This window comes from Sinorhizobium meliloti (genome assembly GCF_017876815.1).
In the GTDB taxonomy this organism is placed as follows: Bacteria; Pseudomonadota; Alphaproteobacteria; order Rhizobiales; family Rhizobiaceae; genus Sinorhizobium; species Sinorhizobium meliloti.
Window position 1 is genome coordinate 3,792,123 of the sequence record NZ_JAGIOS010000001.1, and the last position, 113,109, is coordinate 3,905,231.

The 113,109-nt window shown below is 62.8% G+C and carries 101 protein-coding genes, 4 tRNA genes and 1 pseudogene (1 of these 106 cut by a window edge); 38 read left to right on the plus strand and 68 right to left on the minus strand.

Annotated features, from left to right (window positions below; all coding sequences use genetic code 11):
- The 20 genes from JOH52_RS18445 to JOH52_RS18540 form a co-directional block, all read right to left on the minus strand.
- Positions 1–485 carry the beginning of a ribonuclease J gene (locus tag JOH52_RS18445; RefSeq protein WP_010969151.1) on the minus strand. It extends 1,183 nt beyond the left edge of the window, so only the first 485 of its 1,668 coding nucleotides appear in the window; the start codon lies at positions 483–485; its stop codon lies off the left edge, out of view.
- Between the two features lie 27 nt (positions 486–512).
- Entirely contained in the window at positions 513–1,280 is a 768-nt protein-coding gene (locus JOH52_RS18450; protein ID WP_014529723.1) for a biotin--[acetyl-CoA-carboxylase] ligase, read from the minus strand.
- On the minus strand, positions 1,277–2,719 hold the full coding sequence (gene nuoN / locus JOH52_RS18455; protein ID WP_010969150.1) for an NADH-quinone oxidoreductase subunit NuoN: 1,443 nt from the start codon (positions 2,717–2,719) through the stop codon (positions 1,277–1,279). Before nuoN ends, JOH52_RS18450 begins: the two co-directional genes overlap by 4 nt.
- A gap of 19 nt (positions 2,720–2,738) precedes the next feature.
- Positions 2,739–4,250, minus strand: coding sequence for an NADH-quinone oxidoreductase subunit M (locus JOH52_RS18460; protein ID WP_003531857.1), 1,512 nt, complete (start codon positions 4,248–4,250; stop codon positions 2,739–2,741).
- Positions 4,250–6,244, minus strand: coding sequence for an NADH-quinone oxidoreductase subunit L (gene nuoL, locus JOH52_RS18465; protein WP_003531855.1), 1,995 nt, complete (start codon positions 6,242–6,244; stop codon positions 4,250–4,252). Before nuoL ends, JOH52_RS18460 begins: the two co-directional genes overlap by 1 nt.
- A gap of 7 nt (positions 6,245–6,251) precedes the next feature.
- The gene (nuoK, locus tag JOH52_RS18470) at positions 6,252–6,560 is read right to left on the minus strand and encodes an NADH-quinone oxidoreductase subunit NuoK (protein WP_003531854.1); all 309 of its coding nucleotides are present in this window, start codon (positions 6,558–6,560) and stop codon (positions 6,252–6,254) included.
- A gap of 29 nt (positions 6,561–6,589) precedes the next feature.
- Positions 6,590–7,204 (minus strand): NADH-quinone oxidoreductase subunit J, encoded by a 615-nt coding sequence (locus JOH52_RS18475; protein ID WP_003531851.1) that lies wholly within the window; start codon positions 7,202–7,204, stop codon positions 6,590–6,592.
- Between the two features lie 151 nt (positions 7,205–7,355).
- Positions 7,356–7,847 (minus strand): NADH-quinone oxidoreductase subunit NuoI, encoded by a 492-nt coding sequence (nuoI, locus tag JOH52_RS18480; protein WP_003531850.1) that lies wholly within the window; start codon positions 7,845–7,847, stop codon positions 7,356–7,358.
- A 64-nt stretch (positions 7,848–7,911) separates the two neighbouring features.
- Positions 7,912–8,955, minus strand: coding sequence for an NADH-quinone oxidoreductase subunit NuoH (nuoH, locus tag JOH52_RS18485; protein ID WP_003531848.1), 1,044 nt, complete (start codon positions 8,953–8,955; stop codon positions 7,912–7,914).
- 20 nt (positions 8,956–8,975) lie between these two features.
- Positions 8,976–11,057 carry an NADH-quinone oxidoreductase subunit NuoG gene (gene nuoG, locus JOH52_RS18490; protein WP_010969148.1) on the minus strand — a complete coding sequence of 694 codons (2,082 nt, stop codon included), beginning with the start codon at positions 11,055–11,057 and terminating at the stop codon, positions 8,976–8,978.
- Positions 11,058–11,257: 200 nt separating this feature from the next.
- Positions 11,258–11,902 carry an NADH ubiquinone oxidoreductase gene (locus JOH52_RS18495; protein ID WP_010969147.1) on the minus strand — a complete coding sequence of 215 codons (645 nt, stop codon included), beginning with the start codon at positions 11,900–11,902 and terminating at the stop codon, positions 11,258–11,260.
- Between the two features lie 6 nt (positions 11,903–11,908).
- Complete coding sequence (gene nuoF / locus JOH52_RS18500) at positions 11,909–13,213, minus strand: NADH-quinone oxidoreductase subunit NuoF (protein ID WP_003531839.1); 1,305 nt, start codon at positions 13,211–13,213, stop codon at positions 11,909–11,911.
- A gap of 14 nt (positions 13,214–13,227) precedes the next feature.
- Positions 13,228–14,055, minus strand: coding sequence for an NADH-quinone oxidoreductase subunit NuoE (nuoE, locus tag JOH52_RS18505; RefSeq protein WP_010969146.1), 828 nt, complete (start codon positions 14,053–14,055; stop codon positions 13,228–13,230).
- Between the two features lie 16 nt (positions 14,056–14,071).
- The gene (locus tag JOH52_RS18510; protein WP_003531834.1) at positions 14,072–14,326 is read right to left on the minus strand and encodes a hypothetical protein; all 255 of its coding nucleotides are present in this window, start codon (positions 14,324–14,326) and stop codon (positions 14,072–14,074) included.
- Positions 14,326–15,516, minus strand: coding sequence for an NADH-quinone oxidoreductase subunit D (locus tag JOH52_RS18515; protein WP_003531832.1), 1,191 nt, complete (start codon positions 15,514–15,516; stop codon positions 14,326–14,328). Before JOH52_RS18515 ends, JOH52_RS18510 begins: the two co-directional genes overlap by 1 nt.
- A gap of 56 nt (positions 15,517–15,572) precedes the next feature.
- Entirely contained in the window at positions 15,573–16,178 is a 606-nt protein-coding gene (locus JOH52_RS18520) for an NADH-quinone oxidoreductase subunit C (RefSeq protein ID WP_014529726.1), read from the minus strand.
- A gap of 17 nt (positions 16,179–16,195) precedes the next feature.
- Complete coding sequence (locus JOH52_RS18525) at positions 16,196–16,774, minus strand: NuoB/complex I 20 kDa subunit family protein (RefSeq protein WP_003531828.1); 579 nt, start codon at positions 16,772–16,774, stop codon at positions 16,196–16,198.
- Entirely contained in the window at positions 16,765–17,130 is a 366-nt protein-coding gene (locus JOH52_RS18530; RefSeq protein ID WP_003531826.1) for an NADH-quinone oxidoreductase subunit A, read from the minus strand. Before JOH52_RS18530 ends, JOH52_RS18525 begins: the two co-directional genes overlap by 10 nt.
- A 302-nt stretch (positions 17,131–17,432) precedes the next feature.
- A tRNA-Asp gene (locus JOH52_RS18535) sits at positions 17,433–17,509 on the minus strand.
- 69 nt (positions 17,510–17,578) lie between these two features.
- Positions 17,579–17,655: transfer RNA gene (locus JOH52_RS18540), tRNA-Asp, on the minus strand.
- Positions 17,656–18,100: 445 nt separating this feature from the next.
- On the opposite strand from JOH52_RS18540, the gene JOH52_RS18545 reads away from it, so the two are divergent.
- Positions 18,101–18,176: transfer RNA gene (locus JOH52_RS18545), tRNA-Val, on the plus strand.
- Positions 18,177–19,150: 974 nt separating this feature from the next.
- Here JOH52_RS18545 and JOH52_RS18550 read toward each other — a convergent pair.
- From JOH52_RS18550 to JOH52_RS18560, 3 genes are all read right to left on the minus strand, one after another.
- Positions 19,151–19,549: a (R)-mandelonitrile lyase gene (locus JOH52_RS18550; RefSeq protein ID WP_014529746.1), complete on the minus strand. Its 399-nt coding sequence runs from the start codon at positions 19,547–19,549 to the stop codon at positions 19,151–19,153.
- An 88-nt stretch (positions 19,550–19,637) separates the two neighbouring features.
- Positions 19,638–23,099, minus strand: a complete 3,462-nt coding sequence (locus tag JOH52_RS18555; protein WP_010969143.1) for an ATP-binding protein — start codon at positions 23,097–23,099, stop codon at positions 19,638–19,640.
- The gene (locus JOH52_RS18560; RefSeq protein WP_014529747.1) at positions 23,099–24,391 is read right to left on the minus strand and encodes a metallophosphoesterase family protein; all 1,293 of its coding nucleotides are present in this window, start codon (positions 24,389–24,391) and stop codon (positions 23,099–23,101) included. The genes JOH52_RS18555 and JOH52_RS18560 overlap by 1 nt, the downstream gene beginning before the upstream one ends.
- A gap of 254 nt (positions 24,392–24,645) precedes the next feature.
- Here JOH52_RS18560 and JOH52_RS18565 point away from each other — a divergent pair, with 254 nt between their 5' ends.
- Positions 24,646–25,119 (plus strand): MarR family winged helix-turn-helix transcriptional regulator, encoded by a 474-nt coding sequence (locus JOH52_RS18565; RefSeq protein ID WP_003531815.1) that lies wholly within the window; start codon positions 24,646–24,648, stop codon positions 25,117–25,119.
- A gap of 186 nt (positions 25,120–25,305) precedes the next feature.
- Here the strand turns inward: JOH52_RS18565 and JOH52_RS18570 are convergent, their stop codons facing one another.
- From JOH52_RS18570 to JOH52_RS18600, 7 genes are all read right to left on the minus strand, one after another.
- Positions 25,306–27,498, minus strand: coding sequence for an esterase-like activity of phytase family protein (locus JOH52_RS18570; protein ID WP_014529748.1), 2,193 nt, complete (start codon positions 27,496–27,498; stop codon positions 25,306–25,308).
- Between the two features lie 230 nt (positions 27,499–27,728).
- Positions 27,729–28,001 (minus strand): DNA-binding protein HupB, encoded by a 273-nt coding sequence (gene hupB / locus JOH52_RS18575; RefSeq protein ID WP_003531811.1) that lies wholly within the window; start codon positions 27,999–28,001, stop codon positions 27,729–27,731.
- 221 nt (positions 28,002–28,222) lie between these two features.
- Positions 28,223–30,643: an endopeptidase La gene (gene lon / locus JOH52_RS18580; RefSeq protein WP_003531808.1), complete on the minus strand. Its 2,421-nt coding sequence runs from the start codon at positions 30,641–30,643 to the stop codon at positions 28,223–28,225.
- Positions 30,644–31,116: 473 nt separating this feature from the next.
- Complete coding sequence (gene clpX, locus JOH52_RS18585) at positions 31,117–32,394, minus strand: ATP-dependent Clp protease ATP-binding subunit ClpX (RefSeq protein ID WP_003531807.1); 1,278 nt, start codon at positions 32,392–32,394, stop codon at positions 31,117–31,119.
- A 293-nt stretch (positions 32,395–32,687) separates the two neighbouring features.
- The gene (gene clpP, locus JOH52_RS18590; protein WP_003531805.1) at positions 32,688–33,314 is read right to left on the minus strand and encodes an ATP-dependent Clp endopeptidase proteolytic subunit ClpP; all 627 of its coding nucleotides are present in this window, start codon (positions 33,312–33,314) and stop codon (positions 32,688–32,690) included.
- A gap of 276 nt (positions 33,315–33,590) precedes the next feature.
- Positions 33,591–35,156, minus strand: a complete 1,566-nt coding sequence (locus tag JOH52_RS18595) for a phospholipase D family protein (protein ID WP_010969140.1) — start codon at positions 35,154–35,156, stop codon at positions 33,591–33,593.
- 108 nt (positions 35,157–35,264) lie between these two features.
- Positions 35,265–36,122: an endonuclease/exonuclease/phosphatase family protein gene (locus JOH52_RS18600; RefSeq protein WP_010969139.1), complete on the minus strand. Its 858-nt coding sequence runs from the start codon at positions 36,120–36,122 to the stop codon at positions 35,265–35,267.
- Between the two features lie 171 nt (positions 36,123–36,293).
- On the opposite strand from JOH52_RS18600, the gene JOH52_RS18605 reads away from it, so the two are divergent.
- A complete protein-coding gene (locus JOH52_RS18605; RefSeq protein ID WP_107010473.1) occupies positions 36,294–37,541 on the plus strand; it encodes a cytochrome P450 in 1,248 nt (415 codons plus the stop codon).
- Between the two features lie 520 nt (positions 37,542–38,061).
- Here the strand turns inward: JOH52_RS18605 and JOH52_RS18610 are convergent.
- From JOH52_RS18610 to JOH52_RS18620, 3 genes are read right to left on the minus strand one after another with little or no spacing between them, the layout of a single operon-like run.
- On the minus strand, positions 38,062–38,403 hold the full coding sequence (locus tag JOH52_RS18610) for a cupin domain-containing protein (protein WP_010969135.1): 342 nt from the start codon (positions 38,401–38,403) through the stop codon (positions 38,062–38,064).
- Between the two features lie 18 nt (positions 38,404–38,421).
- The gene (locus JOH52_RS18615; protein ID WP_010969134.1) at positions 38,422–39,702 is read right to left on the minus strand and encodes an O-acetylhomoserine aminocarboxypropyltransferase; all 1,281 of its coding nucleotides are present in this window, start codon (positions 39,700–39,702) and stop codon (positions 38,422–38,424) included.
- A 27-nt stretch (positions 39,703–39,729) separates the two neighbouring features.
- Complete coding sequence (locus tag JOH52_RS18620; protein WP_003529220.1) at positions 39,730–40,158, minus strand: CoA-binding protein; 429 nt, start codon at positions 40,156–40,158, stop codon at positions 39,730–39,732.
- 191 nt (positions 40,159–40,349) lie between these two features.
- On the opposite strand from JOH52_RS18620, the gene JOH52_RS18625 reads away from it, so the two are divergent.
- Positions 40,350–41,186, plus strand: coding sequence for a DMT family transporter (locus JOH52_RS18625; protein WP_010969133.1), 837 nt, complete (start codon positions 40,350–40,352; stop codon positions 41,184–41,186).
- A gap of 88 nt (positions 41,187–41,274) precedes the next feature.
- Here JOH52_RS18625 and JOH52_RS18630 read toward each other — a convergent pair.
- Positions 41,275–42,097, minus strand: a pseudogene (locus JOH52_RS18630) (enoyl-CoA hydratase).
- A 168-nt stretch (positions 42,098–42,265) separates the two neighbouring features.
- Here JOH52_RS18630 and JOH52_RS18635 point away from each other — a divergent pair.
- From JOH52_RS18635 to argC, 5 genes are all read left to right on the plus strand, one after another.
- Entirely contained in the window at positions 42,266–42,697 is a 432-nt protein-coding gene (locus tag JOH52_RS18635) for a PaaI family thioesterase (protein ID WP_010969131.1), read from the plus strand.
- Positions 42,698–42,916: 219 nt separating this feature from the next.
- Positions 42,917–43,381, plus strand: a complete 465-nt coding sequence (rplM, locus tag JOH52_RS18640; protein ID WP_003529229.1) for a 50S ribosomal protein L13 — start codon at positions 42,917–42,919, stop codon at positions 43,379–43,381.
- A 2-nt stretch (positions 43,382–43,383) separates the two neighbouring features.
- On the plus strand, positions 43,384–43,851 hold the full coding sequence (gene rpsI, locus JOH52_RS18645; RefSeq protein WP_003529231.1) for a 30S ribosomal protein S9: 468 nt from the start codon (positions 43,384–43,386) through the stop codon (positions 43,849–43,851).
- A gap of 154 nt (positions 43,852–44,005) precedes the next feature.
- Positions 44,006–44,962: an agmatinase gene (gene speB / locus JOH52_RS18650; RefSeq protein WP_010969130.1), complete on the plus strand. Its 957-nt coding sequence runs from the start codon at positions 44,006–44,008 to the stop codon at positions 44,960–44,962.
- Positions 44,963–45,055: 93 nt separating this feature from the next.
- Positions 45,056–45,988 carry an N-acetyl-gamma-glutamyl-phosphate reductase gene (gene argC, locus JOH52_RS18655; protein WP_010969129.1) on the plus strand — a complete coding sequence of 311 codons (933 nt, stop codon included), beginning with the start codon at positions 45,056–45,058 and terminating at the stop codon, positions 45,986–45,988.
- Positions 45,989–46,058: 70 nt separating this feature from the next.
- On the opposite strand, the gene JOH52_RS18660 is transcribed toward argC, so the two are convergent.
- Complete coding sequence (locus tag JOH52_RS18660) at positions 46,059–47,162, minus strand: COX15/CtaA family protein (RefSeq protein ID WP_010969128.1); 1,104 nt, start codon at positions 47,160–47,162, stop codon at positions 46,059–46,061.
- A gap of 199 nt (positions 47,163–47,361) precedes the next feature.
- On the opposite strand from JOH52_RS18660, the gene JOH52_RS18665 reads away from it, so the two are divergent.
- Entirely contained in the window at positions 47,362–47,550 is a 189-nt protein-coding gene (locus JOH52_RS18665; protein WP_010969127.1) for a DUF2842 domain-containing protein, read from the plus strand.
- An 11-nt stretch (positions 47,551–47,561) separates the two neighbouring features.
- Positions 47,562–48,302 (plus strand): metallophosphoesterase family protein, encoded by a 741-nt coding sequence (locus JOH52_RS18670; protein WP_010969126.1) that lies wholly within the window; start codon positions 47,562–47,564, stop codon positions 48,300–48,302.
- Between the two features lie 3 nt (positions 48,303–48,305).
- On the opposite strand, the gene JOH52_RS18675 is transcribed toward JOH52_RS18670, so the two are convergent.
- Positions 48,306–48,956: a CatB-related O-acetyltransferase gene (locus JOH52_RS18675; protein WP_010969125.1), complete on the minus strand. Its 651-nt coding sequence runs from the start codon at positions 48,954–48,956 to the stop codon at positions 48,306–48,308.
- 281 nt (positions 48,957–49,237) lie between these two features.
- Between JOH52_RS18675 and JOH52_RS18680 the strand changes: the two genes are divergently transcribed.
- The gene (locus JOH52_RS18680; protein ID WP_010969124.1) at positions 49,238–50,491 is read left to right on the plus strand and encodes a GNAT family N-acetyltransferase; all 1,254 of its coding nucleotides are present in this window, start codon (positions 49,238–49,240) and stop codon (positions 50,489–50,491) included.
- Positions 50,492–50,493: 2 nt separating this feature from the next.
- Here the strand turns inward: JOH52_RS18680 and JOH52_RS18685 are convergent, their stop codons facing one another.
- Positions 50,494–52,632, minus strand: a complete 2,139-nt coding sequence (locus JOH52_RS18685) for a GumC family protein (protein ID WP_014529753.1) — start codon at positions 52,630–52,632, stop codon at positions 50,494–50,496.
- 209 nt (positions 52,633–52,841) lie between these two features.
- Between JOH52_RS18685 and JOH52_RS18690 the strand changes: the two genes are divergently transcribed.
- From JOH52_RS18690 to JOH52_RS18715, 6 genes are all read left to right on the plus strand, one after another.
- Positions 52,842–53,417, plus strand: coding sequence for a polysaccharide biosynthesis/export family protein (locus tag JOH52_RS18690; protein ID WP_003529250.1), 576 nt, complete (start codon positions 52,842–52,844; stop codon positions 53,415–53,417).
- A gap of 5 nt (positions 53,418–53,422) precedes the next feature.
- A complete protein-coding gene (locus JOH52_RS18695) occupies positions 53,423–54,592 on the plus strand; it encodes a glycosyltransferase family 4 protein (protein ID WP_010969122.1) in 1,170 nt (389 codons plus the stop codon).
- Positions 54,593–54,650: 58 nt separating this feature from the next.
- Positions 54,651–56,213, plus strand: coding sequence for an undecaprenyl-phosphate glucose phosphotransferase (locus JOH52_RS18700; protein ID WP_010969121.1), 1,563 nt, complete (start codon positions 54,651–54,653; stop codon positions 56,211–56,213).
- Positions 56,210–57,454: an O-antigen ligase family protein gene (locus JOH52_RS18705; RefSeq protein ID WP_003529257.1), complete on the plus strand. Its 1,245-nt coding sequence runs from the start codon at positions 56,210–56,212 to the stop codon at positions 57,452–57,454. The genes JOH52_RS18700 and JOH52_RS18705 overlap by 4 nt, the downstream gene beginning before the upstream one ends.
- Positions 57,451–58,695, plus strand: coding sequence for a glycosyltransferase family 4 protein (locus JOH52_RS18710; protein ID WP_010969120.1), 1,245 nt, complete (start codon positions 57,451–57,453; stop codon positions 58,693–58,695). The genes JOH52_RS18705 and JOH52_RS18710 overlap by 4 nt, the downstream gene beginning before the upstream one ends.
- 361 nt (positions 58,696–59,056) lie before the next feature.
- The gene (locus JOH52_RS18715) at positions 59,057–59,320 is read left to right on the plus strand and encodes a hypothetical protein (RefSeq protein WP_014526676.1); all 264 of its coding nucleotides are present in this window, start codon (positions 59,057–59,059) and stop codon (positions 59,318–59,320) included.
- A 181-nt stretch (positions 59,321–59,501) separates the two neighbouring features.
- Here the strand turns inward: JOH52_RS18715 and JOH52_RS18720 are convergent, their stop codons facing one another.
- The gene (locus tag JOH52_RS18720; protein ID WP_010969118.1) at positions 59,502–59,774 is read right to left on the minus strand and encodes a hypothetical protein; all 273 of its coding nucleotides are present in this window, start codon (positions 59,772–59,774) and stop codon (positions 59,502–59,504) included.
- 655 nt (positions 59,775–60,429) lie between these two features.
- Here JOH52_RS18720 and JOH52_RS18725 point away from each other — a divergent pair.
- Entirely contained in the window at positions 60,430–60,705 is a 276-nt protein-coding gene (locus JOH52_RS18725; RefSeq protein WP_014529755.1) for a hypothetical protein, read from the plus strand.
- Between the two features lie 450 nt (positions 60,706–61,155).
- Here JOH52_RS18725 and JOH52_RS18730 read toward each other — a convergent pair.
- A tRNA-Pro gene (locus JOH52_RS18730) sits at positions 61,156–61,232 on the minus strand.
- A 181-nt stretch (positions 61,233–61,413) separates the two neighbouring features.
- Between JOH52_RS18730 and JOH52_RS18735 the strand changes: the two genes are divergently transcribed.
- Complete coding sequence (locus JOH52_RS18735; protein ID WP_010969117.1) at positions 61,414–61,629, plus strand: hypothetical protein; 216 nt, start codon at positions 61,414–61,416, stop codon at positions 61,627–61,629.
- A gap of 63 nt (positions 61,630–61,692) precedes the next feature.
- Here JOH52_RS18735 and JOH52_RS18740 read toward each other — a convergent pair whose 3' ends face one another.
- The 6 genes from JOH52_RS18740 to JOH52_RS18765 all read right to left on the minus strand — a co-directional run bounded on the left by JOH52_RS18740 (position 61,693) and on the right by JOH52_RS18765 (position 66,195).
- Positions 61,693–62,223 carry a MerR family transcriptional regulator gene (locus JOH52_RS18740; protein WP_014529812.1) on the minus strand — a complete coding sequence of 177 codons (531 nt, stop codon included), beginning with the start codon at positions 62,221–62,223 and terminating at the stop codon, positions 61,693–61,695.
- A gap of 142 nt (positions 62,224–62,365) precedes the next feature.
- A complete protein-coding gene (locus tag JOH52_RS18745) occupies positions 62,366–62,704 on the minus strand; it encodes an integration host factor subunit alpha (RefSeq protein WP_003529278.1) in 339 nt (112 codons plus the stop codon).
- Between the two features lie 93 nt (positions 62,705–62,797).
- On the minus strand, positions 62,798–63,769 hold the full coding sequence (locus JOH52_RS18750) for a beta-ketoacyl-ACP synthase III (protein ID WP_003529280.1): 972 nt from the start codon (positions 63,767–63,769) through the stop codon (positions 62,798–62,800).
- Between the two features lie 18 nt (positions 63,770–63,787).
- Positions 63,788–64,831: a phosphate acyltransferase PlsX gene (plsX, locus tag JOH52_RS18755; RefSeq protein ID WP_003529283.1), complete on the minus strand. Its 1,044-nt coding sequence runs from the start codon at positions 64,829–64,831 to the stop codon at positions 63,788–63,790.
- 193 nt (positions 64,832–65,024) lie between these two features.
- Positions 65,025–65,576, minus strand: coding sequence for a YceD family protein (locus JOH52_RS18760; protein WP_003529291.1), 552 nt, complete (start codon positions 65,574–65,576; stop codon positions 65,025–65,027).
- Positions 65,577–65,658: 82 nt separating this feature from the next.
- A complete protein-coding gene (locus JOH52_RS18765) occupies positions 65,659–66,195 on the minus strand; it encodes a ubiquinol-cytochrome C chaperone family protein (protein ID WP_010969116.1) in 537 nt (178 codons plus the stop codon).
- A gap of 137 nt (positions 66,196–66,332) precedes the next feature.
- Between JOH52_RS18765 and JOH52_RS18770 the strand changes: the two genes are divergently transcribed.
- Complete coding sequence (locus JOH52_RS18770) at positions 66,333–66,839, plus strand: outer membrane protein assembly factor BamE (protein WP_003529293.1); 507 nt, start codon at positions 66,333–66,335, stop codon at positions 66,837–66,839.
- 72 nt (positions 66,840–66,911) lie between these two features.
- Here the strand turns inward: JOH52_RS18770 and JOH52_RS18775 are convergent, their stop codons facing one another.
- The 4 genes from JOH52_RS18775 to ribH all read right to left on the minus strand — a co-directional run bounded on the left by JOH52_RS18775 (position 66,912) and on the right by ribH (position 71,421).
- Positions 66,912–69,047, minus strand: a complete 2,136-nt coding sequence (locus tag JOH52_RS18775; RefSeq protein WP_010969115.1) for a sodium-translocating pyrophosphatase — start codon at positions 69,045–69,047, stop codon at positions 66,912–66,914.
- A gap of 200 nt (positions 69,048–69,247) precedes the next feature.
- On the minus strand, positions 69,248–70,474 hold the full coding sequence (locus JOH52_RS18780; protein WP_014529813.1) for an MFS transporter: 1,227 nt from the start codon (positions 70,472–70,474) through the stop codon (positions 69,248–69,250).
- Between the two features lie 6 nt (positions 70,475–70,480).
- Positions 70,481–70,963 (minus strand): transcription antitermination factor NusB, encoded by a 483-nt coding sequence (gene nusB / locus JOH52_RS18785; protein WP_003529296.1) that lies wholly within the window; start codon positions 70,961–70,963, stop codon positions 70,481–70,483.
- Positions 70,960–71,421, minus strand: coding sequence for a 6,7-dimethyl-8-ribityllumazine synthase (ribH, locus tag JOH52_RS18790; RefSeq protein ID WP_003529297.1), 462 nt, complete (start codon positions 71,419–71,421; stop codon positions 70,960–70,962). The genes nusB and ribH overlap by 4 nt, the downstream gene beginning before the upstream one ends.
- A gap of 250 nt (positions 71,422–71,671) precedes the next feature.
- On the opposite strand from ribH, the gene JOH52_RS18795 reads away from it, so the two are divergent.
- From JOH52_RS18795 to JOH52_RS18805, 3 genes are all read left to right on the plus strand, one after another.
- The gene (locus tag JOH52_RS18795) at positions 71,672–72,175 is read left to right on the plus strand and encodes a cupin domain-containing protein (RefSeq protein WP_107010472.1); all 504 of its coding nucleotides are present in this window, start codon (positions 71,672–71,674) and stop codon (positions 72,173–72,175) included.
- A 36-nt stretch (positions 72,176–72,211) separates the two neighbouring features.
- Positions 72,212–72,751, plus strand: a complete 540-nt coding sequence (locus tag JOH52_RS18800; protein WP_003529300.1) for a GNAT family N-acetyltransferase — start codon at positions 72,212–72,214, stop codon at positions 72,749–72,751.
- A 413-nt stretch (positions 72,752–73,164) separates the two neighbouring features.
- On the plus strand, positions 73,165–73,515 hold the full coding sequence (locus JOH52_RS18805; RefSeq protein WP_003529302.1) for a hypothetical protein: 351 nt from the start codon (positions 73,165–73,167) through the stop codon (positions 73,513–73,515).
- 86 nt (positions 73,516–73,601) lie between these two features.
- Here JOH52_RS18805 and JOH52_RS18810 read toward each other — a convergent pair whose 3' ends face one another.
- The 7 genes from JOH52_RS18810 to JOH52_RS18840 all read right to left on the minus strand — a co-directional run bounded on the left by JOH52_RS18810 (position 73,602) and on the right by JOH52_RS18840 (position 80,248).
- Positions 73,602–74,222 (minus strand): riboflavin synthase, encoded by a 621-nt coding sequence (locus tag JOH52_RS18810; RefSeq protein WP_014529815.1) that lies wholly within the window; start codon positions 74,220–74,222, stop codon positions 73,602–73,604.
- A complete protein-coding gene (gene ribD / locus JOH52_RS18815; protein ID WP_003529307.1) occupies positions 74,223–75,428 on the minus strand; it encodes a bifunctional diaminohydroxyphosphoribosylaminopyrimidine deaminase/5-amino-6-(5-phosphoribosylamino)uracil reductase RibD in 1,206 nt (401 codons plus the stop codon). It abuts the gene before it with no gap.
- A 17-nt stretch (positions 75,429–75,445) separates the two neighbouring features.
- Positions 75,446–75,919 carry a transcriptional regulator NrdR gene (gene nrdR / locus JOH52_RS18820; protein WP_003529310.1) on the minus strand — a complete coding sequence of 158 codons (474 nt, stop codon included), beginning with the start codon at positions 75,917–75,919 and terminating at the stop codon, positions 75,446–75,448.
- A gap of 12 nt (positions 75,920–75,931) precedes the next feature.
- A complete protein-coding gene (glyA, locus tag JOH52_RS18825) occupies positions 75,932–77,227 on the minus strand; it encodes a serine hydroxymethyltransferase (protein ID WP_010969111.1) in 1,296 nt (431 codons plus the stop codon).
- A gap of 184 nt (positions 77,228–77,411) precedes the next feature.
- Positions 77,412–78,743 carry a L,D-transpeptidase family protein gene (locus JOH52_RS18830; protein WP_003529314.1) on the minus strand — a complete coding sequence of 444 codons (1,332 nt, stop codon included), beginning with the start codon at positions 78,741–78,743 and terminating at the stop codon, positions 77,412–77,414.
- A gap of 424 nt (positions 78,744–79,167) precedes the next feature.
- A complete protein-coding gene (gene ldtR, locus JOH52_RS18835) occupies positions 79,168–79,680 on the minus strand; it encodes a transcriptional regulator LdtR (RefSeq protein WP_003529316.1) in 513 nt (170 codons plus the stop codon).
- Positions 79,681–79,810: 130 nt separating this feature from the next.
- Complete coding sequence (locus JOH52_RS18840; protein ID WP_010969110.1) at positions 79,811–80,248, minus strand: DUF6163 family protein; 438 nt, start codon at positions 80,246–80,248, stop codon at positions 79,811–79,813.
- A 180-nt stretch (positions 80,249–80,428) separates the two neighbouring features.
- Between JOH52_RS18840 and hemB the strand changes: the two genes are divergently transcribed.
- The 4 genes from hemB (at position 80,429) to JOH52_RS18860 (ending at position 83,773) form a co-directional block, all read left to right on the plus strand.
- Complete coding sequence (gene hemB, locus JOH52_RS18845; RefSeq protein ID WP_014526673.1) at positions 80,429–81,442, plus strand: porphobilinogen synthase; 1,014 nt, start codon at positions 80,429–80,431, stop codon at positions 81,440–81,442.
- Between the two features lie 82 nt (positions 81,443–81,524).
- Complete coding sequence (locus JOH52_RS18850; RefSeq protein ID WP_003529322.1) at positions 81,525–81,989, plus strand: RDD family protein; 465 nt, start codon at positions 81,525–81,527, stop codon at positions 81,987–81,989.
- 95 nt (positions 81,990–82,084) lie between these two features.
- Positions 82,085–82,864 carry an arginyltransferase gene (locus tag JOH52_RS18855; RefSeq protein WP_010969108.1) on the plus strand — a complete coding sequence of 260 codons (780 nt, stop codon included), beginning with the start codon at positions 82,085–82,087 and terminating at the stop codon, positions 82,862–82,864.
- A gap of 3 nt (positions 82,865–82,867) precedes the next feature.
- Positions 82,868–83,773 (plus strand): DMT family transporter, encoded by a 906-nt coding sequence (locus JOH52_RS18860; RefSeq protein ID WP_010969107.1) that lies wholly within the window; start codon positions 82,868–82,870, stop codon positions 83,771–83,773.
- 221 nt (positions 83,774–83,994) lie between these two features.
- Here the strand turns inward: JOH52_RS18860 and JOH52_RS18865 are convergent, their stop codons facing one another.
- Both JOH52_RS18865 and parC read right to left on the minus strand, forming a co-directional pair.
- Complete coding sequence (locus tag JOH52_RS18865) at positions 83,995–84,333, minus strand: ArsR/SmtB family transcription factor (RefSeq protein WP_014529819.1); 339 nt, start codon at positions 84,331–84,333, stop codon at positions 83,995–83,997.
- Between the two features lie 158 nt (positions 84,334–84,491).
- A complete protein-coding gene (gene parC, locus JOH52_RS18870) occupies positions 84,492–86,768 on the minus strand; it encodes a DNA topoisomerase IV subunit A (RefSeq protein ID WP_003529331.1) in 2,277 nt (758 codons plus the stop codon).
- A 183-nt stretch (positions 86,769–86,951) separates the two neighbouring features.
- Between parC and JOH52_RS18875 the strand changes: the two genes are divergently transcribed.
- The 3 genes from JOH52_RS18875 (at position 86,952) to groL (ending at position 90,298) form a co-directional block, all read left to right on the plus strand.
- On the plus strand, positions 86,952–88,142 hold the full coding sequence (locus JOH52_RS18875) for an AsmA family protein (protein ID WP_010969105.1): 1,191 nt from the start codon (positions 86,952–86,954) through the stop codon (positions 88,140–88,142).
- Positions 88,143–88,318: 176 nt separating this feature from the next.
- Complete coding sequence (locus tag JOH52_RS18880; protein ID WP_010969104.1) at positions 88,319–88,537, plus strand: hypothetical protein; 219 nt, start codon at positions 88,319–88,321, stop codon at positions 88,535–88,537.
- Positions 88,538–88,669: 132 nt separating this feature from the next.
- Positions 88,670–90,298 carry a chaperonin GroEL gene (gene groL, locus JOH52_RS18885; protein WP_003529335.1) on the plus strand — a complete coding sequence of 543 codons (1,629 nt, stop codon included), beginning with the start codon at positions 88,670–88,672 and terminating at the stop codon, positions 90,296–90,298.
- A 342-nt stretch (positions 90,299–90,640) separates the two neighbouring features.
- Here the strand turns inward: groL and JOH52_RS18890 are convergent, their stop codons facing one another.
- Together JOH52_RS18890 and aspS are read right to left on the minus strand one after the other, a co-directional pair.
- A complete protein-coding gene (locus tag JOH52_RS18890; RefSeq protein WP_003529341.1) occupies positions 90,641–91,021 on the minus strand; it encodes a rhodanese-like domain-containing protein in 381 nt (126 codons plus the stop codon).
- A gap of 176 nt (positions 91,022–91,197) precedes the next feature.
- Positions 91,198–92,985: an aspartate--tRNA ligase gene (gene aspS / locus JOH52_RS18895; RefSeq protein ID WP_010969102.1), complete on the minus strand. Its 1,788-nt coding sequence runs from the start codon at positions 92,983–92,985 to the stop codon at positions 91,198–91,200.
- Positions 92,986–93,082: 97 nt separating this feature from the next.
- Here aspS and JOH52_RS18900 point away from each other — a divergent pair, with 97 nt between their 5' ends.
- The 5 genes from JOH52_RS18900 to JOH52_RS18920 all read left to right on the plus strand — a co-directional run bounded on the left by JOH52_RS18900 (position 93,083) and on the right by JOH52_RS18920 (position 100,135).
- Complete coding sequence (locus tag JOH52_RS18900; RefSeq protein ID WP_324603384.1) at positions 93,083–94,525, plus strand: MFS transporter; 1,443 nt, start codon at positions 93,083–93,085, stop codon at positions 94,523–94,525.
- Positions 94,526–94,781: 256 nt separating this feature from the next.
- A complete protein-coding gene (locus JOH52_RS18905) occupies positions 94,782–96,176 on the plus strand; it encodes a multicopper oxidase family protein (protein ID WP_010969100.1) in 1,395 nt (464 codons plus the stop codon).
- Between the two features lie 81 nt (positions 96,177–96,257).
- On the plus strand, positions 96,258–97,409 hold the full coding sequence (gene rnd, locus JOH52_RS18910) for a ribonuclease D (protein WP_010969099.1): 1,152 nt from the start codon (positions 96,258–96,260) through the stop codon (positions 97,407–97,409).
- A 205-nt stretch (positions 97,410–97,614) separates the two neighbouring features.
- Positions 97,615–98,706, plus strand: a complete 1,092-nt coding sequence (gene cya2 / locus JOH52_RS18915) for an adenylate cyclase Cya2 (protein WP_010969098.1) — start codon at positions 97,615–97,617, stop codon at positions 98,704–98,706.
- 70 nt (positions 98,707–98,776) lie between these two features.
- Positions 98,777–100,135: an esterase-like activity of phytase family protein gene (locus JOH52_RS18920; RefSeq protein ID WP_014529821.1), complete on the plus strand. Its 1,359-nt coding sequence runs from the start codon at positions 98,777–98,779 to the stop codon at positions 100,133–100,135.
- Positions 100,136–100,271: 136 nt separating this feature from the next.
- On the opposite strand, the gene ppx is transcribed toward JOH52_RS18920, so the two are convergent.
- The 4 genes from ppx to JOH52_RS18940 all read right to left on the minus strand — a co-directional run bounded on the left by ppx (position 100,272) and on the right by JOH52_RS18940 (position 105,942).
- The gene (gene ppx, locus JOH52_RS18925; protein WP_003529361.1) at positions 100,272–101,795 is read right to left on the minus strand and encodes an exopolyphosphatase; all 1,524 of its coding nucleotides are present in this window, start codon (positions 101,793–101,795) and stop codon (positions 100,272–100,274) included.
- 11 nt (positions 101,796–101,806) lie between these two features.
- Positions 101,807–104,017 (minus strand): RNA degradosome polyphosphate kinase, encoded by a 2,211-nt coding sequence (locus tag JOH52_RS18930; RefSeq protein ID WP_003529363.1) that lies wholly within the window; start codon positions 104,015–104,017, stop codon positions 101,807–101,809.
- A 64-nt stretch (positions 104,018–104,081) separates the two neighbouring features.
- Positions 104,082–104,771 carry a DnaA regulatory inactivator HdaA gene (hdaA, locus tag JOH52_RS18935; protein ID WP_010969096.1) on the minus strand — a complete coding sequence of 230 codons (690 nt, stop codon included), beginning with the start codon at positions 104,769–104,771 and terminating at the stop codon, positions 104,082–104,084.
- Positions 104,772–104,826: 55 nt separating this feature from the next.
- Complete coding sequence (locus tag JOH52_RS18940; protein ID WP_010969095.1) at positions 104,827–105,942, minus strand: AI-2E family transporter; 1,116 nt, start codon at positions 105,940–105,942, stop codon at positions 104,827–104,829.
- A 245-nt stretch (positions 105,943–106,187) separates the two neighbouring features.
- Between JOH52_RS18940 and purM the strand changes: the two genes are divergently transcribed.
- Together purM and purN are read left to right on the plus strand one after the other, a co-directional pair.
- The gene (gene purM, locus JOH52_RS18945) at positions 106,188–107,258 is read left to right on the plus strand and encodes a phosphoribosylformylglycinamidine cyclo-ligase (RefSeq protein WP_010969094.1); all 1,071 of its coding nucleotides are present in this window, start codon (positions 106,188–106,190) and stop codon (positions 107,256–107,258) included.
- Complete coding sequence (gene purN, locus JOH52_RS18950) at positions 107,255–107,917, plus strand: phosphoribosylglycinamide formyltransferase (protein WP_003529371.1); 663 nt, start codon at positions 107,255–107,257, stop codon at positions 107,915–107,917. Before purM ends, purN begins: the two co-directional genes overlap by 4 nt.
- A gap of 9 nt (positions 107,918–107,926) precedes the next feature.
- Here purN and JOH52_RS18955 read toward each other — a convergent pair whose 3' ends face one another.
- The 4 genes from JOH52_RS18955 to JOH52_RS18970 all read right to left on the minus strand — a co-directional run.
- Positions 107,927–109,309, minus strand: coding sequence for a virulence factor (locus JOH52_RS18955; RefSeq protein ID WP_014526668.1), 1,383 nt, complete (start codon positions 109,307–109,309; stop codon positions 107,927–107,929).
- Positions 109,306–111,912 carry a bifunctional lysylphosphatidylglycerol flippase/synthetase MprF gene (mprF, locus tag JOH52_RS18960; RefSeq protein WP_014526667.1) on the minus strand — a complete coding sequence of 869 codons (2,607 nt, stop codon included), beginning with the start codon at positions 111,910–111,912 and terminating at the stop codon, positions 109,306–109,308. Before mprF ends, JOH52_RS18955 begins: the two co-directional genes overlap by 4 nt.
- 103 nt (positions 111,913–112,015) lie before the next feature.
- Positions 112,016–112,612 carry an NUDIX domain-containing protein gene (locus JOH52_RS18965; RefSeq protein ID WP_107010471.1) on the minus strand — a complete coding sequence of 199 codons (597 nt, stop codon included), beginning with the start codon at positions 112,610–112,612 and terminating at the stop codon, positions 112,016–112,018.
- Between the two features lie 207 nt (positions 112,613–112,819).
- Positions 112,820–113,109 (minus strand): molybdopterin dinucleotide binding domain-containing protein (locus JOH52_RS18970; protein ID WP_273545385.1); only part of this gene is annotated, 290 nt, incomplete at its 5' end.

Below are 113,109 nucleotides of genomic sequence, written 5' to 3' on the forward strand. Positions count from 1 at the left end.
ACGACGGTGCCGAGTTGCGTGCGGATGACGAGCGCCATCGGCTCGGGGATCGAATGATTGACCCCCACGGCTTCGACGCTGAAAGGCCCGACATTGATGCGGTCGCCCTGCTTGAAGATCGTGATCGGGATCTCACTGCGGGACTTTTCGAATGCGCGCTTGGCCTCCAGCATGCCCGCGGTAAAGGGCGAGGCGTAGACGGGAACGTTCAGGCCCGGCCACAGATCGTTCAGAGCCCCGTAATGGTCCTCATGCGCATGCGTGATGATGATCGCCTTCAGGTTGCGGCGCTGTTCGGCCAGAAAGGCGATATCGGGCAGAACCAGATCTACGCCGGGCAATTCCGGGCCGGGGAAGGTCACGCCGCAATCGACCATGATCCATTGGCGGTGGCCTGGCCTTCCATAACCGTAAAGGCCGAGATTCATGCCTATTTCGCCGACGCCGCCGAGCGGCAAGAACACCAGTTCTTCATCCTGCGCCATGTCGTGATGCGCCTTTGCTTTTTTCAATCATCCAAAAAATACGTCGCCCGCCGCAATGGTTTGCGGCGGGCCGGAACCCGTGTCGAGTAGAAGCCGGCCGTCCCGATCGATACCTGCAAAGCGGCCGGAAAGCGAGCGGTCCGGCAGGTTGACCGTGATCGCCTCGCCGATGCCCTTGGCCGCGGCGCGCCACTGATTGATGATTGCGGCGACGCCGGCGCCACGGTCCCAAACGGCGAGCGTCTCGGCCATGGTTACGAAAAGATGCGCGAACAGCTCCTCGGGAGAGATTGTCGCGCCCTCGCGCCGAAGCGATGTGACGGGGTAAAGTGCGTCTTCAGGCATGACGGCGACGTTGATGCCGCAGCCGATCACCAGGGCCCGCCGCCCGTCGGCCAGAACCTCGCCTTCGAGAAGAATGCCGCAGGTCTTCCGCCCGTCGATAAGAATGTCGTTCGGCCATTTGATCGCGGCCTCGGCTCCGCCCGGCGGCATCACCCGGCGGATGGCCCGATGAACCGCAACCGCTGCCGCAAGCGGCAGCGCATGCAGCCTGTCCACCGGCGCCGGATCGATGAGCAGCAGGGATGCGTAGAGGTTCCCCGGCTCCGAGAACCAGGCGCGGCCACGCCTGCCCCTGCCTCCGGTCTGGCGCACCGCGGTGATCCAGAGATTGCCGGGATCACCCTCGCGCGCCCGCAGAAGGCACTCGCTGTTGGTCGAGACCGTTTCGGCGAGCGCGACGTGCCGGAAATCTTCAGGCGAACTCCGGCCGCCGCTTCGTCCGCCGGTCAAAAGAATGTCCGCGCCGCGGCTTCGGCGGCGGTTCCGAGCGGACCGCCGATGAGCACGTAGCCGAGCACGAAGAGGCCGGACAGGCCGAACACCAGCCTAAGCTCGCCCGCCGTCCGGGCAAACTCGCCTCTCGGCTCCTCGAACCACATCACCTTGATGACCCGCAGATAGTAGTAGGCGCCGACGACGGAAGCGAGCACGCCGATGATTGCCAAGCCATAGAGCTGCGCCTCGATTGCCGCGACGAAGACGAAGTACTTGGCGAAGAAACCTGCCAGCGGCGGGATGCCGGCAAGCGAGAACATGAGGATCGTCAGCACCGTCGCCATGAAGGGGTTGGTCTGCGAAAGACCGGCAAGATCGTCGATGCCTTCGACATGCTCGCCTTCCCTGCGGCGCATGGCGAGGATGCAGGCGAATGTGCCCAGCGTCATGACCATGTAGATCAGCATGTAGAGGATCACGCCGCGCACGCCGGCCATGGAGCCGGCCGCGAGGCCGACGAGCGCATAGCCCATGTGACCGATCGAGGAATAGGCCATCAGCCGCTTGATGTTGCGCTGGCCGATCGCGGCGAAGGAGCCGAGCAGCATCGATGCGATCGAGATGAAGACGATGATCTGCTGCCAATCGGCGACCACCGGCTCGAAGGCGTTGATGACGATGCGAACGAGGATCGAGATGGCCGCGACCTTCGGTCCGGCGGCGAAGAATGCCGTCACCGGCGTCGGTGCGCCTTCATATACGTCCGGCGTCCACATATGAAAGGGGACGGCGGAGATCTTGAAGGCGAGGCCCGCAAGAATGAACACCAGACCGAAGACGAGGCCCAGCGACCGGCCCTCGGCCGTGAGCGCCGCCGCGATCTCGTCGAAGCCGGTATGCCCCGTGAAGCCGTAGACGAGCGACATGCCGTAAAGCATCATCCCCGAAGACAACGCACCGAGAACGAAATATTTCAGGCCCGCTTCCGTCGAGCGGACGCTGTCGCGGTTGATTGCCGCCACCACGTAAAGGGCGAGCGACTGCAGCTCCAACGACAGGTAGAGCGAGATGAGATCGTTGGCCGAGATCATCAGCAGCATGCCGAGGGTGGCCAGAACCAGAAGCACGGGGAACTCGAACCGGTCGATCTGAGCCGAACGCGCGTGGCCGACGGTCATCACCATCACGGTGATCGAGCCGATCAGGGCCAGCACCTTCATGAATTTGGCGAAAGGATCCGACAGGAAGGCGCCGCCATAGGCCTCCCCCTCGCCCGTCTTCAGCACGAGCCACAGCCCGGCGATGATGAGCACCGCGACCGCAAGGCCGGTTACCGTCGGTGTGGCTCGTTCGCCCGAGAAGACGCCGATCATCAGGAGTGCCATCGCGCCGACCGCAAGGATCAGCTCGGGCATCGAAAGTTGCAGGCTGGCGATAAGGGTTTCAGCAGTCATGTCACATCACGTCCCTTGATCATTGCACCGAAAGCGCAACGTCTTGCGCTGCCTGCAGGGCGGCGGCGTAGTTGTTGACGAGCAAGTCCACGGAGGCCGCGGTCGCGTCGAAGACCGGTGCCGGATAGACACCGAAGAAGATGGTCAGGATCACCAGCGGATAGAGAATGAGTTTCTCGCGCGCCGACAGATCGAGCAGCGCCTTCAAGCTTTCCTTTTCCAGCGCACCGAAAATGACCCGGCGGTAGAGCCAGAGAGCGTAGGCGGCCGACAGAATGACGCCGGTCGTCGCGAACAGAGCGACCCAGGTGTTGGCGCGGAAGGCGCCCACCAGCGTCAGCACTTCGCCGACGAAGCCCGACGTTCCCGGAAGGCCCACATTGGCCATGGTGAAGACCATGAAGGCGACGGCATATTTCGGCATGTTGTTGACGAGGCCGCCATAGGCCGCGATCTCGCGCGTATGCAGCCGGTCATAGACGACGCCGACGCAAAGGAAGAGCGCGCCCGAGACGATGCCGTGCGACAGCATCTGGAAGATCGCACCCTGGACGCCCTGAACATTCGCCGCGAAGGTTCCCATCGTCACATAGCCCATATGCGCAACCGAGGAATAGGCGATGAGCTTCTTGATGTCGGTCTGCATCATCGCCACCAGCGAGGTGTAGATGATCGCAATGATCGACAGCGTGAAGACGAACGGCGCGAAGAAGTCGGACGCCAGCGGGAACATCGGCAGGGAGAAGCGCAGGAAGCCGTAGCCGCCGAGCTTCAGGAGGATGCCGGCCAGGATGACCGAGCCTGCCGTCGGCGCCTGCACGTGCGCATCGGGAAGCCAGGTGTGCACCGGCCACATGGGCATCTTCACCGCGAAGGAAGCGAAGAAGGCAAGCCAGAGCCAGGTCTGCATTTCACGCGGGAACTGATAGGCCAGCAATTGCGTGATGTCGGTGGTGCCCGCCTGCCAGTACATCGCCATCATGGCGAGCAGCATCAGAACGGAACCGAGCAGCGTGTAGAGGAAGAACTTGTAGCTCGCGTAGACGCGCTCCTTGCCGCCCCAGACGCCGATGATGATGAACATCGGGATGAGGCCCGCCTCGAAGAAGACGTAGAAAAGGATGATGTCGAGAGACACGAAGACACCGAGCATCAGCGTTTCCAGGATCAGAAACGCGATCATGTACTCCTTCAGGCGCTTCTCGATCGTGACCCAGCTTGCCAGCACGCAGAACGGCATCAGGAATGCCGTCAGCGGGACGAAGAGTATGGAAATGCCGTCGACGCCCAGATGGTAGGAAATGCCGGTGCCGAGCCACTCCCGCTTCTCTACCATCTGGAAGCCCGGGTTCGACGGGTCGAACTGGTACCAGATGTAGAGCGACACGAGGAACGTGAAGACCGTCGTCAGCAGCGAGACGTTCAGGATGTTGCGGCGGCCGTAGGCGCTGTCTTCCCTTGTGAGCAGGAGAAGCAGAACGCCGACGAGCGGCATGAAGGTGACCGCGGAAAGTACGGGCCAATCGGTCATCAGAAGGAACTCCCGAGCATCATCCAGGTAACGAGCGCTGCAATACCGATCAGCATGGCGAACGCGTAGTGGTAAAGGTATCCGGTCTGCAGGCGGACCACCCGGTCGGTCACGTCGAGAACGCGCGCAGCGATCCCGTTCGGGCCGTACCCGTCGATCACCCGTCCGTCACCCTCCTTCCAGAGGAAGGTACCGAGGCGCTTGGCGCTGCGGACGAACAGGAAATCGTAGAGTTCGTCGAAATACCACTTGTTGAGCAGGAACTGGTAAAGCCCGCGATGCTGCTCGGCGAGATATTTCGGCGTCTCCGGCGAGCGGATGTACATGTACCAGGCCGTGAAGAGACCGAGCGCCATGGCCGCGAACGGGCTCCATTTCACCCACAGCGGAACGTGGTGATACTCCTCGAGAAGTTCGTTTTCGGCCGACGTGAACAGAGCGCCCTGCCAGAATTCGGCGTAGTGGTGGCCGAAGAAATAGTCGTGGAACAGGAAGCCCGCGACAAGGGCGCCGGCGGCCAGGATGTAGAGGGGCACCAGCATGACCTGGGGCGACTCGTGGACGTGATGCATGACGTCGGAGGAAGCGCGCGGCTTGCCGTGGAACGTCATGAAGGTCAGGCGCCAGGAGTAGAAGCTGGTGAAGAGCGCTGCGATGACCAGCAGCACGAAGGCCAGACCGGAAACGACGCTATGCGACGCGAAGGCGGATTCGATGATCGCATCCTTCGAGAAGAAGCCCGCCGTGCCGATGACCGTACCGGGAATGCCGACGCCGGTGAGCGCGATCGTACCGATGAACATCATCCAGTAGGTGACCGGAATATGCGTGCGCAGTCCGCCCATGTAACGCATGTCCTGCTCGCCATCGACGGCGTGGATGACCGACCCCGCGCCCAGGAACAGGAGCGCCTTGAAGAAGGCGTGCGTGAAGAGGTGGAAGATCGCCGCGCCATAGGCGCCGACGCCGAGCGCGACGAACATGTAGCCGAGCTGCGAGCAGGTCGAATAGGCGATGACGCGCTTGATGTCGTTCTGGACGAGACCGACCGTCGCCGCAAAGAATGCGGTGATCGCGCCGATCAGCGTGACGACCGTCAGGGCGTCCGGCGACAGCTCGAAGAGCGGCGACATGCGGGCGACGAGGAAGACGCCCGCGGTAACCATGGTTGCGGCATGGATAAGGGCCGAAACCGGGGTCGGGCCTTCCATGGCGTCCGGCAGCCAGGTGTGCAGCAGGAACTGCGCCGACTTGCCCATCGCGCCCATGAAGAGCAGCAGGCAGGTGGCCGTCAGGGCATGCCCCTTGTCGAGCTGCATTCCGAAGAGATTGATGACCGCATCCCCCGCCGCAGCACCCTCGGCCGGCAGATAGTTCTGCGCGGCGGCGAAGATGGTCTCGAAATTGATCGAGCCGAAGAGGACGAAGACGCAGAAGATGCCGAGCGAGAAGCCGAAGTCGCCGACGCGGTTGACGATGAAGGCCTTCATCGCCGCCGCATTGGCGGACGGCTTCTTGTACCAGAAGCCGATCAGCAGGTATGACGCGAGACCCACGCCTTCCCAGCCGAAGAACATCTGCAGCAGATTGTCCGACGTGATGAGCATCAGCATCGCGAAGGTGAAGAGCGACAGATAGGCGAAGAAGCGCGGCCGGTTCGGATCGTGGTGCATGTATCCGATCGAATAGATGTGCACCAGGGTCGAAACCGTGTTGACGACGACGAACATGACGGCCGTCAGCGTGTCGACGCGGAAAGCCCATTCGACATCGAAGCTTCCGGACTGGATCCAGCGCAGCACCGAAACCTTGATCATCTCCTCCTCGCCGAGAGCGACGTGGAAGAAGACGAACCAGGAGAGCGCGGCGGTGACGAGCATCAGGCCGCTGGTCACATATTCGGATGCCTTGGCGCCGATCTGCGTGCCGAGAAGGCCGGCGATCAGGAAGCCGATCAGAGGCAGGAAAACGATAGCCTTGACGATGGTATCCATAGCCCTGTCAGCCCTTCATCATGTTGACGTCTTCGACGGCGATCGAGCCGCGGTTGCGGTAGAAGACGACGAGAATTGCAAGTCCGATCGCGGCTTCGGCCGCCGCAACGGTCAGGATGAACAGCGCGAACACCTGGCCGGTGATGTCGTTCAGGAAGGCCGAGAAGGCCACCATGTTGATGTTGACGGCCAGCAGGATGAGCTCCACCGACATGAGGATGATGATGACGTTCTTCCGGTTGAGGAAGATGCCGAAGACGCCGAGCGTGAACAGAATGGCGCTGACGGTCAGATAGTGGGAAATTCCGATTTCCATAAGTGTAGTCCCTCGACCTCGCGTCCCGATTAGATGCCCTGCCCCGGCTTGACCGTAACCACCTCGACGGCGGTTTCGGGGGTGCGGGCAACCTGTTGCGGAATGCTCTGACGCTTGATGTTCTGACGGTGACGCAGGGTCAGCACGATGGCGCCTATCATGGCGACGAGCAGCACGAGCCCCGCGATCTGGAAGAAATAGACGTAATGGGTATAGAGGACATCGCCGAGCGCGGCGGTGTTGGTGCGCTCGCTGGGTGCCGGTATCGGCATTGCGATGCCCTTGGCGATCTCAGGTGAGAAGGCCGAGCCGCCGACAACGACGATCAGTTCGGCGGCAAGGATCAGCCCGATCAGCGCGCCGATCGGCGCATATTCGAGCACGCCGGCGCGAAGCTCGGTAAAGTCGATATCGAGCATCATGACCACGAAGAGGAAGAGAACCGCGACGGCCCCGACATAGACCACCAGCAGGATCATCGCCAGGAACTCGGCACCGGTCAGCAGGAAGAGCCCGGCCGCGTTGAAGAAGGTCAGGATCAGGAACAGAACCGAATAGACCGGATTCCTGGCCGCGATGACCATGAATGCCGACGCCACGGCGATGAAGGCAAAGAGATAGAAAAAAAGAGCCTGCAGACCCATGATCGGTGCCTTTTTCGTCTTGCTGGCGTGAAGGCCCCCAGGCCCGCACTCCATGAGGCAAAGCCGGACCACATGTCCGGCCGATGCCCAAACCCGTTTTGCATGCACCGTCTTCGATCAAGCGGCGCGATGCTGCGTTGCGCGAATGGCCTCAGCGGTAGGGCGAGTCCATCGCAATGTTGCGCGCGATTTCCCGCTCCCACCGGTCACCGTTGGCGAGCAGCTTCTCCTTGTCGTAGTAGAGCTCTTCGCGCGTCTCGGTGGAGAACTCGAAGTTCGGCCCCTCGACGATCGCATCGACCGGGCAGGCTTCCTGGCAGAAGCCGCAATAGATGCACTTCACCATATCGATGTCGTAACGCACCGTGCGGCGCGTGCCGTCGTTGCGGCGCGGCCCGGCCTCGATGGTGATGGCCTGCGCAGGACAGATCGCCTCGCACAGCTTGCAGGCGATGCAACGCTCTTCGCCGTTGGGATAACGGCGCAGCGCGTGCTCGCCGCGGAAGCGCGGACTGACGGGCCCCTTCTCGAAGGGATAGTTCAAGGTCGCCTTCGGACGGAAGAAATAGCGCATCGACAGAAGGAATGCGCCGACGAATTCCTTGAGGAACAGCGAGCTGACGGCGTTCGAAAGACCGGCCATCATTAACCTCCAAACTTGCCGGTCTGGGAGAAACCGGCGGTATGCAGCGAAGCTTGAGCGGCCATCATGCCCAGCCCGTCAGCTTCAGAACGAATGCGACGATGACGACCATCGCCAGCGAAAGCGGCAGGAAGACCTTCCAGCCGAGGCGCATCAGCTGGTCGTAGCGGTAGCGCGGGACGAAGGCTTTCACCATGGCGAACATGAAGAACACCAGCGACGCCTTCAGCACGAACCAGATGATGCCCGGGACCCAGTTCAGGAGCCAGATATCGACCGGAGGCAGCCAGCCGCCGAGGAACAGGATCGTCGTCAGCGCGCACATCAGGCAGATCGCCGCGTATTCACCGAGCATGAACATCATGTACGGGGTCGAGCCGTATTCGACCATGAAGCCGGCGACGAGTTCCGATTCGGCTTCCGGAAGGTCGAAGGGCGGACGGTTCGTCTCGGCGAGCGCCGAGATGAAGAAGATGATGAACATCGGGAAGAGCGACAGCCAGTGCCAGTCGAGGAACGAGGCAGGCAGGCCGAGCATGGTGCCGAGACCGTCGTTCTGCGCGTTTACGATGTCCGTCAGATTGAGCGAGCCGACGCAGAGCAGCACAGTGACGATGACGAAGCCGATCGAGACCTCGTAGGACACCATCTGCGCCGCGGAGCGCAATGCACCAAGGAAGGGATATTTCGAGTTGGACGCCCAGCCGCCCATGATGATGCCATAAACCTCGAGAGAAGATATGGCGAAGACGAAGAGGATGCCGACATTGATGTTCGCGATCACCCAGTTCGCATTGAGCGGAATGACCGCCCAGGCGGCGAGCGCCAGCGTCACGGAAACGAGCGGCGCGAGCAGAAAGATCGTCTTGTTGGCGCCGGCCGGGATGACCGGCTCCTTGAAGACGAATTTCAAAAGGTCGGCGAAGGACTGGAACAGCCCAAAGGGGCCGACGACGTTAGGGCCGCGGCGAAGCTGCACGGCCGCCCAGATCTTCCGGTCGGCGAGCAGGACATAGGCGATGAAAAGCAGCAGCGCGACCAGAAGCAGGAGCGACTGGCCGATCATGATGGCCGTGGGCCAGACATAGGTCGAAAAGAAAGCGTCCATGATGCTCTATTCCCTCGCGCTCATTCCGCGGCAGCTTTGAAATTGTTGCGCGCCAAGGCCGAGCATTCGGCCATGACGGCGGATGCGCGCGCTATCGGGTTCGTCAAATAGAAGTCTTTGACCGGAGACGCAAACACGGATTTCGCCATCGCACCGGCTTTTTGCGCAAGTGCGGCAATTTCGTCGCTGCTGCCGGCGGCGATCTCGTCGACTGCGGCGAAATGCGGATGGGCCGCATAGAGCTTCGCGCGCAATTCGCCGAGGGAATCGAAAGGCAGCTTCCTGCCGAGCACGTCGGAAAGCGCGCGGATGATCGCCCAGTCCTCGCGGGCTTCACCCGGTGCGAAAGCGGCGCGGTTGCCCATCTGGACACGCCCTTCGGTATTGACCCAGGTGCCGGACTTTTCCGTGTAGGTCGCGGCGGGAAGAATGACATCCGCCGCATGCGCGCCGTTGTCGCCGTGCGAGCCGATGTAAACGGTGAAGCCGGCCTTCCTGGCCGAGAGATCGATTTCGTCGGCACCCAGCAGGAAAAGGACATCCATGGCGTCGACCATTTCGCCCGCCGACTTGCCGCCCTGACCGGGAACGAAGCCGAGATCGAGACCGCCGACGCGGGCGGCCGCGCTGTGAAGCACGGCAAAACCGTTCCACTCGGCGTTCACCGCGCCAACGGCAACGGCGAGCTTCGCCGCATTGGCGAGAACGGCCGCACCGCCCTCCCCTGCCAGGGCCCCCTGGCCGACGATGATCAGCGGACGCGCGGCCTTTTCCAACGTCGCGAAGAACGTCCCTTTGCCGGAAACGAGTTCGGCGAGCGTGTCGGTACCCGCACCCAGATATTCGTATTCGTAACGCAGCTCACCCGCCTCGCCGATCACACCGATGGGGAAGTTGGCCATGCGGTAGCGCTTGCGAATCCGGGCATTGAGGACCGACGCTTCGAAGCGCGGATTCGAGCCGATGATAAGCAGCGCATCGGCGCTTTCGATACCCTGGATCGTCGGGTTGAAGATGTAGCTCGAACGGCCGAACGACGGATCGAGCGCTGCGCCGTCCTGCCGGCAGTCGAGGTTCCCGGAGCCGAGCGAGGAGACGAGCTCCTTCAGCGCATACATTTCCTCGACCGAGGCGAGATCGCCGGCGACCGCGCCGATCCTGTCGCCGGACGTGCCGGCAACGGCAGTCTTGATCGCCTGGAAGGCTTCGCCCCAACTTGCCGGCTGCAGGCGTCCATCCTTCTTGACATAAGGGCGGTCCAGGCGCTGCGTCTTCAGCCCGTCCCATATGAAGCGCGTCTTGTCGGAGATCCACTCTTCGTTGATCTCCTCGTTGACGCGCGGCATGATCCGCATGACTTCGCGGCCGCGCGTATCGACGCGGATGGCCGAGCCGACCGCGTCCATGACATCGATCGATTCCGTCTTGCCGAGCTCCCACGGGCGCGCGGTGAAGGAGAAGGGCTTGGAGGTCAGCGCGCCGACCGGGCACAGGTCGACGACGTTGCCCTGCAGTTCTGAGGTCATCGCCTGTTCGAGATAGGTGGTGATCTCGGCATCCTCGCCGCGGCCGATCAGGCCGAGTTCGGCGATGCCGGCGACTTCCGTCGTGAAGCGGACGCAGCGCGTGCAGTGAATGCAGCGGTTCATCACCGTCTTGACGAGCGGACCGATATATTTGTCCTCGACCGCGCGCTTGTTTTCCTGATAGCGCGAGCTGTCGATGCCGAAGGCCATCGCCTGGTCCTGCAGGTCGCACTCGCCGCCCTGGTCGCAGATCGGGCAGTCGAGCGGGTGATTGATGAGCAGGAACTCCATGACGCCTTCGCGCGCCTTCTTGACCATCGGCGTGGTCGTGAAGACTTCCGGCACCTCGCCGTTCGGGCCGGGACGAAGGTCGCGCACGCCCATGGCGCAGGAAGCCGCCGGCTTCGGGGGTCCGCCCTTGACCTCGATCAGACACATGCGGCAGTTGCCGGCAACCGAAAGCCGCTCATGGAAACAGAAGCGCGGGACCTCGGCGCCGGCCTCCTCGCATGCCTGAAGCAGCGTGAAATGATCCGGGACCTCGATCTCTTTTCCGTCGACTTTCAGCTTTGCCATCTTCGTACTCAATCCTGTCTTCAGTCCGTCTGCTCTTCTACAGCGCCGCGCGTCTTGTCAGGCGCGCAAGGGTCGCTGCAGCACTTTGGTTTGCTGCATGTTTCCTTTAACCGGCTGCGATTAAAGGAAACATGCAGTAGGCGACGGACAATTCCTTCACGGTCTCGCCGCTTGCCGTGACGACCGCACGGGTCGTCACGTTATTTCTCTCGCGCTCCCGTCAGCGCCTTTGCCTGCCCGATCCAATCGTCGCGGACCACGCGGCCGGCAAGGCCGAGTTCGCTATCCAGTCGCTCCACGTCGGCCCTGCTCAGGGCGGCGATGTCGGCGAAGCGGAAAATGCCCCTACCGTTCAGCACCTGCTCGAGCTTGGGGCCGATGCCGGAGATACGCTTCAGGTCGTCGTTTGCGAGGCTTGCCGCCGGTGCCGCAGCCCGCTTGACGGGCCTGCGCGATTTGGGCGTCTCGCCCGCGGAGACCGGAGCTTTCCGCGCCTGCGCCGCCTTTTGCGGCCTTGCGACCGGAGCAGGCTTGGAGACCTCCGCCTGATCGGGCGCGGCAACGCTTTTCTGCAGCGTGCTGGCCGCCCCCTGCATCGCGCCGAACATCATGCCGGCGATGTGACTGGACAGACCGAAGCCGAGAGCCGTCGCCGCTGCAACGGCCGCCGCCGGATGCGCCATCAACGGATGCAATCCGACGCTCGGCAAGCCGGCGTTCGACAGGTTCTTCATCCATTCGCCCATGCCGAACGGATCGGCCGGGTCGGCGCCCTGAGGCCATGCGAATGGACCGGCCGCGCTCGCGGCTGTCCTCTCCTGTCCGTCCTTGCGTGCCCCAGCCATGGTTTCTTACTCCGCCGCCTCCAGCACGGCGCCATGCGAGGTCGCATTGCGCGTGTATTCGTCGATCCGCTTCTCCATTTCCGGACGGAAATGCTTGATAAGGCCCTGGATCGGCCATGCCGCCGCATCGCCGAGCGCGCAGATCGTGTGGCCCTCGACCTGCTTCGTCACGTCGAAGAGCATGTCGATCTCGCGCTTCTGGGCGCGGCCCTGCACCATGCGCTCCATGACGCGCATCATCCAACCGGTGCCTTCGCGGCAGGGCGTGCACTGGCCGCAGCTCTCGTGCTTGTAGAAGGCCGACAGCCGCCAGATCGCCTTGATGATGTCGGTCGACTTGTCCATGACGATGACGGCAGCCGTGCCGAGGCCCGAGCCGAGCTCGCGCAGGCCGTCATAGTCCATGATCGCGTCCTTCATCTGCGCGCCGGGCACGCAGGGGACCGAAGAGCCGCCGGGGATGACCGCCAGCAGATTGTCCCAGCCGCCGCGAATGCCGCCGCAGTGCTTCTCGATCAGCTCATGGAACGGGATCGACATCGCGTCCTCGACCGTGCAAGGGCGATTGACGTGGCCGGAAACCGAATAGAGCTTGGTGCCGTGGTTGTTGGGGCGGCCGAAGCTCGTGTACCAGCCGGCGCCGCGGCGCAGGATGGTCGGCGTCACCGCAATCGACTCGACATTGTTGACCGTCGTCGGGCAGCCATAAAGGCCCATATTCGCCGGGAAAGGCGGCTTCAGGCGCGGCTGGCCTTTCTTGCCTTCGAGGCTTTCGAGCAGCGCCGTCTCCTCGCCGCAGATATAGGCGCCGGCACCGTGATGCACGTAAATGTCGATGTCGTAGCCGAGCTTGTTGTTCTTGCCGAGCAGGCCGTATTCATAGCATTCGTCGATCGCCGCCTGCAGCGCTTCACGCTCGCGGATGAACTCGCCGCGGACGTAGATATAGGCGGCATGCGCACCCATGGCGAAGCTCGCAATCACGCAGCCTTCGATCAGCGTGTGCGGATCGTGGCGCATGATGTCGCGGTCCTTGCAGGTACCGGGTTCGGACTCGTCGGCATTGACGACGAGATAATGGGGGCGCCCGTCGCTTTCCTTCGGCATGAAGGACCATTTGAGACCGGTCGGGAAGCCGGCGCCGCCGCGGCCGCGAAGGCCGGAGGCCTTCACCTCGTTGATGATCCAGTCGCGGCCCTTTTCGAGGAACTGCTTCGTGCCGTCCCAATGGCCGCGCGCCATCGCGCCCCTCAGCGACTTGTCCTTGAGGCCGTAGATGTTGGTAAAGATGCGATCTTCATCTCTAAGCATGGGGTATCACCTCTTCACCGCGGCTTCTTCGCGGGCTTCGACTTATCGACCGTTTCGCCCTCGATCTTGACGTTCTTCGCCGCCGCCTTCCTGGCGGTGGCCGGCGTCTTCAAGGTCGGGTTGGTGACGTCCGTCGCGGTCGACGGCTTTGCCGCATTCGACGGAGGCACGCTCACCGCCTGTTCGTCCTTCGCCTTGCTCGCGCGGACCGATTTCTTCTCTTCGACCGGCTCCGGCGCCTGCAACGTCGTCAGGCCGCCGATCGGCGCTGAATAGACGCGGTCGATCTGCGGGCCCGGAACGACTTCCGACCCTTTGCCGGCCTCGAAGCGGTCGATGATCTCCTCGAGCCGCTCCGGCGTCAGATCCTCGAACGTGTCCTTGAAGATCATGACCATCGGCGCGTTGACGCAGGCGCCCTGACATTCGACCTCTTCCCAGGAAAGCGTGCCGCCCTCATTGAGGGTGAACGGTTCGCTGGCGATCTTCTTCTTGCAGATCTTGATCAGGTCTTCGGCGCCGCGCAGCATGCAGGGCGTGGTGCCGCAGACCTGGACATGGGCACGCGTTCCGACCGGCTGCAGCTGGAATTGCGTATAGAAGGTAGCGACTTCGAGGACGCGGATATAGGCCATGCCGAGCATGTCGGCGACCGACTCGATCGCCGCCCTCGTCACCCAGCCATCCTGCTCCTGAGCGCGCATCAGCAGGGGAATGACCGCCGACTGCTCGCGGCCTTCGGGATATTTCTTGATCGTTGCCTCGGCCCAGGCAGCATTTTCCTTGCTGAACGCGAAGGCCGCTGGCTGGACTGTGTCTTCGGCTAGTCGACGAACGGACATTCTAGTGGACACCTTATCAGTTAATCGAACCGCACCGCGATTTCGTCAGCGAGACAAATTCGCAGGCATAGGCTGACTGGTCTTTCTGCAAAAACACGATGTAGCGCGCGCCGTTGTTGACGGCTGCCTTGATCTCGTAGCCCCTCGACAGGAGCGCCGACATGCTGCCGCCCCTGAGCGCAGCGGACGACTCGCTGCCGACGTCTTCCTGGGCCGAAGCCCCGGAGGCGAGCGCAAGAAGTCCGACAGCGACGAGCGGCACCAGACGCATCAGCGATCCACCTCGCCGAAAACGATATCGAGGGAGCCCAGCACGGCCGAAACATCGGCAAGCTGGTGTCCGCGACAGAGGAAGTCCATCGCCTGAAGATGCGCGTAACCCGGAGCGCGGATCTTGCAGCGATACGGCTTGTTGGTGCCGTCGGAGACCAGATAGACGCCGAACTCGCCCTTGGGCGCCTCGACCGCGGCGTAGACCTCGCCGGCGGGCACGTGATAGCCCTCGGTATAGAGCTTGAAGTGATGGATCAGCGCCTCCATCGACCGCTTCATCTCGCCGCGCTTCGGCGGCACGATCTTGCCGTCGAGCGAGGAGACCGGACCGATCTTGGCATCGCCGAGCAGGCGATCGACGCACTGGCGCATGATGCGCGCCGACTGGCGCATTTCGATCATGCGGATGAGATAGCGGTCGAAGCAGTCGCCGTTCTTGCCGATCGGAATGTCGAACTCCAGGTCGGAATAGCATTCATAGGGCTGCGAACGGCGCAGGTCCCAGGCCGCACCCGAGCCGCGCACCATCACGCCCGAGAAACCCCAGGCCCAGGCGTCTTCGAGGCTGACGACGCCGATATCGACGTTGCGCTGCTTGAAGATGCGGTTGCCGGTCAGAAGCTCGTCGATATCGTCGACGGTCTTCAGGAACGGGTCGATCCAGTTGCCGATGTCTTCGACCAGTTGGTGCGGCAGGTCCTGATGTACGCCGCCCGGACGGAAATAGGCCGCGTGCATGCGCGCGCCGCAGGCCCGCTCGTAGAAGACCATCAGCTTCTCGCGCTCCTCGAAGCCCCAGAGCGGCGGCGTGAGCGCGCCGACGTCCATGGCCTGAGTCGTCACGTTGAGGAGATGCGACAGGATACGGCCGATCTCGGAATAGAGAACGCGGATCAGCTGACCGCGGATCGGCACTTGCGTACCGGTCAATCTTTCGACCGCAAGCGCGAAGGCGTGCTCCTGGTTCATCGGCGCGACATAGTCGAGCCGGTCGAAATAGGGTATCGCCTGCAGATAGGTCTTGGCCTCGATCAGCTTCTCCGTGCCGCGATGCAGGAGGCCGATATGCGGATCGACGCGCTCGACGATCTCGCCGTCAAGCTCCAGCACCAGACGCAGAACGCCGTGCGCCGCCGGATGCTGCGGGCCGAAGTTGATGTTGAAGTTGCGGACGTTATGTTCGGTCATACCGATTGCTCCAGGCCGGGTGGCGTCCTTCGCGGACTGCCGCGGGCCGACTTAATTCAGCGTGGTCTCGCCTTTTCGTCGCCGGGCAGCACGTATTCCGTGCCTTCCCAGGGCGAAAGAAAGTCGAAATTGCGGAATTCCTGCTTCAGCTCGACGGGTTCGTAGACGACGCGCTTGGCTTCGTTGTCGTAACGCACCTCGACGAAACCGGTCAGCGGGAAGTCCTTGCGCAGCGGATAGCCTTCGAAGCCGTAGTCCGTTAGGATGCGCCTCAGATCCGGGTGACCGGTGAAGAGGATGCCATACATGTCGTAGGCTTCGCGCTCGAACCAATCGGCGCCGGGGAAGACTGACGTCGCCGACGGGACGGGGTCGTTCTCGCCGGTCGCAACCTTCACGCGGACGCGCTGGTTCTGGCGCGGCGAGAGAAGATGATAGACGACATCGAAGCGGTCCGGGCGCTGCGGATAATCGACCCCGCAGACATCGATGAAGCTGACGAAACCACACTGGACGTCGTCGCGCAGGAAAGTCAGGAGCGCGATGAGGTTCTCGGCTTTCGCCGTCACCGTCAGTTCGCCGTATTTGACCTCCGCATCGGTGATCAGCGCGCCACGCGCCTCGCGGAGATAGGAGGCAAGCTCGTTCAGGGCTTCACTCATCTTAAGTTCCCCTGCCCTTAGCGCTCGATCGTGCCGGTCCGGCGGATCTTCTTCTGCAGCAGAAGCACGCCGTAAAGCAGCGCTTCTGCCGTGGGAGGACAGCCAGGCACATAGATGTCGACGGGCACGACGCGGTCGCAGCCGCGCACAACCGAATAGGAATAGTGGTAGTAGCCGCCGCCATTGGCGCAGGAGCCCATCGAGATCACGTAACGCGGCTCGGGCATCTGGTCGTAGACCTTGCGCAGCGCGGGCGCCATCTTGTTGGTGAGCGTGCCGGCGACGATCATGACGTCGGACTGACGCGGCGAGGCGCGCGGCGCAAAACCGAAGCGTTCGGCATCGTAACGCGGCATCGACATCTGCATCATCTCGACCGCGCAGCAGGCGAGACCGAAAGTCATCCACATCAGCGAACCGGTTCGGGCCCAGTTGATCAGCTCGTCGGTCGAGGTGACGAGAAAGCCCTTGTCGGCGAGCTCGTTGTTGATCTCGCCGAAGAAAGCGTCATTGCTGCCGATCGGCTTGCCGGTCGCGGGATCGAGGATCCCCTTGGGCTGCGGCGCAACGAGCGTGGTGCCGGATGCTAATTCCATTCCAGCGCTCCCTTCTTCCATTCATAGATAAAGCCGACCGTCAGGACCAGAAGGAAGACCATCATCGACCAGAAGCCGAACCAGCCCATCTCCTTGAACGAAACCGCCCAGGGGAAGAGGAAGGCGACTTCGAGATCGAAGATGATGAAAAGGATCGACACGAGATAGAAGCGGACGTCGAACTTCATGCGGGCGTCGTCGAACGCATTGAAGCCGCACTCGTAAGCCGACAGTTTTTCCGAATCAGGCGCCTTGAAGGCGACGGCGAAAGGAGCGACCAGAAGTGCGAGGCCGATCACCAGCGCGATCCCAATGAAAATCGCGATCGGTACGTAGGAACCGAGAAGTTCTGTCATTTTATCCGTCCCTGCCTGCGGAGGGCGCCATGAAAGCGCTTCAACGAAGAATGCCGCAGGCCGAAAAGCATGTTGCAACGCCAGAGTGGTTAGCGCAGCCGGCGCCCGGGCGCAAGCCTCGAAGGGGCATTTAAACCGGTTCGCGGCGCATAGCGGACATGCGCCCACCGCGGGATGCGGGGCAATGCGCGCAATCGCGGGAAACCGGGCCTCCCGGCGCCAGGAATTCCGCGGCGAGACACTTTGCCGCAATGCAAAAAAAGGAAGTACCGAAAAAGGGAGACGGCCACTTGAGAAGAGAATGGCGCGAGTGACGGGGCTCGAACCCGCGACCTCCGGCGTGACAGGCCGGCACTCTAACCGACTGAGCTACACCCGCGCATTATGGCCATCGCTGACCATTATCTCATCATCGGCACTTTTTGAGAATGCCGCAGTCTTTCAAGAGTGGCGCGAGTGACGGGGCTCGAACCCGCGACCTCCGGCGTGACAGGCCGGCACTCTAACCGACTGAGCTACACCCGCATCTCTTGACGTTCCAGACGCGCTCGCGCGCCCCTGCCCGAAGCGGCCTTGCCGTTCGATGAGCGGCTAACTAAGCGGTTCGCTTTGGGGTGTCAAGCGCGATTGAAAACAAATCCGTGACGGAACGTTTTTTGGTCCACAGCATGTCTTTTCGGAAGGATTTGGCCGCCTGTGGAAGCACGCTCCAAAGGTGAGCACCCGTTCACCCCCTCGGGGGCTCGCCCTCCTTATATATATATGCGGGCCCAGCGGAGCGACCAACAATGCGCCGCCTGCCTCGATAACTGCCGCTCGTCGCCGCCCTATTTGTCCACAGGCTTCATAACGGGCGCCCCGGCCCGCGATAAAAAATTCGAAAAAATCGCTCGAACGCTCTTGCGGTTTTCGCCGGTTACGCATAGATCACGCCCACCGACGCGGCGGACACTTGTCCGGCAACGCGAGAGGGCGATTAGCTCAGTTGGTAGAGCGCCTCGTTTACACCGAGGATGTCGGGAGTTCGAGTCTCTCATCGCCCACCATTTTTCCATATGACAGGCAATGTTTGCGCAGGCGGCTCTCGCGAGTCGTCTCTTTTTGAAGCCGCAGCGATGCCGGACGCCGCGCTGTCTGCGTAGCGCACGCCCTCCGACCGTCATTCCTGTGCCTGCCACAGGAATCCAGCCTGCCCAAGTCCTTGGGCGAATAGACTCTTCAGCGCCGCAGACGCGGCGCTGCTGGATCCCTGTGACGAGCACAGGGATGAGGAGGAGAGGGTGCCGTCCTCAGAGCACCTCCCGTAGGCCGTACGGAAGTCAGGAGACTGCGCGCGTATCCCCAGGTGAACGTTGATGTAGCCCCGCAACCCCCACTCCCTCATTCCTGTGCTTGTCACAGGAATCCAGCCAGCCCAAGTCCTTGGGCTGAAAAACTCGCAGGCGATGGGCGAGCGGTGACCTGCCGGGAGACAACGGATAGGGCTGGTTTCGTCGCCCCTCATCCGGCCTGCCGGCCACCTTCTCCCCGCGAGCGGGGCGAAGGGGACTCGCGGCGTGGCTCTGCCCTCAGCCGCTTACGGGGGAGCGGCGGGCCCGAGGCTTGCCCCTTCTCCCCGTCATACGGGGAGAAGGTCGCGGCAGCGGGATGAGGGGCTGCCAGAAACACCCGGCGCAGCAGCTCCGTTACCCCTCCCGCCATAAGCGTGGATAAGCTCTGGGACCTTCGACATCGTCACGTACGACCGAATAATCCGCTACCCGCCCCTCATCCGGCCTGCCGGCCACCTTCTCCCCGCAAGCGGGGCGAAGGGGACTCGCGGCGTGGCTCTGCCCTCAGCCGCTTACGGGGGAGCGGCGGGCCCGAGGCTTGCCCCTTCTCCCCGTCATACGGGGAGAAGGTCGCGGCAGCGGGATGAAGGGCTGCCACGAATCGAAAACACCCGGCGCAGCAGCTCCGTTACCCCTCCCGCCATAAGCGTGGAAAAGCCCGGGGCCTTCGACATCGTCACGCACGACCCCTACCCGCCCCGATACTGCTCCTCCGTCACATGCTCGAGCCAGTCCACCACCTTGCCGTCGAACGCTTCCTGAATCGCGATGTGCGTCATGCCGGTCTCGGACGCGGCGCCATGCCAGTGCTTTTCTCCCGGCGGGAACCAGACGACGTCGCCGGCGCGGATCTCGCGCAGTTCCCCGCCCCAGCTCTGCGCAAGGCCGCGGCCTGCGGTGACGATCAGGGTCTGGCCGAGCGGGTGCGTGTGCCAGGCGGTGCGTGCGCCGGGCTCGAAGGTCACGGTCGCGCCGCGTACCCGTGCGGGTGACGGCGCCTCGAAGGCTGGGTCCACGCGCACGGAGCCGGTGAAATATTCGGCCGGGCCGCGCGCCGAGGGTCTCGATCCGCATTCGAAGATTTCCATTGGTGCCTCCTTTGAGGGACTTCGCCGGGCCAGCCGACGGGTGATGCAGGGCCAAGGCGCATGCAGCTTACCTCCTTCCGGCAAGCGGCTACAACCGGTGGATCGTCACGCCCGGGCAGGCGCTCCGCGCAATGTCGCAAAGATGCTCGTGGTGGGTCAGATAGATCACCTGCCCGACATCGGCCATTTCCGCCATCAGCTCGAAGGCGCGGCCGGCGCGGCCGTCGTCGAAGGTTTCCATGATGTCGTCGGCGATGAAGGGCAGCGTTTCCCGCGTCGCCGCGACCTCGTGGTAGCCGGCGATCCTGAGCGCGAGATAGAGCTGGAAGCGCGTGCCCTTGGAAAGATCGCGGGCGAGCTTCGATCCGCCGGCGGCGGTATTGGCGATGAGGAATTCCTGGCCCTTGTCGGCTTGCGTCGAGAGACCGGAATATTCGCCGCCGCTGATATGCATGAAAGTTCGCGAGGCGCGCTGCATCATGGCGCTACGGTGGCGCTCGCGAAACAGCCTGAGCGCCTGTTCGGCGGCGATCACGCCCGCACGCAGCCGGAGATAGCCGATCGCCTTGCTCTCGATGTCGAGAAGCAGCGTGCGGCGCCGCTGTTCGACTTCCGCCACCCGGTCGCCGCCCTCGACGGCGGCAAGCGCCCTCTCCCGGGTCCTGACATCGGCGTGCAGCTCGCCGACATCCCGGTCGGCCGCGTCGATCGCCTCCTCCAGCCGCGCGAGTTCCAGGCCGAGCTCCCGGTCGTCGAGGTCGGCGAGAAGCGCTTCGGCCTCGGCGGCGGTCGCGACGCCGAGCCGCGCAGCCAGATCGCTTTCCATTTCCGAGCATCTCTGCCGCAGCCGCTGCTCTTCGCGGGCGGCTTCCAGGCAGGCGGCCGCTTCGTCGAGAGTCCCGCAGTCGAAGAAGTCGAGGACCCTTCGCCTGTTGGCGGCGTGGAGCCGCTCCTCGGCGCGCAGCGAGTCGAGGCTCTCCTCCATGCGCTCGATATTGCCCTGAAGCGCCAGGCGGCGCTCCTCCTTCTGAAGTGCGGCGGCAACGCGATCGCGCACCGCGCAAAAGAGCGTGAGGACATCGCCGGCCTGTGCTTCGCCCAGTACCGCGGCCAGGCCCACGACGCTTTCAGTGAAGGCCGCCTGATCCCTGCGCATGCCCGCCACGCGATGGTCGAGCTCCGCCTTCTTCTGCATCAGCTTGTCGAGGTCCTGAAGCACGGCGAGCACGGGGCCGATTTCCTGCTGCTGCGGCCGCTCCACCTGCCGGGAAAGCCATGTGCCGGCGAGCGCCTCATCCCATTCCCCGCACCAGGACGCCATCGCAGCCTCCGCGGCCGCAAAAACGGTCCGCCGCTTTTCGAGCGCCTCCGAGGCACGTTGGAACTGCGCCACGGCATTCCGGTAGGCCGCGGATGCGGCCTCGGCGCGGGAGGAGACAAGTTCCGCCACCGCGAGCAAGGCGTCGAGCCGCTCCGGCAGCGCATCGGTGATCCCGAGCCGCGCCAGCTCCGCCCGAAGGCTGCAGACCGCCGCCTTCTCTTCGGCGACCGCCCGGTCGCGCTCCTTCAGCGCGGTGCGCAGTTCGCCGCGCAATTCGAGCGCGGATGCGCGGGCCGCAAGCCAGGCCTCCAATTGCGGCAGCCCCGTTATGCAAGGCAAGCCACAGGCGCGTGCGGTGGTGCCGATTTCGGCGCTGAGCCTCTGCCGCTGCTCCTCCGCGGCTTTCCTTTGCGCGTCCAGCGACTGCAGGCGGGCGCGCCGCTCGGTGACGGCAAGCGTCAGGCTGCGTATCTCGGCCACGCGCTCCGCCTGGGCAAGCCGAAGCGCCGTGATTGCATCATGCTCGTTCAGTGCGGTCTCGAATGCGATCGCCGTCTGCTCGCCGAGACCGGCACGATGCCGCTGCCAGGCTGTATCGCGGCGCCGCCTCAGTTCGCAAACGGCCGCGTCATCCACGACGCCGCCATTGGCCGCAATGGCGGCAAGGCGCGCCTCGTCTCCGGCCTGGCGCTCGCTTTCATCGGCGATCCTGTCGGCGAGGCGCAAGCGCCGCTCCGCCTCGGCGTGGTCCTCGGCCCGCCACGCTTCCACGACGGCCGGTGCCGGAGCGGGAAGCGCGGCCAGATCGTCGATCGTACCGGCGAAGGGCCGCAATTCATCCAGTCTGTCGCAAATCGCCGCCTCGAGCCGGTCGATCTCTCTTGCCGACGACTGCTGGCGCAACAGGCAATCGCTCTGCCGGAGGAGATGCACGCGTTCGGCGAGGAACGCCGGGTCGGCCGCCCCCTCCTTCAGCCGGGCGACTTCGCGCTCGGCGTCGCCGTGGTTCCCTTCGGCGGTTTCCGTCTCCTCGCGCGCCGACGCAAGCCTCTCCGAAAGGCTTGCATGCCGGCGCACCAGATCCTGCAGGCGGACGGCGCGCGCCGCCGGCAGCAGGAGCGAGGCGAGATCGGGATTGTCCGCCTCGCCGAGGCGGACGAGGCAGGCATCGATCTCGGCGGCCGTCTTCGCAAGTTCCTCCAGACGCGCCGGCATGTCGCGGTCGGCCGTCAGATAGCGGGCTTCGAGGGCGGTTTCCCGCAGTGCCCCGAACCGTTCCGCGATCGCGAGCGCCTGCTCGTCCCGAGGCAGCGCCGCAAGCTCTTCGCGCCGCCGGGTGAGTTCCTCGTGCAATTGTCGGAGCCCCGCGGCGATTTCCGCATCGCGCCGGCGAAGAACCGGCAACTCCTCCTGCCACTCCGCCGGCGGCACCGGCAACGGGTCCCGCCCGGCAAGCTCCTGCCTTGCGCCGCGAAGCCGCGCGAGAAGCGGCACGGCGTCGCGCTGAGCGCGCATCCGGTCCCGGTCGGCGCGCAACTCGCTGCGCAGCCTCGCCGCCGCCTCGTGGCGTGCGCGCATGCTCGCCAGGGCCTTGCGGAGTGCTGCATATTCGCGTGCATTCACGTCTATCTCGTTCCGCTCCGCCTTCAGCGCATCGAGCTCAGCCTTCAGTTCGGCAAGCTGGTGCTTGCGCGCCTGCGGGCGGAAGAAGGAATCCGCTTCGGCTCGAAGCACGGCAAGCACGGCGGTGCTGTCCGGCAGACCGGAACTCGCGGAAAACAGAAGGGACCCGAGTTCGCCCTCGCTCTTCAGGATGGCTTCCCCGCCCTCTTCGATGCTGTCGTCGTCGAGCGAGAACATCGTGCTGTAGGTTGCCCGGTCGATTGAGCCGAGGGCTGTGGAAAACAGGCCGTCGGGCAGCGGCTGCTCGTCGGGGCCGATCAGGCTGTTGGCGTTGCGCTTGATGCGGTAGGCGTGATGCAGGCGGTTACCGGCCGCGACGATGCCGCCGATCCGCATCGCCTGATAGGGATGCAGGAAGCCGTAAGGGCTCGAACGTTCTATGCCGAAGATGAGGTCGAGGAAGCCGGAGAAGAGGGTCGACTTGCCGGCTTCGTTCGGGCCGTAGATGAGGTGAAAATCCGGCTCGCCCAGCTTCGCCTCGCCGAAATCGAGATGCCGCTCCGTGAATTTGCCGTAGCGGACGAGCTCCAGTCGCTGAAGCCGCATCAGTCGGTGCCTCCGGCGCCGGCACGGCCGTGAAGATGCGCCAGCACATCCGCACTCCCCGCAAGCGCTGCCTCCAGCGCCAGCCGCTCCAGCGCCTCTTCGTCGCCCGCCAGCACTTGCCTGAGTTCAGGCGGCAATTGCTGCAGGAGCTCCTTGGCAATGCCGCTCAGTTCGGCGCGAAAGCCGAAGGAGGGCAGAACGTCGTTTTCGACGAGTGCCGCCAGTTCGCCGACCGGATCGGCCGCATTTTGCTCCGCATTGCCGGTTGCCTGGCAGCTCATTTCCGTGTTCTCGATCCAGCATCCGCCGATCCCGGCCGCGATGTTGACGATCTCCGCCTCCAGGAGATCCGCGTCGCGCCTGAGGCGCCAGGCAAGCGGCGTCGCGCCGGTCAGCGTCAAGCGCAGGATCAGATTGTCCGCCGCCATGTTCTTTCGAAGGAGGATCAATTCACTGGTCACCGCATCCAGCATGTCGCGCCAGTCCGCAATCCCGCTCACGTCGATCTCGTGCCGCTCGAACGCGGCGGTGCCGGTCGGCCGTTCATCCAGCGTAACCAGCCCTTCATCGTCGATCGTCACGACCGTGACGCCCTTCGTCCCCGCTTCGTTGATGTCTCGGCCCTGCGGCATGCCGGGCATGACGATGAAGGGCTTCTCGCAGTGCACCTGCCGCTGGTGGACATGGCCGAGGGCCCAATAATCGAAACCGTGCCGCTGAAGCTCGGCGACGCTGCAGGGCGCGTAGGGGTCGTGGGCCGCCGATCCGGAGAGGCTGGTATGCAGCATGCCGATATTGATGCCGCCGGCGACCGGCGGATGGAACTGGGGCAACAGGCTTTCCGGCGCGTGGGGGTCGGCAAAGCTCACGCCGTGGACGTGCACCGTGCGGCCGTTCGCAAGCGTCTTGACATGAACCGCCCTGCTCCGGCCGGCAAATACATGCACCGAAGGCGGCAGGGTGAGTTCGCGCGTCACCTGCGACTGGGAATCGTGATTGCCGCGAATGATGAACGTCCGGATGCCGGCCTCGTCGAGCCGCCGAAGCTCGCCCGCCAGGAAGAGCGCCGTGTTCATTGAAGTCTGGCTGCCGTCATAGAGATCGCCGGCGATCAAAAGCGCATCGACGCTTTCGGCAATGCAGAGATCGACGATGCGGACGAGCGCATTGCGCGTCGCGCTTCGAACGAGGCCGGCAAGCTCCGCATTCCGGAGCGCCAGGCTGCGCAAGGGCGAATCGAGATGGAGGTCTGCGGTGTGAACAAATCGGAAGGGCATGGCCGGGCGGACCATGGCCCGGCGCCGCCGCTTTCGTCAATGGCCGCGGGACCGGGTATCCACGGAATGCTTGAATGCGAGCAGCATCGCAACGCCAACTGCCGGCAACTCTTCGCTTCACAAACAAAGGCATCGCGAGCAGGAAGCGTTTCTTACAGCCGGCGGTCATTCCCAAGTTTGAGGTGGTTTTGGTCGACAAATGCGGCAATTGTGACTATCAATAATGTCACTGCCATTTCACATGGCCCCTCATAATAACTCATAAGGTCATGAAGAAGACATTCGAGGTTTCCGACAAGCTGTTCGAGCTCTACCATCGCGTTCATCGGCTGGTGAACGAGTCCATGACGGAAGAAGGCGTATCGCTTGCCAGGAGCAAGTTCCTGTTCTTCCTGAGCAAGCTCGGACCCTGTCGGTCTACCGACATAGCCTGTGCGCTGAATTTCGCTCCGCGAACGGTGACCGAGGCGATCGACGGACTGGAACGCGACCGTCTGGTCATGAGAAAGCCCGACCCCGAGGATCGCCGCGCGAAGATCGTCTCGATAACAGAGACCGGCCGGGCCGTACTTCAGGCTGCAGAACATCCGCGCAAGCAGCTCATCGAAGAGATCTTTTCGGCGCTCGACGACGAGCAACTCGACCAACTCTATGACATCGTCAGCAAACTCGTCGAGAAAACCGACGACATCCGCAAGCGCAAGGAAGAAGCGGAAGCCGCCGAGATTGCCGTCGCGCGCTAGATCACGATGTTTTAGGTCGGATCGACCTAAAAACATGAACGTGATCGACTCCAAAAAGTTGGAGCGGGATGCGGGCGGAAAACCGCGCACACTTTTCCTCATCCCGCTCTGAGCTTCGCTTCGAATGCAAAGGAAGAGGCCGGGACGTCATGTCCCGGCCTCTTCCTTTTTCTCGGGATGGGACGCTTACATGGCGTCCATCGCGCCTATGGAGAAGAACAGCGTTTCGCCGGAGGAATCGTCGACGCCGTCATTGTCGGTGACGACATAGCCGTTGCCGGCTGCGTCGACTGCAAAGCCTTCGACCTTGTCGACGACATAGCCGTTGAGCGACTGCAGGTCCGGAATGAGGTCGCGCACCTCTTCCTTGTTCACGACAGGCAGTTCCCCGCCGAGCGCCGCGGGTTTCAAATCCGCAAGCGCAACGCGGTAGAGCTTCTTGAGCTTGGCGGCTTCTCCGATCAGATTGTCACGCTCGACGATATAGGCGTAGTCTCCATGAACGGAGATTTCCGACAGGCCGACCCAGCCTTCCTCCGACTTTTCAAGCGGATAGCGCACGGCGCCCCATTCTTTGCTCGACGGCTTGTAGGAGACGAGCTTGACGAAGCCCTTCTCGTCATCCTTCCATTCGCGCTGCACAGCCATCCAGAGAACCTGATCGTCCCCTTCGCCCACGACTGCGACGCCTTCGAAGCCGTAGCGGATCTCGTTGGCGCGCAATTCCTCCGGCAGCGCGATCTCCTGCTTGATCTCGCCCTTCTTGTTCACGTGCAGCAGCGCGTGGCTGTAGAGCTTGTCGGAATTGCCTTCCGAAGCGAGCCAGAAGCCGCCTTCGCCATCATTGGCGATGCCTTCGATGTCGAGCTTCTGGGCGGGAGCGCCGTCACGGATGATCGGCAGGGCTTCCGTGATCAGCGCGGGCTTCTGCGTAGCGTCGATCGTGAAGATGGTCGGCTGCGACGAGAAGACGGAATCGTTGACCGCATGCAGGAAGCCGGGCTTGTCGGCAGCGGCAAGACCGGAAAGCGCCCCGAAGCCGATGGGCAGCCCGTCCTTCTCCACGGAACGGATCTGCGGATAGGCAGCCTCCCCCTCGCCGCGCTCGTAGATCATGACATGCGACCGCGCCCCGCCGTCTTCTACGAGATCGACCTCGTTGGCGGTCGCAAACAGGTTGCGCCCGGGAATGGCGACAGCGCCCTCGGGCGAAACGCCGGAGGGCAGAAGCTGCACCAGCTCCGGTTCGCCGCCCGTATCCTTGTAGACGCCGACGATCGAGGCACGCTCGGACAGAACGAAGAAAAGCTTGTCTTCGCCGAATTGCGCCAGTTCCAGGCCTTCCGGCTCGACGCCCTTCGCCGAGGAACGCTTTTCCGGATAGTGGCCGATCGACGCGATAGCGCGTTCGAAGCCTGCTCCCGATTCGTAGAGGACCTTCCCGGTCGTGTCGAAGATCGTGAAGCCGCGGCTCCCGCCCTCGTAGTCGCCCTCATTGGCGACGACCAGACGATCGTCGTCGAGCCACTTGATCGCATCGGGTTCGCGCTTGCGGCCCGCCTGCTCGCCGGTGAAGGCGATGGAGCCGTCACGCTTGGTGTCGATAGCTTCGAGATCGACCGTGCCCGCAGGGAAATGCGTCTTCACGGTCGCGGACTTGCCGTCGATGACGACGATGTGGTTGTTCTCCTGGAGGGTGAGTGCAATCTCGTCCCTGCCGTTGAAGGCAACGAACTCCGGCTCGGGATCGTCGCCGGCGACCTCGGCGAGACCGGTCAGCGTCACATGCTTGATCGTCGCGCAATCGGCCGCCCCGTCCTTCAGCGACAGGATCACGAGATCGCCTGCAGGCATCTGAGGGATCTGCCCGTCATTGACGTCCTCGTCGCGCTCGTTCTCGATCGCGATTGCGGCAAGCGTCCGATCCTTGTTCACGGCCACCGAGTCCGGCTGGCCGCCGAGATCGCAGGTGGCGTCCACCTTCCTCCCGGCAATGTCGACCACGGCGAGCACGCCGGACGGCTTGGTAAAGCTTTCGCTCGTGTTGACGGCAACGAGCGCTTTGGCGCCGGCTACCGCGACCGAAGTCGGCTCCCCGCTGAAAGAGACGATACCGCCTGCCTCAGGCGCCTTGGCATCGGTGATGTCGATGAACCCGATGCGCTTGCCGGGACTGTCGGAATAGATCAGCGTATTGCCGTCTTCGCTTGCGGTGATGATTTCGGCCGATGTCGGCGCGTTCCGCTCGGCTCCCTCGGGCAAATTCGTGGCCACCGCAAAGGACGCGATGCGATTGAATACCTGTTCGGCCTGAACGACCGATGCCGTCGATGCGGCAAGCGCCGCGGCCAATGCCGTGGTGATGGAAAATGCTTTCATCTGTCCCTCCTTGTCGCGACACGCCTTTGCGCTTCCGCGTGCGTCCGAAAACGTCGGACGGGAGGCTTTTGCAACTGTCCTGTAACAGCTGGATGACAGCGAGGCTTGGAATGAAAAGAGGCCCGGATGACCGGGCCTCAATCAACCTGCCGAATGCCGCCTGGGCGGTATCGCGACAGATGGAACATGAACCAGTAGCGGACGGAGGCACCCGCCGCTCAATCGGTAAATTAGTTGACGGCGTCCTTGAGGCCCTTGCCGGCCGTGAACTTCGGCACGTTGCGTGCCGGGATGTCAACTTCCGCACCCGTCGACGGGTTGCGGCCCTTGCTGGCTTCGCGGCGCGATACGGAGAAATTGCCGAAGCCGACGAGGCGGATGTCGCCGCCGTTCTTCAGTTCGCCCTGAATGGTCTCAAAAACTGCATCAACGGCAGAAGACGCATCTGCCTTCGAGAGTCCGGCCTTGTCGGCTACGGCAGCCACGAGCTCATTTTTGTTCATGTTTCCACCCCTTTCATGCTGGTTCGAAACGACTGTCTTCTTAAGGCGGGGCTGCGAGAGCAATGCCCACGTCTTGCCATTCCCAATTGCGCCTAATCCCTTGGAATGCAAGGGTTGCAGCATGCTTTTACAACAAAAAAGACCGGCAGAACGCCGGTCTTCCTTGTTTTTCTGGCCGAAGGGCGCAAGCGGGACACACTTACCACCCTATCTGCACTGCCTCAGTGGGCAATCGAAGTGCCCGCTTCGTCCTGCGAATCAACGGACGGCAGGGCGGCCGGCTGGCTTGCCGGATCCCATTCGATGGGCTCCGGAAGCCGCAGCAACGCGTGCGCGATCACCTCGCCCATCCGCGAAACGGGGATGATTTCGAGGCTGTTCTTGACGTTGTCAGGGATGTCGGCGAGGTCCTTGGCGTTCTCCTCGGGGATCAGCACCTTCTTGATGCCGCCGCGCAGAGCCGCCAGCAACTTCTCCTTCAAACCACCGATCGGCAGGACGCGTCCACGCAGGGTGATTTCACCCGTCATCGCCACGTCCTTGGAGATCGGGATACCGGTCATCACCGACACGATCGCCGTCGCCATGGCCACACCGGCGGACGGACCGTCCTTCGGGGTTGCTCCCTCGGGCACGTGGACGTGAATGTCGCGCTTGTCGAACAGCGGCGGCTCGATGCCGAAATCGATCGCGCGCGAGCGGACATAGGATGCCGCTGCCGAAATGGATTCCTTCATCACGTCACGCAGGTTGCCGGTAACCGTCATGCGGCCCTTGCCGGGCATCATCACGCCCTCGATCGTCAGCAGTTCGCCGCCGACCTCGGTCCAGGCGAGACCGGTGACCACCCCGACCTGATCGTCGCGCTCGGCTTCGCCATGGCGGAAGCGCGGCACACCGAGATAGTCGTGGATGTTCTCGGCCGTCACTTCGACCTTCTTGGTCTTGCCCTTGAGGATCTCCGTCACCGCCTTGCGCGCCAGCTTCATCAGCTCGCGCTCGAAGTTGCGCACGCCCGCTTCTCGCGTGTAGTTCTGGATGACCGCCATAAGGGCGCCATCGGTCACGGAGAATTCGTTCGGCTGGAGCGCATGATCGCGGATCGCCTTCGGCAGCAGGTGCCGCTTGGCAATCTCCCGCTTTTCATCTTCGGTATAGCCGGCAATGCGGATGACTTCCATGCGGTCCATCAGCGGCGGCGGAATGTTGAGCGTGTTCGCCGTGGTGATGAACATCACGTTGGAGAGGTCGTATTCCACCTCCAGGTAGTGATCCATGAACGTCGAGTTCTGTTCCGGGTCGAGCACCTCCAGAAGCGCCGAAGACGGATCGCCACGGAAGTCCTGGCCCATCTTGTCGATCTCGTCGAGCAGGAAGAGCGGATTGGACTTCTTCGCCTTCTTCATCGACTGGACGACCTTACCCGGCATGGAGCCGATATAGGTCCGCCGATGGCCGCGAATTTCGGCCTCGTCGCGAACGCCGCCCAGTGCCATGCGGATATATTCGCGGCCGGTCGCCTTGGCGATCGACTTGGCGAGCGACGTCTTGCCGACGCCGGGAGGACCGACGAGGCACAGGATCGGCCCCTTGATCTTGGACGAACGGGCCTGCACCGCCAGGTACTCGACGATACGTTCCTTTACCTTGTCCAGACCGAAGTGATCGGTATCCAGCACCTTTTCGGCGTGGTTGAGATCGGTCTTGATCTTCGACTTCTTGCCCCAGGGCAGGCCCAGCAGCCAGTCGAGATAGTTGCGGACCACAGTCGCTTCCGCCGACATCGGGCTCATCTGGCGCAGCTTCTTCAGCTCCGCATCCGCCTTTTCGCGGGCTTCCTTGGAGAGCTTCGTCTTGGAGATGCGCTCTTCCAGCTCGGCCATCTCGTCGCGGCCGTCCTCGCTGTCGCCGAGCTCCTTCTGAATCGCCTTCATCTGCTCATTGAGGTAGTACTCGCGCTGCGTCTTCTCCATCTGGCGCTTGACACGCGAACGGATGCGCTTTTCGACCTGAAGAACCGAAATCTCGCCTTCCATGAAGCCGAGCGCCTTTTCGAGGCGCATCTTCACGCTCGTCGTCTCCAGCATTTCCTGCTTTTCGACGATCTTGATCGACAGGTGGGATGCGACGGTATCAGCGAGCTTCGAGTAGTCTTCGATCTGGCTCGCGACGCCGACGACTTCCGGCGAAATCTTCTTGTTGAGCTTCACATAGCTCTCGAATTCGGAAACGACCGAACGGCTCAGCGCCTCGATCTCGACCGGATCCTCGTCCGGTTCGGGCAGTGCATGGGCCATGGCCTCGTAAAAATCGTCACGCGGCGTATAGCGCTCGATCTCGGCACGCGACCGTCCTTCGACCAGAACCTTCACGGTGCCGTCGGGGAGCTTCAGAAGCTGCAGCACGTTTGCAATCGTGCCGACTTTGTAAATGGCGGAGGGTTCCGGATCGTCATCCGTAGCGTTGATCTGGGTCACGAGCATGATCTGCTTGTCGGTACCCATGACCTCTTCGAGTGCACGGATCGACTTTTCCCGGCCGACGAAGAGCGGCACGATCATGTGGGGGAAGACCACGATGTCACGCAGCGGCAGAACCGGATAGGTCGCGCTTTCAGTCGCCGGAGACGTTTTGTTCGTCATATCATTTCCTTTCCGTCCCGATGTTCGGGCCCGTTTCCGGGAGCCTCTACGGCACTCCCGGCTGTCACATTTCGTACATGAAAGTGGAGTGCAAGAGAGGCCTTTTCAAGGTACGGCGCAATCCCCGCCTTCATGGATAATCCCCGACCTTTAAGCTCGGATGCTGTTGCAGACCTTGCGACCTGCCCGGATATCGCGGTCCGCAAATACGCATCCATTGAATCGGCACATCATCGCGTTGTTGCGGCACTTTAGCAACAATCGATTGGTGCGATCACCATGATTTTGAACTGAAACATTCGAGCGAACGGGCCGGAACGGCGCCTGCAGAGCCGTCCTCCAAAACGCCGGTCCCCCCACCCCTTCGCCACCACGATCGCAACGGCGCACCATGAAAAAGCCCGCACGCGGCGGGCTCTTCAAACAATCGTGAGCGGCGTTGCGCGCCCGATAAGACGCGCGGCGCTGTGGCCTCAAGCCGAAACGTTGGTCTTCTCCTCGGAACGCTCCGAGTAGATGTAGAGCGGCCTCGCCGTCCCCTTGACGACCTCGTCCGAAATGACGACTTCGCGAACGCCTTCCAGCGTCGGCAGTTCGAACATGGTGTCGAGCAGGATCTTCTCCATGATCGAACGCAGGCCGCGTGCGCCGGTCTTGCGGACGATGGCACGGCGGGCGATCTCACGCAGCGCGTCCTCGTGGAAGTTCAGTTCGACGTCTTCCATCTCGAAAAGCCGCTGATACTGCTTGACCAGAGCGTTCTTCGGCTCGGACAGAATCTGGATCAGCGCATCCTCGTCGAGATCCTCGAGCGTCGCCAGAACCGGCAAGCGCCCGATGAACTCCGGGATGAGGCCGAACTTGACCAGATCTTCCGGTTCGAGCTCGCGCAGCACCTCGCCGACGCGCCGGTCTTCCGGAGCGCGCACAGTCGCGCCGAAGCCGATCGACGTCTTCTCGCCGCGGGCGGAGATGATCTTGTCGAGGCCCGCAAAAGCGCCGCCGCAGATGAAGAGGATATTCGTCGTATCCACCTGCAGGAATTCCTGCTGCGGATGCTTACGGCCGCCCTGGGGCGGTACCGAGGCGACGGTACCTTCCATGATCTTCAGAAGCGCCTGCTGCACGCCCTCGCCCGAAACGTCGCGAGTGATCGACGGGTTGTCGGACTTACGGGAAATCTTGTCGACCTCGTCGATGTAGACGATGCCGCGCTGGGCGCGCTCGACGTTGTAATCGGCCGCCTGCAGGAGCTTGAGGATGATGTTCTCGACGTCCTCACCGACATAGCCGGCCTCCGTCAGCGTCGTCGCGTCGGCCATCGTGAAGGGAACGTCGATGATGCGGGCGAGCGTCTGCGCCAGATAGGTCTTGCCGCAGCCGGTCGGCCCGACCAGCATGATGTTCGACTTCGCCAGCTCCACGTCGCTGCTCTTTGCCGCATGGGCAAGGCGCTTGTAGTGGTTATGCACGGCGACCGACAGGATGCGCTTGGCCTGCTGCTGGCCGATGACGTATTCGTCGAGGACCTTGATGATCTCCTGCGGCGTCGGAACGCCGTCGCGGGACTTGACCATCGAGGTCTTGTTCTCTTCGCGGATGATGTCCATGCAGAGTTCGACGCATTCATCGCAGATGAACACGGTCGGTCCGGCAATCAGCTTGCGGACTTCATGCTGGCTCTTGCCGCAAAACGAACAATAGAGGGTATTCTTCGAGTCACCGCCGTTGCTACCGCTGACCTTGCTCATTTCCACTTCCTTCCAGCACGCCGGACACCTTCGGAAAGATATCACGGACACTCAGTTCGCCTTGCACGTCGGCTCCAGGCGCCGCCCAAGGCTCTTGGGAGTACTCACCGTCCGGGCGGAGGCCCGATCACCGGTTGCAACGACTCTCCCCATCAAATCCGAATGCTATGCCCCTTGTTCCAACATAGCATTAAGGATTCATATTAACGGCTTTGCCCCTCGGATAAAGCCCCTTCGCCATTACAAATGTGTCACAATTACATCTGTGGCGACACAAAAGCCCGTGTTCGAACCTATTCCATGCCCTCGACCGCATCGCGCGACGTGATCACCTTGTCGATCAAACCCCAGTCGAGCGCTTCGTCCGCGCTCATGAAATGATCGCGGTCGAGCGTCTGCTCGACTTCTTCGTAGGTGCGGCCGCAATGCTTGACGTAAACCTCGTTCAGCCGGCGCTTCATCTTGAGAATGTCGCGTGCATGCCGTTCGATGTCGGACGCCTGGCCCTGGAACCCGCCGGAGGGCTGGTGGACCATGATGCGCGAATTGGGCGTTGCGAACCGCATGTCCTTGTGACCGGCGGCAAGCAGCAGCGAGCCCATCGATGCCGCCTGGCCGATGCAGAGCGTCGAGACCGCCGGCTTGATGAACTGCATGGTGTCGTAGATCGCCATGCCCGCCGTCACGACACCGCCCGGAGAGTTGATGTAGAGAGCGACTTCCTTCTTCGGGTTTTCCGCCTCGAGGAACAGCAGCTGTGCGCAGACCAGCGTCGCCATGTGGTCTTCGACCGGTCCCGTCAGGAAGATGATGCGCTCCTTGAGCAGTCGCGAATAGATGTCGTAGGATCGCTCGCCGCGATTGGTCTGCTCAACAACCATCGGCACCAGCGCCATGGCCGTATCAACTGGATTTCTCATATCGAACCTTCATCAATCGGGACCGCATCCCTTCGCGGACCGGAATCATCGGATAAGCCTCAGACCTTACATAGAGTGTCAATGCCCTTCACTTCAAGACGCGAACATTCGATAAACTGAATAGTCGCAGGCCCGGGGTCCAGAGCTTTTCATCGGCGTGGCGGATTGGCGGTAGAACAATTTTCCAATTCTTGATGCCGTCGCGCATGCCCCCGGCCACCTTCCTCACAGGCATTCGCAATAGCGCGGTAAACGACCGGTAAATTCCGTCGCCTCTCAAAGCTGTGACTCCAACGGCAGAAAGCGGATCACGCCAGCGATCAGCCGCCGGAGAATGCCTGCGTCCGGCTCGCGCCGCAGCAGCCGCAGCGAGCCGTTCGTCCGATCCCGCCATGCGGGCCGGCCGTCCTTCAGCATCAGGCGATAGCTCCGTTCCGGCGCCGTTTCCTCGTCGAATATCGATTGGAGCTCGGCGGCGAGCGCCTCGTCGGAAAAGACGATGCCCATCTCGGTGTTGAGCGACGCGGAACGCGGATCGAAATTCATGGAGCCGACGTAGCCGCAGAGGCCATCGACGACGAAGGCCTTGGTGTGGAGGCTCGCGTTTCGCGCTCCGAACAGCGACATACGGTGACGATCGAAGAAATCACCGCGCTCCTTGAGCTCGTAGAGCTCGACACCGCCGTCAAGCAGCCCTTTGCGATACTTCACGTAGCCGCCATGCACTGCCGCGACATCGGTTGCAGCGAGCGAATTCGTCAGTACCGCCACCCTCGCGCCCTTTCCCGCGAGGAGCGCCAGCACGCGCGTCCCCGCTGCGCCGGGGATGAAGTAGGGCGAGATGATCCGCAGATCATGGCTGGCGCCCTTGATCAGCGGGAACAGTTCGCGCAGCAGCCAGTTCTGCCGCTTCTGCATCAGCGCCTTTTCCGGCGGGTCGAACGCCATGCGCACATCCGCGCTGCGATGGAGGGTCCGGCTTCCCCAGTAGGAGCCGGGACCCGCAGCCGCCGCGTCTGCGACCCTTTCCAGATAGAAGCGCGCGGCCGCCGTGCGCGCCAGCCCGTCCAGCGCCTCTCGCAGCGCCGGAAGGTACTGCTTGCGCGGCGTCCTGAGGGCTGCGATCGGCAGCACCGACGTGCTGTTCCAGTAGAGATCGAACATGGCCGTCGCCTGGTCGACGACCGGACCCGCCATCCAGACGTCGAGGTCACGGAAGTTCGACAGTTCGGCCGCGTCGAAATAGGCGTCACCGATGTTGCGCCCACCGGATATCGCCAGCCGGCCATCGGCAACCCACAGCTTGTTGTGCATCCGGCGCGTCGCACTGAAGGCCCGTATCGCCATTTCGAACCCGCGGCGGAAGCGGTCCGTTCGTGCCCGGCTTGGATTGAAGAGGCGCACGTCGACATTCGGATGGGCGTCGAGCGAAATGCAGAGACGATCATGGATTCCTGCATTGATATCGTCGAGCAGCAGGCGGACGCGAACGCCGCGGTCGGCCGCCCGGATGATCTCGCGCGTCAGCAGAAACCCCGTCAGGTCGTCCTTCCAGTAGTAATATTGCAGGTCGAGGCTGCGCCCCGCCCGGCGCGCCGAAAGCGCCCGCGCAACGAAGGCTTCGATGTTATCGGAAATGAGCGCGACCACGCTCTCGCCGGGGTGGGCGGCACCCAGCAGTGGGCCCAATTGCCGATCGATGCCCGTCTCGTCTCCGCCGATGGGGAGCGCGAATGAGGGTTCGGTCCGCGGCCTGCGGCCAAACCAGCCGTAGACATAGAGGACCGCGACCAGGAAGAGCCCGCAGAGCGCTACGAGAAAAAGTGCAACCCACGACCACATCAGATGCTGCCCTGCCGCAGGTTTCACCGGAGCCGGATCAAGGGTGAAACATGCAGAAACCAAAGTACGACGGCGACCATTGCGCCTTCTATGAGGCGTGCGACACCGCTATCCCTGCCCCGCATCGGCCAATCGGGCCTCCTCACCCTCGGGGCCGTCCTTCTGGACAACCTTGAGATCGATCGAGGCCTTGACGGGCAGATGGTCCGAAGCGACGCGCGCCAGCGGCGTGTCGTGCACGGCCACCGAGGTCACCAGATGATGCGGATTGCCGAGAACCCGGTCGAGCGGCAGCAGCGGAAAGCGCGAGGGAAAACTGGCAACGGCTGAATGCGACGGGTCGAATATCGGACTGAGGAAGCTGAGCGAGGAGCGTTTGCCCATGCGCCACTCGTTGAGGTCGCCGATCAGCAGCGTCGGCCGGCCGGCACCGTCCGCCGTCGCCTTCAAAAGCGTTTCCGCCTGGCGCGCCCGGGAATGACGCAGCAGGCCCAGGTGAGCGGCGATCACCCGCAACGGTCCCGCTTTCAGGTCGAGATCGACGACGAGGGCACCGCGCGGCTCGACGCCCGGCAATTTCAGCTGCCGCACGTCGGAAACCGCACCCTCACGGATAAGCAGGACGTTGCCATGCCATCCGTGGCCTTTCTCGCTAAAAGGCGAAATCGGAACGGAGACAAGATGCGCCTCACGGCGCAGGTGCTCGAGATCCAGGAGCCCCGCGCGCTCGCCGAATCTCTGGTCGGCCTCCTGAAGCGCGACGATATCCGCACCGATCTCGGCGATGACCTGCGCAATTCGCGGCGGGTCGAAGCGCCCGTCGGTGCCCACGCATTTGTGGATATTATAGGAGGCGATCACGATGTCGCCGCGGTTCACGGCGGCATCACGGTTGACGACCGTGGGCCGTCGCTTTCGTATCGCCGCCAAAATGCCCGCGGATAGATTGCCTTGCGCCTTTGCCATGCCGCTCCCTGCTTGCTGCCGCATCATGCTCAAATAGGTCGGGCGGTGCTACCGAAAAAGTATCTATCGCCGATGTTGTTCCTTCCGGTGCCGAGGCACTTGCAGTCAGCCCTCATGGCGCAATAGAGATGCGGATCGCCATCCGATTGCAGCATTCGAAGAGTCGATATCATGTCCATCGCCCCCGGTATCACCATCGACGGCCCCGCCCGGCGCGTCTCCCTTGACGTCCGCAACCCCCGTTTCTTCCGCAATCCGCTGCCGGCCTACGCGGCGCTCCATGCGCAATGTCCGGCCTTTTTCTGGGAAGAGCCGCAGCAGTGGTTCTTTGCGGGCTACGAGCAGGTGAACAGCCTGTTGCGCGACCGTCGCTTCGGCCGACAGATCCTGCATGTCGCGACCCGGGAAGAACTCGGCATGCCGGAGCCGAAACCGCATCTGAAAGATTTCGATGCACTCGAGGCGCACTCGCTGCTCGAACTGGAGCCTCCGGCCCATACGCGGCTGCGCACGCTCGTCAACCGCGCCTTCGTCTCCCGTCAGATCGAACAGCTCAGGCCGGAAATCGAGGCGCTCTCGCATGCGGTGATCGACGGCTTCGAGAAGGATGGCGAGACCGAGCTGTTGAAGACCTATGCCGAGACGATCCCGGTAACCATCATCGCGCGGATGCTCGGCATTCCGGTCGAAGCGGCGCCGCGTCTGCTCGACTGGTCGCACCGCATGGTGAAGATGTACGTGTTCAATCCCAGCCTGGAAACGGAGTTCGACGCCAACAATGCATCGGCGGAGTTCGCCGACTACCTGAAAGGGATCATAGCCGAGAAGCGGACAAACCCCGCCGACGACCTGCTCACGCATATGATCACCTCGGAGAAAGACGGCGAGCGCCTGTCGGACGCGGAGCTGATTTCGACCACGGTCCTCCTTCTGAATGCGGGCCACGAGGCGACGGTTCATCAGATCGGCAATGCCGTGCGCACGATCCTGCAGTCCGGCCTCTCGCCCGCCGAACTTTTCTCGGACGAGAAGGCGACGGAGCGCACCGTGGAGGAGTGTCTGCGCTTCGCCGCGCCCTTGCACATCTTCCAGCGCTACGCCCTCATGGATATCGAGCTGGAGAACGGCATCGCCCTCAGGAAAGGGGACAAGATCGGCCTGATGCTGGGGGCGGCGAACGTCGATCCGCGCAAATTCTCCTCTCCCGATGCGTTCAGGCCGGACCGCAACGAAGGCGCCAATGTTTCGTTCGGCGCCGGCCTGCACTTCTGCATCGGCGCACCGCTGGCACGGCTGGAGTTGCAGATTTCGCTGCCGATCCTGTTCCGACGGCTTCCCGGGATGCGGCTCAAGAACGAGCCGCCGGTCAAGGACGCCTTCCACTTTCATGGTCTGGAGCGGCTCGATCTGGTCTGGTGAGTGCGGCTCGAAATCGCTACACTCCCCTCCTCATTCCTGTGCTTGTCACAGGAATCCAGCCAGACCAAGTCCTTGGGCTGAAACACTCTTCCCGCGCCGCAGACGCGGCGCTGCTGGATCCCTGTGACAGGCACAGGGATGAGGGTGGAAGTGGGGACGGATGCCGTCCGTCGATACGGAGATACTATCCTCAGGCCGAGCCGCAGGTGAAATATGCCCGCACACCCACAAGCGGACACTGCCCGTAACGCATACCTTCCCCCAACCTCATTCCTGTGCCCGTCACAGGAATCCAGCAAGCCCAAGTCCTTGGGCTTAAAGAACTGTTCGGCGCCGCAGACGCGGCGCTGCTGGATCCCTGTGACAAGCACAGGGATGAGGGTGGACGTGGGGACGGATGCCGTCCGTCGATACGGAGATACTATCCTCAGGCCGAGCCGCAGGTGAAATATGCCCGCACACCCGCAAGCGGACACTGCCGTAACGCATACCTTCCCCAACGTCCTCATCGCGGCCGGCGTCAGACGCGGATCACGTAGTCCTTGCGAGTCGTTTCAACGACTTCCCAGGTTCCCTTGAAGCCGGGTCTCAGCACCAGGCTGTCGCCGGCTCTGAGATGAAGGGGTACCCCGCCCTCTTCGGTCACGATCGAATGACCGGAGAGGATGTGGAAATATTCCCACTCGTCATAGACGATGCGCCATTTGCCGGGCGTGGCCTCCCATATGCCCGCATAGAGCCCGCCGGCCTCCTCGAAATTCCAGGTGCGAAATTCCGGATTTCCAGAAATCAGCCTGTCGGGCGCCGGCGCCCCGATCTCAGCCTCGAGGGAAGACGGATCGAAATTCAGCATATGGCTCATGGGAAGCCTCCACGCCTCTCAGGCCTTGCCCAGCGCCTGTTCGAGATCGGCAATGATGTCGGCCACATCCTCGATGCCGACCGACAACCGGATGACGTCGGGTCCGGCGCCTGCGGCGACCTGCTGCTCCGGCGTGAGCTGCCGGTGCGTGGTCGATGCGGGGTGGATGACGAGCGAACGCGTGTCGCCGATATTGGCAAGATGGGAGAACATTTCCAGTGCCTCGACAAAGCGCTTTCCCGCCTCGTATCCGCCCGCGAGCCCGAAGGTGAAAACGGCTCCCGCCCCCTTCGGCGAGTAGCGTTTCTGCAGTGCGTGGTTCGGATCGTCTTCGAGCCCGGAATAGCGGACCCAGGAGACCTTTTCATGTCCCTTCAGCCATTTGGCGACCTCCAGCGCGTTGTCGCAATGGCGCTGCATCCTCAGCGGCAGCGTCTCGACGCCGGTCTGGATCAGGAAGGCGTTGAAGGGCGAAATGGCCGGACCGAAGTCCCTCAGACCCAATACCCGTGCGGCGATGGCGAAGGCGAAGTTGCCGAAGGCCTGGTGCAGGACGACGCCGCCATATTCGGGCCTCGGCTCCGACAGCAGCGGATACTTGCCGGATTTCGACCAGTCGAACGTACCGCCGTCGACGATGATGCCGCCCATCGAATTGCCGTGACCGCCGATGAACTTGGTGAGCGAATGGACGACGATATCGGCGCCGTGTTCGAGCGGCCGCATCAGATAGGGCGTCGCCATCGTATTGTCGACGATGAGCGGCAGTCCGTGTCGCCGCGCAACGTCAGCGATTGCGGCTATGTCGACGAAGGTGCCGCCCGGATTGGCGAGGCTTTCGATGAAGATCGCCTTGGTGCGTTCGTCGATCTGCGCATCGAAGCTTTCGGGCTCCGCCGAATCGGCCCAGCGGACCTGCCAGTCGAAGGCCTTGAAGGCATGGCCGAACTGATTGGCCGACCCGCCGTAAAGCTGTCTGGCGGAAACGAAATTGTCACCCGGCCTCATGATCGTATGGAAAACCAGCAGCTGGGCCGCATGCCCCGAGGAAACGGCCAGCCCGGCGGTCCCGCCTTCGAGCGCCGCGATCCGCTCCTCCAGCACCGCCTGCGTCGGATTCATGATGCGGGTATAGATATTGCCGAATTGCTGGAGGCCGAAGAGTGCGGCCGCATGATCCGTGTCGTTGAAGACGAAGCTGGTCGTCTGATAGATCGGCGTCGCCCGCGCACCGGTCGTCGGATCGGGCTGGGCCCCGGCGTGAATTGCAAGCGTGCTGAATCCGGGTCCGGCTTTCATCGTCGTTCCTCCCTCACTTATTAAGGATCATCCGACCAGTCGCGGATATTCGATTGCCGGGCAACGGTCCATGACGACCTTGATGCCTGCGGCCTCAGCCTTGGCGGCAGCTGCGTCGTCGCGGACGGACAGTTGTCCCCAGATGACCTTGGGCAGGGCCGGCAGCGCCAGGATCTCGTCGACGAGCGCGGGCAAGGCCGAAGCCGCACGGAAGACGTCCACCATGTCGATCGGCTCCCCTATATCCGCGAGGCGCGCTACCACCGGCTGGTCGAGGATCGTGCCGCCCGCATGGCCGGGATTGACCGGAATGACGCGGTATCCCTTGCGGAGAAGGAAGGCCATGACGCGATAGCTCGGCCGTTCCGGCTTCGGCGAGGCGCCGACGAGCGCGATGGTCTTCGTCTCGCGCAGGATGTCGGCAAGATAATAGTCCGGGTAGGCGTCGTGGTTCATGCTTGTTGTCCGGGCATGTTCATCATGCGGAGCGATAGTTGGCGTGGAGCGGCCGCGAGTCAACCGAGGCACCTTCCCCCGGCCATGCATTTCAACCGTTTCGTTGCGATCGATCCGTAATTCCGGTTGCATTTCGGCAAATGCGAGCCCACAACCGGCTTTCCCGCCCAATCACCCCGCCGAGGTTCATCTTGCCGCCGGACGTCATTGCGCTCGTACTTCTCGGAGCGCTGCTGCACGCGACCTGGAATGCGCTCGTCAAGGCCGGTACGGAAAAATCGCTCGACGCCGCCATGGTGTCGCTTGGCGGCGCGGTCGTGGCGCTCCCCTTCCTGCCCTTCCTCCCGATGCCCGGTTCCGAGGCCGTGCCTTACATCCTGGTTTCGGCACTTTTCCAGTTCGCCTATTTCCAGCTGGTCGCAGCCGCGTACCGGGCCGGCGATATCGGGCTGGTTTATCCCTTGATGCGCGGCGTCGCTCCTCTGATCGTTGCGGCGACGAGCAGCCTCGTCATCGGCGAGAAACTGACCGGCGGCGCGATGGCCGGCATCATGACGATCTCCGCGGGCGTGCTGACGCTCGCCTTCGAATCCCGCAAGGGCGGCAGGCACGCCATCGTTCTGGCACTGCTCAACGCCTGCGTTATCGCGAGCTATACCTATGTCGACGGGATAGGCGCCCGCATTTCCGGCAATGCCATATCCTACACGCTCTGGATGGCATTGCTGCCGCCGGTCCTTCTCTTCGGCTGGGCCTTTGCCCGACGCGGCGTCAAGCCGGTCGCGCGGCATGTGAGCCGTCACTGGTGGCGCGGGCTTATCGGCGGCGCCGGATCGATCGGCTCCTATGGCCTTGCGCTCTGGGCGATGACGAAAGCCCCGGTCGCCACCGTCGCGGCGCTCCGCGAAACGGCAATCCTCTTTGCCGTGGTCATCTCCGTCGTGTTCCTCAAGGAGCGCGTCAGCGCCTGGCGCATCATCGCCGCCTTCATCATTGCGCTCGGTGCCTTGCTGCTCAGGCTCGCCTGAGGCCTAGGACATAAAGCGCGCCGCGCTGTAGGTCGTTATCATGCATGTCGTTATCCCAAAACCGCTGCACACTTTTGGGCGGCATGCACTATTCCTCCTTCCATTCCGGCATGCGCTTGCCGAGAAAGGCACCGATACCTTCCTCGGCATCGCGGGCGAGCATGTTCTCGACCATCACGCCGACAGCGAAGTCGTAAGCATCGGCAAGCGGCATTTCGGCCTGGCGATAGAAAGCCTCCTTGCCGATCTTCAGCGCCTGCGGCGACTTCGAGGCGATGATCGACGCATATTTGTCGATGACCTGGCGCAGATATTGCTGCGGGACGATGCGGTTGACGAGACCGAACTCCTTCGCTGTCCCGGCATCGATCGTCTCACCGGTCAAAAGCATCTCCATCGCCTGCTTGCGATGGGCAGCGCGCGTCAAGGCGACCATCGGCGTAGAACAGAAAAGACCGATATTCACGCCGGGGGTGCAGAAGGTCGACGTGTCGGTGCAGATCGCGAGATCGCAACTGGCGACCCAGCTGGCAGCCCGCGGCGGTCGCGAGGCCGTCGACTTCGGCGATGACCGCCTGCGGCAGCCTGGTGATCGTCAGCATGACTTCGGCTGCAAGGCGAATCGTTCGCTCGAAGAACGCCCGGCCTCCGTCCGGGTCGGCCCTGTGGGAGGTCATTTCCTTGAGATCGTGGCCGGCGGAGAAGAGCTTGCCTGTCGCGGCGATCACGACGACCTTGATCTCCTTCGAGACGGACGCCTCCTCGAGCGCCGCCAGCAATGCTTCCATCAGGGCGGTCGAAAGCACGTTTGCCGGGGGATTGTTCAGTGTAAGCCGCAGGACCGGGCCGTTGAACTCGCGCAGCAAGGGTCCGTTCGACTCTTCTTTCCTGAATGAAACGACGTCCGCCATGGTTCTCTCCCATATCGAAGTTCGTGCCGTGGTACGCCGCCGTCGCCGCTCTTTCAAGCCCGCGCGCCGGTCTGACCCATAACTGCGTAAGACCAATTTCCCGCTTGCGCGGCGCTCCAGGACGTCCTGTAACGGGTGCAACCGAGGCACGTAACATGGAGAGGCGCGATGACCCTGCAGCCGGTCATGAACGTCGATGAGCTCAACCGCTTTCTCGACACCGATTTTCCGCAGGTCCACACGGACGGGAAGGTCTTCTCGGTAACCGAGACCGGACCGGGCTTCGCCACGATGCGGCTCGACCCGAACGAGCGCCACATCCGTCCGGGCGGCACGGTCTCGGGCCCGACACTCTTCGCGCTGGCGGACGTGTCGGCCTATATCGCGCTCATCGCGCATATCGGTCCGGTCGCGCTTGCCGTCACCACCAGCCTCAACATCAACTTCCTGCGCAAGCCGGAACCGGAACCACTCGAATGTACCTGCCGGATTCTCAAGCTCGGCAAACGGCTGGCCGTTCTCGACGCCTCGATAAAGCCGGTGGCAAGCCCCGATTTGGTCGCTCATGCGACGGCGACCTATTCGATTCCGCCCCGCTGAAGTGTGGTATTATGAAACCACACTATTAACTGTTTGATTTTGCTTCGTCTTCTTTCATGACGCGCGGAAAGTCGGCCTTGACCTTGTTTGCGAGCTTCCGTATAAGCTGCCCCAGATCGCGGTCCGACTGGGCCGCCTTCTTTTTTGCCCTCCTCGAGGTCAAAGCAAGCAACAAGAAACGCCCGGCTTCGTTCCGGGTCCAAACGAAAGAGTTTAGATATGGCAACCTTCGTTCAGAAGCCTGCAGAGGTGGAGAAGAAGTGGATCCTCATCGACGCCGAAGGCCTCGTTGTCGGTCGCCTCGCTTCCCTCATCGCAAACCGCCTGCGCGGCAAGCATAAAGCCACCTACACGCCGCATGTCGACGACGGCGACAACGTCATCGTCATCAATGCAGAGAAGGCCGTCCTCACCGGCAAGAAGTACACCGACAAGAAGTACTACTGGCACACCGGTTACCCCGGCGGCATCAAGGAGCGCACCGCGCGCCAGATCATCGAAGGCCGCTTCCCGGAGCGCGTCATCGAGAAGGCCGTCGAGCGCATGGTTCCGCGCGGCCCGCTCGGCCGTCGCCAGATGAAGAACCTGCGTGTCTACGCCGGCTCGAACCACCCGCACGAAGCACAGCAGCCGGCCGTCCTCGACGTCGCCAAGCTGAACAGCAAGAACACAAGGAGCGCCTGATAATGGCTGACCTTTCCGCTCTCAAGGAAATCGCCACGACCGCGGAACCGGCTGCTCCGGTTCACGTCAAGAAAGTCGACGCCCAGGGCCGCTCCTACGCGACCGGCAAGCGCAAGGACGCCGTCGCCCGCGTTTGGATCAAGGCCGGTTCCGGCAAGATCACCATCAACGGCAAGCCTTTCTCGGACTATTTCGCCCGTCCGGTTCTGCAGATGATCCTGCAGCAGCCGGTCGTCGCGGCTGCCCGTGACGGCCAGTTCGACATCGATGCGACCGTTGCCGGCGGCGGCCTTTCCGGCCAGGCCGGTGCCGTTCGTCACGGCATTTCCAAGGCCCTCACCTACTTCGAACCGGGCCTGCGCCCCGTTCTGAAGCGTGGCGGCTTCCTCACCCGCGACAGCCGCGTGGTCGAGCGCAAGAAGTACGGCCGTGCCAAGGCACGTCGTTCGTTCCAGTTCTCCAAGCGCTAATCGCTGGCAGACTGCACTTTCGAAGGCCGGGTTCGTCCCGGCCTTTTTTCATGCGCCGTGGGCCAAGGGTTCCCTTGCACATGATTTTGACGCCGGGCTCTTGCCTTGCCCCGAACGATTGGCCAACGTCCCGTCCATCCGACGGGAGAACAGCATGGCCAACAAGTCGATCGACCACGCGATCACTGCAAAATCACTGACGACGGCGGCCTCCGATCCGACGCATGCCGGCATCCTTTCCTTCATGCGGCGGAAATACACCAAGGAGCTCAAGGGTGTGGAGGCGGTCGTCTGGGGAATTCCGTTCGATGCAGCCACGTCGAATCGCCCCGGCGCACGCTTCGGGCCTCAGGCGATCCGCCGTGCATCGGCGATCTTCGACAACGATCCGCAATATCCGTTCCAGCGTGACCTGTTTGCCGACATGGCGACGATCGATTACGGCGATTGCCTGCTCGACTACGGCAACCATGCGAGGACTCCCCAGACCATCGAGCGCGAGGCGTCGAAAATCCTGAAGTCGGGCGCCTACCTGCTGACGCTCGGCGGCGACCACTTCGTCACCTATCCCATCCTGAGGGCCCATGCAGCCCTGCACGGGCCCCTCGCCCTCGTCCAGTTCGATGCCCATCAGGACACCTGGCCGGACGAGAAAGGCCGCATCGATCATGGCGCCTTCGTCGGCCGCGCGGCACGCGAGGGGCTGATCGACGTGGAACGCTCGATCCAGATCGGCATCCGGACGCATGCACCGGAGGATTGCGGCATTCGGATCGTCTACGGCTACGAGCTCGAGGAGATGCGCGCCGAGGAGATCGCCGATACCATCATCCGCCATGTCGACAATCGTCCCGCCTATCTGACCTTCGATATCGATTGCCTCGACCCGGCCTTTGCGCCCGGCACGGGCACGCCCGTGGCCGGCGGCCCCTCGAGCGCAAAGATACTATCGGTCCTGCGCAAACTCGGAGCGCTTCATATCGCCGGAAGCGACGTGGTCGAGGTGGCGCCCGCCTACGACCACGCGGACCTCACCGCCATTGCTGGCTCGACCATCGCCATGTATATGCTGGGCCTGCGTGCCGAGTGGCTGGCGGAGAGGCGCGGCTGATCGAAGCGGCTGCGTGCGCTCAAGAAATTGATTCAATTCTATGCCAGACTGATTCCGGAAACGCCGCTAACGGACTGCAGGAGCAGGGAAATCATGAAACCGAAGATCTTTATCGATGGCGAACACGGCACGACGGGCCTGCAGATCCGTGTGCGCATGGCCGGGCGTACGGATCTCGAACTCCTGTCCATTCCGGAAGCGGAGCGACGCAATGCGGCGATGCGTGAGGATCTACTGAACAGCGCCGATATCGCCATCCTCTGCCTGCCGGACGACGCCTCGCGGGAGGCCGTAGCCATGGTTGCCGGAAACAATCGCGTGCGCATCATCGACACTTCGACCGCGCATCGCGTCGCTCCCGACTGGGCCTATGGCTTTGCCGAGATGGACAAGGCGCAGCCCCAGCGGATCCGCGACGCGCGCCATGTCGCCAATCCCGGCTGCTACCCGACCGGAGCGATCGCCCTGATCCGCCCTCTGCGCCAGGCTGGTATCCTGCCGGACGGCTATCCCGTCACCGTCAATGCGGTTTCGGGCTATACCGGCGGCGGCAAACAGATGATCGCGCAGATGGAGGACGATCAGAATCCGGACCACATCGGCGCGCCGCATTTCCTTTATGGGCTTACCCTGAAGCACAAGCACGTGCCGGAAATGAAGATGCACGGGCTCCTCGAGCGCGCACCGGTCTTCAGCCCTTCCGTCGGCAAGTTCGCGCAGGGGATGATCGTGCAGGTGCCACTCTATCTCGAGGACCTGGCTGCCGGTGCAACGCTCGAAACGATCCATCGTGCCCTCGTCGACCATTATGCGGGACAGTCGATTGTCGAAGTCGTGCCGCTTGACGAGAGCGCCAAGCTCGCCCGGATCGATGCGACGGAGCTCGCCGGCAGCGACGCCATGAAGCTTTTCGTCTTCGGCACCAAGGGCGGAGCGCATGTCAATCTGGTCGCGCTGCTCGACAATCTCGGCAAGGGCGCCTCGGGCGCCGCCGTCCAGAACATGGACCTGATGCTGTCCGCCTGACACAGCAAATCGAGACGAAAACCCCGGCAGCGTTCCTGCCGGGGTTTTCGTTCGTTCGAATGCAGGCAAATCAGTCGCGCATTTCTATCGCCGTGTCTCTCGGATAGGTGCCGACGAAACCGCGCCAATGGGCGATCGCGAAGCCGAGCACGACGAGCGCACCGCCCTGATGCAGCACGCCCCAGCCGATCGGTACCTGCAGAAGCAGCGTCGTGATGCCGATTGCCGCCTGCACCGTCACCAGCGCGAACAGGAGCACCGAGCGGCGGGCATGTGTCGTCTCCGGCGCGGCGCGGAGCGACGCGATCATGTGCCAAAGCGCCAATGCGAACAGCAGATAGGCGCCGAGACGGTGTACGAACTGCACCGTCTTCGGATTTTCGAAGAGATTGATCCAGGCGGGCTGCTGCACGAACAGGCCGCCCGGCACGATCGCCCCGTCCATCAGCGGCCAGGTGTTGTAGCTCAGACCCGCATCGAGACCCGCGACGATCGCGCCCAGATAGATCTGGAAGAGGCTCATGATCGCTATGGCCCCGGCCATCCCTTGCGACCTTTTCGTCGGATGCGCGTCGTCGGAATGCGGACACAGCCCCCGGTAAATCCACATGCAGGCGGCGAAGATCAGGCAGGCGATGGTCAGATGCGTGGCGAGCCGGTACTGGCTGACTGCAGTCCGTTCCGCCAGACCGGAGGATACCATCCACCAGCCGATGAAGCCCTGAAAACCGCCGAGCGCCAGGATTCCGAGAAGCGGCAGCCGCAGACGTCGCTCGATCCGCCCTGTGACCCAGAAGAAGAAGAGCGGCAGGGCGAAGATCACGCCGATGCCGCGCGCGAGCAGCCGGTGCGCCCATTCCCACCAGAAGATGGTCTTGAACTCATCGACCGTCATGCCCTTGTTGATCTGCTCATATTGCGGAATGCGCTGGTAGAGACGGAATTCCTCCTCCCATTCCTCCGCGGAGAGCGGCGGTATGACGCCGTGGACGGGTTTCCACTCGGTGATCGACAAGCCGGATTCGGTCAGTCGCGTCGCCCCTCCGACGAGCACCAGCGCAAACAGAGCGAAGAGAACGGCGGCAAGCCAGCCGCGGATCTGCCGGCGGTTGCGCTCGGTTCTGCCGATCTCTTTGAGCAGCATCTGTTCTGTTGCCAATTCGGCGTGGGCCATGGCACTTCCTCATCTGTCGCCGGAAACGGTACCGTTATGCCGGCGTTGCCGGTCAGGACGGTCTGAAAGCCGTTGATTTGCACCAGAGTGCCGTGCAAAACAAGGCCGAACCCTTTGCGGCATGCCGTCGCGGGCCGCCCGAGTGCCAGCGTTGCCGCCACCGAAAGAACGAAAAATGCCCGTACGCCTCCGAAAACTGATGGGCACCGTCCTGCTCATCATCCTCGTCGTCGTCTACGCACTTGCGGCCGTTACCTTCGCTTCCCTGCTGCTCGGCGCGTCTCCCTGGTGGGTGCATCTGCTTTATTTCTTCTTCACCGGCCTGCTGTGGGTTCTTCCCGCCATGCTGATCATCAAGTGGATGGAAAAACCCGCCGCCGATCACTGAGGTTTCCAGGTATGAGAATCGCGGTAATCTCCGATATCCACGGCAACGATCTCGCGCTCGAGGCCGTGCTTGCCGACATCGATGCACAGGGCATCGACGAGATCGTCAATCTTGGCGATCATCTGAGCGGCCCGCTGAATGCCGCCCGGACGGCGGAGATCCTGATCGGCCGCCGTACCGCTGCGATACGCGGCAATCACGACCGCTATCTTCTCACGCTCGGCCCTGCCCGCATGGGATTGTCCGACCGCTCCGCCCATGACGAACTCGATGAGCACCACCTCCACTGGCTGGCCGCTCTGCCGGCGACCCTTGTCTATCGGGACGCTCTCTTTCTCTGCCATGGCACGCCGGCAAGCGACGAGACCTACTGGATGGAGGCGCTGACGGGCGATGGCATCGTTCACATGGCGCGGCGCGCGGAGATCGAGCGCTTTGCCGACGGTATCGAGCATCCAGTGATCCTCTGCGGCCACACGCATGTTCAACGCGCCCTGCGGCTTTCGGGCGGGCGGCTGCTGGTCAACCCGGGCAGTGTCGGCTGCCCTGCCTATGACGACGACCGGCCGGTCGCGCACAAGGTCGAAACCGGTTCGCCGGATGCCCGCTACGCCATTGTCGAGCGGGCCTCCGGCGACTGGAACGTCACCTTCCGCTGTGTCGGCTACGATCACATGGCGGCGTCGCTCCTCGCGGCCGAACGCGGCCGCGCCGAATGGGCAAGGGCGCTCGCGACCGGATTCCTCGACTGACTTCTACCGGGCGCCTTCCAGTGCATCGAGATCGGCGCCGGTTATCGCCGCGATGTTGCGCGTCACCTTGTCGATCGGCCAACGCCACCAGGCAATCGCCTGCAATCGCTCGATCGTTGCATCGGGGAAGCGCAATCTCACCACCCGTGCGGGATTGCCCGCGACGACGGCATAGGGAGGCACATCCTTCGTAACGACCGCTTTTGCCGCAACGATCGCGCCATCGCCGATCGTCACGCCCGGCAAAATGGTCGCCTCCATGCCGATCCAGACATCGTTTCCGACGGTCGTGTCGCCACGATAACCGGTCCTGTAGGCGTCAGGGTCGAAGCCATCGCGCCAGGCACCGGGGAAGATGCCGAACGGAAAGGTCGAGAAGCCTCCGGTCGCGTGGTTGGCCCCGTTCATAATGAACTGTATGCCGGTCGCCAGCGCACAGAAGCGGCCGATCACCAGCCGATCGCCCACGAAGTCATAGTGATAGAGAACGCACTTCTCTTCGAAGCGCTCGGGACCGTCCGGATCGTCGTAATAGCTGAACTCGCCGGCCTCGATCAGTGGCGAGCGCACGATGTTCCTGAGAAATCCGATGCGCGGGAACTCGGCGACGGGAAAGGCGGCGCCAGGATCAGGCGCGGAATGGATGGTTGGCATTATTCGCTCCAGGGAAATGGTCGTCAAAGCAGACATACAGGCCGGCTCTGCGGTCCGGCTGCACAAAACCGCTTGAACCCGGACCTTTCTCGGTGGCGCATCTGCCCCTCCATCGAACGGCAGAGAACTTAACGCGCCTGCGCCGGCAATTCCAGCCGCCGCCTGGTCCAGCTTCATATTCCCCTAACCCTGTTGTCTGCCGGGCACGCGAGTGCCTGCCGGATTAATCAGATCTATCGGAATTTCCGCTTCAATGGCTGCATCACGCATGCGGATCGACAATGATGGCAAGTTCCGATTTCACCCTTTCGCCGGAAACCAGCGCCGGGCGGTATCATTCGGCCGGGAGCCTCGCCCATGGAGGCAGCGCTGCCGATCGGATCACCATCTCCGTCCACGCGGACATGGCCGAGCTCGAAGCGGAATGGCGAGCGCTTGACGAAAGCAGCGGCAATTCGCTGCACCAGAGCTTCGACTGGTGCGCGGCATGGACAAAGACGCATGGCAGCGAACTGCTCATCGTCCGTGGCGCCGCTGGCAGGGAGCCGCTTTTTCTCCTTCCTTTCGAGATCGAACGCAGCCGGCTTCTCCGCGCGGCGCGCCTGATCGGCTCGGAGCACAGCAATCTCAACACCGGCCTGTTCGGCGCCGGCATCGGCAACGTGCCCGCTGCGGAGCTCACGGCAGCGCTGACCGGCGGTATCGGTCGCCAGCTCCGCCGTTTCGCGGACGTGATCGTATTCGACCGGACGCCGCGGATCTGGCGCGGCGCGCCGCACCCCCTCGCCGTTCTGGCCGGCATCGAGAACCCGAACGCCTCGTTCCAATTGCCGCTTCTCGGCACCATGGAGCGCACGCTCGCCCAGATCAATGCCAAGCGGCGGCGCAAAAAGATGCGCATATCCGAAAGGCGCCTCGCCGAGATCGGCGGCTACGACTATGTGATCGCTCGCGAAGCGCAGGAGGCCCATGCCCTGCTCGAGACATTCTTCCGGCAGAAAGCCGCCCGCTTCGAGACACTCGGCCTGCCGGATTCCTTTCGCGAGGCGGAGACGCGCACCTTTTTCCACGCCCTGATCGATGCCAGGGCCCCCGAGCCCGGCAACCTCCTGGAGCTCAATGCCATAAGGCTGAGGGGCGAACACGCCGGCCGCATTGTCGCGGTCGCCGGTCTCTCGCGCAAGGGCGACCACGTCATCTGCCAGTTCGGCTCGATCGACGAGGAAATCGCCGCGGATGCCAGCCCGGGCGAGTTGCTTTTCTACAGAATGATCGAGCGTCTTTGCGCAGAAGGCGTCGCCCTCTTCGACTTCGGCATCGGCGATCAGCCTTACAAGCGGTCGTGGTGCACGGTCGAGACGACGTTGCGCGACATCGTTCTGCCCCTGACGTTCCGCGGCCGGCTGGCCGCCGGCGGTTTCAGGGCGATCGCCCGGGCGAAACGGTTGGTCAAGGCCAACGAAACGCTTTATGCCTTCATTCAACGGCAGCGGCAGCGGCGACAGACATCGGCTGCGAACGCGGATGAAGCGTGACGTTATGCAGCGCGGCGGTCGGGAAAATCCGGGCCGTCCTGCCCCTTCCCGGTCATCAGCACGACGTCGCGATATCCGGCTTCCCCGAAACTCATCAGCATTTCGACGATCTCATCGTCGCTGATCGACGGTGCCGACAGGATGATCTCGGTGCCCTCGTGCCGTGCCACCTTGGCCACGGCCTCCGCGTCGGCCGACCCGCATTCGATCAGGACGAGATCGTAGGCATTGGCGAGCGCATCGATGATGATCTGCAGCCGGTCGATGCCGCGCATCGCCGCATGAGGGTCGGCGTCGCCATGGGGTATGATATGTGCTTCGGACAACCTGTCCGAATGAATCGACCCGGAGAAGGCGACTTCGCCCATGAGCAGATTCGTGACCCCGGCAAGGTCCCGCGATTGTGCCATGAGCCGCGTCGGACAGGCCGAACCGGAGAGGTCGATCAGCACGACTTTCTGCCCGTCCTCGGCCAGAAGGCGCGCCAGCATCACGGTCGCCGTCGATCCCTCGTCGCCGCCCGGGGATACCGAGACCGCAATCCGCACACCGTTGGCACGAAGATGTTCGGCGACCGACTCGATCGAAAAGTCGTGCTTCGATGCCGCATTCCCATCGTCGCCGTTCTCCTCGGGCGCAGGGTCTGCGGCGGCGAGGACAGATGCGGGATTTTCTTCGACGGCACCAGGGACTGAAGGCATTTCTGCCGGCTGACCCGGGGCCGGTGCTTCGGGGACCGAGACCGGCCTTAGCGCCCGGCCACTGAAAAGTTCGCCGAGCATGATGACGACGCAACTGAACAGGAGGCTCGCAAAGGCAGCGACGATCGTTATCGGCAGCACCTTCGGGAAGCTCTGGCTGGTCGGGACCACGGCGCGCGAAATCACACGCGCATCGGCCGGAGTTGCGTTTGCAACGGTACGCGAGGTCGCCTCGCGGTATCGGGCGAGATAGGTTTCGAGCAGTTGGCGCTGCGCCGTTGCCTCGCGCTCGAGCGCGCGCAGCCCGACTTCCTCCTCGCCCGCCTGCGCCGATTGCGCCTTGAGCGTGTTCATTTGCTGAACGAGCTGCTGCTCGCGCAGTTGCCCGACCTTCGCCTCATTTTCGAGGCTCGCAAGAATCTTCCGGGTCTCCGACCGGATCGCCCCTTCGATCCCTTCGAGCTGGGACTTGAGCCCCTTCAACCGCGGATGACCGTCGAGCAGTGCCGTCGACAGATCTGCGATCTGCGCCTGGACGTTGGCGTGGTTCTCCTTGAGACGCTGGATCATCGGCGAACCGACGATGTCGGCAAGCGTGTCCGCCGGACGGCCGTCGGCGAGCGCCGTCCGCATACCCTCGGCGCGAGCGGCCGTGTTCGCCCGCTCCGACCGCACCCGTGCAAGCTCCGTCGAAATGTCGGTAAGCTGGCGCGTGGCAAAATTCTGCGTCTCGCCGGCCGGAAGCAGGCCCGACTCGGCGCGGTAAAGCGCGACCTTCGCCTCCGCCTCGCGCACCTTCTCGCGCAGGTTGGCGATCTCCGGCTCAAGCCAGCGGCTTGCCTCGGAGTTCGAGTCGAGCTTGGCTCCGCTCTGCAGCGAAAGATAGACATTGGCCATTTCGTTCGGAATGGCGGCTGCGAGCGTCGCATCCTTCGAGGTGAAGGCGATGGCGATCACACGCGACTTTTCGACCTGGTAGACCTGCAGCTTCTCTTCGAACTCCTTCAGCACCCGTTCTTCCGGCGGCAAATCGAGAGTATTCTTCTTCAGGCCCAACATCACCAGGAGATCGGACGCGGCGGAAGGCCGTGCGGAGGGATCGAACTCGTCGAGTTCGTGAAGCTTCATGTTGCGCGCGACCTGCTTGATCAGGTCCGCCGAACGCAGGACCTGCACCTGGCTGAGGATGCCCGACTCGTCGAACATCCGGTCGGAGCCATTCTGCGAAACTTGATTGGCGCCGCTGAACTCGGGCTCGCGCGACTCAATCAGGACGCGCGTCTCGCCCTCGTAATCGGGAGCGACCATCTTGGCAGCCCCGAAAGCGACGGCAGCGGCCCCAACCGTGGCGAGCAGCACCCGCACGCGGCGCTGCCAGATGGCGCGAAAAAGCCCGCCGAGATCGATATCCACATCCTGCTGCCCGCCGATGCCCGACATGCCTGCACTCCAAAGCTTTCTCGTTTGGCGGGAAGGTAAACGAACATGGTAACCCAACGGTTAATTTCCGCTGCAACCAGAGGGCTGCATGCGTCATGGATCGGAAGGACATTCGATGCCGGAAATTCTCGTGGCGGATTTACCGGCCATTAACCCTAACGGATCGATAACATCGGCGAACGGTGATCGTTTTCGGAGCCCCTAACCGCATGTCGACCGCAGCCAACAAGAGAACAAGCGTCTTCGCCGTTGCGATTTTGTCGGCGCTCGTCGGCGGTTGCACGAATTACCAGCCCGCCCCCAAAGGCTTCAGTCAGGCGACGGTGCAGCCCTATCGGCTGGACAGCGGTGACCGCCTGCGCATCAACGTCTTCGAACAGGCAAGCCTCAGCGGCAGCTATACGGTCGATCAGGCCGGCTATGTCGCCTTCCCGCTGATCGGGGCCGTTCCGTCACGCGGGCATACGCTTCCGGAACTGGAGGGGATGATCGCATCGAAGCTGCGCCAGGGCTTCCTCAAGGATCCGGACGTCACGATCGAGGTCGACCGCTACCGTTCCGTCTTCATCATGGGCGAAGTGGGACAGGCCGGCCAATATGCCTACGTACCGGGGATGACGGTACAGAATGCGATCGCCGTCGCAGGCGGCTTCACGCCACGCGCCAACCAGGCGACCGCCGACATCACCCGCAAGATCAACGGCCGCATCATCACCGGACGCGTTCCGATAACCGACCCGGTTCTCGCCGGCGACACCGTCTATATACGCGAACGACTGTTCTGATCGCCATGAGCGAACGCCCCTTGCGCATTCTTCATTGCTTCAGATCCCCGGTCGGCGGCATATTCCGGCACGTGCGCGACCTTGCCGAGGCCCATGCGAATGCCGGGCATCAGGTCGGGATCCTTTGCGACAGCACCACCGGCGGTACCCACGAGGACGCGCTGTTTGAAGAGGTTCGCCCTCACCTGGCACTCGGCATCATCCGCGTACCGATCCATCGTTCGATCGGGGCATCGGACGCCGCGGCGCTATGGCGCGGCTACAAGGAAATCAGAAGTTTGCAACCGGATGTATTGCACGGGCACGGCGCCAAGGGTGGCGTGCTGGCGCGTATCGTCGGTTCAGCCCTGCGGGTCAACAAGTATCGCGTAGCCCGCCTCTATTCGCCCCACGGGGGCAGCCTTCATTTCGAGCGCCGGTCCCTGGCAGGTTCGCTCATTCTCCGCGTCGAGCGCCTGCAGGAACGCCTGACCGACGCCCTTGTCTTCGTCTGCGAATACGAACGCCGCACCTACGGTGCCAGGGTCGGCCTTCCACTGGCACGCAACGAGCTGATCTATAACGGCATAGACGACGCGGAATTCGAACCCGTCGAGACGGGGCCGGGCGCTGTCGATTTCCTCTATATCGGCATGATGCGGGACCTGAAGGGTCCCGATCTTTTTATCGAAGGATTTGCCGCAGCCGAAGAGATCGCCGGCCGCAGACTTTCCGCCTTGATGGTTGGAGATGGCCCGCAGCAGCGGCAATACGAAGAAATGACCCTGCGCATGGGCCTCGCAGATCGCGTCAGGCTGCTGCCGGCAATGAGGGCGCGCGAGGCTTTCGCTCTGGCCCGCAAGGTCGTCATTCCCTCCCGCGCGGAATCCATGCCCTATATCCTTCTGGAAGCGCTCGCCGCCGGAAAGCCCGTAATCGCGACCCGCGTCGGAGGAATCCCGGAGGTTCTCGGGGCCGATAGCGAGGCGCTCGTCCCACCCGGAGATGCGGGGGCGCTCGCCCGTCTCATGGCCGACGCCATCGGGGACGCCGGCTGGGCTGCCCGGACGATGCCCGACGCGGAACGGTTCAAATCCCGCTTCGCCGCATCGGTGATGACCAGACACGTGATGCAGCTTTATCGGGACCTCACCGAGGAATCGCTTGTGCCGCAGGGGCGGCTGCGTACAACGTAAGCGTTTCTTAGTGGCTTTCTGCTATCCGGGCGAAGGACTTCAGCGCCGGAAAGCGACCATGAACCAGTTTGACAGGCCAGAGACCTTCGATCCCGAAGCGCTTCGCAAGAAGGTCTCGGAGATCCGCAAGACGACCACCGAACAAAAGGACGGGACAAGGGGCAATGCGGGGCTCAACCCGCTGGCGAAGCAGATCGCCCTTCAGTTCCGTGCGGACACCTATACACCGGCGATGATCACCGGACTTATCCGGCTTCTCGACTTCTGCGCGCTTTTTGCCATCGGCTACGGCATCAATGCACAATATGTCGCGCCGACGCTGGAGCAGCTGCCGGTGTATCTCCTCATGCTCGCCGGCGGACCGGCGCTTGCCGTTGCCGCCATGCAGGTCGCCGACGCCTACCAGGTGCCGGCACTGCGCGCCTGGCTCAGGATGACGCCGCGCGTCCTCGGCGCCTGGACGGCTGCCTTCGGCGTGATTGCGCTCGGCCTCTTCTTTCTCAAATCGGGCCACCTCTATTCGCGATTCTGGATCGGCGCATGGTTCCTCGCCGGCGGGTTTTTCCTCGTCGCGGAGCGCGCATTCATCGCCTATTCGATCCGCCACTGGTCGAGAAACGGCACCATGGAACGGCGAGCCGTCATCGTCGGTGGCGGGCAGCCCGCGAAGGACCTGATCCGGGAGATCGAGCATCAGCCGGACAACGACATCCGCATCTGCGGGATCTTCGACGATCGAGACGAGCGCCGGTCCCCGAATGTGATTGCCGGTTATCCGAAACTCGGGACAGTGGACGAACTGGTCGAATTCGCCCGCCTCGCCCGCATCGACATGCTGATCATCTCGCTGCCGCTGACTGCGGAAAAGCGCATCCTCGCACTCCTCAGAAAGCTGTGGGTGCTTCCGGTCGACATTCGGCTTGCGGCGCACGCCAACAATCTCCGTTTCCGCCCACGCAGCTATTCGCATGTCGGGCAGGTCCCGATGCTCGACATCTTCGACAAGCCGATCGCCGACTGGGATTCCGTCGCCAAGCGCTGCTTCGATATCTTTTTCAGTCTCGTGGCGCTCGCTTTGCTCTGGCCCGTCATGCTCGCCGCCGCCGTCGCGGTGAAGGTCACCTCGCCCGGTCCGATCATCTTCAAGCAGCACCGCCACGGCTTCAACAACGAGACCATAGAGGTCTACAAGTTCCGCTCGATGTACACGCATATGAGCGACCCGACCGCACGCAACGCCGTAACCAAGAACGACCCTCGCGTAACCCCCCTCGGACGCTTCCTGCGCAAATCCTCGATCGACGAGTTGCCCCAGTTCTTCAATGTGCTGAAAGGCGAGCTCTCGCTCGTCGGGCCGCGTCCCCACGCCGTGCTGGCGCAGACGAAGGACCGAACCTATTCCGATGTCGTCGAAGGCTATTTTGCCCGCCATCGCGTCAAGCCGGGAGTGACCGGCTGGGCGCAGATCAACGGCTGGCGCGGTGAAATCGACAACGACGAAAAGATCCGGTTCCGAACGGCATTCGACCTCTACTATATCGAGAACTGGTCGCTGCTGCTCGACCTGAAGATTCTCATCCTCACGCCGTTCCGGCTGCTGAACACGGAAAACGCCTATTGACCGCGGTCACCGCATCGCGGCCGGTTATCCTTCGCCCGCAGCTTGCCGCGATTTCGCTCGTCGGCTCCTGCCTGGTGACGATCGGCGTCTTTCTGTCCGGGTTCGTCATCGCCGAGCCCGCGCCCTACGAGGTCTTCATGGCGGGGCTCATCGGCCTCTGGGCGCTTTTCGGCCTCAGGATCTCCCGTGCCACGGCTCCGCTCACGGTCCTTCTCGTCCTGTTCATGATCGGCGGTATCCTGTCGCTGACGGTGATGGCCGACCTTGGGACCGGTCCGATGTATATGGCCGTTACCGGCTTCCTCTGCCTCACGGCGGTGTTTTTTGCGGCCATCATCGAAGAGAGCCACCAGCGCCTGCCGCTCATCCTCAACGCCTGGGTGGCGGCCGCGGTCATCACCGCCCTCCTCGGCATCCTCGGCTATTTCGGCGCGATACCGGGTGCGGCGAACTTCACGCTCTATGATCGCGCAAAGGGAGCGTTTCAGGACCCGAATGTCTTCGGACCGTTCCTCGTAGCCCCCACCCTCTATCTCCTTCACGGGCTGCTGACGCAGCCGATCAGCCGGGCGCCCTTGAAGATCGCCGGCCTGCTCGTGCTCACGCTCGGCGTGTTCCTCTCCTTCTCGCGGGCCGCCTGGGCTCTCGACCTGTTCTGCGTCGTCGCTTTCGTCTTCGTCATGCTGCTCAAGCAGCGCAGCGGTCTCTTCCGCCTCCGGATTCTCGTGCTGACGCTCTCCGGCGCCCTGTTCGTGGTGGCAGCACTCGTGGTCGCCCTGCAGTCGGACCAGGTCGCGTCTCTCTTCTCGAGCCGCACCCAGCTCGTCCAGGATTATGACGGCGGACATCTCGGGCGTTTCGACCGGCACCGGATCGGCTTTCTGATGGCCATGGAAAAGCCGCTCGGCATCGGCCCCATGGTGTTCAGCACCATGTTTCCCGAAGACGAGCACAACGTGCTTCTGAAGAGCCTGACATCCTATGGATGGCTCGGCTTCGTCGCCTATGTCGCGCTCATCCTCTGGACGCTGTCGCTCGGCTTCCGCTTCCTGCTGCTCGAGAGGCCGTGGCAACCATATCTGATGATCGCCTGGACCACGCTGATGGGCCATGTCGGTATCGGCAACGTGATCGACACCGATCACTGGCGCCATTTCTACCTGCTTCTCGGCATCCTTTGGGGGTGCGCCGCGCTCGAATATCGCCATAGAAGGCAGATCCGCTCCGGAACGCCCGCATGACCACGAGTCGCGAGCCGCCCGACGCCCCTCTGCGCCTGCTCGAGGTACTGGAACCCGGCGGCGGAGGGTCCGGACGCCACTTTCTCGATCTTTGCCGCGGCATGCATGCGCGCGGCCACCATGTCGAAGCGATCTATTCTCCCGTTCGGGCCGAAGACGGCTTCGTGCGCGAACTCAAGGCGCTCGGCCTTCCCGCCATTCATGCGGTCGGCATGCGCCGGGCGCCCGGCCCCTCCGACTGGTCCTGCTTACGCGCCATAAATCGCATCATCCGCACTGCCGGGCCGTTCGACGTCATTCACGGCCACAGTTCCAAGGCCGGAGCCCTGACGCGCCTGCGCCTCCCGGGAAGGCACGTGCCGCGCGTCTACACGCCGCATGCCTTCAGGACGATGGACCCGACGCTCGGGCGCGGCGGCCGACTGATTTACGGGGCGATCGAAACACTTCTCGCCCGCTTCTTCACCGACCATCTCGTCACGGTCTCCGGTGACGAATTCGCCCATGCGCTGTCGATCGGCATTTCGGGAAAGGGCATGTCCGTTATCGTCAACGGCGTCGACACCCCTTCGCCCGATATGGCGCAGACGGTGCGCGCCAGCTTCGGCATTCCGGCGGACGCCTTCGTTTTCGGCTTCATCGGCCGGCTCTCGGCACAAAAGGCGCCCGAGCGTCTCCTCAATGCCTTCGGCAAGGCCGCGTCGGCGGTCAGGAACAGTCACGTCGTCATGATCGGATCGGGAGAATTGGAGGAAGAGGTCCGCGCCGCGATCGCCGCAAGCGGCTTGCAGAACCGCATCCATCTGACCTCGGCCTTTACGGGACCTCAGGCGGTACCCGCATTCGATCTCCTCGTCATGCCGAGCCGCTACGAGGCAATGTCCTATGTGATGCTCGAAGCGGCAGCCGCCGGCCGGCCGATCATCATTTCCGACGTCGGCGGAGCCGGAACGGCCGTCGATCACGGAGAGAACGGCTACATCGTTCCGAACAGCGAGGACGTCTCACCGCTTGCAAGAGCGATGATAGCGGCGGCCGACCCGGATATGTTTCGGCACCTTGCCGGCGCCGCCGCGGCGCGCCGGGACCGTTTTACACTGAAACGTATGCTCGACGAGACGGAAGAGGTTTACCGACGAATGGCAGCGCAGCGCCGCCGACAGCAGTCAGTAAGATCGAATCAAGAAGACTGGAAACCGACGGAAATGATGAAAGCCGCTCAATCACTGCATGGGGGCTAAGGGATTGATTTTGATCGTCGGACCGGTGGATTCGAACCCGGGACCCTTGACCCAAGGAGAGAGGGCTACTTTCTGGACGCCCTGATACAAAAGGCATTGCAGAAGATCAGGTCGGGAATTATTTCGGGACTCGGTGAGCGCGGTTTTGCCTCCGGGCGTTCTGAGGCTAGGGCAGGACGAACACCGCCGCCTGGTCATCTCTCGCGGCCTGTTTCCCACCGCAACCGTTCCGTCCGACATCGTACGGCGGCTCGCGTTTCTCCGAGATGGGGCGTATACTATCTTCATCATCGGCTCATTTCCACGGGCACCGATGGCTGGGAGATCATCGCGCTTTCGCCCCAATGGTGGAGATTGCGCCATGCGCTCCGATATCCATGTCAATCCAATCAGTCCTTATGACCTCGACGTGATAGACTCTGTCTTTCGGGCTGAGTTACGCAAACGAAAGCTGTCCCGCTGCAGCGAAGAAGCAGAACAACTCGCTGCGAAGCTGATCAGTCTCTACCAGGCAGGTCGCCGGGATGCTTATGAACTCGCGGCCGCTGTGGCGGTCGCCGCCAAGGCAACCGACATCTCTGTTGATAGTTCGTCACAGCAGCACAAGTCAGGCACATCCTGCTGAGACGTCGAATATCTCCCCCCCGGTCTTCCCGCTCTCGGATGCCTTGGCCGATGGGTGCTGCAGGTCGCCGTCATCGGTCCGGAGCGCGATACCCAACCCCGGCGACCAAGACCGGCTGAGCGAAAATGGCATTCTTTCGGTCCAGGGCAACCGCCGGCGTGTCTTCGTTCCAATACCAAGGTTAATACCGATAATATCCATAGATCGGACGAGCGCCGCGCTTGCACTTGATCTCTTCCTTGTACTCGTCATCGTCCCACTTGCGCTCGATCTTGCAGCGGCCACGGCGGTATTCCTCTTTGAAGGCCCTTCGCTCATAACGAGGCCCGTCGTAGTAGCCGCCCCCGCGCCAGCGGCCGTGGCCGCTTTCGTCTTTCCAGGGGTCAGCAAAGGCCATACCGGCCATGCCCGTGAGCGCGACGCCAACGGAAATTGCCGTGGTTACGATCTTCATAGTCCTGCTCCTAGTGACATCGGAATCTAACGTTCCTGCGATGCCTTGGTTTCCAGGAGAGGGTTTTCCCACCTGACGGTCGAGGACAGATCAGACCTTAGTCCGGCTCGTGGAAAGCAAAGGTCTTAGGCCGGTGACCGAGCGAAACCTTTGATGCATATTGGAGTTGTCACCCCCGAGCGGCCCCCCTCGTCAGCCGCTCGAGTGTGGTACCTCGGAGCTGCATAATTGTCCCTTCAATGCAGCCCTGAGGCCCACCGCCTTACAGCGCACCGTCGTAGTGGCTTGGGACCGAAACCGAGAGGATTTGGTTGATGCGCGACAGAGACGATTACGGGCTGCCGAAACACTAAGCATTATACTTTTATCGATTTTGACGATTGCCGTTTACCTGATCGCGCAGACGCATTCTTACAAAATGAGAGCCGGGATGTCGCGGTGTACATTCCGACCGCTTCTGGCCAGAACAACGTTTCGGAATAGTCCGGCGCCGCAGGGCGCGGCCGATTACCGCGAGCAGCACGCGCCTGTCGGTCGAAGATGCCGTCGGCGAGACAAGCGACAGAGCCAGACGCAGGATCTCGTATAAAGAAAGCTATATCTCATAACATTAGCAATCGCTGTATTATACAACTGGCCAAGGGAGGAAGCGCAGATGGACAAACCTCGGGACGAACTGTCTCTCAGCGAAGGAGACAGACGCGAGTTTCTAAAGACTTGCGGCCGCTTCGCTGCCGTCACACCGCCTGCCGTGACAATGTTGCTTTCAACGAGCCTCACCTCCGACGCCAACGCAGCCTCGGGCAGCGGCTCGAGCGGCGGCAAGGGCGGTGGGGGCGGGAATAGCACAAAGGGCGGCAAAGGCGGAAATAGTACCAAGGGCGGAAAGGGCGGAAACAGCTTAAAAGGGAAAGCCAAACCGGGTAAGTGAAATGCGCGCGCCGTGGCACACGAGCCTCTCTTCCTCGGCTCGTCTGTCATCGTATGCACAGTGTGCCAGCAATCAAGTGCTCCCTCGAGGAGGATCGGACTCCTAGCGCAGGATACTGGGTCCAGAAAGGGAGGATGGAATGCAGTCGGCTCGAAGTGAGGCACCCCTCGATCCGACAGACGTCGATTTGCTCCAGCGCGTCTTCGATATTGCTCGCGAGCGCCTCGATTAAAACGACGATGCGCTATGCTCACGTCCTCGATGAGGAGGTGGCGGAAACCCTCGAATCGCTCTTCAACTCGAAACGTGCACAAAGGAAGAACAAATGACGTGGAACGTTTTTCGGGACTATTCGCTTCCGAACAGTGAATCCGAGCGCGTTTCGTTCCCATATTTCCGGTAGGGCTACCGAAAGCGCCAATCGTATCGCGTTGAAACCAAAGCGGAAAATGGTCGGAGCGGCGGGATTCGAACCCACGACCCCTTGACCCCCAGTCAAGTGCGCTACCGGGCTGCGCTACGCTCCGACCCGCTTGGTTACAAGCCCGCTCTCATTAGTCGGAACACACGCCCGGCGCAAGGGGAAAATGGAGCTCGCCCTTCACTGGAGACCGCCGGCTGTAGCGCAAGCGGCGAAACAACAGTTTTGTGATTTGGATCGATGCCCTGCGCTGGATAAACTGCGCCTGCAAACCACAGGAGAAGCCCATGAAGAGCATCCTCGTACTTGCAGCCGCCTTCGCTTTATCGGCGACGGCAGCGTCAGCCGATTGCCTGGGCCATTCCAATACCACGGCATCGATCGACAAAGTGGACAAGGAGATCACGACGGCGAGCGTGGCAAAGGCCGAGCAGTCGACCGCTGACGATCTCCTCCTGAAACAGAAGAAAGAACAGCAGTCGACGGAAGAAGCGGCCGAATAAGTTGGTCACAACCGAGTTGGGCCTCGGCAGCGCTTTCGAGGCCCCCTTCCCGTGCCTTCCCTGCTACCGAACCTGGTCGAGAAGACGCTTGCATTCGAGGAGGTCGTAGAGCGCTTCCTGCAGCAGCGCCCTGTCTTCCTTGCCGACCGATGTCTGGCCGATGGTAATCTCGGTATCGTCGCCTCCGTTGCCGAAAGAGAAGAAGCGCCGGCTCGCCGGCGCCTTCGGGCGGCCGACGATCTGGTCCTCCTCCGCGACGCCCGCCTTGGGCGGCGCCGGCTCTTCGTTGCTGGAAGCGGCAAGCGCCTCGACGGTCGCAAGGTCACCGCTCGCGATGGCGGCGACGAACTTGTTGCCGTTGGCTTTCAAGAGCTTCTGCACACCCTTGATCGTATAGCCGTGATCGTAGAGGAGGTGGCGGATGCCCTTGAGCAGGTCGACATCCTCGGGGCGATAGTAGCGGCGCCCGCCGCCGCGCTTCATCGGCTTGATCTGCTGGAACCGGGTCTCCCAGAAACGAAGCACGTGCTGGGGGAGATCGAGTTCGTCCGCAACCTCGCTGATGGTGCGGAAAGCATCCGGGCTTTTTTCCATGTGGTCCCATCTCCATAAGGCGCTCGCCGGACAAGATCGGCGGCGCGACGCACGGATCGTCGTGCGATGATTACACGAATCACGCCTACTTCAATGGCTTATGGATGGGTTTTCAACCACATTTGTGGTCGCCGACGGCAGTTCAGCCAGCCGGGTTGGACGGCTTCAGTTTGGACTTGCGGCTCAGATGCGCCTTCAGGACCCGCTGCTTCAGTACATTCGAAGCCTTGAAGGTCATCACCCGGCGCGGAGAAATCGGCACTTCCTCGCCGGTTTTCGGGTTCCGGCCGATGCGCTCGTTCTTGTCGCGCACCTGGAACGTTGCGAAAGAAGACAGCTTCACGCTCTCGCCACGCACGATTGCGTTGCAGATCTCGTCGATAACGGTCTCTACGAGTTCGGCGGACTCCGTGCGAGACAGACCCACCTTGCGAAAAACCGATTCAGCCAAGTCTGCCCGCGTTACTGTTTTTCCGCTCATCTTCCCCCACCGATGTCTGGCATGCCGATCAGCGATTGAAGACTATTGCCCTTGTCTTTTCCGGTCAAGCGCCTGCCGTAATTCATTATTTTCTTACCAGCGAAGAAGAACGGAGCCCCAGGTGAAGCCCCCGCCCATCGCTTCGAGCATTACGAGATCACCCTTCTTGATGCGGCCGTCAGAGGCGGCGGCATCGAGGGCAAGCGGAATCGATGCCGCGGAGGTGTTGCCATGCAGGTCGACGGTAACCACAACCTTTTCGAGAGGGATGCCCAGCTTCTTGGCCGAGCCGTCAATAATGCGGCGATTGGCCTGGTGCGGAACCAGCCAATCGATGTCGTCCGCGGTCGTTCCGGTTGCCTCGAAAGCCGCCTCGATCACGTCGGTGATCATGCCGACCGCGTGCTTGAAGACTTCGCGCCCTTCCATCCGGAGATGGCCGACGGTGCCGGTCGTCGACGGCCCGCCGTCGACATAGAGCTTGTCGCGGTGGGCGCCGTCGGAGCGCAATTGCGCCGTCAGAACGCCCCGATCAGCCTTGGTCCCGGCCGCCTCCTGCGCCTCCAGAACGATTGCGCCGGCGCCGTCGCCGAACAGCACACACGTCGTCCGGTCGGTCCAGTCGAGAAGCCGCGAGAAGGTCTCTGCGCCGATGACAAGAGCGCGTTTGGAGAGGCCGCCGCGAATATAGGCGTCGGCCGTCGCCACCGCGTAGACGAAGCCGGAACAGACCGCCTGCATGTCGAATGCCGCACCGTGCCGCATGCCGAGGCGGTTCTGGATGTTGACTGCGGTTGCAGGGAAGGTGTTGTCCGGAGTGGAGGTCGCGACGATGATCAGGTCGACGTCGTCCGGCGTCAGCCCGGCTCTCTCGAGCGCCGCCCGCGCCGCCGCCTCGCCGAGAGAGGCGCTCGTCTCGCCCTCGCCTGCGATATAGCGCTGGCGGATGCCGGTCCGCTGCACGATCCATTCGTCGGACGTGTCGACCCTGGATTCGATTTCCTTATTGGTCATCACTCGCTTCGGCAGTGCTGCCCCGAAGCCGCGCACGACAGAACGGATCATCTACTCAAACCTCATCATTCATGCCCGCGGAACGGCTTCGGACGGCTGGGCGCCATGATACCGTGCCAGGTCGGCCTCGATCTTCGCCTTGAGGCCGTTCTTCACCATATCGTATCCGACGTCGATGGCCGCGGCGAAGCCCTCGGCGTCCGCGCCGCCATGGCTCTTGATAACGATGCCGTTGAGGCCGAGGAACACCCCGCCATTGACCTTTCGCGGATCCATCTTCTCGCGGAGCCGGTCGAAGGCTCCCTTGGCGAAGACGTAGCCGACCCTTGCAAGAAGCGTGCGCGACATCGCGGCGCGCAGATATTCGGCGATCTGACGCGCCGTTCCCTCTGCTGCCTTCAGGGCGATATTGCCGGAAAAGCCCTCGGTGACGACGACATCGACGGTGCCGCGGCCGATATCATCGCCTTCGACGAAGCCGTAATATTCGATTCCCTCGACGTCGGCCTCACGGATGAGGCGCCCGGCCTCCTTAACCTCTTCCTGACCCTTGATCTCCTCCACGCCGACGTTCAGAAGGCCGACGGAAGGACGCTCGACCTCGAAGAGTGCCCGGGCCATTGCGCCGCCCATCAGAGCGAAATCCATGAGTTGCTGCGCGTCCGCGCCGATCGTCGCGCCGACGTCGAGGACGATGCTTTCGCCCTTCAGCGTCGGCCAGATGGCGGCGATCGCCGGCCGCTGAATGCCCTGCATCGTCCTCAGACAGAACACCGACATCGCCATCAGCGCGCCGGTGTTCCCCGCCGAGACGACCACATCCGCTTCGTCGGCGTTGATCGCGTCGATCGCCTTCCACATGCTCGATTTGCCGCGTCCGCGCCGAAGCGCCTGGCTCGGCTTTTCGTCCATGCCGACGGCGATCTCGCAATCATGGAACGTGCTGCTCGCCTTGAGCTTCGGGTGCTTGGCGAGCAGTTCGATGCATCGCGCTTCCTGGCCAAAAAGAACGAACTTTATGTCCGGGTGACGTTCGAGCGCTCTCGCTGCGCCCGGGATGACGACTTCAGGACCATAGTCGCCTCCCATCACGTCAAGTGAAATTCTGACCACGCGTGTCTTATCCTTTTTTCCCGCCACGCAACATATTTCGCCCCTCAAGCATCAAGCGGCGGCGATCCATGTTCCTTCTGATAGTGGGGCCGGCATGCAATGTCTCGGCGCAACGGCCCCTTGGCTGGAGTCGGGCCAAAATACTGCTTTTCGTCGGCGTGACAACCGAATTGTAAGCCGGGGCCTAGCCGTTTCAATCCTTTTTCCAGTCCTTCAGCACCGCGAACGGGTTCGGTCGTTCGTCGTCCGCTGCGGAGCTTTCGATGCGCTCGCCGAAAGCGGCGCCCGGCTTGCGCGGATAGGGATCAATGGCGAGCGCGACGTGCTCGCTGACGACCACGCCGGCATCGATCGTATCGCCTGTGAAGGTATCGGGCAGGTCGGGCCCGTCCGGATCGACGATCATCTCGCCGCCATCGGTGTCGGCCTGCCGCGCGAGACGTGATCCCTCCGGCACGAGGATCGCCTCCACCGGCTCCCGGATATCCGACTCGACCGGCTCGAGCGTCACGACGCAGGTCTGCACGATGTGCGCACGAACCTCGCCCTTGATCTTCACACCGTCCTTTTTCCAGCGCGCAATCTGCAGGTCGGCGGCAAGGGAAGAGACGCCGTCCACGCGCCAAAGTTTGGCAAGAGCCCGCAGTTCTGCATCGTTCGCCGACACATGCACGGTGACAGGATTTGCCGAAATATGCCCGACCTTCACCGGGTAGGAGAATGCCGATTTGCTCTCTTGCTTCATGTTCAGGTCCTTCCTCGCGCCGGCGCCGCGGCAGGGCGCGGTCGGCACGCTGCCATTCGATCGACGAACGATCGCGGCGCTTTTACGTTCCGGCCGGGGGGATGCGCAACTGACCCGTCTCGACGGCCTCTTCGGCAGTATCCGAGAGCACGGACTCGACCGCAAGGAGGTAGGAGGCGAGGCCCCGCATGGACGGCGCGTCCTCCACGTCGGCGTGAAAATTGCGCCTCAATGCGGCCGCCAATGCGCCGGCATCCCGTCCTTCGAGGGCCGCCGCGTAGGATTCGAGGCGGCCATAGAACATGCCGGCAAGTTTCTTCATCTTCTTCGGCACGCTCGCATCGCCCACGCCGAGCTCGCGGATGGAATGATCCACATCCTCGAAGAAGGCGTCGACAATCTCCTGCGCGATTTCCTGGCCGGCTCGCGCCGAGCTGCGCGTGCGGCGGAAATAAAGGATCAGAATCGCCGACAACATCTCGAAGCGCCCCATGACGGTGTCGGGCACATCGAGGTCGGTATAGAGAAACGGCTGGCGCGCCGCCGCGGTCAGTGCCGCATATTGGCGCTTCACAATCGCAATATTGCCGCTTTTTTTCTTGAACAGTCCAAAAATCATCACAGGGGCCGGCTGGCTTTCTCGAAATCAGGGGCAAGCGCCCATGATCATGTTGCATGATAGCCGAAGCTGGTTTACCGAAGCGGGCACGAATTGCAATGGCCGATCTGCCAATCGTTACTCCAGGGGAGCAGTCCTTGACGAAGCGGTATTTGACGACAAACCTAAAAGTCCTGGGCCGTGCCGTGCTCGTGGCTTCCCTTTGCACTACCGCCCTTTCCGCCTGCATGTCCGCAAATGTGGGTGAAGTCCTGCATCAGGGCTATGTCGTCGACCAGGAAACGCTGGCACTCGTGCCGGTCGGATCGAGCCGCGAGCAGGTACTGCTCTCGCTCGGCACGCCTTCCACGACCGCGACATTCGACAATGAGGTGTTCTACTACATCTCCCAGACCCGCAAGCGGCCGGTCGCCTTCATGAAGCCGAAGATCATCGATCAGTCCATCCTCGCCGTCTATTTCGACAAGGAAGGCACCGTCAGCCAGCTCGCGCACTACACGATGAAGGACGGGAAGGTATTCGACATGCTGACGCGCACGACGCCGACCGGCGGCAAGGAATCGAGCTTCCTCGGCCAGCTCCTGTCCGGCCCCGGTGCCGGACAGGCCGCCGCGCGCAACCTGTTCAAGGACTTCGGCAAGTAACCGAGCCGCAACGGCGCGAAAAAGGCCCGCGAGACCAGGTCCCGCGGGCCTTCTGCTTTCAAGACGCCTGCGTCAGGCCAGAACGGCGAGCAGGAGAAGGGCCACGATGTTGGTGATCTTGATCGCGGGGTTAACCGCCGGACCGGCCGTATCCTTGTAGGGATCGCCGACGGTGTCACCCGTCACCGAGGCCTTGTGCGCTTCGGATCCCTTCATGTGGCGCGTGCCGTTGCGGTCGACGAAGCCGTCCTCGAAGCTCTTCTTCGCATTGTCCCAGGCACCGCCGCCGGACGTCATCGAGATGGCCACGAAAAGGCCGTTGACGATCACGCCGAGGAGCGAGGCACCGAGCGCCGCGAAGGCGGACGCCTTCGAGCCGGAGATCAGCAGCACGCCGAAATAGACGACGATCGGCGCCAGCACCGGCAGCAGCGACGGGATGATCATTTCGCGGATCGCCGCCTTCGTCAGCATGTCGACGGCCCGGCCATAGTCCGGCCGATCCTTGCCTTCCATGATGCCCGGCTTTTCCTTGAACTGGCGACGAACCTCCTCCACGACGGCGCTCCCGGCACGGCCGACGGCGGTCATCGCGATGCCGCCGAAGAGATAGGGAATGAGACCGCCGAAGATCAGCCCGGCGACGACGTAAGGATTGGACAGGTCGAAGGAGATCGTCCCGACGTCGGCGAAATAGGGATGCTTGTCGCCATTGGCAGCGAAATAGGCGAGGTCGTTGGAATAGGCGGCGAAGAGCACCAGGGCACCAAGCCCCGCTGAACCGATCGCGTAACCCTTCGTCACGGCCTTGGTGGTGTTGCCGACGGCGTCCAATGCATCGGTCGACTTGCGCACCTCGGGCGGCAGATGCGACATCTCGGCGATGCCGCCGGCATTGTCGGTCACGGGACCGAAGGCGTCGAGCGCTACGATCATGCCGGCAAGACCGAGCATGGCGGTCACGGCGATGGCCGTCCCGAAGAGGCCGGCGAACTGATAGGTCGCGATGATGCCGCCGACGATGACAATGGCCGGCAAGGCGGTCGATTCGAGGGACACGGCGAGGCCCTGGATCACGTTGGTGCCGTGGCCGGTAACCGATGCCTGCGCGATCGAGTTCACCGGCCGCTTGTTCGTCCCCGTATAATATTCGGTGATCACGACGATCAGCGCGGTGACGATAAGGCCGATGATGCCGCAGAGAAACAGGTTCCAGCCGGTGATGTCCATGCCCGCGACGGTTCCGATCGAACCCCATCCGATCGTCAGCGATGTCGCAGCGCCAAGGCCGAGGATCGAAAGAGCGCCCGTAACGATCAGCCCGCGATAGAGCGCGCCCATGATCGAGGCGTTGGCGCCGAGCTTGACGAAGAAAGTGCCGATGATCGAGGTGATGATGCAGGCCGCGCAGATCGCCAGCGGATAGGTCATGACGGTTGCGAGCACCGGGGCTCCGGCGAAGAAGATCGATGCAAGCACCATCGTCGCCACGACGGAGACCGCATAGGTCTCGAAGAGGTCGGCGGCCATGCCGGCGCAGTCGCCGACATTGTCGCCGACGTTGTCGGCGATTGTCGCCGGGTTGCGCGGGTCGTCCTCGGGGATGCCTGCTTCGACCTTGCCGACGAGGTCGCCGCCGACATCGGCGCCTTTCGTGAAGATGCCGCCGCCGAGACGGGCGAAGATCGAAATCAGCGACGCCCCGAAGCCGAGCGCGACAAGCGCATCGATGACCTCGCGCGCGGCAGGCTCATGCCCGAGGCCTGCGGTGAGTATGAGGTAGTAGACCGAGACGCCCAGGAGGGCGAGGCCGGCCACCAGCATGCCGGTGATTGCACCGGATTTGAATGCGATGTCGAGACCGGAGGCGAGACTGACTGAGGCGGCCTGGGCCGTACGGACGTTGGCCCTGACCGAAACATGCATGCCGATGAAGCCCGCGGCACCTGAGAGCACCGCACCGATAAGGAAGCCGATGGCAGCTGCACCCGACAACAGGAGCCATGCGGCGATGAAGACGACGACACCGACTATGGCAATGGTTGTGTACTGACGCGTGAGGTAGGCCTGCGCCCCCTCTCTGATAAAACCTGCGATTTCTTGCATGCGGGCATTCCCCTGGTCGGCGGCAAGCACCGACTTTGTCGCCCAGATGGCATAGACCACCGAAAGCAACCCGCATGCGATAACGCCCAACAATATGGTCATTTCGCACTTTCCTCCGTTACAACCTGCGGGCTCATCCCTGCCGCAGGCCCCTCTCTCCGCGAATCACGCGCCGCCTCCTCAAGCGACGCGTTTTCGCGGCGCGGCCAGAGTGCTGTTGCCGATGTGGATCGTCAAGCCCCTGAAATTGCCCGCATGCCGGCCTTTTCAGGGTCCGGGAAGCGTTCGGGTAAAACAGGCTTTCAGGCGGTAGCCTGCTTGCCTGCGCGCATGAGCGGGAGAAGGAGAAGAAGGCAGAAACCGGCCACCGGCCAGACAGCCGCGCTCAGCATGTCCCAACCATAGCCGGAAAGCACCTTGCCGGACGCGAAGGAAGAACAAGCGACGGCTGAGAAGAGAACGATATCGTGAAAGCCCTGGACCTTGTCTGCCTCATGCGGCCGGTAACTCTGCGCGACGATCGCCGTGGAGCCGATGAACCCGAAATTCCAGCCGAGGCCGAGCAGTGACAGCGCGCCCCAGAAATTCCAGAGTGCGACACCGAGGTGAGCCACGGCAGCGCAGGCCATCAGCAGGAGGAGACCACAGGCGACGATGCGTTCGGCGCCGAAGCGGCTGATCAGCCAACCCGTGACGAAACTCGGAGCGAACATCGCAAGCACATGCCATTGGATTCCGAGCGTCGCGAGATCGCTCGAAAAACCGCAGCCGACAACCATGGCGACGGGCGCGCCCGTCATCATGAAGGTCATCAGGACATAGCTGGAAATCCCGCAGATCATTCCCGTCATGAAACGCTGGCTGCCCGCAATCTCGCGCAGCGGACGCGCGGGTGGCTGCTCGTGATGGGCCGATGCCGTTGTGTGGTCCGGCAGCCGCAGCGGCACGAAGAAGAAGAGCGCGACGATGCAGACCGGTACGAGAGCGACGAAAGCACCCGCAAACCACACGGGCGCGAAGTAATCGCCCGCGAAAATGACGATCTGCGGTCCGAGGATCGCCGAGACGATGCCGCCTCCCAGAATCCAGGAAATCGCCTTGGCCTTGTAGAAGGACGGCGAAGCGTCGGCTGCGGCAAAGCGGAGCTTCTGCGTAAAGCCGTTGGAAGCGCCGAGAACTGCGAGGCCGCAGGCGAAGAACCAGAAACTCTCCCGGAAAAGTGCAGCCGTGGCGAGCACGCCGCCGAGCGCAGCGATCGACGCACCGGCGATGAAGGCGAAGCGTCGGCCAACGAGTCGCGACAACACCGCAACGAGCACGACGCCGAGCGCCATGCCGAGATTGTAGGCGGTGAGCGGCGCCGTCGCGAGCGACTTGTCTTCGCCGAGCAACTGGTGGCCGGCAACGCCGCCGACTGCAAAACTGATCGGTCCGACAACGCCGAGCAGTGCCTGGGCGACGGTAAGCAACTGCACGTTTCGGCGTGCCTCGCGGAGGACCGTTCCCATTTCTGCCGGCTCGGCGGCCATCCGCGCTTACTTTCTCTGGTCGCCGCGAACCTGTTTGGCGATCCGGTCGAGGACGGCGTTGACGAGCTTCGGCTCTTCGTCCTGGAAGAATGCCTTGGCGATCTCGACATATTCGGTCACGATCACCGGAACCGGCACATCCTTTCGCTCAAGGATCTCGAAGGTGCCGGCGCGCAGGATTGCGCGGACGGTGGAATCGAGCCGGGAAAGCGCCCAATCGTCCTGAAGCGCCGAGCCGATCAACGGATCGAGCTTGCGCTGGTCGCGCACGACGCCCGCAACGATCGAGCGGAACCAGGACGCGTCTGCCCGGAGATAGGTGTCACCGTCCAGTTCCTTGCCGAGGCGATGTTCCTCGTATTCGGCGACAATCTCCAGGACGCCGGTCCCGCCGACATCCATCTGATAAAGCGCCTGAACGGCTGCAAGGCGCGCGGCGCCACGCTGGTTGACCTGTTTCAGCGGCTGATCCGAAGGGGTGTTCGTCACTTCTCTGCGCCCAATCTTTGCTTCAGTTCGATCATGGTCAGGGCGGCGCGCGCGGCGAATCCGCCCTTGTCGCCTTCCGTACGGCGGGCCCGTGCCCAGGCCTGCTCGTCGTTCTCGACCGTCAGAATGCCGTTGCCGAGCGCCAGGCTCTCGCTGACGGCGAGATCCATCAGCGCGCGCGCGGACTCGTTGGCGACGATGTCGAAATGGTAGGTCTCGCCGCGGATCACCATGCCGAGCGCAACGAAGCCGTCATATTCCGCCCCGCCTTCGTCGGCACCATCGAGCGCCATGGCGATCGCCGCGGGAATTTCCAGTGCCCCCGGGACCGTCACAATATCATAAGTGGCGCCGGCCGCATCCAGCGCATGTTTCGCTCCATCGAGCATCGCGTCGGCCATATCGTCATAGAAACGCGCTTCCACAATCAGGATGTGGACGGGCTTGATCTTCGCCATGGATCACCTGTCTTGAAAAATTCGGACCGGACTTGGCCGGTGCAGGCGGCGGTCAAACCATGCCCGGCACGGAATGGCAAGTAAATTCCGTTAACCGAAGGGCATTTGCCGTACCGCAATCTTCGATATTGGTGGAGCCGAACAGCAAACCCGCTTGTAACGGCGTCAACTGTCTCTAATCCTTAAGCGCGCCCAGGCCGATTCCGCGAGGTCGAGCCGGGCATGAGACGCGACCAGGAGGACGACTGCGATGACGGACGCGCAAAGGCCCATCGTCAATCCGAAGAACCTGAAGCTCGACCACTGGCGCCGTGGTTCGTTCTTCGAATCCAGCGACGTCTCTTTCGGGGCGCTTCTCGGTCTCAAGGATATCGGCATCGGCTACGGCGAGGTTCCGCCCGGCAAATCCGGGTGTCCGTTCCATAACCACCATGTCGAAGAAGAGCTGTTCATCATCCTCGAGGGGGAAGGAACGTACCGTTTCGGCAGCGAACGCCATGCGGTCGGACCAGGCGACATACTCGGAGCGCCCGCTGGCGGCCAGGAGACCGCGCATCACCTCATCAATACCGGCACGCTGCCGCTCAAATACCTGTCCATTTCCACCATCGCGGCCACCGAAATCTGCGAATATCCGAACTCCGGCAAGTTCCTGGCAAGGACCCGGCGTCCGGGCGAAGGCCAGGCGTCGTTCGACTTCATTGGCCGCGCGCCCTCGGCGGCCGACTATTGGGACGGTGAACCGGGCTTCTGAACTCTACTCTTCCCTGTCAGAATAAGCGGAGCGACAATGCACAGCGTCCCCACGATCGAAACCGAGCGGCTATTCCTGCGCCCCTACCGGCGCGACGACTTTTCTTCCTATTGCGCACTCTTCGGCGACGAGGAAGTGACCCGCTATACCGGCGGCGTGCCTTACACACGCGAACAATCCTGGACGCGATTCCTGCGCCAGGTCGGCATGTGGCACTACTTCGGCTTCGGCTTTTTCGCGATCCAGGACAAGCAAACCGGCGCCTTTATCGGAGAGGCCGGCTTCCACGAAGCGCATCGCCAGATCACGCCCTCGCTGGAGGGAACGATGGAGACAGGCTGGGCGATTTCTCCAAAAAACCACGGCCGCGGCCTGGCGACGGAAGCCGTGACCGCCGCCCTCGCCTGGGCCGACCGTCAGTTTCCCGCGCTGAGAAAGACCTGCATCATCGAACCGGGCAACCAGGCTTCGATCAATGTCGCCCTCAAACACGGTTTCAAGGAATTCTGGCGCACAACCTATAACGGCCGGCCGATGGTCATGTTCGAAAGGCGGTCGAGGGCATCCGAGGCTTAGAGCTGTATGAGGAAAAGTGTGTGCGGTTTTCCGCTCGCATCCCGCGTCTGAACTTCCTGGAACCGATCACCTTCATGTCTTAAGTCGATCCGACCCAAAACATGGTGATCCAGGCCCCGCGCGGAAAAGCGGAAAGATGAACAATTCTTAATTATTTTCAGCCTTTTACGCCACCGAAACGGCCACATTCCGGTCCACTTTCGTGACCGTTGGCACGGCGCGAGATCCTGGTCGGACACAACAAGGCGCAGTACCAACCAGTCGAAACGGTCCAGCTTTCTTCGCTGCGGGCGACATCACCCGTAAACGACCCGTGCTGGCCTGCAGGCTGCGCCTCAGAGAAGCAAACGGCCGTGGCAGGTCACGTGACCGATCGTCGCTGGGGCAGCCGCAAAACCAAAAGGAGCATGACAATGAACAGCATTGCGAAAATCTCCGTCATCGCCACCCTCTCCGCCCTTACCTTCGCCGGAATCTCCCAAGCGGCGAGCGTCGAAATGAACTGGCCGGACCGGATCGACCAGACCGTGCGCACCTTCAAGGGCGACAATTTCCGCGTTGTCGATGTCGATACGTTGAGCCGCCAGAACCAGACCCGTATGCGAGTAGACAAGGCAACACCGGGGCAGCGTGCCGCATTGCAAGCCGCTGTCGAAGCCAACAGACCGCTGCTCGCTTCGCTTAGGGCACGCAATGTCGAACTGGACAACGTCGCCGCGGCGAAGCAGGCGGCCGATGGCGGACTGACGATCTACCTCCGCTGACCTTTCGGCCGGCTACCCGACAATCTCGTCCGCCCCCACTTTCGGGGGCGGACTTGTTTTGACGGGCGATTTCTTTCAGCCAGACGTTATTCCTGCTTGGGAGCCGGGAATTCCGCCAACCGCGCGGCGTAGCGCGCCATCGTGTCCACCTCGAAATTGACGAGATCGCCGGACTTGCGTTCGCCCCAGGTCGTCACTTCGAGCGAATGTCGGATCAGCAATACGTCGAATTCGACGCCATCCACCTTGTTCACGGTGAGCGACGTCCCGTCGAGCGCCACCGAGCCCTTGGGCGCGATGAATTTCGCGAGATGTTCGGGTGCCCTGAGGCGGAAGCGCACGGCTTCCCCCTCCGCTTCGACGGCAAGGATCTCCGCTTTGCCGTCGACATGGCCGGAGACGATGTGACCGCCCAGTTCGTCGCCGATCTTCAGCGAGCGCTCAAGATTGATGCGCGTGCCCTCACGCCAGTCGGCGATCGTCGTCAGCCTCAGCGCTTCCTCCCATGCCTCGACCTCGAACCAGCGTTCGTTGCTGCCGGCTTCCGGAAGTGACGTGACGGTCAGGCAGATGCCGGCATGCGCGACCGAGGCACCCAGATCGATCGTCTGCGCGTCGTAATTCGTGGCGACGCGAAGCTTGATGCCTTCCTCGAGAGGTGTGACCTTCTCGACCGTACCGATGTCGGTGATGATGCCTGTAAACATTCAGCTATCTCTCTCGTAATCCTCGAAAATATCGTCGCCATAGCGCGCCGTGCGGCGAAGCGTGAAGCCCTCCGGCACCGACGTCCTTTGAAATGGGGATGAAATACCACCTTCGCCAATGGCTGCCGGACCGGTGAAAAGCAGGATTCGATCCACCAGATCCGCATCGAGAAAGGAACGCGCCGCTCTGGCCCCACCCTCCACGAGCAGGGAGGAGATGCCCCGGGATGCAAGTGCGGCCAGGAGGTCTGGGATGGTATCGGCGCTCAGCAGCTCGGCCCCCGCAGCTTCGAGGGCTCCTCGACGGGCGTCGTAATCGGTCCCTGCCTCCGCGAGCGGAGAGAGGACTGGTTCTCGGGTCGAACCCGAGGAGAGGGGCAAACTGCTCTGCCCCTCATCCGCCCTTCGGGCACCTGCTCCCTGCTCGTGGGAAGAAGGATAGCCCGCGTCTCCCGTTACGACGATCAGCGGAACGTCGCGCGCAGTGCGGACCAATTTCGACTCGAGCGGCAGATCGAGGCGGCGGTCGAGCACGATCCGGACCGGAGAGCGCTCCTCCAGCCCTGGCATCCGCACCGTAAGTTCCGGATCGTCGGCAATGGCCGTACCGATACCGACGAGGATCGCGTCCGTCTCGGCACGCAACACCTGCACCTGGGCGCGAGAGACGGCACCGGAAATCCTCACCTGCCCCTCGCCTCTCCGTCCGATCATGCCGTCCGCGGAAACCGCAAGTTTCAGAGTCACATGCGGGCGTTTCTTGCGCTGACGCATGAGGTAGGCCTCGAGCACACGCCCGCCCTCTTCATGGAGCGTGCCTATGTCGACGTCAATGCCGGCGCCGCGAAGCATCACCACGCCGCGGCCGGCAACGCGTTCATCGGGATCGAGGATGGAAACGACGACACGGCCGACCCCCGAGGCGATCAGCGCATCTGCGCAGGGCGGGGTCTTGCCATGATGCGAGCAGGGTTCGAGGGCGACATAGGCGGTCGCTCCCCTCGCCTTTTCGCCCGCCTCCGCAAGCGCCTGCGTTTCCGCGTGCGGTCGCCCGCCCGGAGCGGTCACGGCTCGGCCGACGATCGTGCCCTTGTTGACGATGATGCAGCCGACCGAGGGATTGGTGGAAGTCAGGCCGAGATTGCGCCTTGCAAGCCGCAGCGCCGCCGCCATGAAACGTTCGTCTTCACGTGCCGGCTCGCCCATACCGCTTGTTCTCCGGGTTATTCGCCCGGATCGCGGGCAATCTTGGCGCTTATCTCGGCGATCACCTTTTCGAAATCCTCCGCATGGGAGAAATCGCGATAGACCGACGCGTAGCGCACGAAGGCAACGTCGTCGAGGCTCTTCAACGCCTCGAGCACCTGAAGGCCGATTTCCTCCGAGGGAATTTCGGTTTCGCCCGAGCTTTCGAGCCGGCGGACGATGCCCGACACCGCCCGTTCGATCCGGTCGCGATCCACCGGGCGCTTGCGAAGCGCGATCTCGAAGGAGCGCAGCAGCTTATCCCGGTCGAAAGGAACCTTCCGACCGGTCTTCTTGATGATCATCAGCTCACGCAGCTGCACCCGCTCGAAGGTCGTGAAGCGGCCGCCGCAATCCGGGCAGATGCGGCGGCGGCGAATGGCGTTCCCGTCCTCCGCCGGACGGGAATCCTTCACCTGACTGTCTTCGGAACCGCAATAGGGGCAGCGCATGCAGCCGTCCGATCACATATAGCCGTACATCGGGAAGCGGTCGGTGAGCTTGATCACCTTCTCGCGCACGCCAGCCTCGACAGCGGCATTGCCCTCGTCGGAATTGGCGGCCTTGAGACCGTCGAGCACCTCGACGATCAGTTCGCCGACCTCCTTGAACTCCGCCTCCTTGAAGCCGCGCGTCGTACCGGCCGGTGCACCGAGGCGCACGCCGGAGGTGACGAAGGGCTTTTCGGGGTCGAAGGGAATGCCGTTCTTGTTGCAGGTGACGTAGGCACGGCCGAGAGCAGCTTCGGCACGCTTGCCGGTCGCATTCTTCTTGCGCAGGTCGACCAGCATCAGGTGGTTGTCGGTACCGCCCGAGACGATGTCCAGGCCGTTGGCCTTCAAGGTTTCGGCAAGGGTGCGGGCGTTCTTGACGACCTGGGCCGCATAATCCTTGAAGGAGGGCTGCAGCGCCTCGCCAAGCGCGACGGCCTTGGCGGCAATCACGTGCATCAGCGGCCCACCCTGGAGACCGGGGAATACGGCGGAGTTGATCTTCTTGGCGATTTCCTCGTCATTGGTGAGGATCATGCCGCCGCGGGGGCCGCGCAGGGACTTGTGCGTGGTCGTCGTCGCAACGTGGCAGTGCGGGAACGGCGACGGATGCTGGCCACCGGCCACGAGACCGGCGATGTGGGCCATGTCGACCATCAGCCACGCGCCCACCTCGTCGGCGATCTCGCGGAAGCGCTTCCAGTCCCAGATGCGGGAATAGGCCGTTCCGCCGGCGATGATCAGTTTCGGCTTCTGCTCGCGCGCCTTCCTGGCGACTTCGTCCATGTCGAGAAGGTGATCGTCTTCGCGCACGCCGTAGGAAACGACGTTGAACCATTTGCCCGACATGTTCACCGGGGACCCATGGGTCAGGTGGCCGCCGGAATTGAGGTCGAGGCCCATGAAGGTGTCGCCCGGCTGCAGCAGCGCCAGGAAGACCGCCTGGTTCATCTGGGAGCCCGAATTCGGTTGCACGTTCGCGAAGTTGACGCCGAAGAGCTTCTTGGCGCGCTCGATCGCGAGTGCCTCGGCGATATCGACATATTGGCAGCCGCCGTAATAGCGCTTGCCCGGGTAACCCTCGGCGTATTTGTTGGTCATGATCGAGCCCTGCGCCTCGAGCACGGCCCGTGAAACGATGTTCTCGGAGGCGATCAGCTCGATCTCATGGCGCTGGCGGCCCAGCTCCTTCTCGATCGCACCGAAGATTTCCGGATCGCTGTCGGCGAGAGAGCGGGTGAAGAAAGCGTCGTTGGTCTGTGAAAGCATCGGCTCGAGGCTCCTCTGAAGGGTGGCTGTTCTTTAGCTTCCTCGCACGCGGAGAGCAATATCCGCTATGCGGATTGCGTCATTTCCGCCATCCGCCGCGCCGGGTTCGCAGAGCCGCCTCCAATTGAAAAAGCCGCGCGTTCGATGAACGCGCGGCCTCTGATGAGGAATGCGGCATTTTTGCCTATTGCGGCAGGGCGTCGGCGTCGATGGGACCGGCTGACTGCTCGATCCCCGTCGTCGTTTGCAGCGCGAGTTCGGCCGCACCGTCGCGCTGGTAGATGTCGTCGCGGAACTGGACGACCCGGTCTTTTGCCGACCAGGCGGTGATATAGGTGAAGTAGACCGGGACCTCTTCGGCAAGCTTGATCGGCGTGTTGACGCCGGACTTGATCGTCGCCTCGATCTGCTGACGCGCCCAGCCTGGAGTTTCCTTGAGCAGCCAGGTGGAGAGGTCGCGCACGTTCTGAACGCGCACGCAGCCGGACGATTCGAAGCGCATCAGCTTGTTGAACAGGCCCTGCTGCGGTGTGTCGTGCATGTAGACGGCATGCTCGTTGTGGAAGTTGATCTTCGTCGAGGACATCGCGTTGATCTTGCCGGGATCCTGGCGGAACATCAGATTCGGCGCCTTCTCGGCCTGCCAGTCGATCGTTTCCGGCGACACTTCGTTGCCGTTGCCGTCGAGAAGGCGGATCGCGTTGCGCGCGAGATAGGTCGGATCCTTGCGCATCAGCGGCATGATGTCCTTCTGGATGATCGAGCGCGGCGCCGTCCAGTAGGGGTTGAGGATGACCTCGTAAATCTTTGAATTGAGGATCGGCGACTGGCGGTCGATCTTGCCGACGATGGCCGTATGGCGCAGCGCGACGCGGCCGTTCTCCACTGCCTCGATATAGGCCGCAGGAATGTTGACCATGACGTAGCGCCGGCCGAGGTCGCCCGACATCGACTGAAGCCGCACCAGGTTTGTCTCGAGCTGGGCGAGCCGGGTCGAGGCGTCGACGTTCATGGCCTTCAGGGAATACTCGCCGATCACGCCGTCCGCCGGAAGGCCATGGCGCGCCTGGAAGCGCTTGACGGCGCCGTCGACATAGGAGTCGAAGGAAGAGGAAATGCCAGCGGACTGCGGCAGATCGCCGGAGATCATCAGCCGCTGACGCAACTGCTGGACGGAAGGATCGGTAACGCCGATTTCGAGCCTTTGGGTGCTCGCAGGCGTGACCATCGGCCAGCCTCCGGCGGATGCGATCTGCTGATAATCGAAGATCGCCTGCTGCAGATGTGCGATCGTTTCGGGGCCGAAAACCGGCGTGTTGGAGAGGACCGCCGTAGCCGTACGCGAAGCCTTTGCGTCGAACTGGTCGTCCCAGGAGCCGCGACGCGGCGAATTGATGATTTCGTTCAGCGCATCCTGAGCGCCGGCAGCACCCGCCCATGCGGCGGCACCGAAGGTTGCGGCCGAGCGCAGAAATGCGCGGCGCGAGAAAGCATCAATTCCGTTCTTTTTCGACATAGTCCCACCGTCTCAATGCGCCAGAAGCGCGCTGCCCGAGCCCTAAAGCGCATAACGCGATGCGCTTTACGTCTTTGCATTCATGCAAGTCGCGTCCCAAAACCGATGTGCGCTTTTGGGCGACATGCATTAGCACGGTCATGGTTAACAAAGGTAAACCCCCGTGCCACCCGGCCCTCAAATCGCTTCACGTTCCCGCGAACAGAGCCGCCCCGGCAGGCGAGCCGCGCAACCGACCTCCGCCATATGGACGTAATCGCGCACCTACCGCACCCAAGCGTCGCTGTCACAGCAATATGGCCAATTCGTGTCTGCGCGCCGCCGGCGGGGCGCAGCGCTGCAACTACATGGCGCGAAAAGCAGCAAAGGTCGGACACGCAGGGATTGCGCCCGACCCTTGAGACTGAAGGTAAACCCGCCCCGATTAGAGGCGATAGAGGATTTGATCGTTCCAGAAGCGGTCGAGACGCTGCAGGAGCTTGTTCATCTGGGTGAACTCGTCGCTGCCGATCCCGCCGACCTTCTGGATCGAACCGATATGGCGCTCATAGAGCTTGGCGACAGTTTCGGCGATCTCCTGCCCCTCTTCCGTAAGGCTGATGCGGACCGAACGGCGGTCGACACGGGAGCGCTGGTGGTTGATCAGGCCGAGATCGACGAGTTTCTTGACGTTGTAGGAAACGTTCGAGCCCAGATAGTAACCGCGGGAGCGAAGTTCGCCGGCAGTCAGTTCGGAGTTTCCGATATTGAAGAGCAGGAGCGCCTGGACGGCATTGACGTCGCTGCGGCCCTGACGATCGAACTCGTCCTTGATGACGTCGAGCAGGCGGCGATGCAGGCGCTCGACGAGGTGGAGGGATTCCATGTAGAGACCACGGATGGTTTCTTCCTGCGGGTCTCTGGGCGCAACAACCTGCGGCTTCATCTTGGTGTTCATTTTCGTGCCTCACTGTTTCGTTTGGCGGTGTCTCTTTGTCTTCCCGCCTTGAGTGAGACCCTATCGAATACGTATAAAATTCTACTTAAACCGCAGCCTTAACATGAACTTACCGCGGACCGAGCCTGTCTCAGGGTGAATCAACCCTTACCTTCCGCACCTGGCGCAGTCGCTGATAGAGCAGCGCGGCCCGGAAAAGCACGAAGGTGACGGCGACGGATCCGTGGAGCACGATCAGCAACGGACGGTGGCCGAGGATGCCGGGATAGAACTTGTCCATCGCGATCTCCGTCGCGGCGGCAACCACCCAGACGACCGGCCCCCAGGAGACCAGAAGCCAGAGCCCGATGGCAGCGACCGGATAGACGACTGCCAGGGCCGTGGCGGCCGCGCGCCACTCCGGCGACAGAAGATCGAAACGGCCGGCGCCGTTATGGGAAAAGCCGATCAGCATGGCCCAATAGCTCAATGCGAACCAGAAGCAGGACGCGCCGACCAGGCGCAGGAACCAGGCGAAGAGCACCTCGGTCAGCGACGGTTTCGGCACATGAACAGAATCATGAAGCATGGCCGGCAAGATAGGCCGAGCGCCGGCGAACCACCAGCGCGAAGGACGGGAATGCGCCGCGATGCACTCGACGGGCGGAAGAAATGCCGCAGGCGGGTGGCGGGCAATGCGGGTTTTCAACCCCTGAAGGCGCATGATAAACCGCCTTCACGCACGATCAGGAAAGAGGGACGCGGCGCGATGAACGACAGGACAAATCTTGTGGACAGGATCACCGGACACCGCCGCATGCGCCGCAATCGCAAGGCGGATTGGACGCGCCGGCTGGTCCGGGAGAACCGCCTGACGGTGGACGACCTGATCTGGCCGATCTTCGTCGTGCCCGGCAGCGGCATCGTCGAGCCGATCGATGCGATGCCGGGCGTCAACCGCATGAGCGTCGACAAGGCGGTCGAGGCCGCGAAGGAGGCGGCCGGCCTCGGCATCCCGGCCATCGCCACCTTCCCCAATATCGACATGGCGCTTCGCGACGAGACCGGATCCGACAGCCTCAACGCCGACAATCTGATCAATCAGGCGACGCGGGCGATCAAGAAGGCCGTACCCGACATCGGGATCATCACCGATGTCGCGCTCGACCCGTTCACCAGCCACGGGCACGACGGCATCCTGCGGGGCGGCGAGATCGTCAACGACGAGACGGTGGAGGCGATCGCCAGGGCGGCGGTCATTCAGGCCGACGCCGGCTCCGACATCATCGCGCCCTCCGACATGATGGACGGGCGGATCGGCGCGATCCGCGAGGCGCTCGACGCGGCCGGCCACCAGAATGTCGGCATCATGTCCTATGCGACGAAATTCGCCTCCGCCTTCTATGGCCCTTATCGAGAGGCGATCGGCACCGGCGGCCTGCTCAAGGGCGACAAGAAGACCTATTACATCGATCCGTCGAACGGTACGGAGGCGATCCGCGATGCGGCACTCGATGTGGAGGAAGGCGCGGACATGCTGATGGTGAAGCCCGGCCTGCCCTATCTCGATATCTGCTGGCGGATGAAGGAAGCCTTCGGCCTGCCGGTCTTCGCGTATCAGGTTTCCGGCGAATACGCGCAGATCAAGGCAGCCGCCGCCAATGGCTGGATCGATGGCGAGCGGGTGATGCTGGAGACGCTGCTCGCCTTCAAGCGGGCGGGTTGCGACGGGATCCTCAGCTACTTTGCCGTCGACGTGGCTCGAATTCTCGCGAAACGCTGACGCCGGTGGCAGAACGGCCAGTGCATAGTTTTACCGCATTCGCTCCCCATATCTTGGGTGGATAGCAATTTGAGGCACGCGCATGAGCATGCATAATGAAGAACTGAGGCTTCCGAGCGAGGACTGGCGCGCCTATCAGGGCGTACTGTCACGCAGGATATTCGCCTTCATCATCGATTACCTGATCGTCGCGCTGCTGTGGATACCGGCGGCCGTCGTGGTCTTCTTCCTCGGCATCCTGACGCTCGGCCTCGGCTTTCTCCTCTACCCGGTCCTCTTCGCTTTGGTGGCGATGCTCTATTTCGGACTGACGGTCGGCGGCCGCGAGCAGGCGTCACCCGGCATGAGGATCATGGGCGTTGCGATCGCCCGGACGGATGGTCGGCCAATGGATTTCCTGACGGCAATCGTCCATCTGGCGATATTCTGGATCGCCAATGCGCTGTTGACGCCGCTCATCCTGCTGATCGGCCTCTTCACCGACCGCGGCCGTCTGCTGCACGACCTGCTGATCGGCACCGTGGCCGTTCGGCGCGACATGTACTGACGGGACCGTTACGCCGAACGAGTGTGTTGACGTTTTCCATTCTTCGGCCATGCTATTACGATGAGCAACCGCACGAAGAGTGATCCCCCCGCTCGATGAACACGCAGACCGCACCGTCTCCTCAGTTCTACCTGACCGCACCGGCAGCCTGTCCCTATCTGCCGAACCAGATGGAACGGAAGGTATTCACCCATATGGTGGGAGAGCGGGCGCCGGAGCTCAACGACCTGCTGACGCAGGGCGGCTTCCGCCGCTCGCAGAACATCGCCTACCGCCCCGCCTGCGAGACCTGCCGGGCTTGCATTTCCGTGCGCATACTCACCAACGAATTCGCACCCACGCGATCCATGCGCCGCGTGCTTGCGGCCAATGGCGAGATCGTCTCCGCGGAATATCCGGCCGAGCCATCGAGCGAGCAGTACAATCTCTTCCGGCGCTATCTCGACTGTCGCCATCAGAAAGGCGGCATGTCCGACATGTCGGTGCTCGACTATGCGATGATGGTCGAGGATACCCATGTACACACGAAGATCATCGAGTACCGGTTGCGGGTAGAAGGCGACGGCATCAACGACAAGGCGCGAGGCCCCCTGATCGCCACGGCCCTGACGGACCGGATGAGCGACGGCCTCTCCATGGTCTATTCCTTCTTCGATCCGGCTCTCTCCGAGCGATCCCTCGGCACCTACATGATTCTGGATCATATCCGCCGGGCAAAGGAACGCGGTCTGCCGCATGTCTATCTCGGCTATTGGGTCAAGGGATCGCGCAAAATGGGGTATAAGACAAAGTTTTTGCCGCAAGAGCACCTTATGGCCCGCGGCTGGGAGCGCTATTCTGGCGAGCACGATTCCACCAAACCCGCCACGGATTGAAAATTGACCCCATCCACTGACGCCGCCCGGCACCGGCGCGGCCTTGCCATCACCGGCCTCGGCGGCCTTGCGCTCTCCTTCGACATTCCGCTGATCCGGTCGGCAGATGGCGAGGTCTGGTCGATCCTTGCCGTGCGCAGCCTCTCGACCTTCCTTGCCGCACTCGCCACATGGGTGGTGATCAACCGCCTGCTCGGCCGCCGCGTCGCCCTGATCCCGGGAAAGGCCGGCCTGATCGCCGGGATCTTTTACGGCATCAACTCCTTCACTTTCCTGCTCGCCGTCTTCAATACGTCGACCGCGAACGTGGTCTTCATCCTGGCGTTCACTTCGATGTTCGCAGCGATCCTCTCCTGGATATTCCTTGGGGAGCGCCCCTCCAACGCCACCTTCCTGACGATGGCGGTCATGCTCGTCGGCGTCGGTGTGATCGTCAGCGACGGGCTCGAAAGCGGGCATGTCTTCGGCGACGCGATGGCGGCATCCTCGGCCTTCCTGCTCGCAAGCGCGATCACGATCAGCCGCGCCAGCGGCCGCGACATGTCGCTCGTGCCGCTGACGACGGCGATCTTCCCGGCGATCGCCGCCTTCATGCTTTTGCCGTCCGGCGGCCTCACGATCGCCGAACCCGCCTACATCCTCTTCAACGGACTGGTGATGATCCCGCTTGCCTTCTTCTGTCTGGCGACGGGGCCGCGCTACCTTTCCGCTCCGGAAGTCGGCATGTTCTACCTGCTGGAGACCATTCTGGCGCCGATCTGGGTATGGATCGTCTTTGCCGAAACGCCGACGAGCCGAACGCTCCTCGGCGGCACGATCCTCATTCTCGCTTTGCTCGGCCATTCGTTTTGGCAGATGCGGGTGAAGGCGGCGCGGGCGCGCATCGCCTGCGTGGAAGTTGCGGGATAAGATTGCCCCTCATCCGCCTGCCGGCACCTTCTCCCCGCAAGCGGGGAGAAGGCACAAGCGGCACTCTCGAACACTTGTTTCACCCCGGTGAAGGGATGCGGAGCACCGCCACGAGTCCCCTTCGCCCCGCTTGCGGGGAGAAGGTGGCCGGCAGGCCGGATGAGGGGCACTTTGCACCGCGCGAGGATGCGAGCGACGACTCCACGTCGCTGTTCGGGCCACTATCGCTGTTCGGGCGTCCCGTCATCCCTGGAGGATTCCTGCATCTGCGACTGCATCGCCCAGAGCTCGCGATTGGTGTCGATCCACTCGGCGGCAATCTCGAGCGGCGCGGGATCGGCCTTGACGAGTTCCTTCCCGGCGTTCCACCGCCGGGCAACCAGCCCCGCTGTCTCCAGGACGACCAGATGCCCCGCAAGGACGTCCTGCCCGATGCCGATGGCCGCAGCGATACCCGCCGCGGGCGTTTCGCCGGCAAACAGGACTTCGAATATGCGGCGGCGCATCGGATCGGCCAGCGCCAGCAACGTATCGTCAAGAGCCGAGGTCATCGCGTTCATCTCGCCGCCGCATGGTCGCTCGAATCGGAGCCGATCTAAGGAACATGCAGGAGATCAAGGAATTACAGCGACTTTCAGGATAGCGAGGACACCGGCCCGCGCTATCCACCAACATTGATCCACGAACGCTCCGCGCTTGCAAGCCCGGTGTTACCGATCTAGCCGCTGAACTTGCCGCTCCGTGGGAAGCCCTTCGGGACGACCCTCCCGGCGCCGGCGCGATCACCCATCCACTCGATCAGTTCGTCCCTGGTCTTGGTGAAGACACGGCCGGCGCTGTCTTCCCAGGTAAGCCCTTCGGCGATTGCGAAAGAGCGGATATCGGAAACGCCGCCATCCTTGTAGCGCTGGAGACGCACGCCCTTGCCGCGCGCCATTTCGGGAACCTGGACCAGCGGGAAGACGAGCATCTTGCGGTTCTCGCCGACGACGGCGAGATGATCGCCCTTGACCGGAACGACGAGCTTGGCCTCGTCGGGCATGGTGACGTTCATCACCTGCTTGCCCTTGCGCGTGTTGGCGACGATATCGCTCTCGGTGACGACGAAGCCATTGCCGGCCGTGGACGAGACGATGAGCTTGCGTGCCGGATCGTGCACGAAGGCCGTCAGCACGTCCTGGTCGTTCTCCATATCGACCATGATGCGCAAGGGTTCTCCGTGACCGCGGCCGCCGGGCAGCTTGTCGCCGCCAAGCGTGTAGGCCTTCCCGCCCGTCGTGAAGATGAGGATCTTGTCCGTGGTCTGGGCGGGAAACGAAACCTTCAGTCCATCGCCGTCCTTGAACTGGAGTGAAGACGTATCGGCGATGTGCCCCTTCAACGCCCGGATCCAGCCTTTCTCCGAGATGACGACCGTGATCGGCTCTTTTTCGATCATCGCCTGCTGAATGGCTTCGACATCCGCGTCGGGCGCGTCGGAGAAGGTGCTGCGGCGCTTGCCGAGCTCGGTCGCCTTGGCGAATTTCTTCTTGACCTCGCCGATTTCCCAGGCGACCGCCTGCCACTGCTTGTCACCAGAGGCGAGCAACGCCTCGATTTCCGCCTTCTCCTTCGACAGCGAATCGAATTCGGTGCGGATCTCGAATTCTTCGAGCTTGCGCAGCGAGCGCAGCCGCATGTTGAGGATCGCTTCGGCCTGGACATCGGTGAGCCCGAAGCGCTCGATCATCACCGCCTTCGGCTCATCCTCCTCGCGGATGATGCGGATGACCTCGTCGATGTTGAGATAGGCGATGAGATAGCCGCCGAGAATCTCGAGCCGCCGATCTATTGCGGCGAGCCGGTGGCGCGAGCGCCGCTGCAGGACCTCCCGGCGGTGCGCCAGCCATTCGCTGAGCACCTCGTTGAGCGCCATGACCCGCGGTACGCGGCCCATCGACAGCACGTTCATGTTCAGCGGAATGCGGCTCTCGAGTTCGGTAAGCTTGAAGAGCGATTCCATCAGGATATTGGCGTCGACCGAGCGGCTCTTCGGCACCAGCACGACGCGGACGTCCTCGGCCGATTCGTCTCTGATATCCTCGAGAAGCGGCAGTTTGCGCGCGATGAGCAGCTCGGCGATCTTTTCGATCAGGCGCGACTTCTGGACCTGATAGGGAATTTCGGTGACGACGATCTGGAAGCCGCCGCGTCCCAGATCCTCTACCGCCCAGCGTGCCCGCACGCGAAAACCGCCGCGGCCGGTCCGATAGGACTCGGCCATGCTTGCGCGGCTCTCGACGATCACGCCCCCGGTCGGGAAATCCGGCCCTTCGATGCCGCCGCGCTGCGGATTGGCCGGATCGAACAGCAGATCCTCCACCGTCGCATCCGGATGCTTGATGAGATGGAGCGCCGCGTCGCAGAGTTCATGCGCATTGTGCGGCGGGATGGAGGTCGCCATGCCGACGGCGATACCGGACGCGCCATTGGCGAGCAGATTCGGGAAGGCGCCGGGAAGCACGGTCGGCTCCTGGTCCTCCTCGTTGTAGGTCGGTCGGAAATCGACCGCGTCCTGGTCGATCCCCTCCAGGAGGAGGGCTGCGACCTCGGTCATCTTCGCTTCGGTGTAACGGTAGGCGGCAGCGTTATCGCCGTCGATATTGCCGAAGTTGCCCTGGCCGTCGACGACCGGATAGCGCTGGGAGAAGTCCTGCGCGAGGCGTACCAGCGCGTCATAGACCGACTGGTCGCCATGCGGGTGGAACTTACCGATGACGTCGCCGACGATACGGGCGCATTTCTTGAACGAGGAATTGGGCCTGAGGCCCATCTCGCTCATGGCATGAATGATCCGGCGATGGACCGGCTTCAGGCCGTCGCGGACATCCGGCAACGCGCGATGCATGATGGTCGACAGCGCATAGGCGAGATAGCGCTCTTCCAGCGCCGCCTTCAGGTCAACCGGCTGAATGTTGTCATCCCCGCCAGACGGCGGCAAAAGGCTTTGTCCCATATGTCCTTGCTACCTCAACAGGCGCGGAACGGCAAGAATTCCGGGTTATGCCACTGTGGAGAACGTCACCGGCGGGGGATCCCTGCCCCGCCCCCGCGCGAGTTTGCACTTGGCGGCAGAACTGCGCTTGCGTATCGTCCGGGCATGATCGACGCAATCAGAACGATTTCACAAGGAACTCCGATGATACATACGCGCAAAGTCCGCCTGATGCTGGCCAGCGCCGCCCTCCTTACCCTCGCCGGACCGGCCATGGCTCTGGACGGCGCGGACATGATGCAAAAGCTCAATGCAGCGACGTCGCCCAACGGCACTTCGGTGACCTACGACAAGGCGGAGGCCGACGGCGACGTGGTGACGGTCACCGGCATGAAGCTGCAGGTGGTGGCGAAGCCCGGCACGTCCATCGACATAGGCGAAGTGACGTTCGAAGGCGTCGAGGAAAAAGGCGGCGGCTACTATGCCGAGACCGTCTCCTTCCCGGATATCGCTGTCAGCGACAAGGATGCAAGCTTCTCGGTCAAGGACATCTCGATCGGCGGCCTGTCCATTCCGGGCAATGCGAGCGGTACCACGATCGATGACATCCTGCTTTATGAAACGGCCGGCACCGGCCCCATGACCGTAAACGTCAAAGGCAAGGACGTCTTCACCGCCGAGAGTACGGAAACCAATCTTACGCGGCAGGAAAACGATGCGGGCTTCGACTTCGACGCGACGCTTGCCGGAATCAAGGCGGATCTGTCGCAGATCGAGGATGCCAAGGCAAAGGAGGCGGTCGAGAAGCTTGGGCTGACGACGCTCGACGGCGGAGTCACGATGAAGGGCAGCTGGGAATTGCAAACCGGCAACCTTGCTCTCGACGAATACGCGCTGGACTTCAAGAATGTCGGCCGACTGAATATCGCGATGGACTTATCCGGCTATACGCTGCAATTCATGAAGTCGTTGCAGGAGGCAGCCAAAGCGGCTGAGGCAAACCCGAACAGGAAGGAAGCCGACCAGGCGATGGCGCTGGCGATGCTCGGCCTCATGCAGCAGCTTACCTTCAACAGCGCCTCGATCCGCTTCGACGATGCATCGATCACGAAAAAGGCGCTCGACTACGCCGGCAGCCAGCAGGGCGTCACCGGCGAACAGCTGGCGCAATCGCTGAAGGGGCTCGTGCCGATCATGATGGCGCAGCTCAATCTCCCGGAACTGCAGAACCAGGTCTCCAGCGCCGTCAACGCCTTTCTCGACAATCCGAAGAGCCTGACGATCAGCGCTGAGCCGGAAAAACCCGTGCCGTTCCCGATGATCATGGGTGCTGCGATGGGGGCTCCCAACACCGTCCCGTCCGTGCTGGGCGTCAAGGTGACGGCGAACGACTGATTGCGCTTATGGCGCGGCCCCATGCGGAACCCCCGGCGGCCTTGTCGCCGGGGTTTTTTTTCATCCGCCCGATCGATGATATGATGCGATGCTTGATGCTCGCACGCGATCGCCTATCTATTTTTGCGTGCCGACAGTTTGCGCATTCCCGACCGACCAAGCGGAAGGAGGACGCCATGGGACTGAAGCATTCGGATATCACCGCCATCCTCGGCCCTGTCGACGAAACGCTGATGGCTGAACTTCTCGCGACGGGCGCGACCGCGAGTGAACTTGCCGAAGCAATAGCGTGGGTCAACAACGACGAGGCGCTGATCGGCGAAGGCCGCCATCTTCCGGCCGGCCGCGTTGCGGCGCTGATCGATATTCTGACGCCCGAGGACGACGAGGAGTGAATGCAATCGGCAGCGACGGGGGAGCACGGCATGGCCGGCTCCCCGTCAACCCGCGGCGCTGCAGGAGGAGCGTGCCGGCGACGCGAAAGAAGCACGAATACATTCGGGAATTCCGTGTGGAGGGAGGCATAAATGGCTGCCAAGGAAGTCAAATTCACCAGTGATGCCCGCGATCGGATGCTGCGCGGCGTGGACATCATGGCCAACGCGGTCCGCGTGACTTTGGGACCGAAGGGGCGGAACGTCGTCATCGACAAGTCCTTCGGTGCACCGCGGATCACCAAGGACGGGGTTTCGGTCGCCAAGGAAATCGAGCTCGAGGACAAGTTCGAGAATATGGGCGCGCAGATGCTGCGCGAAGTGGCGTCGCGCACCAGCGACATTGCCGGCGACGGCACCACCACTGCCACCGTACTCGCGCAGGCTATCGTTAGGGAGGGCGCCAAGGCCGTCGCATCGGGAATGAACCCGATGGATCTGAAGCGCGGCATCGATCTTGCCGTCGAGGCGATCGTCAAGGAACTCAGGAACAATGCCCGCAAGGTCTCCAAAAATGCCGAAATCGCCCAGGTGGCGACGATTTCGGCCAATGGCGATGCCGAAATCGGCCGTTACCTGGCCGAAGCGATGGAAAAGGTCGGCAATGAGGGCGTGATCACCGTCGAGGAGGCCAAGACCGCCGAGATCGAACTCGAAGTCGTCGAGGGAATGGAGTTCGATCGGGGATATCTATCCCCCTATTTCATCACCAATCAGGAAAAGATGAGGGTGGAGCTGGAAGACGCCTACATCCTGCTTCACGAGAAGAAGCTCTCCAACCTGCAGGCGATGATCCCAATTCTCGAATCGGTCATCCAGTCCGGCAAGCCGCTCCTGATCATTGCCGAAGATGTCGAGGGAGAGGCGCTCGCCACCCTCGTCGTCAACAAGCTTCGCGGCGGCCTGAAGATCGCTGCGGTCAAGGCCCCGGGCTTCGGCGACCGTCGCAAGTCCATGCTGGAAGATATCGCGATCCTGACCGGCGGCACCGTCATTTCCGAGGAACTCGGGATCAAGCTCGAAAACACCACGATGGATACCCTCGGCCGTGCGAAGCGCATCATGGTGGACAAGGAGACGACGACGATCGTCGACGGCGCCGGATCGAAGGAGGATATCGGCGGCCGCGTCGCACAGATCAAGGCACAGATCGAGGACACGACCTCGGACTATGATCGAGAGAAGTTGCAGGAGCGGCTCGCCAAGCTCGCGGGCGGCGTCGCGGTCATCCGCGTCGGCGGCTCGACCGAGGTCGAAGTCAAGGAGAAGAAGGACCGTGTCGACGATGCGCTGCATGCAACGCGCGCGGCGGTCGAGGAAGGCATTCTGCCCGGCGGCGGCGTGGCGCTGCTGCGGGTCGTGAGCGCGCTCAACGGTCTTGCCACCGCCAATGACGACCAGCGCGTGGGCATCGAGATCGTCCGCCGCGCAATCGAGGCACCCGTGCGTCAGATCGCCGAGAACGCCGGCGCCGAGGGATCGATCATAGTCGGGAAGCTGCGCGAGAAACAGGATTTCGCCTTTGGCTGGAACGCCCAGACTGGAGAATTCGGCGATCTCTTCCAAATGGGCGTCATCGATCCCGCGAAGGTCGTGCGCGCCGCGCTTCAGGACGCTGCCTCCATCGCCGGTCTTCTCGTGACGACGGAAGCGATGATCGCCGAGAAACCGAAGAAGGACGGGCAGCCGCAGATGCCGCCTGGCGGCGGAATGGACTTCTGAGAAGCGCGCTCGAGCACGCACGACCGATGAAGGCCGCCCCTCATCCCGCTGCCGCGACCTTCTCCCCGTACGACGGGGAGAAGGGACAAGTGGCGAGCCCCCCGCGCGTCTCATTCGCCCCGCTGCGGGCGATGAGGGGCGGAGTTCCGTTCGACATAGCGACGCGCGGTTCGCCGCACACGGCTCTTCATCCCGCTGCGCGACCTTCTCTCCGTTCACGGGAGAAGGGACAAGCGGCGCGCCCCGCGAGTCTCCTTCGCCCCGCTTGCGGGGAGAAGGTGCCGGCAGGCGGATGAGGGGCAGCGCCTAAATCAAACCACCAGGTGTTTCTGATCGAGCGGCTCAAGCCGGTTCTGTTTCGATACCGCCTTCCGCCAGATCCTTGAAGCCGCCGATGTTGTAAACGGCCGAGTATCCCATATCCTGCAGGGTCTTGCCCGCAAGAGCGGAACGGCCGCCGGAGGCACAATGCAGAAGGATGGTCTTGTCCTTCTGAAAGACTGGATTGTGATATTGGCTTTCCGGGTCTGCCCGAAACTCCAGCATGCCCCGCGAGACGTTTACCGCCCCCTTGATCCTGCCGGTTTGCTGGACTTCTGTCGGATCACGGACGTCCACGATCAACACATCACCGGAGCGCATCTTCTCGGCGGCCTCGGCGGGAGACAATTTCGGGACTGAGCCGTTTGCTTCCGCCAGCAGATCCTTGACGCTCTTGACCATTGTTCCCTCCAACCGATGAGTTGCACGGAAAGGAAACGCCTCGAAACACCCGCTGTCAAGGCGAGCGTCACGTACCGCATTCGGGGACACTCTCCTCCTGCGCTTCGAAAACAAGGAACCGGACCAAAGAAAAACCCGGCGAGATCGTCGCCGGGTTCGTTCGGTCTCGAAGAAGATCAATCCTTCTTCTGCGGGATCGGTCGGATCGAGAGCTCCCTGAGTTGCGCAGGCGTCGCCTGAGAAGGCGCGCCCATCAGCAGATCCTGGGCCTGCTGGTTCATGGGGAACAGCGAAATCTCGCGCAGGTTCTTGGCGCCGACCAGCAGCATGACGATGCGATCGATGCCGAAGGCCATGCCGCCATGCGGCGGGGCACCGTACTGGAACGCACGGTAGAGACCGCCGAACCGCTCTTCGACGTCGGCCTGGCTCAGGCCGACATTCTCGAAAGCCTTGACCATCAGTTCCGGCGACTGGTTACGGATCGAGCCCGAGGCGATCTCGAAGCCGTTGCAGACCATGTCGTACTGAAACGCCTTGATCGACAGGAGATCGTCGCTCGAAAGTGCCGTCAGACCGCCCTGCGGCATCGAGAAGGGGTTGTGGGCGAAGTCGACACGCTTTTCCTCCTCGTTCCATTCATAGAACGGGAAGTCCACGATCCAGCAAAGCTCATAGCGGTCCCGGTCGACGAGGTTCAGTTCCTCGCCGGCCCTGGTGCGGGCCTCGCCGGCGAACTTGTAGAACTTCGCCGGCTCGCCAGCCACGAAGAAGCAGGCGTCGCCATCTTCGAGGCCGAGCTGCGTGCGGATCGCATCGGTCCGTTCCTCGCCGATATTCTTGGCCAGCGGACCGGCGCCTTCGAGCTTCTCGCCCTCCTTGCGCCAGAAGATGTAGCCGAGGCCCGGCTGCCCCTGGCTCTGGGCCCAGGCATTCATGCGATCGCAGAATGCGCGGGAGCCGCCGGTCTTGGCGGGAATGGCCCAGATCTCCACCTTCGGGTTGGAGGCGATCATGTTGGCGAAGACCTTGAAGCCGGATCCGGCGAAATGCTCCGTGACTTCCTGCATCTCGATGGGGTTGCGCAGATCCGGCTTGTCGGAACCGTATTTGCGGATCGCCGTGTCGTAGGGGATACGCGGGAACTTGTCGGTCACCGGCTTGCCGCCGGCGAAATCCGAGAAGATTGCCCGGATCATCGGCTCCATGGCGTCCCAGACGTCTTCCTGCTCGACGAAGCTCATCTCGAGGTCGAGCTGGTAGAACTCGCCGGGCAGCCGGTCGGCGCGCGGATCCTCGTCGCGGAAACAGGGCGCGATCTGGAAGTAGCGGTCGAAGCCGGCGACCATCAGAAGCTGCTTGTATTGCTGCGGCGCCTGCGGCAGCGCATAGAAGTTGCCCGGGTGGATGCGGCTCGGCACCAGGAAGTCACGCGCACCTTCCGGCGAGGAGGCCGTCAGGATCGGCGTCGTGTATTCGGTAAAGCCGATGTCGCCCATCCGCCGGCGCATTGCGGCGATGATCTCGGTGCGCCTGACGATGTTCTTGTGCAGCGTCTCGCGGCGGAGATCCAGGAAGCGGTATTTCAGGCGCACGTCTTCCGGATAGTCCGGCTCGCCGAAGACCGGCAGCGGCAGCTCCTTGGCGGCCGAGAGAACCTCGATCTCGCGGGCATAGAGTTCGACCTCGCCGGTGGGCATGTTCTTGTTGACCGTATCGTCGGTGCGCGCCTTGACGGCGCCATCGACGCGAATGACCCATTCGCCGCGCACGGTCTCGGCGGTCTTGAAGGCCGGCGAATCCGGATCGGCGACGACCTGGGTCATGCCGTAATGGTCGCGCAGGTCGATGAAGAGCACGCCGCCGTGATCGCGGACGCGGTGAACCCAGCCGGAAAGGCGAACGGTGGAGCCGACATCCGACTTGCGGAGGGCGGCACAGGTGTGGCTGCGGTAACGGTGCATCGTATAGTCCCGGAATTGCTTAAAGGCCGCGCAGCTCGCAGAACGGCGCAGGGCGGCATGGTCAAAGTCGGGCGGAAAAGCGCATGATGCGCCGGTTTTGTCAAGGCCGCGGCGGCGCCGGCGGCAAGAGCGCTGCCCCGGTCGCACAAGTTGCCCGCTTCGACCACAGCCGCAAGCGGTACGGCGCAAATTTGGACACGAGTGGTCACAAATTGCTACTGTTCCCGCGCGTCAGCCACGGTTAAACAGGGGCAAGGGTCGCGTATCGCGCGAGTCGCGGCCGCAATCGGATGCCTTCTGTTCCATGTCCCAGATTCGCCCGCTCATCCCGCTGCTCGTCACCGCAGGCATTCTGATCGGCGGCAACGGGTTGCAGGGCACGTTCATTTCCTTGAGAGCGCTCGAAGAAGGATTCTCGACCTCGCTGATCGGCGTGATCGGCGCCGGCTACAATGTCGGCTTTGCAATCGGCTGCGTCTACGTCACCCGCATTCTGAGGGCGATCGGCCATATCCGCACCTTTTCGGCGATGGCAGCCATCGCTTCCGCCGCTGCGATCGCCATGGTGCTCGTCATCGATCCGTGGTTCTGGTTCCTGATGCGGCTCGTCGCCGGCATCTGCTTCGCGAGTCTCTTCGCCACGGTCGAGAGCTGGTTGAATGCCAGCGTCACCAACGGCAACCGCGCGCGTACCCTTTCGATCTATCGCCTCGTCGATCTCGGCTCGGTGACGGCTGCACAATATGCAATTCCCGGCATCGGGATCGGCGGCTTCGAGCTTTTCGCCATCATCTCGATGGCGCTGACGCTTTCGCTCGTGCCGATCTCCTTTGCCGATCGGTCGAGCCCGGTCGCACCGGAAGCGATACGCTTCGACGTGAAGGCGCTCTGGAACATCTCGCCGCTGGCCACCATCGGCTGCATCGTCGTCGGCCTCACCAATGCCGCGTTCCGCTCGCTCGGCCCTATCTATGCGCAGGAGATCGGCCTTTCGGTGACGGCGATCGCAACCTTCATGAGCGCCGGCATCATCGGCGGCGTCGTGCTTCAATATCCGCTGGGATACTACTCCGACCGGATCGACCGCAGGCTGATCATCCTGATCGCCACCTTCGGCTCCCTTCTCGCGGGGCTCTTCCTCGCCTTCGTCGCCGGAAGCGACGAGTGGTTGAACTTCGCCGGCATCTTCGCCTTCGGCGCATTCGCGATGCCGCTCTTCTCGCTCTGCTCCGCGCATGCCAACGACCATGCGGCCGAAGGCCAGCATGCGCTCGTCTCCGCCGGCATGCTCTTTTTCTGGTCGCTCGGAGCCATCATCGGGCCGCTCCTCGCATCCTTCCTGCTCGAGATCTTCGAACCGCCTGTGCTCTTCATCTATACGGCAGCAATCCTGGCGCTCTTCATGGCCTACACGATCCGGCGCATGACCGCGCGCAAACCCGTTCCAACCGAGGAACGGTCGATGCGGTTTCGCAGCCTTCTGCGCACATCGTCCTTCTTCAACAAGCTTGCGGGCGGCCAGACGCGGAAAGAGCCTTGATCCGATAGGGCTGCAGCTAGAGCGGGATGAGGAAAAGTGCGTGCGGTTTTCCGCCCGCATCCCGCGTCTCAACTTCTCGGAATCGATCACGATGTTTTAGGTCGACCCGGCCCAAAAACATCGTGATCTACGCGCCGCTGCCGAATTGCTGAAAGTGAAAATCAGGTTTAATAACGGACCGGACCGTTTTTCGGGGGCGAAGCGTGCTTTGCCGCGCCGCTCCCCTCCCTCCGGAAATAGACACGCAAAGATACCGATGCTCAATCGCCGAATGTTTCTCCAGGGTTCAGCCGCGCTTGGCGGCGCCTTCACGCTCGGCGCCGGTCTCGCCGCGAGGGCGGGCGCAGCCCCCGATCCGCAGATCCTGACGGCGCGGTTCGCCGAGGCGCAGATCGCGGCCGGCGGCGTCACCCCCCGGGTCATGACCTATGATCCGGGCGATCCGGCAAGCACCGCCATGCCGCCCGTTTTGAGGATGCGCAAGGGCGAGCCCTTCGCGGCGAGGCTGGTCAACCGTCTGGACGAGCCGACGACCGTCCACTGGCATGGACTGAGGATCGCCAATGCGATGGACGGCGTGCCGGAAATGACGCAGCCCTATGTCTATCCCGGCGACGGCTTCGACTATCTCTTCACACCGCCGGACGCCGGCACCTTCTGGTACCACCCGCACTGCAATACGCTGATGCAGATGGGGAGCGGCCTGACTGGCGTGATCGTCGTCGAGAACCCGGAGGATCCGAGTTTCGATTCCGAGATCGTTCTCAACCTCAGGGACTGGCGGCTCGGCGCGAGCGGCGAGTTCATCGCCCCTTTCAAACCGCGGGATGCGGCGCGCGGCGGGACCTATGGAACGGTGAGAACCGCGAACTGGCAGCGCGAGCCGGTCTACGACGCTCCCGCCGGCGGGCTCGTCCGCGTGAGAATCGCCGCAACCGACGTTACGCGCATCTACACGATCGGGCTCGAAGGCGCAGAGGCCAGGGTGATCGCCCTCGACGGCAACCCGGTCGAAATCCCCTTCGCGCTCGACCGGCTCGACCTCGGCCCCGGCCAGCGCGTCGATCTTGCGCTCCGCATGCCGCAGAGCGAGGGCCAGCACGCACGGCTTGGCAATTTCCGCGGCTCCAGCCCCTGGACGATCGCAGCCTTCCGGGCAGTCGGCACTTCGCTGAAGCGGGAGCTCGGGGATATCGCACCTCTGCCCCCGAACCCCGTTGCCGAAGCCGACATTTCCACGGCCAAGCGTATTCCGATCGACCTGACCGCTACGGCCGAGCACGAGCCGGCCGCTTCGATCTGCGGCTCGCTCGGTTATACGTTCTGGGCGATCAACAAGGTTCCGTGGCCAGGTGACACGCCCGATCCGGTCGCCCCCATCGAGGAACTCAAATTCGGGAAAAGCTATGTGCTGGAGATCGCCAACCGCACGCCGCATGCCCATCCGATCCATCTGCATGGGCTGAGCTTCCGCATCCTCGCCTCTAACAGGCGGAGCGTGCTGCCGCCGCCGACCGACACGATCCTGCTCTTGCCGGACGAACAGGCGCAGCTCGCACTGGTCGCGGACAATCCCGGCGACTGGGTCTTCCATTGCCATATCATCGAACATCAAAAGACCGGGATGTCGGCTTATTTCCGGGTCGCCTGACAATTTCGATTGTGACAGGTGCCGTGAAACGGTACACGGGGAAACTCAAAGCCGCATTTTTGCCACAGTGATTAAAGCCCGATGATTCAAACGACAGCAGATCTTGAGGCCGCCTGCCGAGAGCTGGCCCGTTCAAGCTATATTACGATCGATACGGAGTTCCTGCGCGAAACCACGTTCTGGCCGGTGCTGTGCCTCATTCAGATGGCAAGCCCGGAAATGGCAGTGATCGTCGATCCGATGGCACCCGGGATCGACCTCGCCCCGTTCTTCGCGCTGATGAGCAACCCGGATGTCGTGAAGGTGTTCCACGCCGCCAGGCAGGACATCGAGATCATCCACCATCTCGGAAATCTCATTCCTCATCCGATCTTCGATACGCAGGTGGCCGCGATGGTTTGCGGCTTCGGTGACAGCGTGTCCTATGACCAGCTCGTCAACCGCATCAAGAACGAGCAGATCGACAAGTCGTCCCGCTTCACCGATTGGAGCCGCAGACCGCTCACCGACAAGCAGCTCGACTATGCGCTGGCGGACGTGACGCATCTGAGGGATATCTACCAGTACCTCACCAAGGAACTGGATCGCGAGGGACGCTCCTCATGGCTTGCGGAGGAAATGGCGATCCTCGAAAGCCGGGAGACCTACGATCTCCACCCGGACAATGCCTGGCAGCGGCTGAAGATGCGGGTGAAGAAACCCATCGAGCTCGCCGTCCTGCAGAAGGTGGCGGCGTGGCGCGAACGCGAAGCGCGCGCCCGCAACGTGCCGCGCGGGCGAATTATCAAGGATGATGCGATCTATGAGATTGCGCAGCAGCAGCCGAAGGATGCCGAGGCGCTCGGACGCCTCAGGACCATTCCCAAGGGCTGGGAGCGCTCCAGCGCGGGGACGGCCCTCATCGAGGCAGTCGGCGAAGCCCTTGCGATCCCGAGGGGCGAGCTGCCGCGCCTGCCGCGCCAGAACCACGCACCCGAGGGCGCTGCGGCGGCGAGCGAGCTGCTCAAGGTGCTGCTGAAACTCATCTCCGAAAAGGAGGGAGTCGCGGCCAAGATCATCGCCAACAGCGACGATCTCGACAGGATCGCAGCCGAGGGCGAAGGTGCGGACGTCGCCGCGCTCAAGGGCTGGCGGCGTGAGCTCTTCGGCATGACGGCGCTGAAACTCATCAACGGCGAGGTGGCATTGCGCTTCGTCGACAAAAAAGTCGAGGCGATGGAAATCGGCGGTTGAAAACCGCCGCTCGACGACAACTTTCCGCCCGAATCTGAGCTTAGCCGAGACATTTCGAGGGCTGATCGCCGCCGCCCGGCCCCGCGGGCTTCAACTGCATGTGTCCTTTCAGGACAAAACATGTAGCAACTCAAATTGCTCCGGCGACCTTTGCGTGCCTGATAAGACGCGCGGCGCTGTAAATTCTCGATTTCGAGGCTGTCACATGCGCTGGAGATTTTCCACGCTCGAGATCATCCTGTTGCTGCTCGTCGTCGCCGGCAGCGGCATGGCCTATGCGTGGGTCGTCTACGGCGGCGGCGGCCTGATCGGCGCAACCTATGCGCTCTTCATGTGCATGCCGATTCTCGCCTTTGAACGGCACATCATCTTCCGGCGCCTTTACCGGAGAATCCACGGATCGCCGACGCCGGCGTTTCTTCTCTCGTCCCTCGCCGTCTACTTCATATTCGTCAACGTCGGATACGCAGCCGCCGGGCTGCTTTTGCACGTCGCCGGCGTCATGCGTGAAAGCAGGACGGACGCGATGCTGCCATCGCTCAACGTGCTGGTGTACGCACTTGCGACCTCCGGTCCGATCATCTTCGTGCTCAGGGTGCGCGAATTGCTCGGCCGCGACGTTTTCCTGAGCCTCCTGACCGGACGATACCGCAAGCCGGTGCAGGAGGAACGCGTGTTTCTTTTCATCGATCTCGCCGGATCGACATCGCTTGCCGAGCGCTTCGGCGACCTGCGCATGCAGGAATATTTGGGAAAGCTGTTTGCAGCCATGGCTGATCCCGTGCTGCGCTATGGCGGGTCCATCGACGACTATGTCGGCGACGCTGCCGTGATCACCTGGCCTTACGATCGCGCTGTCGCGGATGCAGCCTGCATCCGCTGCGTGTTCGACATTCTGGAGCAGATCGAAGCGGACGCCCATCGCTGGCAAAAAGACTACGGCGAGGTGCCGCGCCTGCGTGCCGCTCTGCATGGCGGCACGATCGTTGCCGCGGAGATCGGCGTCGACAAGCACAAGATCACCTATTTCGGCGACACCGTGAACACGACGGCACGCCTCGAGGGCCTGTGCCGAACGCTAAACCGTCAGGTCTTGATCTCAGCCGATCTGCTGCGGCGCTTGCGCCCGCCCGTCTTCGTGCGCGCCGAGGATCTCGGCGAGCATGAGGTCAAAGGTCGTGGCCAGAAGCTCGCGGTTCTGTCGCTCACGGCCGGTTCGCTCAGCGGCGACGGCGCCACGGAACCAGCCGGGGAGACCGTTCGCAGTCCGGCCGCCGAGGCTTTCACCTCGCTGTAAGACAAACATCAAACAGTTGTCATCGAAGCCGCCTATCGGGTTCACCTGCACTCCAACCCGAGGTGAAGTTATGACGAAATCCATCCTTGCCGCCATGGCGCTGACCCTGCTGGCGTCGAGCGCCGCGCTTGCCGAGGAAAAGGCCTTCCCTGCAAGGCTCGAGGCGCATGCGATCCTTCCCGCAAACACCATCGTCGCCGCGCCGGCGGATGCCGCGGACTACCTCAAGACCTCGGGCAAGTTCTCGACCGCCGACCGCAAGCGCGCCGCCGAACTGGGCAGCGTCGCCGGCAAGGACGGCGTTCGCCCGACCGGTTTGTCGCTTCCCTTCAACGGCCAGCCGATGCAGGGCTTCTCCGGCATCAAGGCGATGGAGGACGGCACTTTCTGGAGCCTTTCGGACAACGGCTTCGGCAACAAGCTCAACTCGACCGACGCCATGCTGATGCTCCACCATCTCAAGATCGACTGGGACGCCGGCAGGGTCGAGGCGTTGAAGACCCTGTTCCTGTCCGACCCCGAGCGCAAGACCCCCTTCCCCATCGTCATGGAAGGCTCGGCCACCCGCTATCTCACGGGCGGCGACTTCGACGTCGAATCGATCCAGCCGGTCGCCGACGGCTTCTGGGTCGGTGAGGAATTCGGCCCCTACATCCTGAAGTTCGACCTTGACGGCAAGCTCACCGACGTCATTGCGACTGTTGTCGGCGGCAAGCCCGTGCTCTCGCCCGACAATCCGGCACTGACGCTGCAGGCAGACCCCTCCAAGAAGGCACCGGACTTCAACCTGAAGCGCTCCGGCGGTTACGAAGGTCTGGCACTTTCGAAGGACGGCTCGAAGCTCTACGGACTGCTCGAAGGGCCGATCTGGGCAGACAGCGAGTCGGTGGAAGAGGCGGAGGGCCGGCCGGCGCTGCGGATCGTCGAGCTCGACGCCGGCAGCAAGGCCTGGACCGGGCGCAGCTGGCTGTATCCGCTGGCCGAAGGCGGTGAAGCGATCGGCGATTTCAACATGCTCGACGAGAAGACTGCGCTGGTGATCGAGCGCGACAACGGCGCCGGCACCGTCGACAAGGCCTGCGCGGACCCCAAGAACCCGCAGCCGGATTGCTTCGCCGTCGGGTCGAAGCTGAAGCGTGTCTACAAGATTGCCATGGACGATGAAAACGTCGGCAAGGCCGTGCGCAAGATCGGCTATGTCGACCTGCTGAAAATCGCCGATCCGGACAACCGCAAGCGCCAGGGCGGCGGCGAGGGCTATTACGACATGCCCTTCGTCACCATCGAGAATGTCGACCGCGTGGACGAGACGCATATCATCGTCGGCAACGACAACAACCTGCCTTTCTCCGCCGGGCGTTCCCTCGACAAGGCGGACGACAATGAATTCGTGTTGCTCGAAGTGGGCGAATTCCTGAAGGCCGAATAGACCCACTCCTCCTGCCCTCATCCCTGTGACAAGGCAAGCACAGGGATGTGGGCACAGGGATGTGGGCACAGGGTTGAGGGCGCACGGTTGTGCCGCACGTCCTTGGCGCGTCGAGCGCGAACGTTCGAAAGAGCAATCAGCGCTCGAAGGAGAAGGCGAGCTTCTTGCCGGTAAGCTTGCCGAGCTGCTGGAGCCGGCCGTCGAGGCGTTCGCCCTCGAAGTCGGCATAGGCTGCCGGGACGACGAATTCGAGATCGATGTCGGGCTTCGAAGATCGCCGGAGCGTGAGGTGGCGCGCCACACCCGGCATGGAGGCCGAAAAGAGATAGGCGACGCGCAACAGCCCGCCCAGGAGCTTGGCCAGTTCGTGCAGGCGCGGCGTCGTGATGCCGGCGAGCGGGCTCGTGGCGCCGTCGTCGTTGAGCCCTTCGAAGCGATAGTAATTCGCGAGCGCGATATAGGCCCGCCCCGCATGGGTGATACCCGTGAAGGCCGAGTGCGCAATGATGTTCAGCGCCTGCAGACCGCGATAGTCGGGATGCGCCCGCCAGCTGATATCCGCCAACAAACAGGCGGCCTGACGGTAGCGCCTCTCCTCTTCCGTCTCCTCGACGCCGAAGAACGGCACCAGGCGGCCGGTCCATTCGGCGAGCTCGCGCGCATGCTCGGGCGAGCGGGCGCGAAGGATGGCGAGTTCGTTGGCAGCGGTCAGCAGCGGGTCCTGCCGGCGCTCCTCCTCGGAAAGCAGCGAAAAGAGATAGCCCTCGCGGACGCCCAGCGCGGAAAAGGAGATGCGCTCGGGTTGCATGATGGAGATTGCCTCCTGCATCGTCACCGCCCCGTAGGGCAGCAGGCTCCGGCGGCTCTTGGAAATCGTCGCATAGGCGGAGGGCTTGATATTCTTCGGCTCGATCACTTCGGCGAGGATCGCCAGCGCTTCGTCATAGGAGATTTCGTAACCCTGCATCATGTGCAGCGGGTAATTGTGCATCTCCATGTGCAGCTTGGCGATCGCTCGCCAGGTTCCGCCCACGGCGTAGAACGTGCGTCCGGTCCCCTTCTTCAGGACCTCGGCATTTTTCATGAACTTGCGTACCCAGGTCCGCGCCTTGCTGAGCGAGCCGCTCGAATGTTCGAAGAGGCGAATGCCGCCCAGCGGCAGCGTTATGCCTTTGCCGATCCGCTTGCCGTTTACATCGACAAGCTCGAGCGAGCCGCCGCCGAGATCGCCGACGACGCCATCCGGCTCGTGGTAGCTGCTGACGATGCCCATCGCCGAATAATAGGCTTCCTCCTCACCGCTCAGGATCTTCACCCTTTGCCCGAGGATGGCTTCCGCCCTTTCGATGAAGGCCGCTCCGTTGGTGGCCTCCCGCGCCGCAGCGGTCGCGAGCACATACATCTCGGTCGCGCGCGCCTGGTCGGAGAGCGCACGAAAGCGGTGCAGCGCCCTCAGCGCCCTCGCCACGCTTTCCTCCTCCATTCGGCCGGTCGCATCGATGCCCTTGCCGAGGCCGCACATCACCTTCTCGTTGAAAAGCATCGCCGGCGAACGGCTCAGCCCTTCATAGACGACGAGACGAATGGAGTTGGAGCCGATATCCACAACGGAGACCGGGCGGATACCGGGCAGACGTCCCTGCGCTTCAGATTCGACCATGCAATTCCAGTTTACTTGTGCCAGCCGCTCTTCCAGCCGGCGATCAGCTTCGGTGCACTGGATTTCAGAGCCTCACCCCGGCCCGAAAGGCTCGGATTGGTCATGAAATAATGCTGAGCGTTGAACGGCTCGGCGTCCTTGCCGACTTCCATGCGGCGCGAGGTGCCGTCCGGAAGAATCTCGTAGCTCTGCTGGTTGTCGATGAGATTGCCCAGCATGATCTGCGAAAGAACCTGTTCGTGCACAGTGCGGTTGATGAGAGGAACGAGCGTCTCCACCCGCCTATCCAGATTGCGCGGCATCATATCCGCCGAGCCGATATAGACAAGCGCATTCTCCGATGGAAGTCCATGTCCGTTGCCGAAGCAGAAAATTCTTGAATGCTCCAGGAAGCGGCCGACGATGGATTTGACGCGGATGTTGTCGGAGAGCCCGGGCACCTGCGGCCTGAGACAGCAGATGCCGCGCACGACGAGATCGATCACGACGCCCGCGCAGCTTGCCTTGTAGAGCGCGTCGATGATTTCCGGATCCACCAGGGAGTTCATCTTCATCCAGATCGACGCCGGACGCCCGGCTTGCGCATGGACGATCTCCTCCTCGATGTGCTTGAGGATGCGCGGACGCAGCGTATGCGGTGAGACCGCGAGCTTCATGCCCCCTTCCGGCTCGCCGTAGCCGGTGATGAAGTTGAAGATGTTCGCCATGTCGTGGGCGATCACCGGGTTGCAGGTGAAGAACGACAGGTCGGTGTAGATTTTCGCCGTGACCGGGTGGTAGTTGCCGGTACCGAGATGGCAATAGGTCCTGAGCTTGCCCTCCTCACGGCGCACCACCATCGACATCTTTGCGTGGGTCTTCAATTCGATGAAGCCGAAAACCACCTGCACGCCGGCGCGCTCGAGATCGCGCGCCCAGCGGATATTTGCCTCCTCGTCGAAGCGCGCCTTCAGCTCGACAAGCGCGGTCACCGACTTGCCGGCCTCGGCGGCATCGATCAGCGCGCGCACGATCGGGCTGTCGTTCGAGGTTCGGTAGAGCGTCTGCTTGATCGCCAGCACGTCCGGATCGCGCGCAGCCTGCAGCAGGAACTGCACGACGACGTCGAAGGATTCGTAGGGGTGGTGGACCACCATGTCCTTTTCGCGGATGGCCGCAAGACAGTCGCCCGCGTGTTCGCGTACGCGTTCCGGGAAGCGCGGGTTGTAGGGCTCGAAGCGCAAATCCTCGCGCGGCGCCTTGGTGATTTCCGAAAGCGTATTCAGCGCCAGCAGGCCAGGCAGTACCGCGACGCGATTTTCGGGAACGCCGAGTTCCTGCACGACGAACTGACGCAGCGAAGCCGGCATTTCGGAATCGGTCTCGATGCGGATCACCGACCCGCGGCGGCGGCGCTTGAGGGCCGTCTCGAAAAGGCGCACGAGGTCTTCGGCTTCCTCCTCGACTTCGATGTCGCTGTCTCGAATGATGCGGAACGTGCCCGACCCCTTCACCTCGTAGCCGGGGAAAAGCCGGTCGATGAACTGGCTGACGACGTCTTCGAGGGTGATGTAGCGGATGACGTTCTTGACGTCCGGCAGGCGAACGAAGCGATCGAGCGCCACGGGCAGGCGCAGCAGTGCCGTCATCGGGTCGCGACCGGTCTTGCTGACGAGCTGCAGGCCGATCGAGAAGCCGAGATTGGGAATGAACGGGAACGGATGTGCCGGGTCGATCGAGAGCGGCGTCAGCACGGGGAAGATCGCCTGGTCGAATTCGTTCGCGAGCCAGCTGCGATCCTGCGCGGAAAGCGAAGCCGGACGGACGATGAGGATATCTTCCTTGGCGAGATATTGCTGCAGGACGGCAAGCGATGCCTGCTGCTCCATCTGCAGATTGTCGACCTCCGTCAGAATGCTCTCGAGCGTTTCCGCCGGCGTCAGGCCGTCCGGGCTGCGCAGCGAAAGCCCGGAACGGACCTGGCCCTCCAGACCCGCGACGCGAACCATGAAGAATTCATCGAGATTGGCGGCGGAGATCGATAGAAAACGGACGCGCTCCAGAAGGGGATGCGCCGTGTTCAGCGTCTCCTCGAGGACCCGGCGGTTGAACTGAAGCCAGGAGAACTCGCGGTTGACGAAGCGCTCGGGGCTCTTGAGAAGGTCCAGCGCCTCGGCCGGCGCCTCACGCTTCTGCTCGGCAGATGCCTCGTGTTCCGTGATTGCAGACGTTGCGCTGTCCATGCCTGTAAAGCCCCATTACTCCGAACGAACGAGCTACCCCAGTTTGACGACGGAACTGTGACAGTCAATCGGAGAGGCTTGTATTTGCAAGCTCTTCCAGGACTTCCGCCGCCAGGGCGCGGGTCGGCCGCGTTCCGCGCGCAAGCGCCAGATGATCTATCCGCTCGACGATGGTCTGTGCCGCCTCCAGCGAGCGTTCCATCCGCGCGACGACGTAGCCGACCAGGCGCTCGTCGACCAGGAGCTGGCGGTCGGCAAAAAGCTTGGTGAGCACCTGTACGAGCAGTTCGTCGTCGGGCTCGCCGATTTCGACCACGGTGGCAGCCTTGAGGCGCGACTTGAGGTCAGGAAGCCCCACCGGCCATGACATCGGCCATAGCCGTGACGTCATCAAAAGCGCCGTGCCGTTCTGGCGCACGCTGTTGATGACATGGAAGAGAGCCGCATCGTCGAAGCCCTGCCGGTCGGCATCCTCGAAGAGGACCGGCTTTTCCGCGGCGATATCGGCGGCGTTCGAGCCGGCAAAGGGATGTATCGGCTCCGCTCTGGCCTTTTCGCGCCAGATGCCCGCAAGGTGCGATTTGCCGGAACCGACCGGCCCGCAGATGATGACCACCGGCGACGGCCAGGCGGGCCAGTGATCGACGATGGAAATGGCCGCGCTCAACCGGTCCGAGACGAGCAGGTCGTCGCGACCGGTTGCGGGCGCATGGCCAAAGACCAAAGGCAATTGTTCGGACAGATGTCTCTTCATGCATTACCCGTGAGCATTCACTTTCTGAAGCTACGCACTTCCGCACCGAAAAGCTCTAGCCGTGGCTCTCCGGCTCCTTGTGAACGGCTGTTCTATGCCCGTGATAGAGATCGCTATCAAGGTACCGCTGGATGCCGAAGCGGACAAGCACACCGATCGCGGCCGCCGCGGGCACCGCCACGAGCAGGCCGACGAAGCCGAAGAGCGCGCCGAACGCAAGCAGGGCGAACATCAGCCAGACCGGGTGCAGCCCGACGCTTTTGCCGACCAGTTTCGGCTGCAGAATATTGCCTTCGAGAAACTGGCCGCTGAAGAAAACGGCGAGAACCAAAAGGATCCAGACATAGTCCGGCCAGAACTGAACGAGCGCGACGCCGAGCGCAAGCACGAGGCCGACCAGCGATCCCACATAGGGAATGAAACTGATCATGCCGGCGAAGAGGCCGATCAGGAGGCCGAAATTGAGCCCCACCATCGTCAGCCCGATCCCGTAATAGAGGCCGAGGATCAGGCAGAGCGAGCCCTGGCCGCGGACAAATCCGGCGATGGTCGTATTCATGTCGCGAGCGATCTGCCGCACGACCTCGACGTAATCGCGCGGTATCCAGCTGTCGACCCTGTCGACCATACGGTCCCAGTCGAGCAGCAAATAGAAGGCGACGACAGGGGTGATGACGAACAGGGACAGGATATTGAGAAGTGCCAAGCCGGAGTTCCAGATCTGCTGGAACAGCGTGCCGAGGAAGCTAGCGCCTTGCTCCAAAAGCTTGGCCGAGTTCTGTTTGATCGTCGTCATCTGGCCGGCGAGCCAGTCCGGCAACAGCGTCGACTGGCTGTCGGTCAGGAATTCCTGAAGCCTCGTGATGTATCCCGGCATTTTCTGAATGAATTCGGCAGCCTGCGTGACGACCAGCGGAACGATGATCATCAGCGACAGCGCCAGCACGACGACGAAGGCGACCAGGATGGCGATTGTCGCCATCAGCCGGCTCAGACCGAGCCGCTCCAGGCGATCGGCCACAGGATCGAGAAAATAGGCGAGCGCCATGCCGGCGAGGAAGGGCAGAAGAATGGAACTGAACACCAGCAGGAAGGCAATGAAGCCGACAAGCACTAGCAGCCAGAAAAAGATCTGGCGCTGAAGTCCCATACTGCTGACCCGATCGCCCATGACGGCCCCCGTTGCGCGCGGCACACCGCACCTTCCGCGTCGTTCGTTCGGACGAGATAGGGCTTGGGGCGCGCCAAGGTCAAGTCCGGCAGCGCTCACGGGGCAAACGGCCTGTGGCCGGCAGAAGGTGCTGACCACAGTCGAATTCACGAAAAAAGCAGGATCGGGCGCGCCTCTGCGCTTGCACTCCTCGCTTCTCCGTGCCAATCGCATCCGCAATCAGCGACGAGCCTTGGAGAGCGAGCATGAGCCAGTCGGGAAAGAACGGCCTCACCTACAGCGACGCAGGTGTGGATATCGATGCCGGCAACCTGATGGTCGAGAAGATCAAGCCGCATGTCCGCTCGACCCGGCGTCCCGGCGCCGATGGCGAGATCGGCGGGTTCGGCGGCCTCTTCGACCTGAAGGCCGCCGGTTTCAGCGATCCGGTCCTCGTCGCAGCCAATGACGGCGTCGGCACGAAGCTCAAGATCGCTATCGACGCCGACAAGCACGACACGGTCGGCATCGACCTCGTCGCCATGTGCGTGAACGATCTCGTGGTGCAGGGCGCAGAACCGCTGTTCTTCCTCGACTACTTCGCGACCGGCAAGCTCGATCCCGACCAGGGCGCCGCGATCGTCGCGGGAATCGCCGCCGGCTGCCGCGAGGCGGGCTGCGCGCTGATCGGCGGCGAGACGGCCGAGATGCCGGGCATGTATTCCGGCGGCGACTACGATCTTGCCGGCTTTGCCGTCGGCGCGGCCGAGCGCGGGCAGCTTCTGCCGGCGGGCGACATTGCCGAAGGAGACGTCATCCTCGGACTTGCCTCCTCGGGCGTCCACTCGAACGGCTATTCGCTGGTGCGCAAGATCGTTTCGCTCTCGGGCCTCGCCTGGGATGCTCCGGCACCTTTCGGAGAAGGCACGCTCGCCGACCTCCTGATGACGCCGACGCGCATCTATGTGAAACCGCTTTTGAAGGCGATCCGCGAGACGGGTGCGATCAAGGCACTGGCCCACATCACCGGCGGCGGCTTCCCCGAGAATATTCCGCGGGTGCTGCCGAAGCATCTTGCCGCCGAGATCGACCTCGGCGCCATCAAGCCGCCGGCCGTCTTCTCCTGGCTCGCAAAGACCGGCGGCGTTGCCGCCAACGAGATGCTGCGCACCTTCAATTGCGGCGTCGGCATGATCGCCGTGGTTCCGGCGAGTGAAGCGGAAAAAGTTGCGGCAGTGCTTGCCGGCGAAGGCGAAACGGTCTTCACGCTCGGCCGCATGGTCGCACGCGCCGAGGGCGCGCCCGGCACGATCTACAAGGGCAATCTCGCCATATGAGCATGGTGGCCGGCAAGAAGAAGGTCGTCGTGTTCATTTCCGGCGGCGGCTCCAACATGATCGCACTGGCGAAGGCTGCCGCCGCGCCGGATTTTCCGGCCGAGATCATTGCGGTGATCGCCGACAAGGCGGATGCGGGTGGCCTCGACAAGGCGGCCGGGCTCGGCATTCCGACCTTCTCCTTCGTTCGCAAGGATTTTGCGGGCAAGGAAGCGCACGAGCAAGCAATCCTCGCCGAGCTCGACCGGCTCCAGCCGGACGTGATCTGTCTCGCGGGCTATATGCGCCTTCTTTCTGCGGCCTTCATCCAGCGCTACGAGGGCCGGATCCTCAACATCCACCCGTCGCTGCTTCCGCTCTTCCCCGGGCTTCACACGCACCAGCGGGCAATCGACGCCGGGATGAGGATCGCAGGCTGCACCGTGCATTTCGTGACGGAGGCTATGGACGACGGGCCGATCGTCGCCCAGGCGGCCGTACCGGTCGTTTCCGGCGACACGGCGGATACGCTCGCCGCCCGCGTCCTTACCGTCGAGCACAGAACCTATCCGATGGCGCTTCGGCTCGTGGCTGAAGGCAAGGTGCGGATGGAAGCCGGCCGGGTGGTAAGCCATGCCGTCGGCGAGGCAACGGGTACGCTCATTTCCCCCGCCATCTGAGGCAGCGGGTCACCTTCCCATCGCCAGCCGGCGGTCGAGCGCATCGAGCACGCGTCGTGTCAGAGCGGCGTAGTCGCCATCGAAATGATGGCCTCCCTCGATGGAAACCACGTCGATGCCGGAGGATTTCAGATCCGGGCAGGCATCGTCCTCCTCGTCGGTGCCGTAGATGCACTGCACGAGCGCCGGCTCGATCGCCTTGATGTCGTCGACCGGGTCGCCGGCATTCCCCTCTCCGTCGGCGCCGAGCCAGCCGAGGACGGAGATCTTGTAGTCGGCGCGATGCGACAGCGCCATGAGCGTTACCTGCCGTACGCGCGCGCGGGTCGCTGACGGAAGCAGGTTGTAGGTGCGCGGCAGGATGTCGGCGCCGAAGGAATAGCCGATCAACAGTACATTGCGGACGTTCCACCGCCTGCCGTAATAGGTGATGACACGGGCGAGATCGTCCGCCGTCGCCTGCGGCTGGCGCTCCGACCAGAAATAGCGAAGCGAATCCACCCCGACGACGGGCACGCCCTGCTGCTGCAGGGCATTGCCGACCTCCTTGTCGATGTCGCGCCAGCCGCCGTCGCCGGAATAGATCACCGCCATGGTATCGCGCGCAGGCTTCGCATCGAGAACGGTCAGGGGGAGTCCGAACGGGTTGTCCCCTTCGTCCTCCTGCTGGATGTACCCCGCAAGCGTGGAGGAAAGTGCGGCATAGACGTCTTCGTCGCTCTCCTGGACTTCGACGTCCGGATGCTTGGCTGCGAGAGCGGCAACGCGCTCGCGTCCGGCAGCCGACGCGGACGGCGAAGAGACGACGGTTACCGGGTCGGGCAAGGCGCCATCGGTCAGGCCATAGACCATGCGGTCGCCTTTCCGTGTCTTTTCGGCAGGAGTGCAGAGCTGCTTCGTCAGGGCGATACCCTCTTCGGGATCGACCGCGAGCGTCCGGCCGATGGTCGCTGCGGGAGATTGTGCGGCGATCGCCAGCGCCATGGCCCCGCCGGCCCCGACGCCGGCGACGATAGGCGGCCGATAGGCGCCGCTGCCGGCCGCGCGCTGCACCTGCTGACTCAAGGATTCGATGTCCGAGACCGTGTAGACGCAGTCCCCGTCATCCCTGCCGAGGGCTGCCAGATAGGCCTTGAGGTCGATGCCGATGACGAGCGCTTTCTCGCTCGAAAGCTTTCGGGCAACGGCATCCTCCCTCTCTGTCCAGCCGCCGGCGTCCGAAAGCAGCACCACGGCGCCGGAAGCCGCCTCTTTCGGGAACAGGATGTGCGGTGCGGGGATCATGCCGGTGTCGAACTTTGCCGCGTCTTCGGCAAAAGACGGAAGGGATGCAGCGCCGGCAATCAGTGCCGCCAGGGCTGCACGCTTCAAGATCCTTTTAATGGGGGTCATTTCCTGATCACTCCCTTCAGGCCGCCGCCGATCAGGAATGTCGCATCCATCAGCGCCAGGATCGGGTTGAAGCCTCCGCTCGCCACCAGGTAGCGCGGCTGCCACTGCGGGTGAAACTTGGACTTGAAGGCGCGCAGTCCCTTGAAGTTGTAGAAGCGCTCGCCGTGCTCGTAGAATGCCCGGCCGGCGCGGTCCCATACGGGCGCCAGCCGGCGCTCCGACATGCCCGACAGCGGCGCCATTCCGAGATTGAAACGCCGATAGCCCTCGTTCTTCAGATATTCCATCAGTTGCGCGAACAGGAAATCCATCGCCCCTTTCGGCGCGTCGGGCGAGAAACGCATGAGGTCGACCGAGCCCTCCTCCTTGGTGCCGGTGATCAGAATATTGGCGAAGGCCACGATGCGACCCTGCCGTTTGAGGATCGCGACAGGCTGCGCCGTCAGGTATCGCGGATCGAAGGCGCCGAGGGAAAAGCCCTTCTCCCGCGCATTGTGGTGGGCGAGCCAAGCATCGGAAACGGCCCCGAGCTCCGGAAGGATCGCCGGTATTTCCGGGGGCGCGACGACCGAGAACTCCAGCCCGTCGCGAATGCCACGGCTCACCTGCTGGCGCAGGTTTGCCCACTTGCCGCCCTTCATCTCGAGGCGCGTGAGATCGACCTCGGCAAGTTCGCCGAGGCGGAAGGCTCTCAAGCCCGCATCCGCGTAATGCGAAAGCCCGCGCGCCGAGACCTGGTAGAAGACGGCGCGGCAACCATTGGAGCGCGCCGCCTCGATGAACTGCCAGATGAGATCCGGCCAGGCATCCACGGGTCCGACCGGATCGAACAACGCAATCCAGGAACGCGCCCAGCGGCCATACATGATGAAGGCCCGGCCGTCGGCGGAGAACATGATGCTCTTGTCACCCATGCGCACGAGGTTGGCGTCGGACATGTCCTGCGCGTCGACGACGGCGACCGCCCGCTCCATCTCCTGTCCGCAGGCGGGGGCAACGGCCGCAGCGGCCGGGCGCATCAGGCTCCAGATCGCTACAGCACTTGCGCCGATCGTCACTCCCAGGAAGGCGCGGAGCCCGCGCGGCGCTTCCGCCGAGAATTCGAACTGCCACCAGAGCTCATGGCTGTATGCGACGTCGCGATAGACAAAGAGCAGGACGACGAATGCGCCGAAACAGATGACGCCGAGCGCGGTAAGCCACGGCAGCGTCAGCGCCTGTCCGAAAAGCGAGGCGGGACGATTGAAGAGCCGCCGACTTGCGAGAAGCCCGACAAGAAGGAAGGCGAGCATGCCGGCTTCCCCGAGCGCCACCGCCTTCACCAACGAAAGCAGGATTGCGGCCAACGCGATCGCGACCGATGCCCACCAGGCGCCATCGAGGCGCAGCGCCAGCCCCCGCGCGACGATGAACAGCGCCAGACCCAAAAGGCTCGCAAGGAAATGCGCGCCTTCGATGATCGGTAGGGGCACGTAATTCGCAAGAAAGGCCAGGTTCTCGTCCGGCGTCGGCGTCACGCCCGAGAGAACCAGCATCAGGGCGAGGACGAGCGCCAGCGTGGCAAGCAATAGCGGCGTCATCCGGCCGCCGGCGCGGCGAAGGCTGGAGGCTGCCGGGTGGCCCGCCAGCTGGCGGAGTTCGATGCCGATCATCACGACGATGGCGATGAGCAAGGGCAACAGGTGGTAGATGACGCGGTAGAGGACGAGTGCACCGAGCACCGCATCGACGCCGGCTGCGCGGCCCAGGCTCGCAACGATCACCGCTTCGAAAACGCCGAGCCCCGCCGGCACATGGCTGAGCACGCCGAGGCCGACCGCCACGGCATAGATCGCCAGGAAGGCCGGCCAGCCCACCGTTCCGGCGGGCAAAAGGACATAGAGGACGGTCGCCGACGCCGCGAGATCGAGCGCCGTGACGAGGAACTGGCGCGAACATGTTTGTGAGTCCGGCAGACGCAAGACGAGGCGGCCGATGCGGACCTCGCGACCGCTGCGAGCGGCGATCAGCACCACCAGCAAACCGGCAAGGACGAAGACGGCGATTGCCCGCAGCCATGCCGCATCGATCCCGGTCAGCGGCGCCACGTATTCGCCAACGGCAAGCAGGCTCAAGCAGGTGACCACCGCGAGACCCAACCCGAAGGCGAGTGTGACGAAGGCAATGAGACGGGCGATCTCCTCCGGCTTCAGCCCGAGGCGCGAATAGGACCGATAGCGGATTGCACCGCCGCTCAGCGGACCGAAGCCCGCCGTGTTGCCGACGGCATAGGCGCAGGCGGCCGTGAGCGCGACGGCGGGATAGGGAAGCTTCCGTTCGATGTAATCGAGCGCGCTGACGTCGTAGAAGGTGAGTGCGAGGAAGCTCAGGCCCGTGAACAGGATCGCCGTTGCCACCGATCGCCGGCTCGTATCCGCCAGCGCCGACACGACGTCGTCATATCGCACCTCGGCCGTCAGGTGAAAGATCGCCGCGCCGAAGAGCGCGATCACGAGGAGTGTGCCTATCGCGGAGAGGTAACGCTGGTTGCGTCTCAGAAAGAGCCGCCATGCACCGCGGTCCTGTTGGTCTTCCGCTTCAAACTCTTCCGTGGAGGAAGCCATTGGTTCGCCCGTGCGTTGAAGGAGACGACAATGGCTTACCGCAGCGCAGCGCGATCAAACAGTGAAATATCGGTAATGTAGAATACTATGGAGTATCAGGCGGTTACTTGGCGAGCGAGGCACGGTTGAGCATAGCCCACTGCAGAAGCATGATGGTTTTCGCATCGCAGATCTCGCCGGTGCCTATCCTCGCGACGGCTTCGTCGAAGGAAATTTCCAACACCTCGATGTCCTCGCCCTCATGCGCAAGTCCGCCGCCCGCCGCGACCTTCTTTGATATATCGATGAGACCGAGGAAGAAGCTCGTGCGCTCCGTAATGGAGCCGGGGCTCATATAGGCATCGAAGAGATGCATGGCCGTCTCGATGCGGTAGCCGGTTTCCTCCATCGCCTCGCGGCAGATCGCGACTTCCGGGGCTTCGCCGTCGAGGAGGCCCGCCGGCGCTTCGAGGAGATATCCCGTTTCCCCCTGCAGGAAAACCGGCAGGCGCAGCTGGCGGACGAGAACCACCACCTGCCGCTCCGGATCGAAGAGGAGGATCGTTGCGGCTCGGCCGTGGTCGTGCACTTCACGCACGAGGCGCGCGGTTCTGCCGTCGGACATTTCCTGCTCGATCGTGATCTGCTCGAGATTGATGAAGCCATCCCAGACCGTCTTGCGATCGATGATCCGGAAGCGCGCGTCTGCGTTTTTGGTCATGGGAAGTCCTTTAGGCCTGTTGAAATTCGGGATGTTCGCCGGGACTTGTTTCCTCCCTCATCCCTGTGCTTGTCACAGGAATGAGGGGGCGGAGAGATTGCCGTCTTCCGACACGTTTCCTATGCCGCGTCTGAATTTATTAGAATCGTTCACGATGGTTTTAGGTCGACCCGACTAAAATCATCGTGAACTCGAGAGCGGGCGCGGTCAGGCCCGGCGCATCCAGACGCGGTTGTCGTGGAATGCGGCTCCGCCATAGGGTGCCACGGCATCGGCACCGGTCAAAACGTTGATCCCCTCCCCGTCCAGGTGGGCCCCATTGGGCCAAAGCCCTTCGGCGATGACGACGCCGCGACGGGTGCCCCCTCCGATCTTCGCGTGCAGGCGGATTTCACCACGCCCGTTGCCGAGCCTGACGACGTCGCCCTCGGCGATACCGAGTTCGGCCGCATCCTCCGCATGGATCATGACTTCCGGCCGGCCCTCCTTCTGGATCG

Coding starts and splice junctions, on each gene's coding strand:
- JOH52_RS18595 (WP_010969140.1), bottom strand. CDS start 35,156: ATGTGGTCGTGGGTTGCACTTTTTCTCGTAGCGCTCTGCGGGCTCTTC.
- nuoE (WP_010969146.1), bottom strand. CDS start 14,055: ATGTCCGTTCGTCGACTAGCCGAAGACACAGTCCAGCCAGCGGCCTTC.
- JOH52_RS18685 (WP_014529753.1), bottom strand. CDS start 52,632: ATGTCGGGCATCGGCGGGCAGCAGGATGTGGATATCGATCTCGGCGGG.
- JOH52_RS18615 (WP_010969134.1), bottom strand. CDS start 39,702: ATGAAAGCCGGACCCGGATTCAGCACGCTTGCAATTCACGCCGGGGCC.
- JOH52_RS18495 (WP_010969147.1), bottom strand. CDS start 11,902: ATGGCTGGGGCACGCAAGGACGGACAGGAGAGGACAGCCGCGAGCGCG.
- nuoF (WP_003531839.1), bottom strand. CDS start 13,213: ATGCTTAGAGATGAAGATCGCATCTTTACCAACATCTACGGCCTCAAG.
- JOH52_RS18660 (WP_010969128.1), bottom strand. CDS start 47,162: ATGGCCCACGCCGAATTGGCAACAGAACAGATGCTGCTCAAAGAGATC.
- JOH52_RS18750 (WP_003529280.1), bottom strand. CDS start 63,769: ATGATCCGTTCTGTCGTGCGCGGCTTCGGGGCAGCACTGCCGAAGCGA.
- JOH52_RS18710 (WP_010969120.1), top strand. CDS start 57,451: ATGACCACGAGTCGCGAGCCGCCCGACGCCCCTCTGCGCCTGCTCGAG.
- aspS (WP_010969102.1), bottom strand. CDS start 92,985: ATGCACCGTTACCGCAGCCACACCTGTGCCGCCCTCCGCAAGTCGGAT.
- nuoL (WP_003531855.1), bottom strand. CDS start 6,244: ATGGATACCATCGTCAAGGCTATCGTTTTCCTGCCTCTGATCGGCTTC.
- JOH52_RS18520 (WP_014529726.1), bottom strand. CDS start 16,178: ATGAGTGAAGCCCTGAACGAGCTTGCCTCCTATCTCCGCGAGGCGCGT.
- rplM (WP_003529229.1), top strand. CDS start 42,917: ATGGCAACCTTCGTTCAGAAGCCTGCAGAGGTGGAGAAGAAGTGGATC.
- JOH52_RS18720 (WP_010969118.1), bottom strand. CDS start 59,774: ATGAAGATCGTAACCACGGCAATTTCCGTTGGCGTCGCGCTCACGGGC.
- purN (WP_003529371.1), top strand. CDS start 107,255: ATGAGCATGGTGGCCGGCAAGAAGAAGGTCGTCGTGTTCATTTCCGGC.
- JOH52_RS18875 (WP_010969105.1), top strand. CDS start 86,952: ATGATACATACGCGCAAAGTCCGCCTGATGCTGGCCAGCGCCGCCCTC.
- JOH52_RS18610 (WP_010969135.1), bottom strand. CDS start 38,403: ATGAGCCATATGCTGAATTTCGATCCGTCTTCCCTCGAGGCTGAGATC.
- nuoI (WP_003531850.1), bottom strand. CDS start 7,847: ATGGCCGGTCTTTCGAACGCCGTCAGCTCGCTGTTCCTCAAGGAATTC.
- JOH52_RS18670 (WP_010969126.1), top strand. CDS start 47,562: ATGAGAATCGCGGTAATCTCCGATATCCACGGCAACGATCTCGCGCTC.
- nuoG (WP_010969148.1), bottom strand. CDS start 11,057: ATGGCAAAGCTGAAAGTCGACGGAAAAGAGATCGAGGTCCCGGATCAT.
- JOH52_RS18570 (WP_014529748.1), bottom strand. CDS start 27,498: ATGAAAGCATTTTCCATCACCACGGCATTGGCCGCGGCGCTTGCCGCA.
- JOH52_RS18690 (WP_003529250.1), top strand. CDS start 52,842: ATGTCGACCGCAGCCAACAAGAGAACAAGCGTCTTCGCCGTTGCGATT.
- JOH52_RS18735 (WP_010969117.1), top strand. CDS start 61,414: ATGAAGAGCATCCTCGTACTTGCAGCCGCCTTCGCTTTATCGGCGACG.
- JOH52_RS18700 (WP_010969121.1), top strand. CDS start 54,651: ATGAACCAGTTTGACAGGCCAGAGACCTTCGATCCCGAAGCGCTTCGC.
- purM (WP_010969094.1), top strand. CDS start 106,188: ATGAGCCAGTCGGGAAAGAACGGCCTCACCTACAGCGACGCAGGTGTG.
- rpsI (WP_003529231.1), top strand. CDS start 43,384: ATGGCTGACCTTTCCGCTCTCAAGGAAATCGCCACGACCGCGGAACCG.
- lon (WP_003531808.1), bottom strand. CDS start 30,643: ATGACGAACAAAACGTCTCCGGCGACTGAAAGCGCGACCTATCCGGTT.
- argC (WP_010969129.1), top strand. CDS start 45,056: ATGAAACCGAAGATCTTTATCGATGGCGAACACGGCACGACGGGCCTG.
- ldtR (WP_003529316.1), bottom strand. CDS start 79,680: ATGAACACCAAGATGAAGCCGCAGGTTGTTGCGCCCAGAGACCCGCAG.
- JOH52_RS18850 (WP_003529322.1), top strand. CDS start 81,525: ATGAGCATGCATAATGAAGAACTGAGGCTTCCGAGCGAGGACTGGCGC.
- JOH52_RS18920 (WP_014529821.1), top strand. CDS start 98,777: ATGACGAAATCCATCCTTGCCGCCATGGCGCTGACCCTGCTGGCGTCG.
- hdaA (WP_010969096.1), bottom strand. CDS start 104,771: ATGAAGAGACATCTGTCCGAACAATTGCCTTTGGTCTTTGGCCATGCG.
- JOH52_RS18810 (WP_014529815.1), bottom strand. CDS start 74,222: ATGTTTACAGGCATCATCACCGACATCGGTACGGTCGAGAAGGTCACA.
- JOH52_RS18635 (WP_010969131.1), top strand. CDS start 42,266: ATGACCCTGCAGCCGGTCATGAACGTCGATGAGCTCAACCGCTTTCTC.
- JOH52_RS18805 (WP_003529302.1), top strand. CDS start 73,165: ATGAACAGCATTGCGAAAATCTCCGTCATCGCCACCCTCTCCGCCCTT.
- ppx (WP_003529361.1), bottom strand. CDS start 101,795: ATGGTCGAATCTGAAGCGCAGGGACGTCTGCCCGGTATCCGCCCGGTC.
- JOH52_RS18855 (WP_010969108.1), top strand. CDS start 82,085: ATGAACACGCAGACCGCACCGTCTCCTCAGTTCTACCTGACCGCACCG.
- JOH52_RS18560 (WP_014529747.1), bottom strand. CDS start 24,391: ATGGTCCGCCCGGCCATGCCCTTCCGATTTGTTCACACCGCAGACCTC.
- parC (WP_003529331.1), bottom strand. CDS start 86,768: ATGGGACAAAGCCTTTTGCCGCCGTCTGGCGGGGATGACAACATTCAG.
- JOH52_RS18600 (WP_010969139.1), bottom strand. CDS start 36,122: ATGGCAAAGGCGCAAGGCAATCTATCCGCGGGCATTTTGGCGGCGATA.
- JOH52_RS18565 (WP_003531815.1), top strand. CDS start 24,646: ATGAAGAAGACATTCGAGGTTTCCGACAAGCTGTTCGAGCTCTACCAT.
- JOH52_RS18530 (WP_003531826.1), bottom strand. CDS start 17,130: ATGACAGAACTTCTCGGTTCCTACGTACCGATCGCGATTTTCATTGGG.
- JOH52_RS18965 (WP_107010471.1), bottom strand. CDS start 112,612: ATGACCAAAAACGCAGACGCGCGCTTCCGGATCATCGATCGCAAGACG.
- JOH52_RS18680 (WP_010969124.1), top strand. CDS start 49,238: ATGATGGCAAGTTCCGATTTCACCCTTTCGCCGGAAACCAGCGCCGGG.
- JOH52_RS18550 (WP_014529746.1), bottom strand. CDS start 19,549: ATGGAAATCTTCGAATGCGGATCGAGACCCTCGGCGCGCGGCCCGGCC.
- JOH52_RS18830 (WP_003529314.1), bottom strand. CDS start 78,743: ATGTCGAAAAAGAACGGAATTGATGCTTTCTCGCGCCGCGCATTTCTG.
- nuoK (WP_003531854.1), bottom strand. CDS start 6,560: ATGGAAATCGGAATTTCCCACTATCTGACCGTCAGCGCCATTCTGTTC.
- JOH52_RS18760 (WP_003529291.1), bottom strand. CDS start 65,576: ATGAAGCAAGAGAGCAAATCGGCATTCTCCTACCCGGTGAAGGTCGGG.
- JOH52_RS18930 (WP_003529363.1), bottom strand. CDS start 104,017: ATGGACAGCGCAACGTCTGCAATCACGGAACACGAGGCATCTGCCGAG.
- JOH52_RS18905 (WP_010969100.1), top strand. CDS start 94,782: ATGCTCAATCGCCGAATGTTTCTCCAGGGTTCAGCCGCGCTTGGCGGC.
- hemB (WP_014526673.1), top strand. CDS start 80,429: ATGAACGACAGGACAAATCTTGTGGACAGGATCACCGGACACCGCCGC.
- cya2 (WP_010969098.1), top strand. CDS start 97,615: ATGCGCTGGAGATTTTCCACGCTCGAGATCATCCTGTTGCTGCTCGTC.
- groL (WP_003529335.1), top strand. CDS start 88,670: ATGGCTGCCAAGGAAGTCAAATTCACCAGTGATGCCCGCGATCGGATG.
- JOH52_RS18780 (WP_014529813.1), bottom strand. CDS start 70,474: ATGGCCGCCGAGCCGGCAGAAATGGGAACGGTCCTCCGCGAGGCACGC.
- JOH52_RS18525 (WP_003531828.1), bottom strand. CDS start 16,774: ATGGAATTAGCATCCGGCACCACGCTCGTTGCGCCGCAGCCCAAGGGG.
- JOH52_RS18880 (WP_010969104.1), top strand. CDS start 88,319: ATGGGACTGAAGCATTCGGATATCACCGCCATCCTCGGCCCTGTCGAC.
- JOH52_RS18460 (WP_003531857.1), bottom strand. CDS start 4,250: ATGACCGATTGGCCCGTACTTTCCGCGGTCACCTTCATGCCGCTCGTC.
- nuoH (WP_003531848.1), bottom strand. CDS start 8,955: ATGGACGCTTTCTTTTCGACCTATGTCTGGCCCACGGCCATCATGATC.
- nrdR (WP_003529310.1), bottom strand. CDS start 75,919: ATGCGCTGCCCCTATTGCGGTTCCGAAGACAGTCAGGTGAAGGATTCC.
- JOH52_RS18695 (WP_010969122.1), top strand. CDS start 53,423: ATGAGCGAACGCCCCTTGCGCATTCTTCATTGCTTCAGATCCCCGGTC.
- JOH52_RS18515 (WP_003531832.1), bottom strand. CDS start 15,516: ATGACCGAACATAACGTCCGCAACTTCAACATCAACTTCGGCCCGCAG.
- JOH52_RS18475 (WP_003531851.1), bottom strand. CDS start 7,204: ATGGGTCTGCAGGCTCTTTTTTTCTATCTCTTTGCCTTCATCGCCGTG.
- JOH52_RS18725 (WP_014529755.1), top strand. CDS start 60,430: ATGGACAAACCTCGGGACGAACTGTCTCTCAGCGAAGGAGACAGACGC.
- glyA (WP_010969111.1), bottom strand. CDS start 77,227: ATGCTTTCACAGACCAACGACGCTTTCTTCACCCGCTCTCTCGCCGAC.
- JOH52_RS18795 (WP_107010472.1), top strand. CDS start 71,672: ATGACGGACGCGCAAAGGCCCATCGTCAATCCGAAGAACCTGAAGCTC.
- JOH52_RS18890 (WP_003529341.1), bottom strand. CDS start 91,021: ATGGTCAAGAGCGTCAAGGATCTGCTGGCGGAAGCAAACGGCTCAGTC.
- JOH52_RS18865 (WP_014529819.1), bottom strand. CDS start 84,333: ATGAACGCGATGACCTCGGCTCTTGACGATACGTTGCTGGCGCTGGCC.
- ribH (WP_003529297.1), bottom strand. CDS start 71,421: ATGGCGAAGATCAAGCCCGTCCACATCCTGATTGTGGAAGCGCGTTTC.
- JOH52_RS18675 (WP_010969125.1), bottom strand. CDS start 48,956: ATGCCAACCATCCATTCCGCGCCTGATCCTGGCGCCGCCTTTCCCGTC.
- ribD (WP_003529307.1), bottom strand. CDS start 75,428: ATGGGCGAGCCGGCACGTGAAGACGAACGTTTCATGGCGGCGGCGCTG.
- JOH52_RS18740 (WP_014529812.1), bottom strand. CDS start 62,223: ATGGAAAAAAGCCCGGATGCTTTCCGCACCATCAGCGAGGTTGCGGAC.
- JOH52_RS18765 (WP_010969116.1), bottom strand. CDS start 66,195: ATGATTTTTGGACTGTTCAAGAAAAAAAGCGGCAATATTGCGATTGTG.
- JOH52_RS18955 (WP_014526668.1), bottom strand. CDS start 109,309: ATGACCCCCATTAAAAGGATCTTGAAGCGTGCAGCCCTGGCGGCACTG.
- clpP (WP_003531805.1), bottom strand. CDS start 33,314: ATGAGAAATCCAGTTGATACGGCCATGGCGCTGGTGCCGATGGTTGTT.
- clpX (WP_003531807.1), bottom strand. CDS start 32,394: ATGAGCAAGGTCAGCGGTAGCAACGGCGGTGACTCGAAGAATACCCTC.
- JOH52_RS18800 (WP_003529300.1), top strand. CDS start 72,212: ATGCACAGCGTCCCCACGATCGAAACCGAGCGGCTATTCCTGCGCCCC.
- JOH52_RS18840 (WP_010969110.1), bottom strand. CDS start 80,248: ATGCTTCATGATTCTGTTCATGTGCCGAAACCGTCGCTGACCGAGGTG.
- JOH52_RS18605 (WP_107010473.1), top strand. CDS start 36,294: ATGTCCATCGCCCCCGGTATCACCATCGACGGCCCCGCCCGGCGCGTC.
- JOH52_RS18940 (WP_010969095.1), bottom strand. CDS start 105,942: ATGGGCGATCGGGTCAGCAGTATGGGACTTCAGCGCCAGATCTTTTTC.
- JOH52_RS18775 (WP_010969115.1), bottom strand. CDS start 69,047: ATGACCATATTGTTGGGCGTTATCGCATGCGGGTTGCTTTCGGTGGTC.
- nuoN (WP_010969150.1), bottom strand. CDS start 2,719: ATGACTGCTGAAACCCTTATCGCCAGCCTGCAACTTTCGATGCCCGAG.
- rnd (WP_010969099.1), top strand. CDS start 96,258: ATGATTCAAACGACAGCAGATCTTGAGGCCGCCTGCCGAGAGCTGGCC.
- JOH52_RS18555 (WP_010969143.1), bottom strand. CDS start 23,099: ATGCGGCTTCAGCGACTGGAGCTCGTCCGCTACGGCAAATTCACGGAG.
- JOH52_RS18745 (WP_003529278.1), bottom strand. CDS start 62,704: ATGAGCGGAAAAACAGTAACGCGGGCAGACTTGGCTGAATCGGTTTTT.
- JOH52_RS18715 (WP_014526676.1), top strand. CDS start 59,057: ATGCGCTCCGATATCCATGTCAATCCAATCAGTCCTTATGACCTCGAC.
- JOH52_RS18510 (WP_003531834.1), bottom strand. CDS start 14,326: ATGCGTCTGGTGCCGCTCGTCGCTGTCGGACTTCTTGCGCTCGCCTCC.
- speB (WP_010969130.1), top strand. CDS start 44,006: ATGGCCAACAAGTCGATCGACCACGCGATCACTGCAAAATCACTGACG.
- hupB (WP_003531811.1), bottom strand. CDS start 28,001: ATGAACAAAAATGAGCTCGTGGCTGCCGTAGCCGACAAGGCCGGACTC.
- JOH52_RS18620 (WP_003529220.1), bottom strand. CDS start 40,158: ATGAACCACGACGCCTACCCGGACTATTATCTTGCCGACATCCTGCGC.
- JOH52_RS18665 (WP_010969127.1), top strand. CDS start 47,362: ATGGGCACCGTCCTGCTCATCATCCTCGTCGTCGTCTACGCACTTGCG.
- mprF (WP_014526667.1), bottom strand. CDS start 111,912: ATGGCTTCCTCCACGGAAGAGTTTGAAGCGGAAGACCAACAGGACCGC.